Annotated in this window: 90 protein-coding genes and 1 pseudogene (2 of these 91 only partly in view); 37 read left to right on the top strand and 54 right to left on the bottom strand. The window is 47.7% G+C overall.

From position 1 onward, the window contains the following. Together ACOCLE_RS06005 and ACOCLE_RS06000 are read left to right on the top strand one after the other, a co-directional pair. Positions 1–1,389, top strand: partial view of an ABC transporter permease gene (locus tag ACOCLE_RS06005; protein WP_419535930.1) — the 3' portion only. The gene continues 33 nt to the left of window position 1, outside the view; the window shows 1,389 of its 1,422 coding nt (coding positions 34–1,422); its start codon lies beyond the left edge, outside the window; the stop codon is at positions 1,387–1,389. Continuing rightward, on the top strand, positions 1,389–2,993 hold the full coding sequence (locus tag ACOCLE_RS06000) for an ABC transporter ATP-binding protein (protein WP_419535929.1): 1,605 nt from the start codon (positions 1,389–1,391) through the stop codon (positions 2,991–2,993). Before ACOCLE_RS06005 ends, ACOCLE_RS06000 begins: the two co-directional genes overlap by 1 nt. Positions 2,994–3,047: 54 nt before the next feature. Here ACOCLE_RS06000 and ACOCLE_RS05995 read toward each other — a convergent pair whose 3' ends face one another. From ACOCLE_RS05995 to ACOCLE_RS05965, 7 genes are all read right to left on the bottom strand, one after another. Further along, entirely contained in the window at positions 3,048–5,078 is a 2,031-nt protein-coding gene (locus ACOCLE_RS05995) for a PhoX family protein (RefSeq protein WP_419535928.1), read from the bottom strand. Positions 5,079–5,287: 209 nt separating this feature from the next. Continuing rightward, complete coding sequence (locus tag ACOCLE_RS05990; protein WP_419535927.1) at positions 5,288–6,532, bottom strand: saccharopine dehydrogenase family protein; 1,245 nt, start codon at positions 6,530–6,532, stop codon at positions 5,288–5,290. Between the two features lie 134 nt (positions 6,533–6,666). Further along, the gene (locus ACOCLE_RS05985; protein WP_419535926.1) at positions 6,667–6,981 is read right to left on the bottom strand and encodes a hypothetical protein; all 315 of its coding nucleotides are present in this window, start codon (positions 6,979–6,981) and stop codon (positions 6,667–6,669) included. A gap of 9 nt (positions 6,982–6,990) precedes the next feature. Then, positions 6,991–8,496, bottom strand: a complete 1,506-nt coding sequence (tnpC, locus tag ACOCLE_RS05980) for an IS66 family transposase (RefSeq protein WP_419532963.1) — start codon at positions 8,494–8,496, stop codon at positions 6,991–6,993. A gap of 97 nt (positions 8,497–8,593) precedes the next feature. Then, entirely contained in the window at positions 8,594–10,612 is a 2,019-nt protein-coding gene (locus ACOCLE_RS05975; RefSeq protein ID WP_419535925.1) for an ATP-binding cassette domain-containing protein, read from the bottom strand. Positions 10,613–10,699: 87 nt separating this feature from the next. Beyond that, positions 10,700–16,510 carry a tandem-95 repeat protein gene (locus ACOCLE_RS05970; RefSeq protein WP_419535924.1) on the bottom strand — a complete coding sequence of 1,937 codons (5,811 nt, stop codon included), beginning with the start codon at positions 16,508–16,510 and terminating at the stop codon, positions 10,700–10,702. A 52-nt stretch (positions 16,511–16,562) separates the two neighbouring features. Beyond that, positions 16,563–17,672 carry an HlyD family efflux transporter periplasmic adaptor subunit gene (locus ACOCLE_RS05965; protein ID WP_419535923.1) on the bottom strand — a complete coding sequence of 370 codons (1,110 nt, stop codon included), beginning with the start codon at positions 17,670–17,672 and terminating at the stop codon, positions 16,563–16,565. 1,671 nt (positions 17,673–19,343) lie between these two features. On the opposite strand from ACOCLE_RS05965, the gene ACOCLE_RS05960 reads away from it, so the two are divergent. The 6 genes from ACOCLE_RS05960 (at position 19,344) to fdxA (ending at position 25,814) form a co-directional block, all read left to right on the top strand. Continuing rightward, the gene (locus ACOCLE_RS05960; RefSeq protein ID WP_419535922.1) at positions 19,344–19,508 is read left to right on the top strand and encodes a hypothetical protein; all 165 of its coding nucleotides are present in this window, start codon (positions 19,344–19,346) and stop codon (positions 19,506–19,508) included. Positions 19,509–19,593: 85 nt separating this feature from the next. Next, positions 19,594–21,099: an IS66 family transposase gene (gene tnpC, locus ACOCLE_RS05955; protein WP_419532963.1), complete on the top strand. Its 1,506-nt coding sequence runs from the start codon at positions 19,594–19,596 to the stop codon at positions 21,097–21,099. After that, on the top strand, positions 21,089–21,472 hold the full coding sequence (locus ACOCLE_RS05950; protein ID WP_419535921.1) for an isochorismatase family cysteine hydrolase: 384 nt from the start codon (positions 21,089–21,091) through the stop codon (positions 21,470–21,472). The genes tnpC (ACOCLE_RS05955) and ACOCLE_RS05950 overlap by 11 nt, the downstream gene beginning before the upstream one ends. A 401-nt stretch (positions 21,473–21,873) precedes the next feature. Beyond that, a complete protein-coding gene (locus ACOCLE_RS05945; RefSeq protein WP_419535920.1) occupies positions 21,874–22,194 on the top strand; it encodes a hypothetical protein in 321 nt (106 codons plus the stop codon). Positions 22,195–22,642: 448 nt separating this feature from the next. After that, complete coding sequence (gene mutS, locus ACOCLE_RS05940; protein WP_419535919.1) at positions 22,643–25,231, top strand: DNA mismatch repair protein MutS; 2,589 nt, start codon at positions 22,643–22,645, stop codon at positions 25,229–25,231. Between the two features lie 259 nt (positions 25,232–25,490). Then, positions 25,491–25,814 (top strand): ferredoxin FdxA, encoded by a 324-nt coding sequence (gene fdxA, locus ACOCLE_RS05935; protein ID WP_419535918.1) that lies wholly within the window; start codon positions 25,491–25,493, stop codon positions 25,812–25,814. A gap of 131 nt (positions 25,815–25,945) precedes the next feature. Here the strand turns inward: fdxA and rpoS are convergent, their stop codons facing one another. The 13 genes from rpoS to ACOCLE_RS05870 form a co-directional block, all read right to left on the bottom strand. Continuing rightward, positions 25,946–26,980 carry an RNA polymerase sigma factor RpoS gene (rpoS, locus tag ACOCLE_RS05930; RefSeq protein ID WP_419535917.1) on the bottom strand — a complete coding sequence of 345 codons (1,035 nt, stop codon included), beginning with the start codon at positions 26,978–26,980 and terminating at the stop codon, positions 25,946–25,948. 102 nt (positions 26,981–27,082) lie between these two features. Beyond that, positions 27,083–27,865: a peptidoglycan DD-metalloendopeptidase family protein gene (locus ACOCLE_RS05925; RefSeq protein WP_419535916.1), complete on the bottom strand. Its 783-nt coding sequence runs from the start codon at positions 27,863–27,865 to the stop codon at positions 27,083–27,085. A 137-nt stretch (positions 27,866–28,002) separates the two neighbouring features. Beyond that, on the bottom strand, positions 28,003–28,932 hold the full coding sequence (locus tag ACOCLE_RS05920; RefSeq protein WP_419535915.1) for a DUF368 domain-containing protein: 930 nt from the start codon (positions 28,930–28,932) through the stop codon (positions 28,003–28,005). 103 nt (positions 28,933–29,035) lie between these two features. Next, positions 29,036–29,704 carry a protein-L-isoaspartate(D-aspartate) O-methyltransferase gene (locus ACOCLE_RS05915; RefSeq protein WP_419535914.1) on the bottom strand — a complete coding sequence of 223 codons (669 nt, stop codon included), beginning with the start codon at positions 29,702–29,704 and terminating at the stop codon, positions 29,036–29,038. Next, a complete protein-coding gene (gene surE / locus ACOCLE_RS05910) occupies positions 29,701–30,450 on the bottom strand; it encodes a 5'/3'-nucleotidase SurE (RefSeq protein ID WP_419535913.1) in 750 nt (249 codons plus the stop codon). The genes ACOCLE_RS05915 and surE overlap by 4 nt, the downstream gene beginning before the upstream one ends. Before the next feature lie 33 nt (positions 30,451–30,483). Beyond that, the gene (gene truD, locus ACOCLE_RS05905; protein ID WP_419535912.1) at positions 30,484–31,587 is read right to left on the bottom strand and encodes a tRNA pseudouridine(13) synthase TruD; all 1,104 of its coding nucleotides are present in this window, start codon (positions 31,585–31,587) and stop codon (positions 30,484–30,486) included. A gap of 291 nt (positions 31,588–31,878) precedes the next feature. Next, positions 31,879–32,769, bottom strand: coding sequence for an IS982 family transposase (locus ACOCLE_RS05900; protein ID WP_419533099.1), 891 nt, complete (start codon positions 32,767–32,769; stop codon positions 31,879–31,881). 200 nt (positions 32,770–32,969) lie between these two features. After that, entirely contained in the window at positions 32,970–33,449 is a 480-nt protein-coding gene (gene ispF, locus ACOCLE_RS05895; protein ID WP_419535911.1) for a 2-C-methyl-D-erythritol 2,4-cyclodiphosphate synthase, read from the bottom strand. Beyond that, positions 33,449–34,183, bottom strand: coding sequence for a 2-C-methyl-D-erythritol 4-phosphate cytidylyltransferase (ispD, locus tag ACOCLE_RS05890; RefSeq protein WP_419535910.1), 735 nt, complete (start codon positions 34,181–34,183; stop codon positions 33,449–33,451). The genes ispF and ispD overlap by 1 nt, the downstream gene beginning before the upstream one ends. 78 nt (positions 34,184–34,261) lie before the next feature. Continuing rightward, positions 34,262–34,534 carry a septum formation initiator family protein gene (locus tag ACOCLE_RS05885; protein ID WP_419535909.1) on the bottom strand — a complete coding sequence of 91 codons (273 nt, stop codon included), beginning with the start codon at positions 34,532–34,534 and terminating at the stop codon, positions 34,262–34,264. A gap of 195 nt (positions 34,535–34,729) precedes the next feature. Next, complete coding sequence (tnpC, locus tag ACOCLE_RS05880; RefSeq protein WP_419532963.1) at positions 34,730–36,235, bottom strand: IS66 family transposase; 1,506 nt, start codon at positions 36,233–36,235, stop codon at positions 34,730–34,732. Positions 36,236–36,400: 165 nt separating this feature from the next. Next, entirely contained in the window at positions 36,401–37,693 is a 1,293-nt protein-coding gene (eno, locus tag ACOCLE_RS05875) for a phosphopyruvate hydratase (RefSeq protein ID WP_419535908.1), read from the bottom strand. A gap of 271 nt (positions 37,694–37,964) precedes the next feature. After that, positions 37,965–38,249 (bottom strand): DUF406 family protein, encoded by a 285-nt coding sequence (locus ACOCLE_RS05870; RefSeq protein ID WP_419535907.1) that lies wholly within the window; start codon positions 38,247–38,249, stop codon positions 37,965–37,967. A 212-nt stretch (positions 38,250–38,461) separates the two neighbouring features. On the opposite strand from ACOCLE_RS05870, the gene pstS reads away from it, so the two are divergent. From pstS to ACOCLE_RS05845, 5 genes and pseudogenes are all read left to right on the top strand, one after another. Beyond that, the gene (gene pstS, locus ACOCLE_RS05865; RefSeq protein ID WP_419535906.1) at positions 38,462–39,511 is read left to right on the top strand and encodes a phosphate ABC transporter substrate-binding protein PstS; all 1,050 of its coding nucleotides are present in this window, start codon (positions 38,462–38,464) and stop codon (positions 39,509–39,511) included. Positions 39,512–39,588: 77 nt separating this feature from the next. Beyond that, entirely contained in the window at positions 39,589–40,530 is a 942-nt protein-coding gene (pstC, locus tag ACOCLE_RS05860) for a phosphate ABC transporter permease subunit PstC (RefSeq protein WP_419535905.1), read from the top strand. Positions 40,531–40,540: 10 nt separating this feature from the next. Continuing rightward, positions 40,541–41,383, top strand: a complete 843-nt coding sequence (gene pstA, locus ACOCLE_RS05855) for a phosphate ABC transporter permease PstA (protein WP_419535904.1) — start codon at positions 40,541–40,543, stop codon at positions 41,381–41,383. A gap of 83 nt (positions 41,384–41,466) precedes the next feature. Further along, positions 41,467–42,226, top strand: a pseudogene (gene pstB / locus ACOCLE_RS05850) (phosphate ABC transporter ATP-binding protein PstB). Positions 42,227–42,369: 143 nt separating this feature from the next. After that, positions 42,370–42,630 carry a DUF6506 family protein gene (locus ACOCLE_RS05845; protein ID WP_419535903.1) on the top strand — a complete coding sequence of 87 codons (261 nt, stop codon included), beginning with the start codon at positions 42,370–42,372 and terminating at the stop codon, positions 42,628–42,630. Here ACOCLE_RS05845 and ACOCLE_RS05840 read toward each other — a convergent pair. The 9 genes from ACOCLE_RS05840 to dnaE all read right to left on the bottom strand — a co-directional run bounded on the left by ACOCLE_RS05840 (position 42,625) and on the right by dnaE (position 55,822). Beyond that, positions 42,625–43,905: an ISKra4 family transposase gene (locus tag ACOCLE_RS05840; protein ID WP_419532972.1), complete on the bottom strand. Its 1,281-nt coding sequence runs from the start codon at positions 43,903–43,905 to the stop codon at positions 42,625–42,627. The two genes, ACOCLE_RS05845 and ACOCLE_RS05840, sit on opposite strands and share 6 nt — an antisense overlap. 277 nt (positions 43,906–44,182) lie before the next feature. Then, positions 44,183–44,521 (bottom strand): hypothetical protein, encoded by a 339-nt coding sequence (locus ACOCLE_RS05835; protein WP_419535902.1) that lies wholly within the window; start codon positions 44,519–44,521, stop codon positions 44,183–44,185. A 22-nt stretch (positions 44,522–44,543) separates the two neighbouring features. Beyond that, entirely contained in the window at positions 44,544–44,924 is a 381-nt protein-coding gene (locus ACOCLE_RS05830) for a hypothetical protein (RefSeq protein ID WP_419535901.1), read from the bottom strand. Between the two features lie 254 nt (positions 44,925–45,178). Beyond that, on the bottom strand, positions 45,179–46,030 hold the full coding sequence (gene kdsA / locus ACOCLE_RS05825) for a 3-deoxy-8-phosphooctulonate synthase (protein WP_419535900.1): 852 nt from the start codon (positions 46,028–46,030) through the stop codon (positions 45,179–45,181). Between the two features lie 47 nt (positions 46,031–46,077). Further along, on the bottom strand, positions 46,078–47,709 hold the full coding sequence (locus ACOCLE_RS05820; RefSeq protein ID WP_066016131.1) for a CTP synthase: 1,632 nt from the start codon (positions 47,707–47,709) through the stop codon (positions 46,078–46,080). 161 nt (positions 47,710–47,870) lie between these two features. Then, complete coding sequence (gene tilS, locus ACOCLE_RS05815; RefSeq protein ID WP_419535899.1) at positions 47,871–49,145, bottom strand: tRNA lysidine(34) synthetase TilS; 1,275 nt, start codon at positions 49,143–49,145, stop codon at positions 47,871–47,873. Between the two features lie 152 nt (positions 49,146–49,297). Then, positions 49,298–50,248 (bottom strand): acetyl-CoA carboxylase carboxyl transferase subunit alpha, encoded by a 951-nt coding sequence (accA, locus tag ACOCLE_RS05810; protein WP_419535898.1) that lies wholly within the window; start codon positions 50,246–50,248, stop codon positions 49,298–49,300. 304 nt (positions 50,249–50,552) lie between these two features. Further along, entirely contained in the window at positions 50,553–52,202 is a 1,650-nt protein-coding gene (locus ACOCLE_RS05805; protein WP_419535897.1) for an acyl-CoA dehydrogenase family protein, read from the bottom strand. A gap of 110 nt (positions 52,203–52,312) precedes the next feature. After that, a complete protein-coding gene (dnaE, locus tag ACOCLE_RS05800; RefSeq protein ID WP_419535896.1) occupies positions 52,313–55,822 on the bottom strand; it encodes a DNA polymerase III subunit alpha in 3,510 nt (1,169 codons plus the stop codon). A 211-nt stretch (positions 55,823–56,033) separates the two neighbouring features. On the opposite strand from dnaE, the gene ACOCLE_RS05795 reads away from it, so the two are divergent. Then, a complete protein-coding gene (locus ACOCLE_RS05795) occupies positions 56,034–57,140 on the top strand; it encodes an SET domain-containing protein-lysine N-methyltransferase (RefSeq protein WP_419535895.1) in 1,107 nt (368 codons plus the stop codon). 654 nt (positions 57,141–57,794) lie between these two features. Here ACOCLE_RS05795 and rnhB read toward each other — a convergent pair. The 20 genes from rnhB to galU all read right to left on the bottom strand — a co-directional run bounded on the left by rnhB (position 57,795) and on the right by galU (position 77,481). Further along, on the bottom strand, positions 57,795–58,406 hold the full coding sequence (gene rnhB / locus ACOCLE_RS05790) for a ribonuclease HII (RefSeq protein ID WP_419535894.1): 612 nt from the start codon (positions 58,404–58,406) through the stop codon (positions 57,795–57,797). Between the two features lie 6 nt (positions 58,407–58,412). Continuing rightward, entirely contained in the window at positions 58,413–59,597 is a 1,185-nt protein-coding gene (gene lpxB, locus ACOCLE_RS05785; RefSeq protein WP_419535893.1) for a lipid-A-disaccharide synthase, read from the bottom strand. Then, complete coding sequence (gene lpxA / locus ACOCLE_RS05780) at positions 59,597–60,379, bottom strand: acyl-ACP--UDP-N-acetylglucosamine O-acyltransferase (RefSeq protein ID WP_419537159.1); 783 nt, start codon at positions 60,377–60,379, stop codon at positions 59,597–59,599. Before lpxA ends, lpxB begins: the two co-directional genes overlap by 1 nt. Positions 60,380–60,432: 53 nt before the next feature. After that, the gene (gene fabZ, locus ACOCLE_RS05775; RefSeq protein WP_419535892.1) at positions 60,433–60,873 is read right to left on the bottom strand and encodes a 3-hydroxyacyl-ACP dehydratase FabZ; all 441 of its coding nucleotides are present in this window, start codon (positions 60,871–60,873) and stop codon (positions 60,433–60,435) included. Between the two features lie 119 nt (positions 60,874–60,992). Next, entirely contained in the window at positions 60,993–62,006 is a 1,014-nt protein-coding gene (gene lpxD / locus ACOCLE_RS05770; RefSeq protein WP_419535891.1) for a UDP-3-O-(3-hydroxymyristoyl)glucosamine N-acyltransferase, read from the bottom strand. A gap of 6 nt (positions 62,007–62,012) precedes the next feature. After that, the gene (locus ACOCLE_RS05765; RefSeq protein WP_419535890.1) at positions 62,013–62,522 is read right to left on the bottom strand and encodes an OmpH family outer membrane protein; all 510 of its coding nucleotides are present in this window, start codon (positions 62,520–62,522) and stop codon (positions 62,013–62,015) included. A 248-nt stretch (positions 62,523–62,770) separates the two neighbouring features. After that, positions 62,771–65,086, bottom strand: coding sequence for an outer membrane protein assembly factor BamA (gene bamA / locus ACOCLE_RS05760; protein WP_419535889.1), 2,316 nt, complete (start codon positions 65,084–65,086; stop codon positions 62,771–62,773). Between the two features lie 181 nt (positions 65,087–65,267). Next, complete coding sequence (rseP, locus tag ACOCLE_RS05755) at positions 65,268–66,659, bottom strand: sigma E protease regulator RseP (protein WP_419535888.1); 1,392 nt, start codon at positions 66,657–66,659, stop codon at positions 65,268–65,270. Continuing rightward, a complete protein-coding gene (gene ispC / locus ACOCLE_RS05750; RefSeq protein ID WP_419535887.1) occupies positions 66,656–67,870 on the bottom strand; it encodes a 1-deoxy-D-xylulose-5-phosphate reductoisomerase in 1,215 nt (404 codons plus the stop codon). The genes rseP and ispC overlap by 4 nt, the downstream gene beginning before the upstream one ends. 2 nt (positions 67,871–67,872) lie before the next feature. Then, positions 67,873–68,676: a phosphatidate cytidylyltransferase gene (locus tag ACOCLE_RS05745; protein WP_419535886.1), complete on the bottom strand. Its 804-nt coding sequence runs from the start codon at positions 68,674–68,676 to the stop codon at positions 67,873–67,875. Further along, positions 68,670–69,449 carry a polyprenyl diphosphate synthase gene (uppS, locus tag ACOCLE_RS05740; protein WP_419535885.1) on the bottom strand — a complete coding sequence of 260 codons (780 nt, stop codon included), beginning with the start codon at positions 69,447–69,449 and terminating at the stop codon, positions 68,670–68,672. Before uppS ends, ACOCLE_RS05745 begins: the two co-directional genes overlap by 7 nt. Positions 69,450–69,641: 192 nt before the next feature. Beyond that, complete coding sequence (gene frr / locus ACOCLE_RS05735) at positions 69,642–70,199, bottom strand: ribosome recycling factor (protein ID WP_419535884.1); 558 nt, start codon at positions 70,197–70,199, stop codon at positions 69,642–69,644. A gap of 2 nt (positions 70,200–70,201) precedes the next feature. Continuing rightward, the gene (gene pyrH, locus ACOCLE_RS05730) at positions 70,202–70,933 is read right to left on the bottom strand and encodes a UMP kinase (protein WP_419535883.1); all 732 of its coding nucleotides are present in this window, start codon (positions 70,931–70,933) and stop codon (positions 70,202–70,204) included. A 254-nt stretch (positions 70,934–71,187) separates the two neighbouring features. Next, entirely contained in the window at positions 71,188–72,048 is an 861-nt protein-coding gene (gene tsf, locus ACOCLE_RS05725; RefSeq protein WP_066015035.1) for a translation elongation factor Ts, read from the bottom strand. A 237-nt stretch (positions 72,049–72,285) separates the two neighbouring features. Next, the gene (rpsB, locus tag ACOCLE_RS05720; protein ID WP_419535882.1) at positions 72,286–73,068 is read right to left on the bottom strand and encodes a 30S ribosomal protein S2; all 783 of its coding nucleotides are present in this window, start codon (positions 73,066–73,068) and stop codon (positions 72,286–72,288) included. Positions 73,069–73,313: 245 nt separating this feature from the next. After that, positions 73,314–74,534: a glycosyl transferase gene (locus ACOCLE_RS05715; RefSeq protein WP_419535881.1), complete on the bottom strand. Its 1,221-nt coding sequence runs from the start codon at positions 74,532–74,534 to the stop codon at positions 73,314–73,316. A gap of 28 nt (positions 74,535–74,562) precedes the next feature. Beyond that, the gene (locus ACOCLE_RS05710) at positions 74,563–74,958 is read right to left on the bottom strand and encodes an HAD-IIB family hydrolase (protein WP_419535880.1); all 396 of its coding nucleotides are present in this window, start codon (positions 74,956–74,958) and stop codon (positions 74,563–74,565) included. Positions 74,959–75,247: 289 nt separating this feature from the next. Next, entirely contained in the window at positions 75,248–76,138 is an 891-nt protein-coding gene (locus tag ACOCLE_RS05705; protein ID WP_419533099.1) for an IS982 family transposase, read from the bottom strand. 53 nt (positions 76,139–76,191) lie between these two features. Continuing rightward, positions 76,192–76,641 (bottom strand): HAD-IIB family hydrolase, encoded by a 450-nt coding sequence (locus ACOCLE_RS05700; RefSeq protein WP_419535879.1) that lies wholly within the window; start codon positions 76,639–76,641, stop codon positions 76,192–76,194. A gap of 15 nt (positions 76,642–76,656) precedes the next feature. Beyond that, on the bottom strand, positions 76,657–77,481 hold the full coding sequence (gene galU / locus ACOCLE_RS05695) for a UTP--glucose-1-phosphate uridylyltransferase GalU (RefSeq protein ID WP_419535878.1): 825 nt from the start codon (positions 77,479–77,481) through the stop codon (positions 76,657–76,659). A 159-nt stretch (positions 77,482–77,640) separates the two neighbouring features. Between galU and ACOCLE_RS05690 the strand changes: the two genes are divergently transcribed. The 6 genes from ACOCLE_RS05690 (at position 77,641) to map (ending at position 87,229) form a co-directional block, all read left to right on the top strand. Beyond that, positions 77,641–79,350 carry a sugar phosphorylase gene (locus ACOCLE_RS05690; protein ID WP_419535877.1) on the top strand — a complete coding sequence of 570 codons (1,710 nt, stop codon included), beginning with the start codon at positions 77,641–77,643 and terminating at the stop codon, positions 79,348–79,350. Positions 79,351–79,726: 376 nt separating this feature from the next. After that, positions 79,727–81,286: a hypothetical protein gene (locus tag ACOCLE_RS05685; protein ID WP_419535876.1), complete on the top strand. Its 1,560-nt coding sequence runs from the start codon at positions 79,727–79,729 to the stop codon at positions 81,284–81,286. A gap of 320 nt (positions 81,287–81,606) precedes the next feature. After that, positions 81,607–83,055: a hypothetical protein gene (locus tag ACOCLE_RS05680; protein ID WP_419535875.1), complete on the top strand. Its 1,449-nt coding sequence runs from the start codon at positions 81,607–81,609 to the stop codon at positions 83,053–83,055. 384 nt (positions 83,056–83,439) lie between these two features. Next, entirely contained in the window at positions 83,440–85,047 is a 1,608-nt protein-coding gene (locus ACOCLE_RS05675) for an AbgT family transporter (protein ID WP_419535874.1), read from the top strand. 141 nt (positions 85,048–85,188) lie between these two features. Continuing rightward, a complete protein-coding gene (locus ACOCLE_RS05670) occupies positions 85,189–86,079 on the top strand; it encodes an IS982 family transposase (protein WP_419533099.1) in 891 nt (296 codons plus the stop codon). A gap of 355 nt (positions 86,080–86,434) precedes the next feature. Continuing rightward, the gene (gene map, locus ACOCLE_RS05665; protein ID WP_419537158.1) at positions 86,435–87,229 is read left to right on the top strand and encodes a type I methionyl aminopeptidase; all 795 of its coding nucleotides are present in this window, start codon (positions 86,435–86,437) and stop codon (positions 87,227–87,229) included. Between the two features lie 55 nt (positions 87,230–87,284). On the opposite strand, the gene ACOCLE_RS05660 is transcribed toward map, so the two are convergent. Then, the gene (locus ACOCLE_RS05660; RefSeq protein WP_419535873.1) at positions 87,285–88,133 is read right to left on the bottom strand and encodes a 2-dehydro-3-deoxygalactonokinase; all 849 of its coding nucleotides are present in this window, start codon (positions 88,131–88,133) and stop codon (positions 87,285–87,287) included. 289 nt (positions 88,134–88,422) lie between these two features. On the opposite strand from ACOCLE_RS05660, the gene glnD reads away from it, so the two are divergent. Continuing rightward, positions 88,423–91,134 (top strand): [protein-PII] uridylyltransferase, encoded by a 2,712-nt coding sequence (gene glnD / locus ACOCLE_RS05655; RefSeq protein WP_419535872.1) that lies wholly within the window; start codon positions 88,423–88,425, stop codon positions 91,132–91,134. Positions 91,135–91,384: 250 nt separating this feature from the next. On the opposite strand, the gene ACOCLE_RS05650 is transcribed toward glnD, so the two are convergent. Beyond that, the gene (locus tag ACOCLE_RS05650) at positions 91,385–92,665 is read right to left on the bottom strand and encodes an ISKra4 family transposase (protein WP_419535871.1); all 1,281 of its coding nucleotides are present in this window, start codon (positions 92,663–92,665) and stop codon (positions 91,385–91,387) included. A 205-nt stretch (positions 92,666–92,870) separates the two neighbouring features. On the opposite strand from ACOCLE_RS05650, the gene corA reads away from it, so the two are divergent. The 3 genes from corA to brnQ all read left to right on the top strand — a co-directional run bounded on the left by corA (position 92,871) and on the right by brnQ (position 95,922). Then, positions 92,871–93,824 (top strand): magnesium/cobalt transporter CorA, encoded by a 954-nt coding sequence (corA, locus tag ACOCLE_RS05645; RefSeq protein WP_419535870.1) that lies wholly within the window; start codon positions 92,871–92,873, stop codon positions 93,822–93,824. 87 nt (positions 93,825–93,911) lie between these two features. Continuing rightward, positions 93,912–94,397: an aminoacyl-tRNA deacylase gene (locus ACOCLE_RS05640; RefSeq protein WP_419535869.1), complete on the top strand. Its 486-nt coding sequence runs from the start codon at positions 93,912–93,914 to the stop codon at positions 94,395–94,397. A gap of 238 nt (positions 94,398–94,635) precedes the next feature. Then, positions 94,636–95,922, top strand: a complete 1,287-nt coding sequence (brnQ, locus tag ACOCLE_RS05635; protein WP_419535868.1) for a branched-chain amino acid transport system II carrier protein — start codon at positions 94,636–94,638, stop codon at positions 95,920–95,922. A gap of 227 nt (positions 95,923–96,149) precedes the next feature. On the opposite strand, the gene tnpC (ACOCLE_RS05630) is transcribed toward brnQ, so the two are convergent. Beyond that, on the bottom strand, positions 96,150–97,655 hold the full coding sequence (gene tnpC / locus ACOCLE_RS05630; RefSeq protein WP_419532963.1) for an IS66 family transposase: 1,506 nt from the start codon (positions 97,653–97,655) through the stop codon (positions 96,150–96,152). Between the two features lie 347 nt (positions 97,656–98,002). Between tnpC (ACOCLE_RS05630) and ACOCLE_RS05625 the strand changes: the two genes are divergently transcribed. From ACOCLE_RS05625 to ACOCLE_RS05575, 11 genes are all read left to right on the top strand, one after another. Then, the gene (locus ACOCLE_RS05625) at positions 98,003–99,166 is read left to right on the top strand and encodes an ATP-dependent zinc protease (protein ID WP_419535867.1); all 1,164 of its coding nucleotides are present in this window, start codon (positions 98,003–98,005) and stop codon (positions 99,164–99,166) included. 68 nt (positions 99,167–99,234) lie between these two features. Beyond that, positions 99,235–100,767: an inactive transglutaminase family protein gene (locus tag ACOCLE_RS05620; RefSeq protein ID WP_419535866.1), complete on the top strand. Its 1,533-nt coding sequence runs from the start codon at positions 99,235–99,237 to the stop codon at positions 100,765–100,767. Between the two features lie 102 nt (positions 100,768–100,869). Then, positions 100,870–101,778: an alpha-L-glutamate ligase-like protein gene (locus ACOCLE_RS05615; protein ID WP_419537157.1), complete on the top strand. Its 909-nt coding sequence runs from the start codon at positions 100,870–100,872 to the stop codon at positions 101,776–101,778. 230 nt (positions 101,779–102,008) lie between these two features. Then, positions 102,009–104,279 carry a diguanylate cyclase gene (locus tag ACOCLE_RS05610; protein ID WP_419535865.1) on the top strand — a complete coding sequence of 757 codons (2,271 nt, stop codon included), beginning with the start codon at positions 102,009–102,011 and terminating at the stop codon, positions 104,277–104,279. A 211-nt stretch (positions 104,280–104,490) separates the two neighbouring features. After that, complete coding sequence (locus tag ACOCLE_RS05605; RefSeq protein WP_419535864.1) at positions 104,491–106,470, top strand: hypothetical protein; 1,980 nt, start codon at positions 104,491–104,493, stop codon at positions 106,468–106,470. A 308-nt stretch (positions 106,471–106,778) separates the two neighbouring features. Next, the gene (locus ACOCLE_RS05600; protein WP_419535863.1) at positions 106,779–108,377 is read left to right on the top strand and encodes a cytochrome ubiquinol oxidase subunit I; all 1,599 of its coding nucleotides are present in this window, start codon (positions 106,779–106,781) and stop codon (positions 108,375–108,377) included. A gap of 12 nt (positions 108,378–108,389) precedes the next feature. Further along, the gene (cydB, locus tag ACOCLE_RS05595) at positions 108,390–109,523 is read left to right on the top strand and encodes a cytochrome d ubiquinol oxidase subunit II (RefSeq protein WP_419535862.1); all 1,134 of its coding nucleotides are present in this window, start codon (positions 108,390–108,392) and stop codon (positions 109,521–109,523) included. 19 nt (positions 109,524–109,542) lie between these two features. Further along, positions 109,543–109,674 carry a cytochrome bd-I oxidase subunit CydX gene (gene cydX, locus ACOCLE_RS05590; protein WP_419535861.1) on the top strand — a complete coding sequence of 44 codons (132 nt, stop codon included), beginning with the start codon at positions 109,543–109,545 and terminating at the stop codon, positions 109,672–109,674. Between the two features lie 179 nt (positions 109,675–109,853). Beyond that, on the top strand, positions 109,854–110,414 hold the full coding sequence (locus tag ACOCLE_RS05585) for a Smr/MutS family protein (RefSeq protein WP_419535860.1): 561 nt from the start codon (positions 109,854–109,856) through the stop codon (positions 110,412–110,414). Between the two features lie 263 nt (positions 110,415–110,677). Beyond that, positions 110,678–111,079, top strand: a complete 402-nt coding sequence (locus tag ACOCLE_RS05580; RefSeq protein ID WP_419535859.1) for a DMT family transporter — start codon at positions 110,678–110,680, stop codon at positions 111,077–111,079. Continuing rightward, positions 111,058–111,393 carry an SMR family transporter gene (locus ACOCLE_RS05575; RefSeq protein WP_419535858.1) on the top strand — a complete coding sequence of 112 codons (336 nt, stop codon included), beginning with the start codon at positions 111,058–111,060 and terminating at the stop codon, positions 111,391–111,393. Before ACOCLE_RS05580 ends, ACOCLE_RS05575 begins: the two co-directional genes overlap by 22 nt. 39 nt (positions 111,394–111,432) lie before the next feature. Here ACOCLE_RS05575 and ACOCLE_RS05570 read toward each other — a convergent pair whose 3' ends face one another. Then, a complete protein-coding gene (locus tag ACOCLE_RS05570) occupies positions 111,433–112,740 on the bottom strand; it encodes an MATE family efflux transporter (protein WP_419535857.1) in 1,308 nt (435 codons plus the stop codon). Positions 112,741–113,161: 421 nt separating this feature from the next. Between ACOCLE_RS05570 and ACOCLE_RS05565 the strand changes: the two genes are divergently transcribed. Beyond that, on the top strand, positions 113,162–113,848 hold the full coding sequence (locus ACOCLE_RS05565) for a hypothetical protein (protein WP_419535856.1): 687 nt from the start codon (positions 113,162–113,164) through the stop codon (positions 113,846–113,848). 63 nt (positions 113,849–113,911) lie between these two features. On the opposite strand, the gene ACOCLE_RS05560 is transcribed toward ACOCLE_RS05565, so the two are convergent. Then, positions 113,912–114,349 carry an acyl-CoA thioesterase gene (locus ACOCLE_RS05560; RefSeq protein WP_419535855.1) on the bottom strand — a complete coding sequence of 146 codons (438 nt, stop codon included), beginning with the start codon at positions 114,347–114,349 and terminating at the stop codon, positions 113,912–113,914. Between the two features lie 215 nt (positions 114,350–114,564). Between ACOCLE_RS05560 and codB the strand changes: the two genes are divergently transcribed. Further along, a protein-coding gene (gene codB / locus ACOCLE_RS05555) for a cytosine permease (RefSeq protein WP_419535854.1) crosses the window boundary here: on the top strand, positions 114,565–115,343 show its 5' portion. It continues 475 nt past the right edge of the window; 779 of the gene's 1,254 nt are visible here — the first part of the coding sequence; its start codon is at positions 114,565–114,567; the stop codon falls past the right edge of the window.

The raw sequence follows: 115,343 nt of genomic DNA, 5'->3' as shown, positions 1-115,343 counted from the left end.
TTCCACGTACTCTGGACCATCCTCTGGAGCGACGTACTGATCTTCTTCCTGGTGGGTGCCATCACCCTTTTCCTGCTCTCCCTCAGAAAGAACCCTGAAAACCGTCAGCGCTGGCGACAGGTGTTCTCTACACGACTGGGTATGAGTACCTTTGTGATCATCATGGCCTATATTGCCATTGCCCTGGTGGACTCCATTCATTTCCGCAAAGCACTGCCTGCGGTTGAAGGTCAGGGCAGCGAGCAGGTCTTTTACAGCAATACGGTGAACAGCCTGCTGGACCTGGCGTTGGGCGAGATGGGAGAGCGACACGAGCGAACCTACTCAGCCCCCTTTGCCCTGAAGTCCTGGAACAAAGAGAACCTGCTGCTGCCCGGTGGGGAAAGGGTCAGAGACTATCCGGTGCTGAAATACGGTGGCCAGCATCTGAAAAATGATGAAGATAAAAAACAGGACATTGCCCTTAACTCCCTGCTGGGTCTTGGCAAGGGGCTGGCTCTTGCCCTGCTATTGATAGGCCTGCACGCCCACTGGCTGAAGAAGAGGAACAAATCATCAGAGCCCACCCTGCCCTGGCGTGCAGGCTGGATCACGTTTGCCATCATCATGGCACTACTTGGCTGGCTGATCACCCTGGGCAATCTCTACCATGTGCTTGGAACCGACCAGGCCGGTAATGATACGTTATACGAAAGCCTGAAAGGCATTCGCACCGGTGTATTAATCGGTACGCTGGCAACACTGATCACCATGCCCATCGCCATTACTCTGGGCATTGCTGCAGGCTACTTCAAAGGGTGGATTGACGATGTGGTGCAGTATATTTATACGACACTGATCTCTATCCCCGGGCTTCTGCTGACTGCTGCCTCAGTGCTGCTATTTCAGGTCTGGATCAACAATAACCCGAACTTTTTTGAAGTCGGTCTGGAGAAGGCGGATGCCAAGTTTCTGGCCCTCTGTTTTATTCTCGGTATCACCAGCTGGACCAGTCTGTGCCGGCTGCTTCGGGCGGAGACCCTGAAAATCAGCCAGCTGGATTACGTTCAGGCCGCCCATGCCTTTGGGGTCAGTCATTTTCAGATTATCCGTCGCCATATCCTGCCCAACCTGAGCCACATTATTATTATCTCGTTTGTGCTGGACTTCAGTGCCCTGGTTCTGGCCGAAGCTGTACTCTCTTACATTGGTGTGGGTGTCGACCCCGCCATGGCCAGCTGGGGTAATATGATCAACATGGCCAGCACCGAACTGTCCCGGGAGCCCTCCATCTGGTGGAATCTGAGCGGAGCCTTTGTCCTGATGTTTGTGCTGGTGCTGTCGGTCAATCTGTTTTCTGACCTGGTGAACGACGCTTTTGATCCCAAAACCCAACTGGAGGCTGCATGATGAGTAAAGAATCAGTAGCCCTGTCTGTTGACCAGCTCAGTGTCAGTTTACGGCATTCGCCTTATACCCCGATTTTGAAAGAAGTCTCCTTTGAGCTGAGAAAAGGTGAAATCTATGCGCTGGTCGGGGAATCTGGCAGCGGTAAATCGGTAGCTGCCCTGTCGATACTGAGACTGCTGCCCGATGCACTGAAAATCACTCAGGGTCGCATAACACTGTCTGACACCAGTATTTTTGGCCTGACCGAACACGATATGTGTTCTATTCGCGGCAAGAAGGTTGCCATGATTTTTCAGGATGCCATGACGGCCCTGAACCCGGTGCATACGGTAGGCCAGCAGATCGAAGAAACTCTGAAGCTACACACCTCATTGAACAGTGACGAAATTCGAGATCGCTGCATTGAGTTATTAGGTGAGGTTGGGATCCCTGAGCCCGGGAAACGTATTGACTGGTATCCCCATCAGATGTCCGGTGGTCAGCAGCAACGGGTAATGATCGCCATGGCCCTGGCCTGCGAACCGGATGTGCTACTGGCCGATGAGCCTACTACCGCATTAGACGTCACGATTCAGAAACAGATTCTGGAGCTGGTACAAACCCTGGCCCGAAGCCACCAGCTGGCTGTACTAATGATCACTCATGATATGGGAGTCGTGCGACAGACCGCTGACCAGGTGGGCGTGATGTACCAGGGGGAGATTATTGAACAGGGCAGCTGTGCCGACTTCTTTGCCAACCCCAGGGAAGACTACAGCCGTCGATTAATCAACAGTCTTCCAGCCATGGATAGCTATCGGGCAGACACAGAGGAAGTTCCATTACTGAAAGTCGAAGACCTTGCTGTTCACTTCCCCGTTCGTAAAGGCCTTTTTCAACGAATACACAGCTACACTCGTGCCGTGGATGGTGTCAGCTTCACCATCGGCAAAGGTGAAACCCTGGCGTTAGTCGGAGAGTCCGGCTGCGGAAAAACCACCACTGGCCGTGCCATCCTTAACCTGGAATCCGTCACTTCTGGCAATATCTGGTACAACAACCAGCCATTAAACACCCTGTCCCGAAAAGAGATGATGCCACTACGGCGCAAAATCCAGGTGATCTTCCAGAACCCGTTCTCGTCCATGAACCCACGCATGACCGTCGGCAATATTATTGAAGAAGGTATGGTCAGCCTTGGCATGTCTCTGTCTGCCAGTGAGCGGCAGGAACGGATTGAAGCGCTGTTAACACGGGTCAAGCTGGAACCTGAACACCGGCTGCGATACCCTCACGAATTCTCCGGTGGCCAGCGCCAGCGCATTGCCATTGCCCGGGCACTGGCCGTAGAGCCCGACCTGATCATCTGCGATGAACCCACCAGCGCACTGGATGTGTCCATTCGAGCGGAAGTACTGGATTTACTGCTGGAGTTACAGAGTGAACTGCAGGTCTCTTATCTGTTTATTACCCATGATCTGTCCATTATTCCTCATATTGCTCACCGGGTTGCGGTGATGAAGGAAGGGGTAATTGTTGAGCAGGGAAAAGCGGAGGCTGTTTTAAGGTACCCTGAGCACAACTATACCAGACAGCTGCTGGCAGCGGTTCCCAGTGCCTGTTAAAGACAAAGGGCGAACGATGCGGTTCGCCCTTTTTACAAGCAAGATTCAGATCATTTAAGTCCCAACCACACCACCATCATCCTTGGTAATCAGCACCGTACTCGACCGAGGCCGTGTTTTTCCATCACTGGCCGGAAAGCTGATGGCCGGATGCTGGATATTAACCCACATGGCTTTACCATCAGGCGTAGTGGTCACACCGGTGATTTCACATCCCCTCGGGCCCGTCAGAAAGCGTTTCACTTCTGCGGTTACCGGATCACAGCAAAGCATCTGATTGGTGCCCATATTGATGTTACGTTCATCATCGTCCCCGTAATCGGTTTGAATCCAGAGGCGCCCCTGGTAATCGAACCAGATACCATCCGGCGAAGAGAAAATATCGCCTTTGATATCTCCCACCAGGTTTTCAGGTACAGAACTACCATCAGCCAGTGTCGCTCCGGGACGATCACCGGCCAGCAGGAAGATTTCCCAGTCAAAGTGGGTAGCCGTGGGATCAGAATTTTCCTCGGTAAAGCGAACGATCTGACCGTGGCGGTTATCTTCCCGCGGGTTAGCGGCATTGATTTCCTGATCCTCTTTTTTACCGCGGTGCTTATTGTTGGTCAGGGTGACATAGACTTCCCGGGTTTGTGGATGCACGGCAACCCATTCCGGACGGTCCATCGTGGTGGCCCCCAGAATATCCGCTGCCCGACGGGCGTGCACCAGCACATCGGCCTGACTGGTAAAACCATTCCGCCGGGTCAACCCGTTCTGACCAAACACCAGTGGCCGCCACTCACCACGGCCATCATCATGGAATACAGCAACATACAGTGTGCCATGATCCAGAATATCCCGGTTTGCCGCTGGATTACCGGGCTCATACGCCTGATCCGGCACAAACTTATAGACATATTCGCCACGGGTATCATCACCGAAATAGAACGCCATACGACGATCATCACCCAGTGAAAGCGTTGAACACTCCCTTACCAGTCGCCCCATGGAGGTGCGTTTTTTCGGGGTACTGTCCGGTGAAAATGGATCAATTTCCACTACCCAGCCAAAACGGTTGGGTTCATTAACATAACCACCATGAGCGGCATTGTGGTCTGGTGTAGCATTAAAACGGGGCTCTACTGACTCCCATGCATAGTAGTTACTGTTCTTATCCTGGGCCACACCATAACGATGATGAGCAGGGCGTTGCTCATAGTCTTCAGCATCACGGTTTACAAAGTAGTTCTTCCAGTTCTCTTCACAGGTGAGATAAGTCCCCCAGGGGGTAACCCCCATGGCGCAATTATTCAAAGTACCCAGTACCTGACGGCCAGCGGGGTCTGCAACGGTTTTCAGAAAATCCGTACCCGACACTTCACCGGTCAGGTCCATCGGCGTAAACCCCGTGATCCTGCGGTTATAGTCAGAATCGTTGACTTTCTGCCAGTGACCATTTGATTGTTTGCGGACTTCAAAAACACTGACGCCGTGAGCTGCCATCTCCTTTTTTACTTCATGTTCAGGCCGCTGCTTAAAGCCATGACTATCTTCAGTGATGGTCAGCCCATTGGGGTGGAGCGTAGGATTAATATACTCATGGTTCATCACCAGCAGACCATGCTCATCGGGCTTATCCGGAAATGGGAAAAACCAGATACCATCATGATTCTGGCCAGCCTGTTTCATCTGCTCCTGCCAGCTGTTGCTGCCATCTGGCCGCCAGGGGCTGGCTCCTTTTTCCACGGGATCTCCCCATGAAAAAAAGACGCTGGCCGTATAGCCTTCAGGCACATTGACGGCGTCGAACATCGGATCCTGTTCAACGGGAATTGGCTTAAACCCGATGTCTGGCTGCTGCAGGTGTCGAGCAACAATTCCGCGAACACTATTATGGTTCTGCCCGGCCGTGCCCAGACAACCGCCAAGAAAGCCAGCCATGGCAAGACCAAGTCCACCCTTCATAAAATTTCGTCGACTCTTTTCTACCACATCATCCAGAGTACTGTTACTGGAAATATTATCTGGCTGATCACCCAGTGCTTCCAGCTGCTCATGAAAATCACGATGGTTCTGTAATTGTGAAGATCCAGCTTTCATGAATATCCCTCATCGTTAAGTAAACGGATTTTTTATTGGAAGAATGATTTGCTGAGAGATTAGGCAATGGCTGTTACAGGTTTATTGCTATTAAGTTTCAATTGAATGAAAGAAGTGCTGTCAGAAAATGGTACAAACTGCGCAGAGAAAATCAGCCGGAGGGCTGCTATCTATTCGAGAAAGATAGATAGCAGCAGGATATTACCCACTCAGGAAGGTAATACTTCAAATGTTATATCAGCATCTTTTTCCAGACGCTCAATAAGCCGGTCACCAAACAACGTGGACGTTGTCCAGAATCCACCAACTTTCCCCGTCTTTTGCTGATTCTCATGAAAATCCAGAGCCAGCCCTGCAGCCACCTGCCCCAGCATTCTGGCATTGGAGCTGTACCCCGGATCACCCTGCCCAACAACACGGGTGCGGATTTCCTGACCGTCTGCGGTTTTGCCCAGAAACCGAATATCATAAAACCCGGCTTTCTGAGCATTGGGAGACGGGCCTTCTCCCGGTTTTGGCAAAACAAATCGTTCCATAAACCAGCGGGTTGGTTTGATCACCAGGGACAGCATGAAAAGCCCCAGCCCTGCGACAAGGAGAGTAGACCGCAAGCGACCTTTGAAGCCGCTCCCCATCAGCATGGCTTCGTTGTACCTGAACTCCTTTCCATAAGGGTATTCAGCCAATGCATTGGAGCGAAAAACAACCCGGCTATTAATCGCTGCCATGATGAATGGAGCCAGCCAGACACCAAAGCCTGCATCATAAGTCGGCGTCTGAACATCTTTCTGTTTGGCCTTCAAGTTGTCATTTTCAGGGCAGATCAGGTAAGGATTCGCCAACTGCCTTCGTAATCCAGGGTCTTTTGCTGCCTCACGGGTGATATTGATCATACTGGCCAGAGTTCCACCGGAAAGACCACCCTTTGCCGCTTTCACCCCCATGCTGATATCCGTACAGAATGAACCAAAAACCTCTTTCGCCTTTTTCTGGGTAAAGTACACGCCCATATCAGAAGGAATTGAGTCAAAGCCACTGCAATGGACAATTCTTGCACCACTTTTCTGTGCTGTGTCCTCATAACGGTCCAGCATCAATCGGATCCACTGCACTTCCCCAGTCAGGTCGCAGTAATCGGTCCCAGTTTCCGCACAAACTTTAATTAATGGTTCACCATATAGTGCGTAAGGGCCCACAGTCGAAACAATAACACTGGTTTGCTGGCACAACTCTCTGAGGGCGTTTTCATCAGCGGCATCAGCCACCAGCACTGACAAGCCCGGCTGTTGCAGTTGCAGTCTTAACTCATCCAGCTTGGTCTGAGAACGCCCAGCCATCGCCCAATTCAGAGATTCCTGATCATCACCGTTAAAAGTACCCACCAGGTACTGGCAGAGCAGCTGCCCTACAAAACTGGTCGCACCGAATACAATCACATCAAACTGGTTACTCATAGACTTTACTTATCTCTGAACTCTGTCGTTTTTATTGTTTTTTCATTAACAAAACCGTAACAAAGAGTAACCTGTTACAAATGTCAGGTACAGGTGTGATCTGAGAAATGATGAGTAGCGGAAAGGCGTTTAAATTAATAGTTTGAAAGCACGTTTTCCAGCCAATCACCAATAGGTGTTTCAACCAGCAACAGAGTCAGCGTTACAAGAAAAATAATGCCCCCCATTAGCCAAGTGTAGGTTTTTAAAACAGCTCGCTTACCATCGTCAGAAAAAGCAGAATAACTCACCCAGAAGACAGGTGTTAGAATGAAATAGATAGCATTCATAGCCAGAAGGTAAAATACTTCAACCGGCAGCCGTGACTTACCACCAAAAATAAAATACAGAGTATTGATTGAGACAATAATCAACAGAAAGAGCAGGATCATCTTATGGCTTTTTTTCATTGAGGGTAACTATTCAGCACCCAGCAAAGGCGTATTGTTGTAATTTCGAACCGCTTTAAGAAGCGCCTGAAATATGTTCAACCCCTGCTTTTTAGCAGATGATAAATAGCTTCGGATTCGGGTAAACATGGTACCTCCGTCTTCGCTTCTGAAGCAGCCTGAGATCTTCTGCTTAAGTTTGGCCATCCTGGCATCACGTTCACTGCCATTGTTATCGAAGGGAATTGAAAAGTCCGACATGAAGCGCAACGTTTCAACCTTAAACTCAATAAGCCTTTTGAACAGGTTGTAGGCCTTGGTATTCCTGACCTTCTTACGTCCAAGCACCTGTCGTTGTTTTTCCATATAAGCGGTTTCCTTCGTGAGAGCCCTTTGAAGGATTTGGTCGTATATCGTCTCAATGCGAAGCTGTATTGCACCAGGCATTTGAGTCAGACCGGCTGCTTTGTATTTCTTGCAGAAGTGCCAGGAGAGCGTAAGCAATTTCATCAGCCGCAGAGCCAGCTTATTCGCATCCCTATCGACAACTCCCTGAAGCTCTCTCAGATGATGGGCATTACAAAGCACATGCACTGCCGCATAGGCAAAGTAGGACTTCCAATGATCGTGAACCAGAATGCCTGCAAAAGTCAGCAGGATGCCCATTGCATCCATTGCTTCACAACCTCGCCTTTCTGAGAGGTAGTAAAGCGTCCATTGGTCATCTCGCATAATGTGTAACCACCACAGTGAACCGTCAACCCGCATGCCAGTTTCATCCGCTCCTGCAACCGGACTTTCTTGTAAAGCATCGCGGATACTCTGCTCAGTAGAGGCCAGGTTCTCATGGGTATAGGCAACAAAATTGGCAACAGAGCCTGCGCTGACACTCATGCAATAAATAGTATTGAAATACTCAGACACCCGGTGATATGGGATGAAGTGATACTGGTTTAAATGAACAGCCATTGCCTGAGTCACTTCTCCGTATTGAGCAGCGGCTTTCACTCCTTGGGGAAACTCAGCGGTGTTCCGTTTACCACAAGGACATACTTTAACGTCTGCCCAGTACGCGGTAACTTCAAATTCTCCGGGTCTACCTGGATCAAAAACCTGTCGCTCAATGTATTTGGTGGGTTTAATATCGATAAGCGAAGACTGGCAACAGCAACATTTTTCAACCTTCAGATGCCTGACATAATCGGGTAAGGCGACACGTCTCAAACAAGAGCCTTGATGACCTTTCTGGCCACCTGGTTTATTGCCTGAAGATGGTCTAAGGCTTTTGGGGTTCGGTGTTTCCTGTGAGGAGCAGGGGGCTTCTTTGGAAGATGTATCACCTTTATCACTCCCTTTTTTACTGGGCTTTTGATAACCATCTGACGATGGTGGCTTACTACTGTTTTGACTGTTTTTATTAACCCTTTCTTCCAGTTCGCTGCAACGTTCCCGTAAAAGCGCATTCTCGGTCCGAAGCTCTTCATTCTCTTTAAGGAGAGCTTCGGTAAACGGAGTAGCTGGGAAGTCTGGTTCCATACTGGAGATTTGTTAGAAAAATTGAGTATAAGATGATGGTCGAAAAATCAGAAAATTCCAGATTTATATGAAGGGTGCTGAATAGTTACCATTGAGGTTACTTTGTTTTCAGGGGATACAACTGACCGTTATTCAATGTCAGGGCATGATTGCAGAAACTGGCAAAAGACTTGCGGTTACTCAGAATGATCAGGCCTTTTTCAGTTTCCTCACAAAATGAACGAATTGACTGGATGAAATTGAGACTGTCTTCATCACTGAGAAACTCAAAAGGCTCATCCAATACCACAAGGTCTGCGTCCGTCAGAAAGACTCTGGCCAACATAAAGCGTTTCCGTTCACCAGATGACAGGGGAACAATGTCATTATTATCCACTACAAAATGCAGACCATCTTCAATCTGATTAATCTTTTCGGTCAGGTGAACTTTCTCCAGAGCATCGGCCACCTGTTCAGCCGTGATGGAAGTACGACCAAGGGTCAGGTTGTCATAGAGCGTACCACTGAAAAAACGGTAATATGATGGTGAAAAGTGGATATGACTGCGCACATCCCGATAATCAAAATGCTCTACATTCAGGTTGTTAACCAGCAAATGACCACTGGATGCGTCTTCAAGGCCAGCGAGAATGGCAAACAGGCTGGATTTTCCAGCCCCTGGGCGGCCATAAACATAGAGCGTATCTGGCAGGTTGAAATCAATATTAATCCCTTTTAATTGAAAATAGCGGTTATCTGCATAGGTAAACTCAATATCCTTCAGTTCAAGATGTTTGATTCGAGTCAGGCAGAAAGACGCACCACGCTCTTCAATAGGTATTTGGTAGAACTGGTTCAAGTTATCAAACAACATTCGAATGCGATTAATATTGAACAGCAAGTTGGTAATGGACGCGTTTGAGATGGATTTTGATGCCAGAAGCGAACAGGCCACCAGCTGTCCCATGGTCATCATCCCTTCAGCGACACGCCAGGCGCCATAACCGGTTACTGCAATCAATGATAGAAAAAGAATCAGCATTGAAATGTGATTGATATGAGCTGAGATAGAAAAGTAATGCCGATGATCCGGCCTTCTATGCTCTATAACATCAGTAAAGTATCGCTCCATACCCGCAAGTTTGATAAAAGGCAGCGATTGCATGATCTCATACTCAAACTTTCGTTTTCGCCCTTCAAACTCATAGCGATCATTAATGTATTTTTGAATCTTTGGCTGTAATACCAGATTAATTCCAATCACCAGAATAATGGCTATCAGCGGAATAGCCACCATAGCACCACCAAAATAGGCTATCAGTGCCAGAGAAAGAATCATGAATGGTGAATCAACCAATGCCAGTAAGTGGAGTGTCCCAAGCATCTGGCTCAGGGACTTACCATAGGTCACCAGCTGAGCCATGAAGGAGGCCGAATGGGGCATCGCTGATGGTTTCAGGTTACAAAGCCGGTAGGAAAACTCCCTTGCCAGCTCCACCTCAAGACGGAAGACCCGGTCACTGAGTAAATAGGAAAGAGCCGACCGGTTTACAAACCATATCAACACCAGGAAGACTGCAATCAGAATCAGTGATGAGAGTATCCCTACAAACCCACTGGGTAAGACCTTATCAAACACATTCATGTTGTAAAGAGGGACAACATACACCAGCAGATTGGTTATTAACCCGGTTAAAACCAGGTAAATTCCATCACGATCAGTAAGCTTTTTGAAAAACCAGGCCAGACTTTTATGCTCCGCGCCTGAAGTATCAGCTCTTGTCTCCAGCTTTTCGGTGCTGATGATCAGTATTGGATGCTCCATGCTGTGCTTGGAGCGGGTCCGGTTCATATCGCTGTTGTGACGAAGAATAATAATGTCGTGTTCGTGATCAAAGCAGAACAACAGGTGCTCTTCATCCAGCTCAACCAGTTCCAGGTTTTCAATTGAAGATATTTTGACAAGAAAACCGAGTTCTTCCAGATAGGACTTGGTTTTATAGATGTTGAGGTCAGTGGTTCTTCGCAGCTTGTTATTAATATAGGCGAGTCTGCTGTCCAGCGTATAGTGCTTGTTCAGATAGTCCAGCGCATTGCTCAAACTGGCTGCATTAACCAGACAGTCTTCACTGTTCATGTTCACAGTCCATTGCCTTTCAACAATGCCGGGGGTTACTCCTTAACCAGCAAATGAATACCACACCTCTTGGCTAAACAGCTCGCCCTACGATCCTTGCATATCATCCATCAATTCACTGAATCCCAGCTCAAAATAGTCCAAGCCCAACTCTATTAACTCCAAGCCCTGCAGTCCATCTCCTCCCTGGGGGGCTACCGGATCACCTTCAGGAATGCTGGCCTGATCAAAACCAAACGTCTGGCTACTGACCACTTCCCCGGAAGCATTCATTTCATGAAATACGACCTGAACTTCGTCAAGGGTCAGCGTTTCAAGGGGCTCGTTATTGATTGTAATGGAGATGTTCTGCGGAGTTACACCGCTACTGAAGTCAAACTCTCCCTGCCCAACCCTGACATCGTTATTAAATACTTCGTAATACAGTGTGTTACCGGTATCAACCATTTCTGCTTCATTATTTACAACGGCCAGAGTGAGAATTCCTTCAGTCTGACCGAAGGTTTCACCGGAAATCAGAGCATGCTGCCCCGGATCCCGTGGCAGCGCCGCAACCGATACCTGACCGGAGATCGCCACCTCATAAGCATGTTCACCACTGACGGTGCCGGGATAATCGAGAGCACTGCTGGCACTGCTTTCATCAAACCCATCATTCCCCAGAACAAGCTGGTAGTGGCCGGATGGTAAATCATCGAAGGTCAGAATCTGAGTCGCTTGACCATTGGCTGACATCAAACCACTGAACTGGCCTATTTCGACACCGACAGAGCCATTAGCGTCACTGTGAAGCAAACGTACACCGGCAGACCAATTGTTTCCATCGGCCGTATTTATCGAAACTGAAAGCGCCCCACCTTCGTGTTCCAATAACCACTGATCCAGAGAGGTAAACCCATTATTCTCAACGATCTGGCCAGTCAAATCAGTACCCAATGCGTTACCATCAACAATTTGGAACAAGCTGCTATCAATCGTCAGACTACCTGGTCCAGGTTCAGGGCCACTTACCACTATTTGAGTATTATCAATCGCGGTACCGTAGTTACCAGACCAATACTCGGTATCCTTACCACCATGCTCAACATAAATGTAGCGAACCCCAGTGCCATAACCACTGAACTGATGTGAAACTTCCTGCCATTGGCTGGAAGCCGTCAGAATACCCGTATCATAACTGTCGATGACCTCCTGTCCGGCTCCCCGCAATTCAACCTTAAAATAATATTGATCACTGGCATTGGATATTCCGAGAAACCACTCACTCGCAGAAACCTCTGGTGCAGTATCAAGAAAGTCTGCTGAAAAACCTTTGGCTTCCAGGTCTATCAATTGATACTTTCGACCCCAGTCATAAGAGGTAATAAAACTGTTAGTGCCTTCCTGACTGGCCCCTGAAATTCCCCAGCCACTGCCACCATTTGCCGTGATAGTCCACCCAGAAAAATCACCAGTGTCGGCCGATGGGTTGCTCACCAGATTTTCGCCTAAGGGCAGTATCGGCTCATTCTGGCCGGTAACATTAACCAGTACTGTCCCTAAATCCTGGTTACCCTGCAGATCAGCCACTGAGTAGGTAAATGAGACCTGCTCAGACTCTCCATCATTAAGTGGCTCAAAATCCGAACCGGTGACAAAGGTGTACTGTCCATCACTGTCAACCGTTACAAACCCTTTATCCGGACCTGAAAACAACTGATAAGTCAGTACATCACCACCATCAGCATCATAAGACTGCAACTGACCACTGGTGTAACCACTGTCCTCAGAAATGTTTAAGGTCTCATCGACAGCCTGGGGAGCTCTTGACAGAGAAATATCCAAAGAGCTGCTGGCAGTGGAAGAACCATTAGTAACGGTGTAGTCAAAATGGTCGACCAGCCCATCAAAGTCATAACGAACGGCTTCAACTTCCACATCGCTCAATGTCCGGTTATACACTCTGACATCATCAATACTGCCCTGGAAATACCCTCCGGTATGAGTACCATCATGGAAGATGTTCGTAGAGGGTGAGCCACCATCCTGGCTCGGTCCTCCAATGGAAATATCACCGGAGTGTCCTGACAGCCCCTCACCATAAACACTGCCACCAGCAAATGCCTGGCCATCTAGAAACGCAGTCATCTGCTGGTTTGTGCCATCCAGCACCAGTGCCACATGATGCCACTGGTCCGCCGATAATGAGCTGATATCCTGTGTTGCATAATCCCCAGACCAGCCGGTACTCTGATTATAAGCGCCTGCATAGAGTGTCTGGTTTTCCAGATAGATGACAATACCGTTAGAGCCAGCGCCCTCTTCATAAAGGATCTGCCGCCCCGTCAGATTATTCTCTGCATCAAACTGGAAAGCCAGACTCAGGGTGCGCTCATCCAGTATCGAGCTATTGACATTAATATCCGTAGAATCGCCAACCAGCACCTGGTCATCAATCCCGTCAAGCCTGACAGCAGAACCATTAAACCCATTCGCCTCAAGCATTGCGCCTGCGGTCAGCGTTGCTGTTTCCTGACCGACCCCAGTTGTTGCACTATCGGCAACGGCACCATTACTTGCCTGATCAAAGCGCCAGTGAGCAACCAGCGAGTCCTGCAACTGGCTGGATGTCACTGCAAGGGCAGCCTCGGAAATACCATCAGGTGTATAGCTCCAGTCCCCGGAGGGGTGCACCTGAAGAACACCATACTGCCCCTGAATAGAAGTGGTGCCAGCACCAGACACTGATAGACCATTCACAGATGCAACACTTAATGATGATTCTGGTGTCGTGGTTCCGGTTAACGCACCCGACTCTCCCACTAGAATGTGCTCAGCATCACTATCGAGCTGCGCAATGGCCGCATCACCACTTTTGGTAATTACGGTCAGGCTGCCTGCATTATCAGACCAGCCTTCACCATCACTGACCTTGAACTCTACCGTCATCTGTCCGCTAAACTCTGCCTCAGGGCGAAGGATCATGCGGCCACTTTCGATATCAGAACGACTTACAGATGCATTAAGAGCAACGACAGTATCAAAGCTGCCATCACCATTAGAATCCAGCAATATCTGACCATGTTCAGGCAGCTGTGTTACCTGTATGGCGTCAATCGCATCCTCAGGATCTGCCGCATCAGAAAACGGGAAATCATTGATCGTAAAGTGGTAGTCCGTATTTTCAGAACCAACCGTGAGACTATTGGAAGCCAGTGGAAGGTCATTCACGGAAATTACATTTACCGAGATGGTATCCGTTGTGCTTGCCGTTTCTCCGGTTGTGGCCTCAACAGAAACGGCTGTAACCGAGAATGTCATTTCACCGTTAAAATGCGGGGGGGGAGTGATTGTCAGTGAGTCCAGCTCGGTGGCGGTCAACGACCATGTCCCGTCCTGATGTTGCTGACCCGCAGACAGTACCGCACCGGCAGGTATCCCAGAAAAGGTCACGGTAAGCGATTCACTGCCATCGGTATCCACGAGAGCCGAAGCAACATCCAGGGAAATAGCAGTATCTTCCAGCCCAATAGCATCACTCGTAGAACCGGAAATGGAAAGATTAAAGTCATCAATTCCCCAGGACTCATTGTTCTTCGCCTCATCCAATGTTGAACCAAATCCAATGGTAACCTGACCTGCATTGGGGTCGACAGGAATCTTCAGGGTGTAGTGATGAGCCTGGTCAACCCAGTTCGTGGATACAACCGCCTGAAAACTTTCATCATGGACAACCTGACCGATGATATCACCCTGACTGTTGGTCAGTGTTTCGGTACCCGCAACATCTCCAGCATTGTTATAAATCTGATACGACCGAGAATGATAAAGCTGACCATCCACAAAGACCCGAAACTCTTCCCCATCCCACGAGTCGATTTCATAAAACGTAAAGTTGAGGGTCAGTTCATCAACCCCCTGAGGTACATCGTAGGTATTGGAGGTTCGCTGATTACCACTGGAACCTTCAAAACGGCCCAGCATATTCCCCGTGGCAAAGAGCCCCGTTCCAACCCACATCTGGGTCCAGCCCTCAGACCCACTGTCAAAGTGGTGATCTGCAATGGTTAAGTCATTATGGGTCGGTGTGATACTCAGACTCGGAGTATCAGCCACTGCAGTCAGGGTGATAGAAGCCTCTGCAGCAGATGAAGTCATGCCATCCGAGACATCAAACGAGAAGTCAGCCGTGCCGCTAAAGTGAGTATTCGGAGTAAAAGACCAGGTACCATTGCCATTATCAACGATCGATCCCTGTTCAGAAGTCAGATTCTGAACACTCAGTTGACCACCATCCACATCGGAGGCATTAGCCAGTAGAGCGGCCTCGGTAATTTCAATCAGACTGTCTTCACTGCTACTACCCAGAAGCACTGTATCACCCGACACAGGTGCATCGTTTGTACCCGTTATGGTCAGTGTAACTTCAGACTCTGAGACAGCCCCTTCATTATCGTTCATCACATAACGAATGGTGACCGTTTCGATCTCTCCCAGTGCCAGATCATCAAAATCCGTTCCAGGAGTAAACTGAAGCTGGTTATTAGAAACAGTAACAGTGCCCTGACCCACAACGGGGTTACCGTTAACATCAACAACGCTGACACCGCTTAAGGTGAAGTTAGCAGGCACATCATCGTGATCAACATCGGTATCGTTAGCCAGTACATCAATCAGCAGGGTTTGATTTTCTCCCCCCTCACCAGTATCAGCAACAGCAAAAGGAGTATCATTCTCACCATTGACGGTGATTTCTACCGTAGACGTAGATTGCGCTCCCTCATCGTCACTCATCACATACTGAACGGTGACCGATTCTGTATCACCGGAAGCAAGACCATCAAAGTCGGTTCCGGCATTAAACAACAGCTGGTTGCCACTGATGCTGGCACTTCCCTGCCCTGCAACTGGATCATTATTTCCATCCACGACTTGAACCGAGTCAAGACTGAAAATGGAAGCATCATCATTAACATCCACATCCGTGTCATTAGCCAGAACGTCCAGAAATAATGAACCATTCTCTGCCACATTACCGGTGTCCACCATTGCCACCGGAGCATCGTTAGTGCCTGTTATGGTGATGCTGACCGTGGAAACCGACTGGGCACCTTCATCGTCACTCATCACATAACGGACAGTCACCACCTGCTCCTGACCAGTCGCCAGAGATTGGAAGTCATTACCAGGATCAAAGAGCAGCTGATTATCAACGACTTCAACGCTTCCCTGACCACTGACTACGTCGCCGTTGTTGTCCACAATGGTTACACTATCAAGGCTGAAGTTCTGCACGCTGTCATTCACATCCACATCATTATCATTGGCCAGCAGGTCAAATAATAATGCGCCACTCTCACTGGCCGTCACTTCATCGGGTACAGCTTCCGGCTGATAGTTGAGAGGGTAGGTTGTTGACTGGGAATTGACAGGCTGGAACGTGCGGGAACTCTCTGTTGCTGACTTATCCGTATCCGATGCTGACTCCTCTTCAGTTTCTTCAGAGTCGGCCTCTTCTTCAGCATCTTCTGCTGCTATCGTTTCTGAACCTGAGGGATTGCCCGAGGCACCGATGTTCTCTGAATCACCGCTACTCCCCTCAGAGTCATCTTCTGATGATGGAGCTGAAACTTCAGGAGAAGGAGATCCGGTATTCGTGGTATTAGCAATACTGGGGCGGGCACCTTTGACTAATGCCGTTTTGTCACCTTGATCGCCTTCTTCTTCATCCTCACTGTCCGGCGCTTGTTCCCACTGACCTTCCAACTCTGCCAGAGCTTCTTCTCTCGCTTTGGACTCAGCCTCATGACTTTCACTAATCAGACCATCAGATGCCGCAAATACCGTCGCAGCCTGAACTGCTGCACCCACACTTTCACTGCCGGATGCAGAAGATTTAACCTGATTAGTATCACTCATTTGCGCCCCTCCATTTGTTGTAGTGACCGATTCAAGTCAGGGGCAACCCGAATCAGATATGACCAATCTCATGGAAGTGCTTGATCACGGGACTCATCAGATAACTGATCAGTGAGATTCTGCCCCGCTCAATGGTGCCATACAGCGTCATACCGTATTTCAGTGGATAGCGTTCATCCTTGTACTGCAGAAACCCTCGCTCTGGTAACACTTCCACCCGGTAGTAAAGCTCACTACCGGACTCCTCCAACCGGTCCACACTGATACGGCTGATCGTTCCATCGAGATAACCAAAAATAGTGTGGTCATAGGCGTCCAGACGCAATCTGACATCGGTATTGGCTTTGATCATCCCAATATCACTGGCTGAGACATTCAAAGTGATTTTGTAAGGCTGGGGGGTCTTTTCAATGATGTCGGCAAAGGTGTCTCCCTGGCTGATGAACTTGCCTTCCTGAGAAAAATTCACCTGACGAACAACACCGGAGACCGGTGCCCGCACATAGGAACGCTCTATGTAATGTTTATACAACCGGATGCTGTTAGTGACTTCCCGTAACTGCTCATCATAACGCTCTATTTCAAAAACAATGCGCTCTTCAAACTCTTTCTTAACTTTTAACAGGTCTTTGCGTGAACGGAGAACTTTCTGAGTGGAGTCCATGGTTTGCATGGAGCCTGCTGCTTTCTTTTCTACCAGTGACGTAATGGCCTGATTCTTCTGACTGTCAATGGCAACCAGCTCCTGCAGGTTTTTCAAGCTGTCGTGATAGTTATTACTGAGTAAAACAAACCTTTCAAGCTGCTTTTCCAGCTCTTGGCCATCAGCCAATGCCTGAAGCTGCTGCTCTTCTAACAAGGCATGAAGGATTTCCAGTTTCTTTTCAAGACGATGCTGCTTCTCAGTAAAAATATCCAGATTGATCTTCTGCTCTTCATTATCCAGCTCGACGAGAATGTCCCCTTCTTCAACAAAGTCGCCTTCAGAAACATAAATATTTTGAATGATGCCATCATCAGAAAAATCAGCATGAGCGGGTGCTGAATAGGAGGATACTTCCCCATCCGCACGGGTGAATACTTCAACTTGAACAAAGCTGCTGATCAACAACAGCGTTGAAAAGAGAAAACCACTGATTATAAGTCCATTTTTGGCATCCATACGAATTCACTTCCTGGTAAATTCTTAAGAGTAATCAACGCATCCTAGCTTTTCCTTCACCGAGAATCAGACAAAAGTCTAATTTTTAAAAACTTTTAAAAATAAAAAATAAAAAATATATAGCTAAAATATGGTAAAGCTCGTAAAATGTTTAATTATCAGCTAGTTGAAAACTCTATCAAACTATCCACTAAGTATAGTTGTTCACCGCATTTCCAATATATGAGAGTGTATAGCGCAAATACTCTCAACAATGATTCGATAGCAGCACTTCATTTTCCTTAACTCCGAGTTCGAGCGGATGACCATAGGAAAGCCCCTCCAGCCAGGGAGCCAGTACTTCTATAATGCTCGAATCATGATAATGGCCGGGTTTGGTTTCAGGGTGAGGATAATAAACCCAGCCAGCCACTACCCGCTTCCCAGCCAGCAAGATACAGCGGGAAAAAGAGAACGTTTCCTGCCCCCCCTGCCAGGAAAGCTTGGAAAATGTGTACTCAGGGGAGACCAACTTAAACGTACTGGGAGCGATGCAAAGGTTCAACGTCCCATTATAACAATCAGACAGGTCGAGCCCTGCCCCAAGAAAAGCCGGCTTCTGCAGCCGGATTGATCCTCCCGGAAAAAGGCAATCAGGAGCCTTTCCAGAAGCAACCCTATAGCCCCTGACCAATGTGGCAGAAAGGCATACTAAACCTTGAAAGCGCTTCATCGTCTAATTGAGCAAATAGCAGGAAGTTATCTCTGCAGACGCCTTAATCAGAAGGCAAGCATTGCATGAGTCTCATGAAAGTATACTGCCCCTTCCCAATAACCTCACACTGCCCAGAAGCATGTCTATAAATAATTGGTAAAATACATATACTTGGGCCAATGGGAAATTTTCTGAACAGGCTGAGAGCTCATAAACCGTCTCCCACCTGCTCAATATCTCTCAGAGAAAAGATATCATGGATCTGATCATGAACGAGGAGAATCCCCCAAAATCACCAATAAAAAAATTAAAACCAAAATTAAAAATTGAAGACAATTTTCACCTCCTGTAATTAGCCATTGCGAAATTTACCGGGTAATGGACAAGAGCTAATTCTGAAGGTTCAATAGGAACGTAAAATAATAAACGTCGACTCACTTTCACTGAAAGAAAACAGGATAAAAATGGTGTATAACCCTACTCCAGCAAAGATGAATACGTGACGGTCAAAAATGTTACAATTCATACAAACGATGGGACTATTACTTACTAAATCATCCACCACTAACCAATAAAAGAGAGCGCCATTGATGGCCAGCCAGTCGTTCACTAAAAAAAGGCTGACATCGACTTTTGGTTTTACTCAGACCATCCTATCTTTACCTGATCAGAGGCTTTGTATCGTCACCCTAAAATTCATCTGGCGAATATTGTAAGCATTATTCCATATGGATCATGTCAGAAGTGGAGTTCTTCGAAAAGCATCTATGCTGCTTAAGACTCCATTTTGAATGCACAAGTTCTATGTGAGGAGCTGAGCCAATACTTCTTTGAACAGGAGGCAGTGAAGAATGAGTGAAGTCTTATCTCGTAGTGTGCCCGTGGTCCCACACCACAGTGTATTTTTGATCATTGATGTACAACATTTCAGCTGTAGCCCAGAGGGGGGAGAGTTCGCTGGCAGGGGTGCAAGAGAAATGGAAGCCTTTAACCTTTACTTCAAACAGCTTTCAACGTTGGTCTTACCAAACGTAAAGCGCCTGCAGACGGCCTGTCGAGAAGCCAGTATTGAAGTCATGTTTACCGTTATTGAAAGTCTCACTCTGGATGGCAGAGATCGGGGGCTTGATTACAAGATGTAACTATTCAGCACCCTTCATATAAATCTGGAATTTTCTGATTTTTCGACCATCATCTTATACTCAATTTTTCTAACAAATCTCCAGTATGGAACCAGACTTCCCAGCTACTCCGTTTACCGAAGCTCTCCTTAAAGAGAATGAAGAGCTTCGGACCGAGAATGCGCTTTTACGGGAACGTTGCAGCGAACTGGAAGAAAGGGTTAATAAAAACAGTCAAAACAGTAGTAAGCCACCATCGTCAGATGGTTATCAAAAGCCCAGTAAAAAAGGGAGTGATAAAGGTGATACATCTTCCAAAGAAGCCCCCTGCTCCTCACAGGAAACACCGAACCCCAAAAGCCTTAGACCATCTTCAGGCAATAAACCAGGTGGCCAGAAAGGTCATCAAGGCTCTTGTTTGAGACGTGTCGCCTTACCCGATTATGTCAGGCATCTGAAGGTTGAAAAATGTTGCTGTTGCCAGTCTTCGCTTATCGATATTAAACCCACCAAATACATTGAGCGACAGGTTTTTGATCCAGGTAGACCCGGAGAATTTGAAGTTACCGCGTACTGGGCAGACGTTAAAGTATGTCCTTGTGGTAAACGGAACACCGCTGAGTTTCCCCAAGGAGTGAAAGCCGCTGCTCAATACGGAGAAGTGACTCAGGCAATGGCTGTTCATTTAAACCAGTATCACTTCATCCCATATCACCGGGTGTCTGAGTATTTCAATACTATTTATTGCATGAGTGTCAGCGCAGGCTCTGTTGCCAATTTTGTTGCCTATACCCATGAGAACCTGGCCTCTACTGAGCAGAGTATCCGCGATGCTTTACAAGAAAGTCCGGTTGCAGGAGCGGATGAAACTGGCATGCGGGTTGACGGTTCACTGTGGTGGTTACACATTATGCGAGATGACCAATGGACGCTTTACTACCTCTCAGAAAGGCGAGGTTGTGAAGCAATGGATGCAATGGGCATCCTGCTGACTTTTGCAGGCATTCTGGTTCACGATCATTGGAAGTCCTACTTTGCCTATGCGGCAGTGCATGTGCTTTGTAATGCCCATCATCTGAGAGAGCTTCAGGGAGTTGTCGATAGGGATGCGAATAAGCTGGCTCTGCGGCTGATGAAATTGCTTACGCTCTCCTGGCACTTCTGCAAGAAATACAAAGCAGCCGGTCTGACTCAAATGCCTGGTGCAATACAGCTTCGCATTGAGACGATATACGACCAAATCCTTCAAAGGGCTCTCACGAAGGAAACCGCTTATATGGAAAAACAACGACAGGTGCTTGGACGTAAGAAGGTCAGGAATACCAAGGCCTACAACCTGTTCAAAAGGCTTATTGAGTTTAAGGTTGAAACGTTGCGCTTCATGTCGGACTTTTCAATTCCCTTCGATAACAATGGCAGTGAACGTGATGCCAGGATGGCCAAACTTAAGCAGAAGATCTCAGGCTGCTTCAGAAGCGAAGACGGAGGTACCATGTTTACCCGAATCCGAAGCTATTTATCATCTGCTAAAAAGCAGGGGTTGAACATATTTCAGGCGCTTCTTAAAGCGGTTCGAAATTACAACAATACGCCTTTGCTGGGTGCTGAATAGTTACTACAAGATTACCGGATTCAATGTCCCCAAAGGCTCAAAAGACGCCCAGGTGATCAACGCAGTAGCACCCGTTGGCGATGAAATCGTAATCCCGAAAACGTCATCCAGCGTCTTTATCTCGACCAATATCGACTACATTTTGCGCAATTTGAGCTGCAAGCATTTAATCATAGCTGGTGTGTTGACGGACCAATGTATTGAAAGTGCCGTTCGTGATGCCTGTGACCTGAACTACCTGGTAACCCTGGTAACTGATGCCTGTGCTACCTTCACCGAAGCCAGACACCGCAACTCTCTGGAGGCAATTAAAGGTTACTGTCGCCAATGCTCTACCAACGAACTGCTAGAAGAAATTAATTCAGAGAAATAAGCAGTATCAAATCAATATATCATTATGACAATGACCTATTTTTGAAAAAACTATACCTAATAGAGAGCAATCTAAATAAAAGCTTTGAGTGCATAGCATCAGATGCTGGAAGGCTATTTATCGTGATAAATTTCAACTGATATATCAAGCCATGAAAATTCGATGTTTTATTTAATGAAAACCGATTAAATCTGCCCTCCCTGAACAAGCAATTAAAAAAAACGCATATCGATTTAAACACAACATTTAACAAACCATAACAAACAAAAAAACTAATAAAATCAATAAACTAAAAATATAAAGCCTCTCAATAAGAAAACTCTCTCGATCAAAATTGAAAAAAAGGCATCAATTACCGATAACAAAACTATGAAACATCCGACCACAGGAATAGCAGGAATATGCAACCTTCAAAAACCGTACACATCTTTGATGAACACAACACATTAAAATACTACTTCAATAATATGGAACGGACATTCAACCCCCTAAGAAGTGACACAAAAATACAATCTATAAAAAAATGGTATAACCGAAAAATTAATAACGAAGAATATTTAGTATTGGAGGATTACTGCCACTCATTAATGAAAATAATGTACAATCAAATCAACCTAGGACAAGAAAACCCTCTTGATCCAAATATATCCAAAGCAGATAAAATCAGACAATTTATAAAAGAGATAGATAAAAAAATAGAAACCACTTCCAAAATTGAATAGTGCCAGTCATACAATCAGTTAAAAAATCGAATTTAGGGGAGTATGAAAATTGAATAATATTCTGAGTCTAAAAAACATAGGTTCAATATGGAGGGGGTGAATAAGCAACTTAGCCTTTACTGCCAATACATTTGTCCCTGCATGCCAACTCCCACTATCCACTAATTAGCAAGATAATTGCTGAAAAAACAGTTGTATTAGTAGCAATAAGGCACGGCTATGCATTACAGCAATAAGCTTTGACTCACTCTAAACCATATAAAAGGTCTGACCAACCACCCGATACAAACAATACACAATCCTATCTCCCTGGTTAGGAGACATTTGACCCAGTCCACTGATACTATACTTCATAGCCATTTTTACACTCTCTACTTTTATTTATCGCTCCTGTCTTCGCCCATAATGGTTAAGACACCAGGACGATGTGAACAAATTTTATTGCTCAATGACCAATACTGATCTCTCCAACCACACGCCCATGATGCAGCAGTATCTGCGCATCAAGCAGCAGCACAGGGACCATCTAGTGTTTTATCGGATGGGTGATTTTTACGAGCTTTTTTATGACGACGCTAAAAGGGCGGCGCATCTTCTGGACATTACCCTGACCAAACGGGGGCAGTCCGGCGGAGAGCCCATCCCCATGGCAGGCATTCCATACCACGCGGTGGAAGGGTATCTGGCCAGGTTGATACGCTTACGTCAGTCTGTTGCCATTGCCGAGCAGATTGGTGACCCGGCAACTAGTAAAGGTCCGGTTGAGCGTAAAGTGGTCCGGATTCTGACCCCGGGTACCGTCAGTGATGAAGCGTTGCTGGATGAGCGTCAGGATAATCTGCTGATGGCCGTAACCCAGCGGGAAAACCAATATGGACTGGCATTCCTCGATATCAGCAGTGGCCGGTTTAATGTGCTAGAGGTAACGGGTGAAGAAGCACTCCTGTCTGAAGTTGAACGCCTGAGTCCCGCCGAAGTCTTGCTGAATGATGATCGCAACTGGCCTGAGGCTTTGCTGCGTCGTCCCGGCTCCAGCAAACGCCCACCCTGGGACTTTGATCATGAGAGCGCCGTTGAGCAATTAACCCGACAGTTTCAGACGCAAAGTCTTGATGGGTTTGGCTGCAGCCACTTAACACTGGCCATTGAGGCTGCTGGCTGTCTGCTTCAGTACGCCCGGGAAACACAGCGAACCGCTTTGCCCCATATTCGCGCCCTATCCCAGGAAAACCGTGAAGAGAGTGTGGTCCTGGATGCCGCCAGCCGGAAAAACCTGGAGCTGACCACCAATATGAATGGTGGCCGGGAGCACACAGTAGCAGCTGTTCTGGATCGCACAGCCACCGCCATGGGCAGCCGCCTGCTCGGACGATGGATCAATCGTCCCCTGCGCAATATTGAGAAATTGCAGGCTCGCCAGTCAGCAATCACAGCTCTGAAAGAGGGATTCCATTTTGAATCCCTATACCCCATTCTCAAAAATATTGGCGATATTGAACGTATTCTTGCCAGGGTTGCCCTGAAATCTGCCCGACCACGGGATCTGGCACGGTTACGGGACGCCCTGCAGCAACTGCCAGAACTTCAGCAGCAGCTTGCGACGATTGATAGCCAGACTGTGCATCAACTAGCAGAAGGTATCAGTGAGCACCCTGAGCTCGAAGCATTATTGACCCGGGCCATCATCGAGAACCCACCTGTCGTAATCCGTGATGGTGGTGTGATCGGCGAAGGTTATGATGCCGAGCTGGATGAGCTTCGTTCCATCAGTGAAAATGCTGGCGACTATCTGGTTCAGATGGAATTACGGGAGCGTGAACGTACTGGCCTGTCCAGCCTGAAAGTCGGATATAACCGTGTACACGGTTACTACATCGAATTGAGCCGCCGAGAATCCGAAGATGCACCAGTAGACTATATTCGTCGCCAGACCCTGAAAAATACTGAACGCTTTATTACCCCGGAACTGAAAGAATTTGAAGACAAGGCGCTATCCAGCAAGAGCCGTGCGCTGGCCAGGGAAAAAGCACTGTACGATGAGCTTCTGGACACACTGGTAGAGCAGCTGGGACCACTTCAGGAATGCTCCATGGCGTTGTCAGAGCTGGATGTACTCAGCAATCTGGCTGAACGCGCTGAAACACTGAATTTCTGTCGTCCTGAAATCCTGCAGAGCCCGGGCATTGAAATTGTTGAAGGTCGTCATCCGGTGGTTGAGCAGGTTCTGGATGAACCGTTTGTGGCCAACAATGTCACCTTCAATGTTCAGCGCCGCATGCTGATTATCACCGGTCCAAATATGGGTGGTAAATCAACCTATATGCGACAGACAGCTCTGATTGTATTACTCGCCCATATTGGCAGTTTTGTTCCTGCATCACAGGCTCGTATTGGACTGGTCGATCGGATTTTTACCCGTATCGGCTCTTCGGATGATCTTGCTGGTGGCCGCTCAACCTTTATGGTGGAGATGACAGAAACCGCCAATATTCTTCATAATGCCACCGAGCAGAGTCTGGTACTGATGGATGAAATTGGCCGCGGAACAAGCACATTCGATGGGCTGTCCCTGGCCTGGGCCTGTGCTCAATATCTGGCGGATTCAGTACGCGCATTTACTCTGTTTGCCACGCACTACTTTGAGTTGACCCAGCTACCTGAAGAGTGCAGTACAGTGGTTAATGTGCATCTCAATGCGACTGAACATGACGATCGCATTGTCTTTCTCCATGCAGTGCAGGAAGGTCCTGCCAGCCAGAGTTATGGCCTGCAGGTCGCACAATTGGCTGGTGTACCCCGACATGTCATTAACCAGGCACGACAGAAGCTGGCCATGCTGGAGCAGGATCAGCATGAACCCACTCCACAACCTACCGAAAAGGCATCAAGAAAATCAGCTTTCACACCTCAGGCTGACCTGTTTGCCAGTCCTGAGCCACACCCGGCTGTTGAAGTTCTTGATAAAACAGACGTAGATAACCTGACCCCCCGTCAGGCTCTGGAGCTGCTCTATACGCTCAAGGGACTGAGAAAATAGTGTGATTTTTCTTATACCCTGAGCATTCTACTGACCACTCAGGGTATAAGGTTATGGTAATCCCGGCTATCCAGCGGGTTTACAACTCTGGTAAACTTGCCCGAACTTTTTGTATTGCCTCAGGTTCTGTTAACAGAGCCTGACATAATGTCTCAGGTCACATTATGAAATGCTTTCATGAGATGAGCTGTTCTCACGAATATAAAAGCAAAACCGGGCGGTACTTTTTTTTAGTCAGATCAAATGGAGTTTAACCACCATGGCTTTCGTAGTGGGTGAAAACTGCATCAAGTGCAAATACACCGATTGCGTGGAAGTCTGTCCTGTGGACTGCTTCTATGAAGGACCAAACTTCCTGGTTATCCACCCGGATGAATGTATTGACTGTGCTCTTTGTGAGCCAGAGTGTCCGGCAAACGCTATTTTCTCAGAAGACGAGGTTCCCGAAGATCAGCAGGAGTTCATCGAACTGAACGCCGTTCTTGCTGAAGTATGGGAAAACATTACCGAGAAGAAAGACCCTCTCCCCGATGCAGAAGAATGGGATGGTGTGAAAGGTAAACTGGATCAGCTGGAACGCTGAATTAGTTTAACAACACATTCAATAAAAAGGCGGTAAGTTTTAACTTACCGCCTTTTTATTGAATGGATGCCATCTAACTCAAAACTAAGAACCTGTTTCCAGAAAGCATCAGAAAAAATTTAGCCAGAAGGTCAGTTAAACAGTGACTCTCCTGATAATCCCTGTTTTTCGAGAATAGAGCGAAGCCGTTTCAAAGCCTCGACCTGAATCTGCCGTACCCTCTCACGGGTCAAACCAATTTCTTTGCCAACTTCCTCAAGGGTACTGGTTTCATAGCCTCTGAGACCAAACCGACGAGCGACAACCTCCCTCTGTTTTACAGATAGCTCACCTAACCAACGGTCAAGACTGTCATTTAGATCAAGGTCCTGTAACAGTTCTGCTGGATCAGCGCCTTTCTCATCGGAAATGGTGTCCAGTATCGATTTGTCAGAGTCTGGACCCAGTGGCGTATCAACCGACGTCACCCGCTCATTGAGACCGAGCATCCGCTTGACATCAGCAACCGGCTTGTCAAGTAACTGAGCTATTTCTTCCGGGCTAGGGTCATGATCCAACTTCTGGGTTAATTCTCTGGCCGCTCTCAGGTAAACATTCAGTTCTTTGACAACATGAATGGGAAGGCGGATAGTTCGGGTCTGATTCATAATCGCCCGTTCAATCGTCTGCCTTATCCACCAGGTAGCATAAGTTGAAAAACGGAATCCACGTTCTGGATCAAATTTCTCAACTGCACGAATCAAACCGAGATTCCCCTCTTCGATTAGATCGAGCAGTGTCAGACCACGATTGACGTAGCGCCTGGAGATTTTAACAACCAGTCGCAGATTACTTTCAATCATGCGACGTCGACCCGCTTCCACCCCTTTCCGGGCAAGGCGGGCATAATGCACCTCTTCCTCAGGGGTGAGGAGAGGCGAAAAGCCAATCTCATTCAGGTACAACTGGGTTGCATCAATGGATTTGTAAAAACCATCATCATCTTTCCGACGACCAGTATTAATCGGAGACACAGCCGTAGGCTGTGGCTTATCGATGTCGTCGTTTTCGTCAACCACTTCAATGAGGTCACCGGCATTTTCATCCGGGCTCAATTCATCATCCTGTCCTTGGATTACATCGTCAGCATAACTGCTTAGCTCTGCGTCATCCCTCTTCGATGCCATAAGAGTTAGTCCTATCCGGAAAGCCCCACTCTATGCCGAGCAACTCCAGGTTGCCACGACACCCGTGAGATCCCTCTACTACAACAGCCACTGACCTTCGTATCAGCGCCGTGGAAGGTATCCCATCGGGTCGACCGGTTTACCATCACGCCGAATTTCGAAGTGCAGCTTAGGCTCCGTCGTTCCTGTAGAACCTATTTCGGCTATCTTCTGGCCCGCTTTAACTGAGTCTCCCTCATTCACGAATAGATCCTTGTTGTGCGCATATGCGCTCAGATAGCTACTATTATGTTTCAAAATAATCAGCCTGCCATAGCCGGACAGGTCGCTTCCTGCGTACACTACCTCACCATTGGCTGCTGCCTTTACAGGCTCTCCTAATTTGCCGCCAATATCAATCCCTTTGTTAACAGGCATTTTGAGGGAATATGCAGAAATAATTTGACCGTTTGCAGGCCATTGCCAGCTTCCACTGGTAAAAGGTGTACTTTTTTTCGAGGAAGCCTGTGCTGTATATTTTTTAACCGGACTATTACTTTGGGTTGTTGATGTTTTTGATTGACGGGCAGGAACTTTAGAAGAAGTGACAGCAACCCTCCGGCGAACTGATAAGTTGATTTCCTGCCCCGGATAGATGGTATAAGGACGACGAATGTTATTATTATCTGCCAACTCTCTGAAATCTCTGCTATAGAGCCAGGCTATTGAGTAGAGCGTTTCACCTCTCTGAACAACATGCTGACCTGAGGTCACTTTTGGGGGAGATCTCAGGTCAGTAACCCTAACGCTGGCAGGGTCATGGCTACAACTTGCAATCAGCAGGCAGGCTGTTAGAAAAAGCATTTTTTTTGAGCAATCACTCATTTTAATCAGAGTGATTTTCATGAAATCCAACACTTTATCAACTCCACTACACTGCATGATTACAAAAACCACTTATTCAATAAATGAATATAAAAATAAATTATTGATTTGAAATATTATAACAATATCGGTAATTCCACCTGTGTTAATGCACAGTTTTAGTGCTTTTTACTGCCGAGCCATTCAATCATCACCACCAATGCAATGGCAAAAATCATCAGCCCAACAGATTCAACCAGATAAGCAGGCTGACCGGTAATCCCTTCATAATTCAACGGTGAAACATTAGTTTGAATCAGTGGAACCATCTCTCCGGAGCTGTTAACCCGAGTTTCCAATGTTTCCTTCCAGGGCCAGACTTTCCCAAGTGCACCAAGCATCAGCCCGGTCAGCAGGGAAATAGCCAGATCACGGTGCTTTTTTAAAAGCCATGACAACACATGGGAAAAGCTGAGCAAACCTCCAATACAACCCAGGCCAAAGACAATCAGCACACTAAAGTCCAGATTCTTTACGGCATCAATAACCGGTCCATACAGCCCCATCATCAGCAGAATAAAACTACCGGAAATACCTGGCAGAATCATGGCACAGATAGCAATGGCACCAGCAAAAAACAGTGTCACCGTTTCTGGCTCAAGACTGGTCGGGGTCAATACACCCACTGCATAAGCGATCACAATGCCCACGAGCAGGGTGATGATGGTTGAGGCCTTCCACTGATGAACCTGACGAATCATATGCAGCCCGGACACCAGAATCAGGCCAAAAAAGAAGGCCCAGAGCATTTCAGGGTAGGCTGCAAGAAACCAGGTAATGACATGGGCAAATGACAGAATACTGGTCAGAACACCACCAAAGACGCATACCAGAAATGTTCCGTCTATTTTCTGCCAAACACCCGCAATACCTTCACTACGAAGTACTTTCAGCAGCGAAGGGTTGACACTTTTCAGTGCATTTAACAACCGGTCATAAATGCCAGTAATGAATGCGATCGTGCCACCAGAAACTCCCGGCACAACATCTGCAGCCCCCATGGCCATTCCTTTGGCAATGAGAGCAAAGTAAGAGGAAAATTTCGACATGTTCTGACCTTTGGAACAAAGATTGATTAAAGCGGGAAAAATCCCCATCAGCCATCCTGGACTGACGATGTTTTGCTTAAAAACAGACCACAATGCCTTTGAGTTATCGTATGACACCCGATAGCAATGGAACAAACCGGACAGCTTCGAGCACTTTGCGTTGATACTCATCACCATTTCTGGTCACCAACACAAGATCCTGAAAGTCATTTCCTCCAACAGGAATCACCAACCTTCCACCTTCCGGAGACAACTGGCCCAACAACTCTTCCGGAATTTCCCCAGGTGCGGCCGTGACAATAATACCGTCAAACGGGCTTTCCTCTGACCACCCCATACCACCATCAGTGTGACGCAGGCGCACGTTATTCAGTGATAATCTGGACAGTCTGTGCCGGGCTTTTTCCTGCAAAGGCCTGATGCGTTCAACGGAATACACCTTCCCCACCAGCGAAGCCAGCACTGCTGTCTGGTAACCCGACCCGGTGCCAATCTCCAGTACCTTATGCAGGTCCCCCTGTGCCAAAAGGATTTCCGTCATTTTTGCCACAATATACGGTTGAGACAGTGTCTGATTATGACCAATCGGCAGTGCTGTGTCTTCATAAGCACGGTGGGCCAGCGCCTCATCAAGAAACAGATGACGGGGAATGGTGCGAATGGCATCCAGAACTTTGGTGGACTGGATGCCCTGATCCAGCAGACGCTGGATCAGCCGCTCTCTGGTTCGGCGAGATGTCATACCGATACCATCAATTTCAAGATCCCTCATACACAGGCTCCAAGCCAATCCTCCATCATTGATAACATGGCATGGCTGGTCTTATCGTATTGCAATGGAGTAATGGATACATAATCAGAAGCAACCGCATGAAAATCCGTCCCTTCTTCAGCAACCAGAGGCTTACCAACGCCGCCGATCCACCAGACCGTATTGCCACGTGGGTCAGTCATCTTTACCGGGGACTTAGACTGGTCACGGTGACCAAGCCGGGTAATTTTCATTCCACGGATGTCTTCATAATGGCAGGCCGGTACATTGACATTGAGTATCGTACCCTCTGGAAGGGACAGATCATCAAGTCGCAGCATCAAATCGTGTAACACTCTGGCACTGACTTCAAGGTTATGCTCTTCTCTACCACAGGATGAAATGGCAATGGCTGTTTTCGCCAGCATACGCCCCTCCATGGCGGCAGCTACGGTTCCCGAGTAGAGCACGTCATCGCCCAGGTTCGCACAGCTATTTATACCGGAAACGACCCTTTCCGGTAGTCTGCCAAATAATCCACTGGCAGCCAGATTGACACAGTCAGCGGGTGTTCCATCAACACTGAAGAAACCATTGTCATGCTCTTTCATGCGCAGTGGCCGACTTAACGTGAGGGAATGCCCCCTGCCAGAACAGTCATTGTCCGGAGCCACTACCCAGCACTGACCGTGTAACTTCATGGTTTCAAACGAGAGGGCCAATCCCCTGGCGGTAACGCCATCATCGTTGGACAGCAATATGGTCATAGTCCATCAATCCTGAATTATCCCAAGTTTTTCTTAATGCCCACTCTCATGATCAACATGATTATTTTCACGACAGTGGCTTTCTTCATAACAATCAAACAACTCCCTGAGTACAGAAGTCGCAAAACAGCCCTTTGACAGCCGGAAGCGCAATACCAGTGAACGTCCTTCCGGGCTGCTTTCCCACAACCAGGTAAACTGCTGGGGCACCAGACGGTTAACTCTCCGCTCCTGCAGCATACCCGCTCTCTCAAGGCCATCACACAGTTGAGAGTATCCCGCAGTACTAGAGTCTTCAAAAGCCAGAGCCTGACCAGATACCTTTGATTGCCCTCTTCCCCAAAGCGGCGAAGTCGGGCTTAACTCACAGTTGTCCAGGCGCATCATCATGGCATCATCTGGCGTTTCAAAAATCAGGCTATTGCTGTCCGGAAACCCTAGTGCGTCCCCTGGAAGATACTGATTCCAGACACCTTCCCTCACTTTTTCTGACAACACCCGATTAAACAGCCATGATCGGGCTGCAGACAGATAGACCGATCGCTTGTTACGTTGAACGCGGAACTTTCCAGCCAGCATATCAATGGCTTTTTCAATATTACGTCCATGATGACCAAATCGCTGTTCACCGAAGTAATTGGGCACTCCTACACGGGAAATTTGCTCTAACCGGGCATTGACCTGTGCAGGATCAGCATCAATATTCCGCAAGGTGATACAGAAGTCATTCGCCTTCAAGGCACCGGTTTTCAGCTTTTTCCTGTGACGGGACTGTCTAATGATCCGTATGGAATCGCTCTCCAGCCCATTCCAGTCAGGATCAGCCATACCAGGCAGAGAAACACAAAACCATTGACGTGTAATACCATGACGGTCTTTTCGCCCAGCATAACTAACCGACTGCCTTCTAACTCCTGCATGTCTCGCCAGAAGTCCTGCAACCCAGTCCGTATTCTCACCCTTTTTTTCAATCAGCAGAAAAAGGTGCTCGCCTTCACCTTCCGGCTCAAAAGGCAGCAACTCATCAACAATAAAATCTTCATGACAGGACTTTAAAAGACAACTGCCCAGAGGACCACCAAGGGCATAGTGCCAATCAATGGAGTAATCGGCAGGCATCAGTACATCTGCATCCATGATGCGCACTCAACAAATAAAATTAACGCGATGTGCGACTTTGTCTGAAACTATCTCAAATTACTAGCCCGGATATTTCATAAACTGCCCCGAATCTCGGGCAGGACTTTGTCGCCCTAAGGGATTTTGTGAGGGAGTGCCGTACCGGGGAGTACGGTCGACCGAGCAAAACTCCCTTAGGGCGGCAAAGGACAAGCGAGAACGGGAGCACGTTTATGAAATATCCGGGCTAGCATGATGGTAAGTCCAAGTTGTATCTTCAAAATCACGCAATTATTTGCTTTCCGTTTTTTAATCTTCGGAAATAAGGTTCTCAAACTGTATTGCAGGACGACCAGCAATTATATTCAGATAAGAACCAATATTATGTGCCAGTAACTTCCGAGCGATACGTGATGTCATATGCCATCTATCTCGACAATGGCACTTTTCTATTTCAAAGCGCTCTGTCAATTGACCTATCACTGTTTCTATTCTCCGTCGTACCCGTAATACCAGCTTTACAAACGACTTCGGACGTTCATCTTGCATGTTTTTTCTCAGTGGCGTCTGAAGATCAATACCTAATTCCTGACAATCAGCTTTAAACTCAGGCCTTATATAGCCCTTATCGCCAAGCAAGAGGCCAGAAATGGTCTCGAGCATGTCATAGGCTGCATCACGCTCATCTACGTTCGCTGCGGTCAGAGTAAAACCCACAGGAATCCCTCGTGCTTCAACCAGCAAATGCCCCTGAAAGCCATAGAACTTCTTGTCCTTGGAAGCGCAGTAACCATAACCAGCCTCAGCTTTAAAGATACGGCTCTGTGGTGCACGGGTTCTGACGACAACATCAATCGGAAAACCATCGATTAAATGGATATCTGCATTATCTGCATGCATCATCTGGACTATACGAATTTGCAGTCGTTGTTTCACATGCCATAAGTTGGCGGCCTGTTTGACAAATGCCGAGCGTGAAGGAATGTCAGGAAACAGGTGTCGCCAGTGTCGGGTAAAATACTTCCAAATCTCAGTGTCCTTATGATGCCCAAGCCATTCACCGACAACTTCCATGGTGATCGCTTCACTATCAGTGAGCTTTGGTGGAAACCCTCGAAGTCGCAGTGGTACAGGAAAAAGCTCTTTTACCAAATCGTCGATCAAGCAGTAGACTGTAGTGATAAACTCTTCAACGGGCATGACTGAAACCTTCTTTGCTTTCTACTGCTTTTAATAGCAGAAAGCAGGATCAGTCATGTCTCCTTATGCAAACCTAAAAGTCGCACATGGCGTTAAAATTAATAATAAACAATACCGCGTTTAATGCAGTTATTGAAAGGTCATAGCGGAAAATAACAATGAATAGTGAGCCTCCTGTCCAGAAGGCTCCACGCTCTGGATCATGGTCTCAGGTCTTTCAACAGAACGACTGCGTGCACAGCAATGCCTTCTTTTCTCCCGGTATAGCCCAGTTTTTCGGTAGTGGTGGCTTTCACGTTCACCAGAGATGGATCAATACCCATATCTTCACTGATATTCTGGCGCATCTGATCAATGTGAGGTGCCATCTTGGGAGATTGGGCAATAATGGTACTGTCCATATTAACTGGAACCAGGCCATGCTCATCAAGCAGAGCCATCACATGACGCAGTAACTTACGACTATCAATGCCAGCGTAGCGCTCATCGGTATCAGGAAAATGCTTCCCAATATCACCCAGGCCTGCAGCACCCAGCAGGGCATCACAAAGTGCATGAAGCAGTACATCACCATCAGAATGGGCGACCAGACCATGGGAGTGAGGGATTTTCACCCCTCCCAGAACAATATGATCCCCTTCACCAAAGCGGTGAACATCAAAACCGTGACCAATGCGCATCAAGAGACCTCAATAAGTTTCGACTGCTGTTCAATATATAGAGAGGCCAGAGCAAGATCAGTTCCACGGGTCACCTTGATATTATCGGCATGACCTTCCACCATCACCGGCCGCTTTCCGGAGTATTCGATAGCGCTTGCCTCGTCAGTCACTGGCATCTTATCCGCTATTGCTTTTGTCATCGCACCGTGAAGCATTCCCAGACGGAACATCTGTGGTGTCATTGCATGCCAGAGCCCCTGACGATCGACCGTTTCGGAAACCACATCATCGCCCCCGGCTCTTTTGATAGTATCCGTCACAGGGCTACCCAGCAGACCGCCAACAGGATGATCGTGCAGCTGATTAACCAGCCAGTCCATGTCTGAACGGCGAATACAAGGCCGGGCGACGTCATGAACCAGAACCCAGTCATCTGGAGAGCCGATATCCAGCAATACTTTCAAGCCATTCAGCACCGAGTGATAACGCTCATCCCCCCCTTGGGCAAGCATAATTCTTGGGTTTCTGAGTAGCTCAATTGATTGGTGGTACTCATCTTCATGATCAAGAACCACCACTATCTTTTCCAGCCTGGGAAAATCCAGCAGTCGCTCCAGAGTATGAACCATCAAAGGCTTACCTTTGATTTCCAGATACTGTTTGGGAATGTCGACATTCATTCGGCGACCAACACCTGCAGCAGGCACGACCGCCCAGTAACGAACCTTGTTCATGGCTTCTACGCTACTCACTATGACACCCTTATTTTGAACATCCAGGAGCCTGAGAAAAAAACAGACTCTAAATCAATATAGGTAAAACGGTACCGTTTAATCGTAAGTTAGAAAGAACGTTTCATCACGCCGAATCATGCCCAGCTCCTGCCGCGCTCTCTCCTCAACCGTTTCCATCCCCTGCTGCAACTCCACAACTTCTTTAGCCAGCAGGCGGTTACGCTGGTACAAACGTTCATTTTCCAGTCTGAAACGTTCAAGATTGTCTTTTTGCGTCAGCAGTTCAGCCATACTGCCTTCACCAATCCACAGTCGGGTTTGGAGGTAAACCAGCATCAGTGTTAACAGGGCTATTGCCAGTTTTTTCATAATCAGTTCCGCTTTAAACCGTAACTATCCAGCAGTATGGGTAACACCAAAATCATGATGTCTGAAGCTGAAACTGGTAGTAATTGAGCCTAATGATAAAGTTTAACAGGAGTACCAATGGTTTAACACATGATCAGTTCTTTGAACTGGTTCACATTAATACTGACTATTGCAGAAAGAATAAGTAAAACGTAACTATTCAGCACCCAGCAAAGGCGTATTGTTGTAATTTCGAACCGCTTTAAGAAGCGCCTGAAATATGTTCAACCCCTGCTTTTTAGCAGATGATAAATAGCTTCGGATTCGGGTAAACATGGTACCTCCGTCTTCGCTTCTGAAGCAGCCTGAGATCTTCTGCTTAAGTTTGGCCATCCTGGCATCACGTTCACTGCCATTGTTATCGAAGGGAATTGAAAAGTCCGACATGAAGCGCAACGTTTCAACCTTAAACTCAATAAGCCTTTTGAACAGGTTGTAGGCCTTGGTATTCCTGACCTTCTTACGTCCAAGCACCTGTCGTTGTTTTTCCATATAAGCGGTTTCCTTCGTGAGAGCCCTTTGAAGGATTTGGTCGTATATCGTCTCAATGCGAAGCTGTATTGCACCAGGCATTTGAGTCAGACCGGCTGCTTTGTATTTCTTGCAGAAGTGCCAGGAGAGCGTAAGCAATTTCATCAGCCGCAGAGCCAGCTTATTCGCATCCCTATCGACAACTCCCTGAAGCTCTCTCAGATGATGGGCATTACAAAGCACATGCACTGCCGCATAGGCAAAGTAGGACTTCCAATGATCGTGAACCAGAATGCCTGCAAAAGTCAGCAGGATGCCCATTGCATCCATTGCTTCACAACCTCGCCTTTCTGAGAGGTAGTAAAGCGTCCATTGGTCATCTCGCATAATGTGTAACCACCACAGTGAACCGTCAACCCGCATGCCAGTTTCATCCGCTCCTGCAACCGGACTTTCTTGTAAAGCATCGCGGATACTCTGCTCAGTAGAGGCCAGGTTCTCATGGGTATAGGCAACAAAATTGGCAACAGAGCCTGCGCTGACACTCATGCAATAAATAGTATTGAAATACTCAGACACCCGGTGATATGGGATGAAGTGATACTGGTTTAAATGAACAGCCATTGCCTGAGTCACTTCTCCGTATTGAGCAGCGGCTTTCACTCCTTGGGGAAACTCAGCGGTGTTCCGTTTACCACAAGGACATACTTTAACGTCTGCCCAGTACGCGGTAACTTCAAATTCTCCGGGTCTACCTGGATCAAAAACCTGTCGCTCAATGTATTTGGTGGGTTTAATATCGATAAGCGAAGACTGGCAACAGCAACATTTTTCAACCTTCAGATGCCTGACATAATCGGGTAAGGCGACACGTCTCAAACAAGAGCCTTGATGACCTTTCTGGCCACCTGGTTTATTGCCTGAAGATGGTCTAAGGCTTTTGGGGTTCGGTGTTTCCTGTGAGGAGCAGGGGGCTTCTTTGGAAGATGTATCACCTTTATCACTCCCTTTTTTACTGGGCTTTTGATAACCATCTGACGATGGTGGCTTACTACTGTTTTGACTGTTTTTATTAACCCTTTCTTCCAGTTCGCTGCAACGTTCCCGTAAAAGCGCATTCTCGGTCCGAAGCTCTTCATTCTCTTTAAGGAGAGCTTCGGTAAACGGAGTAGCTGGGAAGTCTGGTTCCATACTGGAGATTTGTTAGAAAAATTGAGTATAAGATGATGGTCGAAAAATCAGAAAATTCCAGATTTATATGAAGGGTGCTGAATAGTTACAGTAAAACGAAGCAAATTCACCCCATAAAAAAGGGAGGCTATAAGCCTCCCTTTTTCAACCAGCATTGACGGCTAATCAGGCACGCTTGAATTCAGCGATACCACGATAAGGCGCTTTGCCTTCCAGCTGCTCTTCGATACGGATCAACTGGTTGTACTTGGCAACACGGTCAGAACGGCACAGGGAACCGGTCTTGATCTGGCCAGCACAGGTACCTACCGCCAGGTCAGCGATAGTGGCGTCTTCGGTTTCACCGGAACGGTGAGAGATAACCGCAGTGTAGCCAGCATCTTTCGCCATCTTGATCGCTTCCAGAGTTTCGGTCAGGGAACCGATCTGGTTGAACTTGATCAGGATAGAGTTAGCGATGCCCTTGTCGATACCTTCTTTCAGAATCTTGGTGTTGGTTACGAACAGGTCGTCACCCACGATCTGGATCTTGTCGCCCAACAGTTCAGTCTGGTACTTGAAGCCGTCCCAGTCAGATTCGTCCAGACCATCTTCGATAGAGATGATTGGGTACTCTTCGGTCAGACCTTTCAGGTAGTCAGAGAACTCATTGGAAGTGAAGACTTTGCCTTCGCCTTTCAGGTTGTACTTGCCATCTTCGTAGAATTCAGAAGCCGCACAGTCCATAGCCAGAGTGATATCGGTACCCAGAGTGTAACCGGCAGCTGCAACAGCGTCTTTGATCACAGCCAGGGCGTCAGCATTGGAAGCCAGGTTTGGTGCAAAACCACCTTCGTCACCAACCGCAGTGTTCAGGCCTTTGTCAGATAGTACTTTCTTCAGAGCGTGGAATACTTCAGCACCCATGCGCAGCGCTTCAGCGAAGTTCTTGGCGCCAACTGGCTGAATCATGAATTCCTGGATGTCGACGTTGTTGTCAGCGTGCTCACCGCCGTTCAGGATGTTCATCATTGGAACCGGCATGGTGAACTGACCCGCAGTACCGTTCAGCTCAGCAATGTGAGCGTACAGAGGCATGCCTTTGTCAGCAGCAGCGGCTTTGGCAGTAGCCAGAGACACCGCCAGGATAGCGTTGGCACCAAGCTTGGCCTTGTTGTCAGTACCGTCAAGATCGATCATCTTCTGATCCAGACCACGCTGGTCGTTGGCATCAAAACCAAGCAGTGCTTCACGGATAGGGCCGTTAACATTGGCAACGGCTTTCAGAACGCCCTTGCCCAGGTAGCGGGACTTGTCACCATCACGCAGTTCCAGAGCTTCGCGGGAACCAGTAGAAGCGCCGCTGGGAGCACAGGCAGTACCAAAGGCACCAGACTCAAGAATGACGTCAGCTTCAACAGTGGGGTTACCACGAGAATCGAGGACTTCGCGAGCCTTGATTTCCTTGATAGCGGTCATGAGATACTCCGGGTGAAGAATTCGGAAATTTCAAGTGAGAGGTAAGCAATACCGTAAAACGGATGCGGCATTGTTACGGGAGGGGCAACTATACCACCGGAAAATCCTGTGTCAAAGCCTTACAATTTCGCTGGACACCGCGCCATTCTTGAGCTTCGTGGATTTTTGATCGTTACTGTTAATTACTGTCAATCGCCTGTTAACCATCGTTTAAACCGAGCGACAATGATCAAACAGTAATCAAACAACAAAAACAATGTAAGTAAAGTTACTACCTGAGATACAGCTCAAAAATCAGCTTCTCAGCTGTGCAGTCAAAGTCAAACATGGCATCGATGGTGACACTGCCCGACCGGTGATTTACCGTTTTCTTTATCTGGCAATGATCAGAAATGCTGTTTGCCAATGCTTCCATCTTCGCCATCTGATCGTTTGCCTGTTGCTCATTATCCCCTTCTATCGTCATTTCAAGGTGAGTGTCACCTGGTACAATCACCTCACCAATTTCAAAACAGTGATCGGCATCAACCTCCAGCTCAACGGTCGTATTCTCCATATCAGTTCTCCTGTTATGAAAACACAAATAGCAGGGCACCCTTACAATAGTAGAAACAAATCGATGTCGTACAACTTCCTGTAGATCAACTCAATCTAAAAAAAACTGTCATATAACTGAAACATTAGAGCAATATTTCTGTAACAGTCCCCCCCTATTCTTGCTCCCATCAAACACAAACACTCTCAAAGCGTTTTCGGGGGAAAAGAACCATGACGTTCTTAAAGTCAGTTGTCGTATCCTCAGTTTTAGCTGCCGCTGCTTTTTCCGGAGCAGCCAGCGCAAAGTCAATCAACGGTGCTGGAGCCAGCTTCCCGCATCCTGTCTATGCCAAGTGGGCAGAAGAGTACAACCAGGAAACCGGCGTCAAAATAAACTATCAGGCCATCGGTTCCGGTGGTGGTATTCGCCAGATCACAGCCAAAACCGTTGATTTTGGAGCCACCGATGCGCCTTTGGATCAACAGAGACTCAATGATGAAGGCATGATCCAGTTCCCAATGGTGATGGGCGCTATTGTTCCGGTCGTTAACATTCCGGGTATTGAACCAGGCGCCCTGAAACTGACCGGTGACATTGTTGCCGACATCTATATGGGCAAGATTAAAAAGTGGAATGATGAGCGCATTACCAGTATCAACCCGGATCTGAAGATTCCAGGACAATCCATTTATGTTGTTCACCGCTCAGACGGTTCAGGAACCACCTATAACTTCACAGACTACCTGAGTCAGGTCAGTGAAACCTGGAAAAACGACGTCGGCACCAACACCGATATCACCTGGCCAAAAGCAGCAACAACCATTGGCGCTAACGGTAATGCCGGTGTGGCCAACTTTGTCCGCCGCACCCGCGGTTCCATTGGTTACGTCGAGTATGCCTTTGCCAAACAGAACAACCTGAGTCACACCCAGCTGGCCAGTGCTGAAGGCAAATTCCTGCAGCCAACCATGGAAACTTTCCAGGCAGCCGCAATGAACGCTGACTGGAAAAATGCGCCTGGCTTCCGCCTGCTGCTGAATAACCAACCTGGCGCTGATTCCTGGCCAATGACCGCTGCCACTTTCATCCTGATGCATAAGGATCAGGTCGATGCCGGACGCGCCAGAGAGATCGTCAAGTTCTTCGACTGGAGTTATGAAAACGGTGGCGAGCTGGCAGAAGCGCTGGATTTCATCCCCATGCCAGACAGTGTTATTGAACTGGTTGAAAACACCTGGAAAGAGCAGCTGACCCATAAAGGCACGGCCATCATCCAGTAACCCAGTGACGTTTATTCAATAAAGTAGGAAGGATCTCAGGGTAATGAGCTAGACGGCTCATTGCCCTCCTGACAGTTATGCATTCCACTACCAGTGCTCTCACATTACGACCTGGCGCAATCAACGGCGATTCCATTTTCCATCGCCTCAGCTTTGCCAGCGCCGTATTAATTTTCCTGGTGCTGATCGGCATCATTCTCTCCCTGATCGATGGTGGCTGGCAGGCACTTGCCAAGTTTGGCCCTGGTTTTATCTTCAGCAATACCTGGGATCCGGTCGGTGGTGAATTTGGTGCCGCAGCCGCTATTTACGGCACTCTGGTTTCGTCACTGATCGCCATCGTTATCGCTATTCCCGTTGGCCTTGGCACTGCCATCTTTCTGGCCGAACTGGCGCCAGAGTGGATCAGTAAGCCCGTAGGTATGGCCATTGAACTGCTGGCTGCTGTGCCCAGTATTATCTACGGTATGTGGGGACTGTTTGTCTTTGCCCCCTGGTTCTCTGAAGGTTTCCAGTTCTGGGCATTAGAGAATCTGGTCAATATCCCCCTGATTGGTCCCTGGTTTGATGGTCCTCCCATCGGCATCGGCCTGCTGGCTGCCGGTATCATTCTGTCGTTTATGATCCTGCCCATCATCACCGCCCTGACCCGCGATGCCCTGAAAACCGTGCCGAATGTGGTTCGTGAAGCAGCCTACGGCATTGGCGCCACACCCTATGAAGTCATTACACGGGTACTGCTGCCTACCATCAAAAATGCCGCTGTCGGTGCTGGTATTCTGGGTCTTGGCCGTGCCCTGGGTGAAACCATGGCGGTCGCTTTTGTGATTGGCGGTGCCAACCGCATTGAGACATCGCTCTTTATGCCAGCCAGCTCAATCTCCTCCACAATTGCCCAACAGTTCAATGAGGCCACCAATGAACTGCACATTGCATCTTTGATCAGTCTGGGGCTGGTGCTCTTTATCCTGACCTTTGTGGTGATGGGTGCAGCGCGCATCCTGTTGAGAAAGCGTTAAGGAGTCGGTGATGTCATTACGAAAACTCAAAAATCAGGCCTTTATCGGTTTCTGCATACTCTCAGCACTGTTTGGCCTGGTTGTTTTATCCAGCGTACTGTACAGCCTGGTTGGCAAGGGTATTGCCGGCATGGGACTGCATATTTTTACTGAGCTGACACCCGGACCAGGAAGTCATGGCGGACTGAAAAACGCCATTGTAGGCAGTTTGATGCTTACCACTCTGGGCATTGTTATTGCCACACCGCTGGGTATTCTGGCCGGCACCTGGTTATCCGAGAGCAATCAGTCGTCAAAAGCGGCGGAAATGCTGCGCTTTCTGAACGGCATGCTGATGAGCGCCCCATCAATCCTGATCGGTCTGTTCGTTTATAAAATCGTGGTGGTTACCACCGGCTCGTTCTCTGGCTGGGCAGGTGCAACCGCTCTGGCCATTCTGGCACTGCCCATTATTGTCAGCACCACTGAAGAGATGCTGCGTCTCGTGCCAACCACCCTGAAAGAAGCAGGCAGCGGTCTGGGTGCCCCCCGCTGGCAGGTCATTACCAAACTCTGCTATCGCGCTGCCGGCCCCGGCATTATCACCGGCGTACTGCTGGCCATGGCCCGTATTACCGGTGAAACCGCACCACTGTTATTTACCGCACTGAACAGCAACTACATGACCACAGACATGAGCCAGCCCATGGCCAACCTGCCCGTGACCATTTACCAGTACGCCATGAGCCCTTACGAATCATGGAACGAGCTGGCCTGGGCCGGCGCTCTGCTGATCACCACCTTTATTCTGATTATCAATATTCTGGCCACCGTGTTACCTCGCTGGCTGAAAGCAAGAAAGGCTGCCAAATGACCATGAATGTAGCGATCGAGCAAAACCCGACAATCCAGCCAATAGAAAGCGCGTCTGTCACTGAGCTGAGTAGCGCCAGTCCAATGCCGCGCATGGAAGTCAATGGCCTGAATTTTTTCTACAACAAAGGCGCTGAGCCTGCGTTGAAAAACATCAATATGCCCATTTACAACAACCGGGTCACTGCACTGATCGGCCCATCCGGCTGTGGTAAATCCACACTGCTGCGAACCATGAACCGCATCTATGACCTGTACGGCACTCAACATGCGGAAGGTGAAGTATTGTTAGACGGCGAGGATATTCTCAAAAACAATGTGGACTTAAACGCCTTGCGTTCCAAGGTCGGCATGGTTTTCCAGAAGCCAACCCCGTTCCCCATGTCCATCTATGACAACATTACCTTTGGCCTGAAGATGCAGGGGGGTATGTCAGCCCCGCAAATGGCAGTTCGAGCCAAAAAGGCACTGAAACGTGCTCACCTGTGGAAAGAGGTCAAGGACAAACTGGATGCCGACGCCAGCAGCCTTTCTGGCGGACAACAACAGCGCCTCTGCATAGCACGTACTATTGCCCTGAAGCCCGAAGTCATTCTTATGGATGAGCCAACATCCGCACTGGACCCCCTTGGCCACTGCAGCCATCGAAGAACTGATTACCGAGCTGCGAGAAAAGTACACCATCGTAATTGTGACCCATAATATGCAGCAGGCCATGCGCATCTCTGATTACACGGGCTTTATGTACCTGGGAGAATTGATGGAATTCGGCCCTACCGAGAAAATCTTCCATAACGCTGACCACCAGAAGACCCGCGACTATATTGCAGGCAATTTTGGCTGACACGCTTTATCGGCCATCAGGAGAGGAGCCCAAACCTCTCCTTCTCATACTCTTTCTTGTACTTCTTTTATCCTCTGCCAAAATTTCACTCCATACTTCCCAATAAATTCAACTTGCCCGCCTGAGAGCTCAAAGGAGTACACATGAAGTTTGCTTTTATTTATGCCATGCCCGGATTACAAACCTCATCAATTCAGGAAAATATTACCGAAAAAGCTCACTTTTACTGTGCAGCAGTAGATATGGCCCATAAAGAGACTGCTGCAGATATTGCTAGAGAGCTGGTTGAGAAAAACGGTGTCCAGATGATTGAACTCTGCGGAGGACTTGCCAGTGCTGAAATTATTGCACTGGTTAAGGAAGAAACCGAAGGGTGCTCTCTCAATTTGATAACTGACTCATAGGTTAGCTTCAACCTTTCCAGTCATGAACTCAGACCAAAGTTGTTCCCAGCGCCCCTTACTCTGGATCAGTGCTCTTGTTGTCAAAAGCACTTCCGCTCCTGTTGCTTTCCACCTCATTCCAGAACCACATAATCGTTGCTTTACCAGAGTCTTACAAGCCGCTTCAGTAACTCCTGAACCTATTGGCCAATGGCGTTTAAGCGCCTGATGATAATTCATTAACTGGTGATTGTTTGTAAAATAGCTCACAGCTTTGTAGCGCTTCTCTGTCAGTGCGATTGTCTTTTTCGGGAGCTCGGCTGATTCAATTTCCTGAAGGATTTTTTTGGCTGCTCCACGCTTGTTTTTCAAACTATGTAGCCTGTCTTCAAGCCACTGGTGTCGCTTCGCCTTACTGGTTGGAAACAGTGCTTCCGCTGCTCCAGCTAAATATTCAGATGCATGATAAAAATCGAGTATCTGCCCAGAGGTATGTTGTTTCAAATAACTCCAGTTTTCTCTAGCCCCGTCAGCTACCCCGATGTATGTGGCATTTGGGTAGAGTCGTTTTAGATCTGCAATCTCCTCGTCGAGCTTGCTCATAAAGCTTTGTTTACCATACTCTGGCGAACTGGCTGTATATATCGTGTGGAGCCTGTCTCCATCTGCAGAATATAGGCTCAATGTCCCACACATGGCTTCCCTCCAGCCTTCTTCACAAAGCAGCATGCAGGTTCCATCCAGACCAATGGCTATTGTTTCAACAGGCTCTTTTAGTGGAGGAAGGTGGTAGTGAGTGTCTTGCTGGTCTTCAATTAATGCACCTACTCTGTCCGATAAATGCTTGATATAAGAATTTGAAAGCGTCCTTTGATGGTTGGTCTCAAAATCTTCTTTTACCGCAGGCGCTGGCATCTGGCTGTATTTCCAGGCGATAGACTTGGCAAATTTGGGGGTAGCTGAACCAATAATACCGGCACGAAGATCAAGTGCTGCCAGAGTACTGCCACCTCTGACACCCTGATATACGGAGCGCTCCAAAGGTATACGACCGTATAAGGTTTCATAGTGCTTAAGAACCTTTCCTTTGTAGTTCCACTTCTGCTGATTAACGACGATAGGTTCTTTATTGGGTGATTCAAATAGCCCCAATAACTCTTTTGTTCCAAGCTGCCCGGCTTCATTGAGTGCACGCTGTAAACTATCTTCAAGATTCAGCATGTTGCCTGAATCTATAGAAACTTCAATTTGCAAAACGATGCTTTTGGTAGAGCTGGAAATAACAGAAGCGGGCATGACAGTTAACTATTATGAGTGGTGTTCCCATAGTAGCTGTGAAAATAGAGCACTATTGTTTCAATCATTCAGAGAGAGCACCCAAACCGAAAACAGGGTACCTGTTGGTGCAGTCTATTATGGCCCTGAAAGCAGAAGGCCTCTGGTTGACTTGCTAGGTCTTTAGAAATACAAAAAATCTCACAGATGGTGGCTATAAAGATACGTTAGAGGACGACTACGGTATTTTTTTAATACACCGCAAGAATCCATAGAAAAGTGCTGCGTAGCTCAGCATCTAAGCAGTTTGTCTATTTCGAGGTTTTACCTCAAAATAATTATTTATTTCAGTAGCTTTGCATTTTGTTGTGATGTCACTGATATCTCCAATACCCAATATGAGAGGTTCGTCTCCTTCAGTACCAGTATGTATTGCAAAACGATATTCTTTTTGATGTTTATACTCGATACGCTTTCGAAAGATTACATCGACTTCATCAAATGTGCCATTGAATGATGCGGGATCGTAATACTCGACCAGTCTAGATTCCATACCAAAATTGTTAGCTTGAGCTGCTAGAGTTATTCGGTCAATGAACGCTTTGACATCCGTGACTATAACCGCATACTCACCCAACTTTTGACACTCTTCAGAAATCTCAAATTGCTTTTTTTAACGCTTCTAAAGAGTCAAATGATGTGTTTTCAAAACCCCCGTTATGAGCAGTATATATACAGAAGAGGTTAAGACTGTCACAGTGCATATTCTGGACTGAAACCGGTCCTGCTATATCAGTGATTTCTCGACCATTTATTTCAAACCTAATTTGATCTGGTTGATGCCATGCATATAAGCCTTCGTAAAAGTCGCTACGATTAGCATTTTCCCCTTCTTCGAGTTTCCTAAAATAGGAAAGCCGATTAGCGAACAACCTTCCTTTTATGAACTCCTCAGCATATTGTTCGTTATCAAAGACCTTAACGAAAAAAAATATTCTTATATTCATGGCGATCCTTGTTTGATTTAACTGGCCAGGCATAGACTTTATCACCATGTTTTATCTTCCCAAACTCTACTCGATAACGCTTTTCCACCAATTCATAACCAGCACTATGGATTCCCACGCAGAGCGTGGGAATGAGAAACACAGGATATAAAGCTCAGATTATCAGCGCAATAGGTAGCTGGAAAGTTCGATTGGTATTACGACCTTACTCAACAAAAAAGTTCTCAGCCATAAAAAAACCTCCCGCTCTTCAACAAAGCAAGAGGTTTAAAGTACAACAATAGTACTTAGTTTGTATCCAGCTCTTTGAAAGACTTCACCAGCTCATCCAGTGCTTTGATCTGAGCCAGGAATGGCTCAAGCATGGACAAACGCAGAGCGGAAGGACCATCACAGCGGGCATTATCAGGGTCAGGATGGGCTTCCAGGAACAGTCCTGCCAGACCAACCGCCATACCGGCACGAGCCAGTTCAGTCACCTGATGACGACGGCCACCGGAAGCAGCACCCATTGGGTCACGGCACTGCAGCGAGTGAGTCACATCGAAGATCACCGGTGCGCCACCGCTTACCTGTTTCATGGTGTGAAAACCAAGCATATCAACCACCAGGTTGTCGTAGCCAAAGTTCACACCACGCTCACAGAGAATCAGGCGATCATTGCCTGCTTCACGGAATTTATCCGTGATATTACCCATCTGGCCAGGACTGAGAAACTGCGGCTTTTTGATGTTAATGACTGCACCGGTTTTTGCCATGGCTTCTACCAGGTCCGTCTGGCGGGCCAGAAACGCAGGCAGCTGAATCACATCCACCACTTCAGCCACAGACTGGCACTGATGAGGTTCATGAACATCGGTAATGATCGGAAAACCGAAGGTTGCCTTCAGTTCCTGAAAAATCTTCAGCCCTTCATCAATGCCCGGACCACGGTACGAAGCAATTGACGAACGGTTAGCCTTATCAAAAGAAGCCTTGAAGATATAAGGAATACCGAGTTTTTCGGTAACCCTTACGTACTCTTCTGCCACTTTCATGGCCAGGTCTCTTGATTCCAGCACATTCATCCCGGCAAACAGGACGAACGGCAGATCATTAGCGACCTGAATTCCATTAACATCAACAATTTTGCTTTTCACAAACGTTCCTTCAGGCTCTCTACAAAAGCAGGCATTCTCAACTGGCTTCAGTTAGAAGCGTGCTTGAAAGCCTGCGCTGCATTAATAAAGGCAGAAAACAAACCGTGGCCATCACGAGGCGTTGAGGTAAATTCCGGATGGAACTGACAGGCTACAAACCATGGATGATCTTTAACCTCAACAATCTCTACCAGGCTGTTGTCTTCTGAACGACCGGCGATAACAAGACCAGCGTCTTCCAGTGTCTCAACGTAATGGTTATTCACTTCATAACGATGACGGTGACGCTCGGTAATAACATCCTGACCATATGCTTCACGGGAGTGAGTACCGGCAACCAGGTTACAGTTCTGAGCACCCAGGCGCATGGTTCCACCCAGATCAGAGCCCTCGTCACGCTTTTCAACCATACCGTCAGCATCGATCCACTCAGTGATCAGACCAACAACCGGATGGGCCGCCTGACGATCAAATTCAGTACTGTTAGCACCTTCCAGACCAGCGACATGTCGAGCGTATTCAATGACAGCCACCTGCATGCCAAGACAGATACCCAGGAAAGGAATCTTGTTCTCACGAGCATAGCGCACGGTTTCAATCTTGCCTTCAACACCACGGTGACCAAAGCCGCCCGGTACCAGAATGGCAGACACACCTTCAAGAGCGGAAAGGCCATCCTGCTCAATCGTTTCAGAGTCGATATAACGAATATTGACCTTGGTACGGGTTTTCAGGCCGGCATGCTTGATCGCCTCAATCAGCGATTTATAGGCATCCAGCAGTTCCATGTACTTGCCGACCATGGCGATGGTGATCTCTTCAGAGTAATTAAACTCACGATCTACCACGTCATCCCACTCGGAGAGATTCGCTTCCTGACAACCCAGATTGAAGCGATCAACAATGATCTGATCCAGCCCCTGCTCATGAAGCATGCGTGGGATTTTGTAAATACTGTCGGCATCTTCCAGGGAGATAACCGCACGCTCTTCTACGTTAGTAAACAGCGCAATCTTGCGGCGAGCAGAGGCATCAATGTAATGCTCACTGCGACACACCAGAATATCTGGCTGAAGACCGATAGAGCGAAGCTCCTTTACGGAGTGCTGGGTTGGTTTGGTTTTGGTTTCACCGGCTGTTTTGATGTAAGGCACCAGGGTCAGGTGCATCAACATGGCACGCTGAGAGCCCAGCTCCACCTTCAGCTGACGAATGGCTTCCAGGAATGGCTGGGATTCAATATCCCCAACAGTACCACCTACTTCTACCAGTGCGATGTCCGCATCACCAGCGCCTTTAACCACACGGCGCTTGATCTCGTCGGTGATGTGCGGAATAACCTGTACGGTACCACCCAGATAGTCTCCACGACGTTCTTTACGCAGAACGTCCTGGTAAATCCGGCCAGAGGTAAAGTTATTACCCTGCTTCATGGTGGTACGGATAAAACGCTCGTAATGACCCAGGTCCAGGTCAGTCTCTGCACCATCTTCGGTAACGAAAACCTCTCCATGCTGGAAAGGGCTCATGGTACCCGGATCAACGTTGATGTAAGGGTCCAACTTGAGCATCGTCACCTTGAGACCACGTGCCTCAAGAATGGCGGCGAGAGATGCCGATGCGATGCCTTTGCCTAACGAGGAAACAACACCGCCGGTGACGAAAATATAACGCGTCATGCTTACCTGCTGTGAATCTAAATTAAAGCGGGGTGAAAAGAGAGTCTCAAGATGGGATATCAGGATACCAAAACCGGCGGTAAACGTAAAACCGTTATACCGCTAATTGTTGGATATTCGGCCATTATAACCCCTCGGTTTTCCGAAGGGCATTCGCGTTGTCAGGCGCTTTTCCAACTGAGAGAAATACCATCAACATCGCCTGAACCATCATCAACACAACTCCAGAGACCGGGAGCGGCTACCATTTGCTTACCATCAAAAATAAACGGAAGATACTCTCTCAACCAGGGTGGCACTTTATAGTCCTGAAGCCATTTTTTCAGTGTTTTTCGACCTTGCCGTCCAGCGATGGCAAACTTTTCATCACCTGATATGTGGCAACGACGTTTCAACAGCAATGTTTTTTGAGGCAGTTGAATGACTCTACCTTCTTTCTCCTGAACGGAACGACAGATCAGAGAGCGATCTCCCAGCTCCAGCACAGGCTCTTTGCGCCAGTCCCATAACATGGGTTCAAATGCGTTCAGGCGAATTTCTTCATCCAGTACCACCAGCATTTGTTGATAGCGAGTCAGTGTAAAGCGATTTGAAATTCTCAGCAGAGGCTCTGCATCAACTCGAGCCTCAACCACTTCAAAAAATATCTGCTCAAGCGTTTCTCTGGAGGGGGGTTGTATTTCCTGCAGTTTCAACCACTCACGAACCACGCGTCGCTGGGAACCGATATCAAGCAACTTCATAGCTGCTATGTTAATCAGCGGTTGCTGATCAAGAAGCCATTGCGGACGATAATCAATACACGTTTCCAACTGATCGGCAGTATGCTGCTGCACGACCTGATTCACCTGCCCCACTTCCCGCACAAATTCAACCAATCGTTCAGACACACCTGGCCAGCGCTCTTCAACCATGGGTATCAGTCGCTGACGAAGAAAGTTACGGGAAAAGCGCTCATCCGTATTGCTGTCATCTTCAATAAACTGGAGGCTATTTGAACGGGCGTAATCTTCAATCGCCGATCTCGGCACATTCAATAAAGGGCGGAGCAACAGCCCATTACCCAGGGGTCTTTTTCCAGGAATACCCTGAATGCCATCAACACCGGTTCCTCTGAACAACCTGAGCAGAACCGTTTCAGCTTGATCATCACGATGATGCCCTTGCAGCAGGCAGCCACCCTCTTTTACGGCATTCACAAATACCTGGTATCGAGCATCCCTGGCTGCCTGTTCCAGACCATAGCCCTGATTTTCCAGAGACACTCTGGTAATTGTCAAAGACACCTTCCACCGATCACATATCGATTGACAGTGCTCAGCCCACTGATCAGCGTAGCAACTCAAACCATGATGAACATGAACGGCAGAAACATCAGAGATATCGCCCTTATCACGCAGGCAGATCAGCAAATGGAGTAAAACGGTAGAATCCACACCACCACTGAATGCAACCGTTAAAGGGCATTCAGATATTGGCAACTGCAGACTTGAAGATAATTGACCAAGCACCCACTCAGGACTGAGTGGGTGACAGGAGACGATCTCTGAGTTGTTTTTTGCAATCCGTTTTGAAATCGTTTTTGAAATCAAAGTGATCCAAAGTCCCTGATCTTCTGATAACGATTTTCCAGCAGGGTGTCGCTGTCCAGCGTTGTAAGTGTATTCAACTGACTCACCAGTGTTGCTTTCAAACTGGCAGCCGCCGCTTCAGGGTCACGATGTGCACCACCCAATGGCTCTTCCACCAGGGTATCCACCAGACCCAGCTCTTTCAAACGACCGGCGGTCACACCCATGGCTTCAGCAGCGGTAGAGGCATACTCGGCTTTTTTCCAGAGGATAGATGCACAGCCCTCAGGTGAAATCACAGAGTAAGTTGAATACCCCATCATCACCAGATGATCGCAAACGCCGATGGCCAATGCCCCACCGGAACCACCTTCACCAATAACTGTGGAAATTACCGGCACTTTCAGACGTGACATTACCGCCAGATTGAAGGCAATCGCTTCACTCTGCCCACGCTCCTCTGCCCCGATACCAGGATAGGCACCCGGAGTATCAATAAATGTCAGGATGGGCATATTGAAACGCTCAGCCATTTCCATCAGGCGACAGGCTTTACGGTAACCTTCCGGTTTTGGCATGCCGAAATTCCGGCGAACCTTCTCTTCGATCTCACGCCCTTTCTGATGGCCAATGACCATGACCGGTCGACCATCCAGTCGAGCCATACCACCAACAATGGAAGGGTCATCGGCAAAATGGCGATCACCATGGAGCTCATCAAACTCGGTGAAAATATGGCGAATATAGTCCAGCGTGTAAGGCCTTCTGGGATGTCTGGCCAGCTGAGCTACCTGCCATGAAGAAAGGTTGCTGAAAATGGAGTCCGTCAGACTGCGGCACTTATCCTGCAGTGTCGCAATCTCTTCTGTAATATTCAGTTCTGCATCGCTGCTGACCAGCCGAAGCTCTTCTATCTTGGCTTCCAGTTCAGCAATTGGCTGTTCAAAATCCAGGTAATTCGGGTTCATGAAATCCACTTATCTATTCAGAGACGTTCAAGGCTGTTTGCCACCAGCACAACCCGCTGCCCGGCAATCCCAACGACTCCCTCGTATCTGACAGTTTTGTCTGTCCTGTCATGGGTGACCGGATTGTCTCTCAGGCTCCGCTTAATCATGGCCGGATAGTAAATAGGGATCAAAATACGTAAACACCGCCGGAAAGTCGAGTTAAAAAGCGTAATCGCCTGTAAACAAATCAACGGTATTGTAGTCCTCGGGCACAACAAACGGGCAATACTTTAAAGAATGGCCATTTGTGCCCGCCACAAAACTACCTCGGACGGGCTCTTTCTATCAGGTCTCGACAGGCAATTCCCACCGGTAATGTGCCATAGGCCAGCCCGACTCTATCCAGTCGCCCTCTCAGAAAGCTACTGGCCACCAGTGCATTGCCGGACTGCAGCAACAGGCTTGCCTGCAGACAAATCGCCAGACCTTCAACCAATCGGCGAGCCTGAAAGTGAGCGTTAGCGGGATTTACCAGGTCGTTCTTCAAGTTGGTAACACACAGATCCAACTGAGTATCCGCTCCAGAGGTTTTTTCCAGCTCAGTAAACAGGACATTCAATGAATCAGGTTGCCGTTGCAGTGTTCTCAGAATATCCAGACACTGAACATTTCCACTGCCTTCCCATATGGAATTGACCGGTGCCTCACGATAAAGCCTTGGTAGAATGGACTCCTCCACATAACCTGCCCCACCGAGACACTCCTGAGCCTCATTGATATGTCCAGGCGCCCGTTTACAGACCCAGTATTTTCCAATCGCTGTCGCTATTCGGCAAAACAGCTGTTCGTATTCATCATCAGGACAATCAAGGCTACGGGCAACCCGCAGGCTGAATGCCAGAGCAGCCTCACTTTCCAGAGCCAGATCTGCCAGAACATTCTCCATCAGTGGCTGTTCGGTTAACAACTTACCGGCAACCTGGCGGTAACTGCAGTGGTGTATAGCCTGAGCAGCGGCCTGTCGCATCAGGGCTGCAGAGCCGGTGATGCAATCAAATCTCGTCAGCGCCACCATCTGAATAATGCTATGAACCCCACGCCCCTCTTCACCAATCAACCAGCCATGGGCCTCCTGAAACTCCACTTCAGCAGAGGCGTTGGAGCGATTCCCCAACTTGTCTTTCAACCGTTGAATGTGCAACCCATTTCGCTGGCCATCCTCACGCCACCGAGGCAATAAAAAACACGACAGTCCTTTTGATGCCTGGGCCAGCACCAGAAACCCATCACTCATTGGGGCCGAGCAGAACCATTTATGCCCGGTCAGAGCATAAAGCCCCCCCGGCCCACCTTTGCCAAGCGGCACCGCACGGGTCGTATTGGCACGTACATCGGTTCCACCCTGCTTCTCCGTCATGGCCATTCCCAGCGTAACACCCGGCTTTTCATACCAGGGTTTATCGTCTGGATCGTACTGTCGGGAGGTCATCAACGGTAACCAGCGACTGGCCAGGTCCGGCTGCTGATTCAGGGCAGGCACCGCAGCAAAGGTCATGGTGAGAGGACAGCAGGTACCGGCTTCAACCTGATTGTGCAGATACATCATGGCAGCTCGAGCCACTTGAGCACCAGGATTCGTATTGCTCCAGGGTAATGATGGCAGGCCATGTTCAATAGCTGATTTCATCAGCTGATGATAGGCCGGATGAAAATCAACCCGGTCAATTCGGTTGCCAAACCGGTCATGGGTTCGCAATAGGGGCTGGTTTTGATTGGCAAGGAAGCCCGCTGAAAAAAATTCATGACCTGCCAGATGACCATAATCCTTCAGCAGAGGCTCAGCCCAGGACAGTGGAGACAACGCTTCCTTTAACGACGTATCTGTGGAAAAGAGATTATAAGGATCCAGAGGTGGAGGCTGATTGAAAACGGTATGAGTTCCAGCGGTCACAGAGGGGCTATTCATAAGCATACTCCCCATTCAGTTTTCTTATGTTTTTCTATGAAAAGGGAGACTGCAAAACCTCTGCAGCTCCCACTTCAGATCGACTTCCGTTCAGTGCGCACAGTCATTATTTTCTGTCAGGCATACTCAACTTTCGCCGCATTCTTGCCAAGCCACTGTCTAAGTTCCAGCACCAGTTCATCACTGGGGCTAACCAGCCATTGCTCGCCCAGCATCAAGCTGGCACAGGCATCTTCCCGACGGTAATCAATTCTGACCGGGAGTCGACCTGGTTGTTCGCTCAGCATGGACGACAGCTTTCGCCCAAAATGGCCGTCAATCTGCTCATGAGAAACCTCAAGCACCAGGCGGCGGGCATAATGGCTGCGGGCATCCACCACTTTCATTACTTTCTTCGAGCGGACTTTTAGACTACCGGAGTAATCATCAAAAGTGACTTCACCTTCCACCACCAGCACAGCATCTTTATGCAGAAGGTGTTGATACTCGGCAAACACATCGGCAAAAAACGACACCTCAATCCGTGCGGTACGGTCATCCAGGGTAACAAACGCCATTTTGTCCCCCTTCTTGTTTTTCATAACCCGCATATCCACCACCAGCCCGGCAATATTCTGGCTATCACCGCGGGCGGGTTGCAAATCCTTGATACGGTTTCGGATAAAGTGCCGAATTTCACTTTCGTATTCATCAATAGGATGACCAGTAAGATAGAGCCCTAAGGTATCTTTCTCGCCGCCAAGTCGAACCTTATCCGTCCACTCACCAGTTTTCAGATAAGTGTCGTAAACATCTTCTTCTCCGGCAGGTACCAGAGCACCAAACATATCCATATGACCGGAATCCAGGTTTTTAGCCGCCTGGTCGGCTGCTTTGATTGCCTCAAGCTGACTCGCTTCAAGCACGGCACGATTGAAATTCAACTGCGCAGGCTTTTCAGGCGCGGGACCAAGCAGGTCCAAGGCGCCTGATTTGATCAATGCCTCCAGAACCCGCTTGTTGATGCTTTTGGCATCAACCCGCTCACAGAAGTCAAACAGATCCTTGAATGGCCCACCTTCATTTCGAGCCCTGACGATTGCCTCAATAGGGCCCTCACCCACCCCTTTAATAGCCCCCAGACCATAGACGATATGTCCATCGTCATTAACGCCGAACATATATTCGCCGCTGTTCACGCTGGGAGGCAGCACGGTAAGCCCCATATCCCGACACTCTTCGATAAAGGTCACCACCTTATCGGTATTCTGCATATCGGAGCTCATTACCGCAGCCATAAACTCCGATGGATAGTGAGCCTTCAGCCAGAGCGTCTGATAAGAGACCAGGGCGTACGCTGCAGAGTGAGATTTGTTAAAGCCGTAACCCGCAAACTTCTCTACCAGGTCAAAGATCTTCATGGCAAGCTCGCCATCAATTCCCTGGCTGATAGCGCCCTCTTCAAAGACCGCCCGCTGCTTGGCCATTTCTTCCGGCTTTTTCTTACCCATGGCACGACGAAGCATGTCCGCACCGCCCAGGGTATAACCAGCCAGCACCTGGGCAATCTGCATGACCTGTTCCTGGTACAGGATAATGCCGTAGGTGGGCTGCAGAATTGGCTGAAGCCACTCATGCTGATACTGGGCATCCGGGAAAGAGAGTTCCTCCCGACCATGCTTACGGTTAATAAAATTGTCCACCATTCCTGACTGCAACGGACCAGGACGGAACAGGGCCACCAGTGCGATAATATCTTCAAAACAGTCAGGCTGGAGACGCTTGATCAGGTCTTTCATTCCACGGGATTCCAGCTGGAATACCGCGGTGGTTTCCGCCCGCTTCAACATGTCGTAGGAGCTTTTATCTTCAAGGTCGATGGCTTCAATCGCCAACGGCTCTTCACCCCGCTGCTCACGTCGGGGATTAATCAATTTCAGGGCCCAGTCAATAATGGTCAAAGTACGCAGGCCAAGGAAGTCAAACTTAACCAGACCTGCGTATTCCACATCATTCTTGTCATACTGGGTCACCACCCCTTTGCCGTGCTCATCACAGTAAAGCGGTGCGAAATCCGTCAGTTTGGTGGGCGCAATAACCACACCACCGGCGTGCTTACCGACATTACGAGTGACCCCTTCCAGCTTAAGTGCCATCTCCCAGATTTCAGCGGCCTCTTCATCGGTCTCCAGAAACTCCCGAATCGCCTCTTCCTGCTCATAGGCCTTGCTGAGGGTCATCCCGATTTCAAAAGGGATCATTTTGGAAAGACGATCCGCCAGACCATAAGATTTACCCTGAACACGGGCCACATCCCGAACCACTGCCTTGGCCGCCATGGTACCGAAGGTGATGATCTGGGAAACCGCGTTACGCCCGTAGGTTCGGGCCACATAATCAATGACCCGGTCCCGTCCTTCCATACAGAAGTCAACGTCAAAGTCGGGCATCGATACCCGTTCAGGATTCAGGAATCGCTCAAACAGCAGGTCATACTTGATTGGATCAAGGTCGGTAATTTTCTGGGCATAGGCCACCAGAGACCCCGCACCGGAACCCCGGCCAGGGCCCACCGGGATACCATTATTTTTGGACCACTGGATAAAGTCCATTACGATCAGGAAGTAGCCCGGAAACCCCATCTGAAGAATGGTATTCAGCTCAAAATCCAGTCGGTCCCGGTAGGTTTTTTCGATTTCTGGAAAATCGGGTGCCGACGTATCAAACAGAAACTCCAGTCTTTCAGTCAGTCCGTCATGGGAAAACTCACGGAAAAACTGATCCATGGTTTTACCTTCAGGTACTGGATATTCCGGCAGGAAGTACTCACCCAGTTTGACATTCACTGAACAGCGCTGGGCAATGGCAACAGAGTTAGCCAGTGCCTCAGGAATATCCGAGAACAGTTCAACCATCTCTTCTTCAGATTTCAGGTACTGCTCTTCACTGTAGCGATGTTCTCGGCGGGGATCATCCAGAACCACACTCTCACCGATGCATACCCGGGACTCATGGGCTTCAAAATCATCCCGGGTCATGAACATCACATCATTGGTCGCCACCACCGGACAGTTGAATTCCGCCGCCAGATTCACCGATCCATGAACGCACTCTTCATCCCCTGCCCGGTTGGTACGATGCAGTTCCAGGTAGAAGCGATCAGGAAACGCGCCCATCCACTCCTGGAGCAAGTCACTGGCAAACTGCTTCTTACAAGCCACCAGTGCCCGACCAATCTCCCCTTCCCTGGCACCAGAGAGGGCAATCAGCCCTTCCGACTGGGCCATGATCCACTCACGTTTTACCAGGGCCTTCTCATGGTGCTGATTTTCCATAAACGCTCTGGAGATCAGCTCTGTCAGGTTGTGATAGCCCTGCTCATTCATACACAGCAGCACCAGACGGGACGGTGCATGCTCATCCACCGGGTTTTCTACCCAGAGGTCAGCGCCACAAATCGGCTTGATACCCGCTCCCATGGCTCCCGAATAGAACTTCACCAGCGAGCAGAGGTTGGACTGGTCAGTCACCGCGACCGCTGGAGCACCAGAGCCCGAAATCGAACTGATCAGCGGTTTTATACGCACCAGTCCGTCGCTGAGGGAAAACTCGGTATGCACCCGCAAGTGGATAAATCGTGCTGTCATGGATGGGGAAAGTCCTGAATGGCAATCAGGTTATGATAACAATGAAGGGACACACCTAACAAATTAATATTTAAAGAAATATTCAACACTTATTAAATAAGTACGCAATAAATGCAAAAAGGAAAATGACGCATATTTGAAAAGCATCAGTCAACACTATAAGATTCCCAATACTAAAAAACCAGACATAAACTATCCACCATTAATAACAATGAGCAATCCAGTTAATACGCCAACTAAAATACAACCTCTTTCGAAACAAGAAATATTATGCACAAATGTGCAGAGCAATATCGCAGATATTAAAAACAGAACAAATCAATTGCAACAAAAAACAATAACAAACCCAAGCATGGAAACACCATTAGCACGAAGAAAACAAGTTACCCAAGAAGTCAACCCAAAACATCTAAACGATCGAAAAGATAAAGAGGACATGATAAACCTGAAAAAGCCAACGCATCACATACCTTATATAGAGCAATTACCACACCCAGAAAGCCAGCTACATCTTATCAAACAAAAAATTGAACATACGCCACTTGTATTTCAACAGCTACTTGATAAAACAATCATAAAAGCCAAAAGCAAAAACCATCAAATCAAAAACAGACAAAAGAAAAGAAATAAAAAGAAGAAAAAAATAGTTCTCACCAAATATTGGGACAACAAAGCTCCATTATTTTCTCTTGGGAAAAATGCAGAAATCCTTAAAAAATCCTTAAGGCAAGGAAAAAGCAAGACCAAAGTAATATTACCGGAACAAGTCAAAAAATCAGTACGCGCTGATTTTGAAAATCACAACCTACTGAACCCAGACTATTGGGGCAAAACCATTGAGCACTGGCTATCCCTCAGTGCAGGTGGCCGCAAGAACTCCATTGATGCCTTGTTACAGCCCACAACCATAAATAATTCAGACCCACGCAAAAAACTGCATGGGCACTACGGTGTCCTTGCTGCCAGAGATATCCCACCTTACTCTGTAGTTGCTCCTTATGCAGGTCTCTACTGTATCGGCTCAGATATTCTCAGGGAAAAAGCTTACTATGGCTCAAATGTTGGCCGTTATGCGGTTGACTGTTCCATTGATAGTATGCAGATTGATCTGTGTGGTTACGGACATGGAAACCTCACGCTCTGCATTAACGCAAACACTACATATTCCAAAGATGACCCTGTTCTAAACGACAATGCCTGCTTCGCGTTGATTATTTACCAGGGATGGCCCTATATTTTTGTTGTAAGCATTAACAAGATAAAGAAGAAGTGTGAACTATTAATCGATTATGGGCAGTTTTACTGGAAAGGCCGATAATTTCGTACCTTTTGGAGGAGTCTGGAGATGCTGTCATTAAAACACATAGTAATTTCAATAATGGATTAGAGTAAAAATGCAGACTATGGAAATTAAAGTTGATGATAACTATGACATTTTTTCAAAAAAGACACCCAAAAAACCGTTATATCAGAGTACTCTCTGGTCCAGTAACTGCCTATTCTTCAAGCTTGCAATCGGTAAATTTAAAGCTGCTTCGCTTATAAAAATAGTTGCCACTGCATGTTCAAAATCGAATCACTCTAGCACAGCAAAAAAAACTAATTGAATAATAAAGTGTTACCCACCCACTAACATCACGTTAGAGTACTCATGAAGTCATTAAAACAGATTCAAGTTAGTAATCAGCGGACAGTAAGAAACACCGATGTTATTACCCAGTAAAAAAGCAGGTGATTTTAGAAGTGCCAGAAATGACTTAAAAGGCGTAACACTTGATTTAGCGAATACTATGAAAAACCATAAGAGCTTTGTAAGTTAGTAGGAGACACTCTACCCGAAACACAATACCCCAACCCCCCAACAGTTTACGATCTTTCTCAGGAGCTATTCGATAAACGTCAGACGCTTTAAAGCATTACTTTTTGAGTATCTTTTGCCAGCCTGTATAACAGGCTGGTTAAACAAAATAAATTACTCGCTGAAAATCAATTCACGAACTGGCTTGAAGGAGCGACGGTGAATGGGTGCAGGCCCCAACTTTCTTAACGCCTCCATATGAACCTTCGTCGGATAACCTTTATGCCCTGCGATTCCATAACCTGGCCACTCTCTATCCATAACCAGCATTTCACGATCGCGGGTCACCTTGGCAATGATAGAGGCAGCGGCAATCTCTGGAACCCGGCTATCTCCTTTTACAATGGCCTCAGCACGACAGGAAAGCTTTGGGCAGCGATTACCATCAATATAAGCCAGCTCAGGTTTAACCGATAAACCCTCAACAGCCCGCTGCATGGCCAGCATGGTTGCATGGAGAATATTCAGTTCATCGATTTCTGCAACATCTGCCCTGCCCAGAGACCAGGCCAGGGCATCTTGACAAATAACGTCAAATAGCTCCTCACGCCTTTTTTCCGACAGCTTTTTGGAATCGTTCAATCCTTCAATCGGGTGAGCTGGATTCAGGATTACCGCAGCCGCAACCACTGGCCCACACAATGGACCCCTGCCAACTTCATCAACGCCGGCAACAATGATTCCCGCATCACTGGTTTCACACCAGTCAAATTGATTTTGCATCATTGACTATCAACCCCGCTGAAGAGCCTTAACCTGCTGGATGACTGATATAACCGCTTCAAAAGCCAACCTGCTGGCATCCTGCTTCAGTTGATGGTGAATCTCCATGAAAGACTGTTTCAGTGCGCCCCGGTAATCCTGATCTTCAATCGCCCTCTTCATAACAACTCGAAGGTTTTCAGGTGTAGCATCGTCCTGTAAGACTTCAGGTACCAACTCTCTGTCTGCCAGCAGATTTGGCAGAGAGACGTATTTGACCTTTACCATACGGCTGATAATAGCAAAGCTCAGTGGTGCCATTTTATAACTGACAACCAGAGGCTTCTTATGCAATGCAGCTTCGAGAACAGCAGTTCCCGAGGCGATCAGAATCGCATCTGATGCGGCCATAACAGATTGCGACTGACCGTCATAGACCGTTACATCAAGATCCGGAAACTCACTGACTATGGGTAGAATCTGCTTTTTTCGTCGCTCATTAGCACAGGGAATTAAAAAGCGGGCATCTGGAAAATCTTTCCTGAGCAGGCGAGCTGTCTCAAGAAATAAGTGACCCAGTTTTGAAACCTCGGCTTTACGGCTACCTGGCAGGAGTCCAATCACTGGCCCACCACCATTACTGACGCCCAAAATCTGCCTGGCTGCATCTTGATCAGGGTTCATCGAAATCTGGTCAGCCAGAGGGTGACCGACAAACGTCACAGGTACATCATGCCCCCTGTAATAATCCACTTCAAACGGCAGCAGTGCCAGTATATGGTCTACAGAGTGTCGGATTTTCTTTAGCCGGCCTTCACGCCAGGCCCATACCTGTGGGCTGACATAATGTACAGTCGGAATACCGGCAGCTTTCAGCTTTCGCTCAAGGGCCAGGTTAAAATCAGGGGCATCAATACCAATAAAAACATCGGGCTGGTCCGCAATCAGTCGCTCTCGTAATTGCTTTCGAATGCCTAGCAGCTCACGAAGGCGCCCCAGAACCTCAACCAGCCCCATCACCGACAACCGCTCCATTGGGAACAGGCTGTCAAAGCCCTCTGATTGCATCAGAGGGCCTCCGATACCATAGCAGTAGGCATCTGGAAAATGCTGCTTGATTTCCCGGATTAACCCAGCCCCAAGAATATCTCCTGAGGCCTCTCCAGCAACCAATGCAACACGTAATGACGAGCCTGAGGTGGAAGCCGATTGCATCACCGGGTAATACCACGGGTTGACGATTTCAGAGAGTCAATCAGAAGCTGAACTTCAGCCAGCGACTCCATACTCTCAAGCCGGTCAATCGCTTCAGCCGTTCTCAAACCCTGACGGTAAACGATCTTATAGCACTGCCTCAGTTTGCTGATCAGTTCAGAACTGTACCCCCGACGACGCATGCCCTCAAAATTCATCCCATGAGCTTCAGCCGGGTTACCACTGGACATGATAAATGCCGGCACATCTTTAAAGAGGGCCGTATGGGCAGCACTCATACTGAAGGAACCAATCTTGCAGAACTGATGTACAGTTGTGTAACCACCAAGGATCACGCTATCACCAACAATAACATGACCAGCAAGTGCCACATTATTGGCAATAATGCAATTGTCGCCTATCACACAGTCATGAGCTACATGAACGTAGGCCATCAGCAAGTTATTACTGCCAATGGAAGTCAGCCATTGATCCTGAATTGTGCCACGATGGATCGTACAACCTTCACGGATAATATTGTTATCACCAATCACCAGACGGGTTGGTTCGCCAGCGTATTTTTTATCCTGACACTCTTCCCCAACACTGGAAAACTGAAAAATACGGTTATTATTCCCGATAACCGTTGGGCCCTTAACCACTACATGAGAGTTGATACGGGTACCCTTGCCCACTTCAACATCTGCCCCAATATAAGTCCATGGCCCAACTTCAACGTCTTCACCAATACGGGCACCCGGCTCGACAATAGCCGTGGGATGAACCTTAGCGGTTGGATGAATATCTGCTTTAACAGCCTTAGCAGCTTCAGAATCAGTAACGGAGAGTGTGTCGCTCAAGATTTTATTTCCTTTCTTGCACACGTAACTTCTGCAGAGCAGACAATATTACCATCAACCACCGCCTCACAGGCAAATTTCCAGATATCCCGTTTCAGTGCCAACAATTTGGAACGGAGAATCAACTGATCACCAGGGACCACCGGTGTGCGAAAACGCACTTTATCCACTCCGGCAAAATAGTAGATAGTGTCGCCATCCGTCTTGCGAATATGATAACCAAGGATGCCTGCTGACTGAGCCATTGCCTCAATAATCAAAACGCCCGGCATCACCGGATGCTGTGGAAAATGACCATTAAAATGTGGCTCATTACTGGATACATTTTTAAGACACTCGATGGTGCCATTTTCTATATCCACATGAAGAACCCGATCCACCAGCAGAAAAGGATACCGATGGGGCAAGATCTCCTTAATTTCCTCAATTCGTCTCATTCGCCATAAACTCTAATCTTCGATGTAACAGAAAAAGGCTGGAAAACCAGCCTTTTTTCTCTACCGTAAACATTCTCACCGGTAGTTAGCAGATGGGTTTCAGTGTACTTATATCAGTATCACTGTTTCTCCAACTGTTTAACCCGCCTGGCCAGATCATCCAACTGCCGGAAACGAACCACGTTTTTCCGCCACTCGCGACTCTCCATAAAACCAGTGCCCGAGGAATAGGAACCCGCCTTGGTAATTGAGCGCGTAATCATGGCCATGCCACTGATAAACGTACCATCCGCAATGGTCAGATGACCAGCAAAACCGGCTGCTCCGGCAATAGTACAATTTTTCCCAATCTTTGTACTTCCGGAAATACCGACACCGGATGCAATGGCAGTGTTTTCGCCAATCACCACATTGTGAGCAATCTGAATCAGGTTATCCAGACGGACACCACTGTGTATTTCCGTATTACCCAATGCACCACGGTCGATACAGGTGTTGTTTCCTATTTCAACATCGCTGCCGATCACAACACCACCAATCTGGGCTATTTTGTGCCAGCGACCATCAGAGTGTGCATTACCAAAACCATCACCACCAATCACCGCTCCGGAATGAATGATGGTTCTATCGCCAATGGTAACACCATGACAGACCGTAACATTACGATGAAGATGCACATCGGCCCCAATCACGGAGTCGTGACCAACCACGGTACCGGCATCAATGCGCACACCGGCCGCAATCCGAACACCTGCCTCAATAACAACATTCGCACCAATGGCAGCCGTAGCATCAACAATTGCCGTACCATCAACCACCGCACTGGGGTGGACCCCCTCCTTTCCGCCACGATCAGGATCGAACAGGGAAGACAACCGGGCATAACCCAGATACGGGTTATCAAGGATCAGGGCATTGCCAGAAAACCCACTGGACGCATCAGGACTGAGAATAACAGCACCGGCCTGGGTGATTTCCAGATATTTGGCATAAGCCGGGTTGGCCAGAAAGCTTAACTCATGCCCCTGCGCATCCTGAAGCGTATTCAGACCAGAAACCTGCTTGTTGGCATCTCCCTGTAGCTGGGCACCGCACTTTTCTGCCAGTTCGGACAAAGTATAAACATCAGTCATGATTCATTACTTCATCTGGTTGAGGCTTTCGATGACCTTACGGGTAATATCAATACTTGGACTGGCATAGATAGCCATCTGACGGTCAATCACCAGGTCCAGCTTCAATTCATTCACAACCTTATCGATGGCCGTCTGCAGCTTAGGACGCAGCTTTTCACGCTCAGCATTATCCGCTTCTGCTCTGTCAGTCTGATACTGGCGCCCCTTAAGTTGCCAGTCTTCGTACTTGCGCTGTAACTCCAGCTGACGCACTTTCAACTGCTCTGCACTCAGAGTCGGACCATCTTTCTGCAGTTTTTCCTGCATATTACGAACGTCACCCTCAAGCTTCTGCAGAGCAACCAACTGTGGCTTGAACTTGGCTTCAGACTTTTTGGCGTATTGCTTGCCAGCATTGGATTCACTCAACACCATCACCGTATCAAGCACACCAATTTTACTGCCAGTTGTGGCAGCATTAGCCAGAGGAGCCAGCATAATCAGGGCCAGGAATGCCAGTCTGATCGATTTCAAAATAAATCTCCTGAGAAATTATCAGTCCCCGTAGCCTTTAAACATTACCAGACAGCAATGAGGGCCTCCTTCCAGAGTGTGAAGCCCAGTCAGTCATCAACCAATCCGATGATGTGGTATTTACTGCCAATTGCCCGGGGAAACTACGGTAAGATAGCGGTTAAAGGGAACATTATAAAGAAAAGGTGCCTGATAGCACCTTTTAATTACGTAAAACGCCCTCTTATAGAGGGCTTATCAGAATACAATCAGAACGGAGTACCCAGAGAGAACTGGAAGGTCTGAGTTTCGTCCTTGCCTTTGGCATTCAGAGCCTTAGCCAAACTGAAGGTCAGCGGGCCAAGTGGGGTAATCCAGGTCAACCCTACACCAGCACTGTAACGCAACTCGCTTAAATCTGGCTTAAAGCAATCAACGACCTGATTACTGCAGGTCGTATCAAACACATTACCGTAATCAAAGAACACACTGGTTCTTAACGAACGCTGATCCTTAACAAATGGTAACGGGAATAGCACTTCAACCGTACCTTCAATCAGTACATCACCGCCCATGCTGTTGAAATCGTCGGCGTTATCCCGTTGCGCAGCTTTTGGCCCAAGCGAGTTATCCTTATACCCCCTGACAGAACCAAAACCACCGGCATAAAAGTTTTCAAAGAATGGCATTTCTGATGTACTGCCATACGCACCGCCATATCCAAGGCGAGTTGCAACACGTGCAGTTAAACTGCGGGTAATTGGCTGGAAGTACTGCCCCCGGTAAACCAGTTTATAAAACGTGGTGGTTGAACCAGGTATAGCAGCCGACAGGGATACACTTTGAGAATAACCGGCCGTTGGCAAAAGTCCGCGGTTCAGTTCTGACTGTGACCAGCCGAGCGAAGTTTTGATATTGGTAAACTTCGTACCCTCTGCGGCCAGGTAATCCATAATCACCTGGGGCGTACCAGAGCCAGTGGTAATCTCCGTACCATCAACCCCAAGACTGAAGTTAATGGACTGTGTTTCAGACAAAGGATAGCCAAAACGCACATTACCGCCAAACGTGTCAGCCGCATAACTCGAGATATCCGAGTCACTGTAATCGTAGGTTCGATAGTAGACATCAAAACCACGGGAGACTCCGTCAATGGTGTAATAGGGATCCATAAAGCTGAAATTGTAGAGCTGACTTACATCGCTCTTGTTCAGACCCACTGTCACCTTGTTTCCGGTTCCCAGGAAGTTGCTCTGGCTGACAGAACCACCGAGCAACAGACCGTCAGACTGAGAGTAACCGATACTGGCAGTTACGCTACCAGAAGGCTGCTCTTCTACAGTGTAATTAACATCAATCTGATCACTGGTACCTGGCACCGGTGGCGTTTCAACATTCACTTCCTTGAAATACCCCAGACGCTCAAGCCGCACCTTGGACTGCTCAATCTTCTGAGTGTTAGCGGAAGCCCCTTCCATCTGACGCATTTCCCGACGCAATACTTCATCATCCGTCTTAGTATTGCCTGAGAAGTTGATGCGGCGAACGTAAGCTCTTCGGCCCGGATCAACAAAGAAGGTCAATTCAACCGTTTTGTTTTCATGGTCTGGTTTTGGAATTCCCGTCACATTGGCAAACGTATACCCTTCATTACCAAGACGACGACTCAGAATCTCTTCAGTGGTCGTGATCAGCTTACGGGAGAAAACCTGATCGGGTTGAGCCAGTAGCAGCTTTCTTGCTTCATCTTCTGGAATAATCAGATCACCGGCGAGCTTAACATCACTGACTGTGTACTTATCACCTTCATCAACATTGACCGTGATATACACACTCTGCTTGTCAGGGCTGATTGAGACCTGGGTGGAGGTAATATTAAAGTTGATATAACCACGATCAAGATACCACGATCTCAGACGCTCAAGATCACCAGATAATTTTTCCCGGGAGTACTTGTCAGCAGAGCTGAAGAACTGATACCACTCCGTTTTCTGCAATTCAAATAGATCAATCAGTTCATCTTTAGGGAAAGCGGTGTTTCCGACAACATTAACATGCTGAATCGTGGCAACTTTCCCTTCCTTGACATTAATACGCAGCTTTACCCGGTTTCGGGGCTGGGCCTCAACATCGGCAGTAATTCGTGCACCATAGCGCCCCTGGGCAACGTATTGACGCTCGAGCTCAAGACGGATGGCTTCTAACGTGGCCTGCTGGAAAATTTCACCTTCAGCCAGGCCGGAACGCTCCAGACCGGTCATCAGGTCTTCCGTCTTAATGGCCTTATTGCCCTTGATTTCGATTGAGCTGATTGATGGCCGTTCAACAACCGCAACGACCAGCACATCGCCTTCACGAGCCATGCGAATGTCATTGAAGTACCCAGTTTGATAAAGGGCACGGGCAGCCCCAGCAATATCAGGTGATTCAATATCATCACCGACCTCAACAGGCAGGGCATTAAAAACTGTCCCGGCTGAAACCCGTTGAAGGCCATCAATCCGGATATCTGAGACGACGAAGGCCTGGGCAGCAGGCGCGATGGCTAAAGAGCCAATCAGCAGAGACAACAGTGATCGCTTCATGGAATCCGTTCTTATCCGTGTTCATTTCGCATTAACGTGAAAAACATTGTACTTCACCGTTTTTCATGGTTTGCAAATGCGCAGAGCGCAAAATGCTTTTCTTTCGCCTGAATGTTCAATGGTCAAACCAATGCTAGTGCAGCCATTTCAGAATGGCCCAATAACTTTATGACCCACAGGGTCATTGAAAGAGTCGACTAAGGTCGTTATACATGGCCAGCATCATTACACCAACAACAAACGTTACCCCGATTTTCAAACCCAGTGTCTGCATCTTCTCAGAGAGCGGTTTACCCCTGACCATCTCCACGAGATAGAAAAGCAGGTGACCTCCATCCAACACCGGTATAGGGAGCAGGTTCAGCACCCCAAGGCTTACGCTTAACATTGCCAGAAAATAGAGAAAGTTTTCCAGGCCAGACTCAAGTGACGCGCCAGCCACTTTAGCAATGGTTATCGGGCCGCTCAAGTTTTTAACAGAAACAAGCCCTACAACCATCTTCCAGAGAGACTCTAGTGTCATGCTTGTCAGAGACCAGGTCGCCTGAGCACCTTTTACCAGCGATTCAATGGGACCGTACTGCAAGTGACGAATCATGGTATCTGGCCAGGAAACCTGTTGGACGCCTGCACCAATAAAACCGGTTGTCATCCCATCAGTGGATCGACTACCCGGAGTTAACTGAATATCCTGACTAACGCCACCCCGCTCAACAAACAATTGAAGAGGCTTACCAGCATTGTCGCGGATCACTTCCACAAAGTGCATCCAGTCAATGACTGCTTCCCCATTAACGCGAAGGATTTTATCACCTGGCTCCAGACCATCTCTCGCTGCCGCACCATCTTCAGCCAACTGACCAATGACAGCAGGAATTTTTGGAGAGAAAGGTAAAATACCCAGAGAGCGCACGGGGTTTGGCTGCTCTTCATTGATCAGCCAGTCTACTACCTCAATATTTTTATCTCTGACAGCACCATCTGAGGCAGCTCCAGGCTCACCGGCTCGAATGGAGAAATCAAGATTTTTACTCTCGCCAATATACGTCAACAGCTCCATATTCACGGCCTGCCAACCCGGCGTTTCGACACCGTTCACCGCAACAATTTCATCACCAGGGTGAATTCCAGCAACGGCAGCGGGTGAATCGGGAATCACTTCACCAACCTGAGGCATCAGGGTACGAACACCCACCATGTACATGAGCCAAAGGGCAAAAACAGCAAGAAGAAAGTTAGCTAAGGGTCCGGCAGCTACAATCGCAATCCGGGAAAGAACGGGCTTACTATTGAAGGAAAGGTGCTGCTCATCACTGGGAACCGGCCCTTCCCTCTCATCCAGCATCTTGACGTATCCACCCAGTGGTATTGCTGCAATACTGTATTCCGTACCGTGACGGTCAGTCCAGCTCCATAGTGATTTACCAAAACCCACGGAGAAACGAAGCACCTTAACACCACAACGGCGTGCAACCCAGAAGTGACCATACTCATGAATACTCACCAGTATTCCAAGGGTCACTACAAAGGCAAATATGGTCTGCGCTGAGTCAAGAAGTGATTCAAAAATCATGCAACACCCTGCATCTGTGAAACCTGTTTCTGAGCCAGATAGCGGGCTTCCCTGTCAGCCTCCAGCACTTGATCTAAGTTTCCGGCGCTCAACACCGGTAATGTCTGTAATGTTGCATCAATGACTTCAGGGATGCGATCAAAGCTCAGCTTTCTATCAAGAAAAGCATCAACCGCAATCTCATTGGCAGCATTCAGCATAGCAGCTGCTGTGCCTCCACTGCGTGCCGCCTCCTGGGCCAGCTTCAAACAGCGGTAACGCATCATGTCCGGAGCATAGAAGTCAAGCCGGGCAATCTCGGTCAGCGACAAAGGAGCAACACCGGAGGGTATTCTTCTTGGCCATGCCAGAGCATGGGCAATGGGTGTTCTCATGTCCGGATTTCCCATCTGAGCCAGCACAGAGCCATCCTCGTAATCCACCATTGAGTGGATGATACTTTGAGGATGAATCACCACCTCCACCTGCTCGGGACGGGCATCAAACAACCAGCATGCTTCAATAAACTCAAGCCCCTTATTCATCATCGTGGCCGAGTCTACCGAAATTTTACGCCCCATGCTCCAGTTTGGGTGGGCACAGGCCTGCTCAGGCGTTACAGCGGAAAAACTTTCCACAGGAGACTGTCGGAATGGGCCTCCGGAAGCGGTCAGCAATATTCTTCTAACACCCACCCGTTCAAGACCCAAATGATGATCAGCAGGCAGGCACTGAAAAATAGCGTTGTGCTCACTATCAATAGGCAGAAGAACAGAACCTGAAGCCTTAACAGCATCCATGAATAAAGCACCGGTCATCACCAGCGCTTCTTTATTCGCCAAAAGAACTTTTTTCCCTGCACGAACAGCGGCCATAGTAGGTGAAAGCCCTGCAGCACCAACAATGGCTGCCATAACGACATCAACCTCACCATCAGCCGCAACCTGGTTCATCGCAGCCAGGCCGAATTCAACCGAAATGCTCAACCCTTCGGACAGAAGATCTGCCCGAAGATCTCGGGCTGCCTGCTCATCCGCCATAACAATGTATTGTGGCTGAAACTGACGGGCCTGCTCCAGCATAACACTCGCATTCCTGCCCGCTATTAAAGAATGAACGCTGTATAGATCTGGGTTACGAGCGATAACATCCAATGTACTTTTACCAATGGATCCTGTGGATCCCAGTACACAAACCCGCTGTCTACCGGTTTGAGAGCATAATGCAGTCATGACTATACACCCCTGATTATCATGACATAGAGAGTAAATATCGGAACAGCAGCGGTCAGGCTATCAATTCGATCAAGCACACCACCATGACCTGGCAGCAGGTTTCCACTGTCTTTAACCCCCCTGTACCGTTTCAATACGCTCTCCCAGAGATCACCCAGAACGGAAACCAGAACCGTCAGAATGGTCAGCGTCAACAATGACACTCCCTGAAAAAAACTGACGCTGCCAAACAAGGTAACAAGGCTTGAAATCAACATTGAAACCAGCACACCACCGACCAGCCCCTCAAGGGTCTTTTTAGGACTGACCCGCTCAATAAGCTTTATTTTGCCAAAACGCTTTCCAGCAAAATAGGCACCACAGTCGGCAGCCCAGACCATCACCAGGAGGGTAACGATCAACCAGGCTGAGTCTGTCATCTGCTTGAGTTCATAAAGACCCAGCCATGCCGGTACCAGGGTCAGCAATCCCATCAATAATCTAAGAGGCCTGCTCTCAAGCAGGCGGCCGCTCTCCGGGTATTGCTTGACAAGGATGAAAGCAATCAGCCACCAGACAGCAGCCAGTCCAAGGGTCAGAATGGGAGGTAAAAAAAGCGTCAGGCCACAGAAAGCACCAATAGCCAGCGCATAAGCCAGACGAACAGGTCGATTCTCAAAACCAGAAAGGTTTGCCCATTCCCAAGCCGCAAGCATGATAATCGCGGCGATAAAGAAGCCAAAACCGGTTAACGGTAATAAAAACACGCCGGCAAGCGCTACAGGCGCCAGTATAAGAGCCGTTATAATTCTTTGTTTCAACACGGTGTTTCAGCCTCCACCTGCTCGCTGGTTTTGCCAAATCGTCGCTGGCGACGGGCGTAGCTCAGCAGGGCCTGCTGAAATTCATCTCGTCCAAAATCCGGCCACAAGGTTTCGGTAAAATAAAACTCACTGTAAGCACATTGCCACAACAGGAAGTTACTGATTCGTTGCTCACCACTGGTACGAATCAACAGATCCGGGGCAGGCAAACCTGACGTACTGAGATGCTGCTCAACCGCTGACTCATCAATACTCTCCGGCCCAAGCTCCCCAAGAGCCACTTTTTCTGCCAGCTGGCGTGCTGCAGAAGCGATGTCCCACATACCACCATAGTTGGCAGCAATAACCAGAGTCACTGCGTAATCAGCTGAAGTCAGCGCTTCTACTTCTTGAATATGTTTCTGAATTTCAGGGCTGAATCGGGAAACATCACCAATTACCTTCAGTCGGATACAGTTTTTCTTTAACCGTCCGGCCTCTCGCTTTAGCACATTCAGAAACAGGCGCATTAGCCCATTCACTTCAATAACCGGCCGATTCCAGTTCTCGCTGCTGAAGGCAAACAGCGTGAGCACTTCAACACCGTGGTCAGCGCAGGCCTCAACCACTTCACGAACACGGTTCACACCAGCCCTATGTCCAGCCAGACCTGGCAGGTGCTTCCTTTTAGCCCAGCGGTTATTACCATCAAGAATGATAGCCACATGGCGCGGCAGCCTTTCTGGCGGAACTTCCTGAATGCCGCTTTTTCCCTGTAACGATGTATTTGCCATGGATTAAGACGATCTGAAAATTGGCAGGTAAAAAAAGTGTAACAGTAGAACCTTGCAGGAGCACGCTGTAAAAAGCAAGCACCTGCAACGCATCAAAAGACAGCTGACGCCTGAATTCCTGAAGTCATTACAAGTAGACTCTTCTCTGATAAAGCAGACAAGGCAGTAACTCCAGATCAGCACTGGCAGCCATTAGATCGCCATCAGATCCTCTTCCTTGGCAGAAAGATTTTTATCAACTTCAGCAATAAACTGATCAGTCAGCTTCTGAACATCATCCTGTCCGCGACGCTCATCATCTTCACTGATCTCTTTTTCCTTCTCCAGTTCCTTAATATCAGCCAGTGCATCACGGCGAATATTACGAATGGCAATACGGGCATTCTCCGCATCCTGACGCGCCTGACGAATATAGCCCTTGCGGGTTTCTTCGGTCAGCGGAGGCAAAGGAATACGAATCACTTCGCCAGCAGTAGAAGGGTTAAGCCCAAGGTCAGACTTAAGAATTGCCTTCTCTACATCAGGAACGATCTGCCTTTCCCAGACGCGAACTGCAAGCGTACGACCGTCTTCAACAGAAACGTTAGCCATCTGACTCAAAGGCGTTTCTGAGCCATAGTAAGAAACCTTAATACCATCAAGAAGGCTTGGATGAGCTCGACCTGTACGAATCTTGTTGAAGGCAACCGTCAACGATTCAATGGTTTTGCCCATACGCTCTTTGGCATCATCTTTAATCTCATTGATCATCATTAACCCCCGTTTACCAGTGTTCCTTCATCACCACCAACCACAAGATTTAACAGAGCCCCGGATTTGTTCATATTAAACACCCGAACAGGCATCTGCTGGTCTCGCACCAGACAAATAGCCGTTAAATCCATAACGCCCAGCTTGCGCTCCAGGACATCATCATAGGTCAGCTGATCAAATTTAACCGCATCAGAATGCTTTACCGGATCTTTATCATAGACACCGTCAACCTTGGTGGCCTTGAGGACTACATCAACGCCCACCTCAATCCCCCTCAGACAGGCTGCGGAGTCGGTGGTAAAAAATGGATTTCCGGTACCGGCAGAAAAAATCACAACATCGCCAGAATTGAGATACCTCATTGCACGGCGATGATCATAATGCTCAACAACACCACTCATGGGAATGGCTGACATAACCCGGGTATTAATATTGGATCGTTCAAGTGCATCACGCATGGCCAGAGCATTCATCACGGTTGCCAGCATTCCCATGTGATCACCGGTTACCCTGTCCAGGCCTGCAGCACTGAGGGCCGCACCACGAAAGAGGTTTCCACCACCAATAACGATACCAACCTGTACACCGATCCCTACTAACTGACCGATTTCCAGGGCCATTCGATCCAGAACCCTGGGATCAATACCAAACTCACCCTCACCCTGAAGAGCTTCACCACTGAGCTTCAGTAATATGCGTTTGTATTTCGGTTGACTATCACTTGCCGGCATGTTCAGTTTCCGAGTCTGGTTGGCTAAATTACACTCAACTCGCAAATGCGCTGACATCTGGAAATCAGCCATAAAAGCTGCATTCGATGAATCATCTGGCTGAAATGACCTTCTCTAACCAATCAGCCAGCGAGTTGATGTGTTCTGACAGTTGATATTCTTATCCATGAAACTTTCCCATGAAGAAAACCCGAAAATCAACCATCAGCTACGGATAGACATGAAAAGGCCAACCCTTTGGGTTGGCCTTTGTATTACAGTCCTGCCTGAGCGCGGACTTCAGCAGCAAAGTCCACTTCTTCTTTCTCGATACCTTCACCAACTTCAAAACGTACGAAGCTGGATACAGCAGCACCTGCCTTCTTGGCCAACGCACCAACAGTGGTGTCAGGGTCTTTAACGAAAGGCTGTTCAACCAGGCTGCTCTCTGCCAGGAACTTGCTGATACGACCTTCAATCATCTTCTCGATGATGTTGGCAGGCTTGCCAGACTGCTCAGCCTGAGCCTTGAAGATCTCTTTCTCTTTCTCTACCAGTTCAGCCGGCATGTCTTCCTTGTTAACCACCTGTGGGTTAACAGCAGCAACGTGCATGGCAATATCACGAGCCAGTTCAGTATCACCACCTTCCAGCTTGGTCAGAACGGCGATGCGGTTGTTACCGTGAACGTAAGAGCCGATCACACCACCTTCAACGATAGCGATACGACGAACACCGATGTTTTCACCGATCTTCTGAACCAGCGCCTGGCGGGCTTCTTCCAGTTCACCTTCCATCAGAACAGCAACATCAGCTTCCTTACGGGCAAAAGCAGCATCCACTACTTTTTGAACGTAACCCAGGAAGTTATCGTCACGGGCAACGAAGTCAGTTTCACTGTTAACTTCAACCAATACACCAAAGCTGGCGTCGTCAGCTACTTTAACAGCTACAATACCTTCCGCAGCGATACGACCGGCTTTCTTGGCAGCTTTTGCCTGACCGGACTTACGCATTTCTTCGATTGCAACTTCGATATCGCCCTGTGCTTCAACCAGTGCTTTTTTGCACTCCATCATGCCCAGGCCAGTACGTTCACGCAGTTCTTTTACCAGTGCTGCACTAATAGCTGCCATGGTTGATTCCTCTCAAATTGACAGTCTTTTTATGCCACCATCCAAGTAGAATAAAAATGGCATAAAAGAATAGTTATCTGTACATCGGAAAAAAGGGGGCAAAGCCCCCTTACTCTTTTCCAAAATCAGCAAACAGCATCTTTTATTGTTGCAGGACAATCCCAAACGAAACCAACCTGCACCCCAGTCATAAGACCAGCCTAGTTAGATGCTGCCTGGAGCTGGATCTTCAAAGCCTCAGGCTTCTTCAGAACCTTCCGCTTCTTCAGCCTTGGGAGCTTCCTCAGCCTTTGGCGCTTCTTCGATTTCTACGAACTCGTCTTCAGCACCAGTGCTCGCACGGGCACGACCTTCCAGGATCACATCAGCAGCAGCTTTCAGGTACAGCTGGATAGCACGGATAGCATCATCGTTACCTGGGATGATGTAGTCCACACCTTCAGGGCTGGAGTTAGTATCAACGATACCGATTACAGGAATACCCAGCTTGTTGGCTTCCTGAATGGCAATGCGCTCATGCTCAACGTCGATAACGAACAGAGCGTCTGGCAGACTACCCATATCCTTGATACCACCCAGACTGCGATCCAGTTTTTCCAGATCACGGCTGCGCATCAGAGCTTCTTTCTTGGTCAGCTTTTCAAAAGTACCGTCGTCACGCTGGCTTTCAAGATCACGCAGACGCTTGATGGACTGACGAATGGTCTTGTAGTTGGTCAGCATACCACCTAACCAGCGGTGATCAACGTAAGGCATGCCACAGCGAGAGGCTTCTTCACGAATGATCTTACCAGCAGCACGCTTGGTACCAACAAACATGACCTTGTTTTTGCCTTCAGCCAATTTGCCGATGAACTGCAGAGCGCCATTGAAAGCAGGCAGGGTGTGCTCAAGGTTAATGATATGAATTCGGTTGCGCGCACCAAAGATGTACTTGTTCATCTTTGGGTTCCAGTAACGGGTCTGGTGACCGAAATGCACGCCGGCCTTGAGCATGTCACGCATAGTGACTTGAGTCATGGGAATCTCCTGATTCAGGGTTATGCCTCCAAACACCCCATGTGTTCGACCAGTTCATGATCCGCATAACGAATTCAAAAGCTGGCACCCAGAACCATGTGTCGGTGAATGTGAGATCTTTTATCAAAGTTAAGTTTAATGAGATCCACTTTGCTCAGTCCTGAGAATGACCGCGATGTACCTCATCTCGAAATCGAGTGGCGCTTTATACCATATTCATACAGTTTTCGAAACTTTTTCTGAAATCAACTGAAATGCTGATTATCTTCTTCTACGGCATCATACAGCCGCTCCAATATATCCGGAACCGCAGACATCACCCGGTTCCAACTGGGAATAAAAGGACGCTCCATGGGGTTTTCAAGGAAATGCTGACCTGCTTCCATGATATTTCTGGCAAACAGCTCAACGGCCCGCTCTTCGCTGTCACGATCCACATGCAGGCCATTGATCATGGCGTCATCGTAATAGGATTCGATAAAGTCCAGAGCCACCCGGTAGTAGGTCGCCTTGATGGTCCTGAAGGTTTCGGTATTAAACTGAACCCCATTGGTCGCCAGTTTACGAAAAATAGCCTTGATGATGTCGTGGCTCATTTTCGACAACCCCCGACTGACATCACCTTCAGACAGGGGCTGATGCTTGTGATCGTAAATATCCGCAATATCCACCTGACAGAGGCGCTTGCTGGAATAATTACGCTTAACCTCCGACAACACGCCGATCTCCAGCCCCCAGTCACTGGGAATCCGTATATCGTTAAATACGCTGGTTCTCATGGAGAATTCACCAGCCAGGGGGTAACGGAAGCTGTCCAGATATTCGAGATACTCCATCGGCCCAAGGATTTTTTTCAGAGCCCTTAATAAAGGCGTAACCAGCAGGCGACTGACTCGTCCATTTAACTTATTATCAGCGATTCGCGCGTAATAGCCTTTACAGAAGTCGTAACTGAACGCTGGATTAGCGACCGGATACAACAGCTTGGCCAGAAGATCCCTCTGATAGGTCACAATATCGCAATCATGCAGTGCGACAGCTTCAGACTTGGCTGACGCCAGCACATAGCCATAACAATACCAGACATTCCGCCCCTTCCCCGGTTCTCTGGGAGCCAGCCCTTTACTGGCCAGCAACGCATCAATTTCCTGTAACTTGGGACCATCCTGCCAGAGAATGCGGTGATGCTGATCGAGCCGCCCAAAAAAATCTTTGGCATAGGCAAACTGCTCTTGATCTGCACGATCCAGTCCAATCACAATTTCAGAGAGATAACGAACCTGGCTTAGCTCTTCGACAATATGCCCCAATGCCGGCCCTTCCAGCTCTGAAAACAGTGAAGGCAATACCAGCGACATCGGGCGCTGTCGAGAGAACGCCAACAGGTCACGCTCCATGTCTTCGGTTGATCGAACTCTCAGATTATGAAAATTGGTAATAATTCCATTCTGGTAAAAGTCACCCATCACCGCATCCTTTCTCTGCTATTAGAAATTACTTTATTTTTTTACTGAACAAATCGAGGATGGCCTGATTCCAGCCCTCAGGACCGACGCCAGAGGCTTCAACAACCTCAACAATATGACTCACATCCGGTGCCAGACCGTGCTCCGAACGGATAAGCACCGGATAATCCACTGCTTCAAGCATCGGCAAGTCGTTCATCCCATCCCCAAGAGCACAGGTCATAAAGCTATCTTCCGGATATTCCTGCCGGTACTTTTTCAGCAGCGCCTGCAGTGCCAGCCCTTTATTACCTTTCACGGAAACATGATAAAAACGCCCCCCCCTTGTCAGGTGAAGCCCTTCAGACTCCAGCAATTCGACAAACTCTGGCAACGCTGAGTGACTATCGAGCCAGACCAACGGCTCACTGGCCTTTCGAGCCATGGCTTTACTAGCTTCACCTATTGACGCGATGTGCGACTTTGTCTGAAACTATCTCAAATTACTAGCCCGGATATTTCATAAACTGCCCCGAATCTCGGGCAGGACTTTGTCGCCCTAAGGGATTTTGTGAGGGAGTGCCGTACCGGGGAGTACGGTCGACCGAGCAAAACTCCCTTAGGGCGGCAAAGGACAAGCGAGAACGGGAGCACGTTTATGAAATATCCGGGCTAGCATGATGGTAAGTCCAAGTTGTATCTTCAAAATCACGCAATTATTTGCTTTCCGTTTTTTAATCTTCGGAAATAAGGTTCTCAAACTGTATTGCAGGACGACCAGCAATTATATTCAGATAAGAACCAATATTATGTGCCAGTAACTTCCGAGCGATACGTGATGTCATATGCCATCTATCTCGACAATGGCACTTTTCTATTTCAAAGCGCTCTGTCAATTGACCTATCACTGTTTCTATTCTCCGTCGTACCCGTAATACCAGCTTTACAAACGACTTCGGACGTTCATCTTGCATGTTTTTTCTCAGTGGCGTCTGAAGATCAATACCTAATTCCTGACAATCAGCTTTAAACTCAGGCCTTATATAGCCCTTATCGCCAAGCAAGAGGCCAGAAATGGTCTCGAGCATGTCATAGGCTGCATCACGCTCATCTACGTTCGCTGCGGTCAGAGTAAAACCCACAGGAATCCCTCGTGCTTCAACCAGCAAATGCCCCTGAAAGCCATAGAACTTCTTGTCCTTGGAAGCGCAGTAACCATAACCAGCCTCAGCTTTAAAGATACGGCTCTGTGGTGCACGGGTTCTGACGACAACATCAATCGGAAAACCATCGATTAAATGGATATCTGCATTATCTGCATGCATCATCTGGACTATACGAATTTGCAGTCGTTGTTTCACATGCCATAAGTTGGCGGCCTGTTTGACAAATGCCGAGCGTGAAGGAATGTCAGGAAACAGGTGTCGCCAGTGTCGGGTAAAATACTTCCAAATCTCAGTGTCCTTATGATGCCCAAGCCATTCACCGACAACTTCCATGGTGATCGCTTCACTATCAGTGAGCTTTGGTGGAAACCCTCGAAGTCGCAGTGGTACAGGAAAAAGCTCTTTTACCAAATCGTCGATCAAGCAGTAGACTGTAGTGATAAACTCTTCAACGGGCATGACTGAAACCTTCTTTGCTTTCTACTGCTTTTAATAGCAGAAAGCAGGATCAGTCATGTCTCCTTATGCAAACCTAAAAGTCGCACATGGCGTCCTATTGATAAGCCGGTAACCTCGGCCACCTGTTCCTCAGTCAAATCGCCAAAGCCTTTAAATCGAAAACCATACTGACGTCGGATATTGGATAAAACCCGGCGTATGCTCCGATAGGGCTGACCATGAAAAAAGTGGGTAGGTTCTGTTTCACAGGAATCCCGAAAACAGCCCGCTGGGATCGTTGTCACCATGCCATTTTCAGTAATAAACGGCTGCTCAATCCCCATTTTACGCTGAATAACAACCGCCTCTGCCAGTGTTTTACTGGTATTAAAAATGACCGGCACTTCACGCTCATACAGCAACTTCAGCGCAGGCTGAGCCACAGCCCAGCTATAGTTATCATGATCCAGAAGGGAACCATCAAGATCGGTAAAAACCAGAATTCTCGGCGTTTTTGCTTCCATCAAAAAACCATCCGCTTAGCCAAAACGCTTTTGATAAATGGCATTGGTTGCCTCGACAAAACCACCAATACTGCCGCAATCAAATCGCTTACCCTGAAATTTGCAGGCAATCACACAACCACTCCTGGCCTGAGTCAAAATGGCATCCGTGAGCTGCACCTCACCGTTTTTCCCAGCTTCCGTGCTGGCAATAATGTCAAAAATATCGGGGGTCAGAACGTAACGTCCAATCACAGCAAGATTGCTGGGCGCCTCGGAAGGAGCCGGCTTCTCAACCATGTCCGTCACCCGAATCAATTGTTCATCCAGAGCCTCCCCCGCAATCACACCGTATTTTTCGGTTTCCGCCTCTGGCACCTCCTGAACCGCAAGAATCGTGCATCGAAACTGCTTATAAAGATTGACCAGCTGAGCCATCACCAATGGCCCTTCATCATTCACACAGAGATCATCGGCGAGAATGACACCGAAGGGCTGATCACCAATTAATGTCTTGCCACAGGCAATGGCATGCCCCAACCCCAACATCTGATTCTGTCGTGTATAAGAGAATGTACATGCTGACATCACATCCCGAATCGAAGACAGCTTTTCCTCCTTACCACTTCCAGCGATCTCGGCCTCAAGCTCATAGTTAATATCGAAGTGATCCGGTATCGCCCGCTTATTCCGGCCATTCACAAAACCAAGATCCGTTAATCCGGCTTCCATAGCCTCCTCAACGCCATATTGAATCAGCGGCTTGTCAACAATTGGGAGCATTTCTTTAGGCATGGACTTGGTGGCTGGCAGAAATCGCGTCCCATAACCGGCAACAGGAAAGAGGCATTTTGAAATCATCCAATAACTCCGTTTATCGCTTTACGTTGAATGTGATGCAGTTATTTGACGCAGTTTCCATGCCAACGTTAAGTGACTAACCACATGGCACAACTCATGCTACCGATATAAAGAAAGTGAATCAGAACTTCGTACTGCTGCTATTTCAGGAGAGGCATTGTGCAAAGCTACCCACCGATCTTTGCGTCATTTCATCAGTCCCTGTCTACACTCCTTGAGACGCCTTATGGTGATATGTCTGATGACCTCGCCAGCATCATCGTTCGCCGGATTGAGCACTTTTTGCACAATCACGAACAAAAGGATTTTAACGCCTGGTCAGAGCAGGATATTTTTCTGATCACCTACGGCGACAGCTTGAAAGATGGTCAAAAAAAGCCACTCAACGTATTGAATGAATTTATCAAAAGTCAGTTGGGACAGCTCATTTCAACGGTTCATATACTTCCCTATTTTCCTTTCAGCTCTGATGACGGCTTTTCAGTCATTGATTACTTGCAGGTCAATCCAGCACTGGGAAGCTGGGAGGATATCAGAGCAATATCTGAAGATTACCGGGTGATGACAGACCTGGTGATTAACCATGTTTCCAGAGAAAGTCTATGGTTTGCTGATTTTGTCAGTGGCACCCGGCCAGGCCGGGATTACTTTATTGAGGAAGAGCCTGCAACCGATCTGACCATGGTAACCCGCCCCAGAAACTCGCCTCTGCTAGTACCCACCCAGACACGCCGGGGAACCCGCCACGTCTGGGCCACCTTCAGTGAGGACCAGATCGACCTTAACTTCAAAAACCCGGATGTGCTGATAAAAATGGTCGATATTGTCCTTTTCTATCTTACCCAGGGCACCAGCGTAGTGCGTCTTGATGCGATTGCTTTTTTATGGAAGAGGCTCAATACATCCTGTGTGCATCTACCAGAGACACATGCCATCGTAAAAGTAATGCGACTGATTGTTGAAAAAGCCCGGCCTGGCGCATTACTGATAACAGAAACAAATGTACCTGACCCTGAAAACTTCAGCTATTTCTCTCAAGGTAACGAGGCGCATATGGTGTACCAGTTTGCGCTCCCCCCCCTGATACTTCATGCACTAAACAGGGGCACCGAGAAATACCTGGCGCACTGGGCAAGGGCACTGCCAGAATACCCTGAGGGTTGCACTACACTGAATTTCACCGCTTCCCATGACGGCATTGGACTGCGGCCACTTGAAGGACTGGTTCCCAATAACGAAGTCTCTGAACTGGTGGACAGCATGCACCGCTTTGGCGGATTCGTCAGCATGCGAACACTTCAGGATCAGAGCGAAAAACCTTACGAAATCAATATTTCTCTATTTGATGCCATGAAAGGTACACGGCGCGGTGAGGACCACTGGCAGGCACAGCGTTTTCTCTGCTCACAGATCATCATGCTTGGAATGAAAGGTATTCCAGCTATCTATATTCACAGTCTGCTGGCCACTCCAAACGATCTTGCCGGCGTTGAACGATCTGGCCGCACCCGGTCCATCAACCGTCGTAAATGGGATATTGAAGACCTGCTCTCAGAGCTGGACAACCCAGTTTCTATGCAGAATATGATCTTCAGAACCTTGAAAAAAGTCATTGAAATCCGCAGAAAAGAAAGCTGTTTTCACCCTGATAACCCACAAAAAATCATAGATATCTGCCCAGGCATTTTCGCATTTTCAAGAACTGACCCAAAAACAGGCAGACATCTGATTGCCATTCACAACCTTACAACAACACATATACAAATAGACTTGGAACAATATAAAAATTATTTGGATTTACTCAAACAAAATCCCTGTCACTCAGAGTACTTAACTCCCTACCAATCACTTTGGCTTATTTCAAACTAATGCCCGTTTTCTCAATTATGCAGAGCACAGCCAATCAAGATGTCAGCCCCAAAGCCAGGAGCACCGGAGAATAAGATGCTAACTAAGCGAGCCTAAATTTACTGATAGCCGACCATCCAGTCAGATGGTACACCTAAACAGCTATCCAGCACACTTACCCTATCACCAGAAAATAAAATAGGTCAGCAGCAAAAAAGGATAAAATGGCAAAAGCAGCACAAACAAAATAAATTAAATCGAATCAACTATTCACTTTTGCTATTTAAATTTTTTTTCATTCAAAAAATTAACACAATACCCTCTGCAAATTGGAACTATATTCTTTTTTCACGGTCAATCTATCCGTTATGAATATCCAAAATCCAGAGTTTAAACAATGAACAAAATCACTGGCGCATTATTTACCTCTCTATTTGCCATTGCAATTTCATCCATCTGCCAAGTAGAAGCTCGTGAGCCTGAACGGGAAGAAACAGCACATTTCGACCGCTATGGTCAATCCCCTACCTATCGTGAAGACCAAGGATACTATCCTCCACCTCCTTACCCCGGCACATCAAAACACTCAGCCCCTGTTATTAATGTTGCTCCTCAGGACAGAGAAGACTTAACCATCAACTTTTCCAATAAGTCCGATGTTGAACAAAAATATATAGAGGCTTTCTACAAGCGTGGTGAAAAAGATGGTGAAGTCCTCAGATCAACTCTTGACAGACTCAGAGGAAATATTGAAGAGCTTAACCAGCTATCATCAGATCTCCATACAATGTCAGATAGCCGATCCTTTCAAGCCGTGCCTGTTAAGGAATTTCTGGATAGAGTAGAAGCGTATAGAAAAAGAAGTGACAATTTCAAAATTGATATTCAAACCCTGAAATACTTACCAAAACTGCGACCTGACATTACCGCTGACAAAGAAGGCGTCGTTAACATGCAGGAACTTGTCGATTATTACAATGGAATTGTCCAGGCAATCACCAGAAGAGCGGAGCTTTTGCACTTCACAGTCAAACTTCCGGATGAAACAACCCGCAGATTAACCATTGTTGAAGTAGATGAATTCTTAGACGAAGGTCCTATTTATTCTCCGGAAGAAATAGAAAGGATGTCCAAAGAAATCACTGCGTTGAGAATAATGCCCTCTCGTGACAGACGGGTAATTGACACCAGTATCAACCACTTTACTTTTCGAGCAATACACGCCTTTATCGACACCTTCGGAACATCACAAAGATATAGAACCAGTGTTGACCTTGCAGGCGCTAAACGCGCTAAAGAGATGTTACTGGATGCGTTCTGGGCAAGATCATACCTTCGAGCCGTTTACGGCATAAAAATTGGTAGCATTCCTGTTGAATACACCAAGCGGGTATTTAACCTGGACTACTATCTGAGTGATATGCAGGTACCAAGCGCTCAAGCAATTTATGACGTAAATGACCTGACACGTTACGCCAACATGGCTACTGAAGCCTTTGGCACAGTGGAAAGCTCTGCCAGCAGAGAGTGGCGTTCAGTCAATGCCTGGGTAACCTGGGCATCCGGAAAATCAAATGAGATGGATACGAAATTTTTCATCATCGGTCTTTTAAAACGAGATCTTGATGAGGAAATTACTCTAAGTCAGGCTGGTGGTTTGAAACGCGTCAGAGATGGCTATAAACAACACTACCTTACTGACAAGGCCGCCCGCGCATTTTTTGAAAGCAAAGCCAATCAGACATTTGGCTTTGGGGATGACGACGATGATATAGAAAGCGATGTTGGTATGGTTGATGCCGACACCCTGAAAGGATCTCTAGCTCAATCTGTGGGAATTCTTAGAAACCAGGAAAACCGTCTTGAAAGAGCCAGAAAATTACAAAAAGAAGTGGATATGATGACTCAAAACAGCCTTCTGATTAAAAAAAGAAAACAAAGAGAGTTATTCAATTAAAAAGACATAACTCACGAGTCAATAGAGAAATACAGAGCACCTGAGTCGTCTCCCCCTCAGGTGCTCAATGATTTTAATAAAAACCAGTATCACAGGTCATTACAGTGAATATTAACGTTCGTTTTATATGCTCAGCTCTATTGGCATTAATATTCCTATCACTCCACACTTACGCTTTCAAAAAGGGATCGTCAAACTCCTACTATATCGAAAATTATTGTGTCCAACGTTCACTATCACCATTTCCCATTCACAGCCATGCTTGCCCGGGTCAAACAATCCCAGCACACAAAACCCGTAACTTCCGTTCAGAGGAATTAATGTGCTCACCCGCCAACCATGTTCACACACGGAAGCCTTATCTTTTTGATGAAGAGGCCTGGCTGGATCAGAAAAACATTGATAGATACGAAGCGGCCGAAACCCTTCGCCATCAACCAACGCCAACCTGGGCTGCAAGGATTAAATACAATCAAGATCTTCACTGGTACTGGGAAAACTGTGAAATGGTTGAGGATGCTTTAACCTGCGGAACCTACGAAGTTTGCGATGAAAGGACGGTAATCACCGACACTGGTGAGCAAAAAAAAGTTGAGGAGTGTCATCACAGAGCAAAAAAGTGTTATGCAGATGTTGTTGTTCATGAGAGCCAGCATTGCAGCTATGGACATATGGACTTTGATGTAGAGTTCCGGAAGAAAGATGCCACTGACTGGAACCCAAAAAATGAAAATTATATTGACCGACTTGCTAATGGCTATGATCTTTTGCCAGGTGAAGAAGAAGCCGTCACAGTCAGTAATCTCATGAGTGGCTGGCTGAGCTCTCAAGCCACCCAGCTAACACCAACACTATCCATCGAAGATCCAAAAAATGAGTATAAGTCTGACTATGTTGTATTAAACCACCAACCTGGAAGCCTTTCTTGCCGCTTTCAAGGTTATGATAAGGTCAGCTTTTTAGTTGACACGGAGAAACGTATAGCATCCCGCTCCCCCAATGGTTTCTCGCGCCCAGTAGATTTTGACAATGAGCCCATTGAATCACTGGAGTGGTCATCCGCCCGTGGAAAAACAGGACATATGGTACTTAAGGCCTTCCCATATATAATGAAGGCTCAGGACTTCTCTTCTGCAGCGATCAGCGAAGTTTCAGGAGAAGTATCCAAGAAACTAAAAAATATAGTGGTTAGAATTCAGCTTTATGAGCCATCTGTTTTCGGACAGAGGCTCAGGTCAACCATTTACATTGATGAAGCCGAGGGGGTAAAGCAAACCTTAAATGCTCTTTCTGAAGATCAGAAAATAAGACGCTCTACACTTTGGAAATTTATTCTCAACAAGGGGGAGAATCCCAGTAAAAACATGTACCGGAATTACATACCGGCCTTAGTTTATTACCCGGGAAAAATTCTCTTTCTGCCGGATGAAACTCTAAGCTACGATGAACACCTTGATCCCGACACTGAGTACACACTCAAGTTAACGGTTTATCAGAAAAATATGCCTTTTTATCGCCAGTCCTGTGAGTCGGACCCCGATGCTTGGGACTGCAAATGGTATGCGCTGTGGGGATTGCTCAGCCCGAACCGATATGAGAACAATTATTTTTCAAAAAACAGTTTGGATGTCACATTCACGTCAAATCCTGATGTTGACTTGAGGACCTGGTTATCAACATTCTGGCATGCAATCTATTATGGTCAGTACCCAGTCTATGCTGGAGTTATCTATTTTACATTTAAAGCTATAAGCCCTTTGTTAATTTGATAATGGTTGCATTCACTCTTGAAAAAACGGCAGGAAAATATCCAAACCTCATTTTCCTGCTACCAATTGTTTCATGATCAATCTTAGAGATTGCCCCCCCCTTTTTGTCCCACAAAAAAAACTGTTTAAAGAGCAGTATCGGTTGACTATAAGCCATATTTAAAGACCCTCCTGATACATTAATTGAACTGTTTTTTCAATCTTTCATTTTTATTAATTTTATGTACTATCGTTTATTATTTTCTCAGAATCATTGAGAAAAAGCTTTATGTCGGGGCGCTTTCCCGGCCACACATCAGGTCTGCGCATGACGGCAAAGACCAAACCCACAATGTGTTTGGACGAGCACATTCATAATAATTGACACAACTGTTGGAGTGGAATATGCCGTACTCTTCCGAAGTACTCCCAACAGGTGATGCCAAAAATAATAATAAGCGCAGCACCTTTAACCGTTTTCTCAGAGCCGTTGAATGGCTGGGAAATCTACTGCCTCACCTGGTGACACTGTTCGCCCTATTTGCCGTTGGCATTGTTCTGTTAAGCGGGATTGCTTCCTGGCTAGACCTCAGCGTAATAGACCCTCGGCCAGTTGGCGCCCCCGGAAGGGCAGTCGATGGTGTCATCCAGGTGGTTAACCTTCTCAATGGTGACGGCCTTAGAATGATCGTTACCAGTCTGGTCTCCAATTTCACCGGCTTTGCCCCTTTAGGGACAGTTCTGGTTGCCATACTGGGGGTTGGAATTGCCGAGCACTCCGGCCTGCTCAGTGCGGCGGTTCGATCACTGGTCATGAAAGCCTCTAAAAATACCGTCACCCTGATTGTTGTGTTTGCCGGTGTTATCTCCAACACCGCGTCAGAACTGGGTTATGTGGTTCTCATTCCATTGGCTGCGATGATCTTCCACTCTCTCGGCAGACACCCAATCGCTGGCCTGGCTGCGGCTTTTGCGGGTGTATCCGGTGGTTACAGTGCAAACCTGCTGCTTGGTACTGTTGACCCGCTTCTGGCTGGCATTACCCAGACCGCTGCCAGAATCATTGACCCGACCTATGTAGTGGGGCCCGAAGTTAACTGGTATTTCATGGTACTTAGCACCTTTATGATTGCCGGTGTGGGTAGCTGGGTAACCATCAAATTTGTTGAGCCAAACCTGGGGCCATACAATCCAGAAGAAGCCAGTATTAACCTGGCAGAAGAAAAGCTGGAACAGATCACCAACCAGGAAAAGCGCGGTCTGAAATTGGCTGGACTGGCCGTGCTTGCCGTATCAGCATTAATGGCACTGACCATTGTTCCTGAATGGGGAGTGTTGAGAAATCCCGAAACAGGGCTTGTTGCAGGCTCCCCCTTCCTGAAGGGTATTGTCGCCATGATTCTGGTGTTCTTCGCAGTACCAGGCATTGTCTATGGCAAAGTGGTTGGCTCTATCAAAAATGACCGTGACGTCATCGACTGCATGGCCAAAAGTATGGGAACCATGGGCATGTATATTGTCCTGGTATTCTTCGCCGCGCAGTTTGTCGCCTTTTTCAAGATGACCAACTTCGGTACCATCTTTGCAGTTCTCGGGGCTGAGTTCCTTCAGGATATCGGACTGACCGGGCCACTGTTATTCGTGTTCTTCATCCTGATGTGCGGCTTTGTTAACCTGATGATTGGCAGCGCCTCTGCACAGTGGGCAGTCACTGCGCCAATATTTGTCCCTATGCTGATGCTGGTTGGCTTTGCCCCTGAAGTCATTCAGGCCGCTTACCGAATAGGTGACTCGGTCACGAACATCATTACACCGATGATGAGCTACTTCGGACTGATTGTCTCTTTTGCCACCCGTTACAAGAAAGACCTGGGAATAGGTACGCTTATCTCAACCATGCTGCCATACTCCATCTTCTTCCTTATTGGCTGGAGCGTGCTGTTCTTTGTCTGGGTATTTGTCCTGAACATGCCCGTTGGGCCAGGTGCAGCAACTTACTACACAGCTGGCTAACAACAGAAGCCCCTTCCTGAGGAAGGGGCTTTAAGCTTATATAATAATACGCCATGTGCGACTTTTAGGTTTGCATAAGGAGACATGACTGATCCTGCTTTCTGCTATTAAAAGCAGTAGAAAGCAAAGAAGGTTTCAGTCATGCCCGTTGAAGAGTTTATCACTACAGTCTACTGCTTGATCGACGATTTGGTAAAAGAGCTTTTTCCTGTACCACTGCGACTTCGAGGGTTTCCACCAAAGCTCACTGATAGTGAAGCGATCACCATGGAAGTTGTCGGTGAATGGCTTGGGCATCATAAGGACACTGAGATTTGGAAGTATTTTACCCGACACTGGCGACACCTGTTTCCTGACATTCCTTCACGCTCGGCATTTGTCAAACAGGCCGCCAACTTATGGCATGTGAAACAACGACTGCAAATTCGTATAGTCCAGATGATGCATGCAGATAATGCAGATATCCATTTAATCGATGGTTTTCCGATTGATGTTGTCGTCAGAACCCGTGCACCACAGAGCCGTATCTTTAAAGCTGAGGCTGGTTATGGTTACTGCGCTTCCAAGGACAAGAAGTTCTATGGCTTTCAGGGGCATTTGCTGGTTGAAGCACGAGGGATTCCTGTGGGTTTTACTCTGACCGCAGCGAACGTAGATGAGCGTGATGCAGCCTATGACATGCTCGAGACCATTTCTGGCCTCTTGCTTGGCGATAAGGGCTATATAAGGCCTGAGTTTAAAGCTGATTGTCAGGAATTAGGTATTGATCTTCAGACGCCACTGAGAAAAAACATGCAAGATGAACGTCCGAAGTCGTTTGTAAAGCTGGTATTACGGGTACGACGGAGAATAGAAACAGTGATAGGTCAATTGACAGAGCGCTTTGAAATAGAAAAGTGCCATTGTCGAGATAGATGGCATATGACATCACGTATCGCTCGGAAGTTACTGGCACATAATATTGGTTCTTATCTGAATATAATTGCTGGTCGTCCTGCAATACAGTTTGAGAACCTTATTTCCGAAGATTAAAAAACGGAAAGCAAATAATTGCGTGATTTTGAAGATACAACTTGGACTTACCATCATGCTAGCCCGGATATTTCATAAACGTGCTCCCGTTCTCGCTTGTCCTTTGCCGCCCTAAGGGAGTTTTGCTCGGTCGACCGTACTCCCCGGTACGGCACTCCCTCACAAAATCCCTTAGGGCGACAAAGTCCTGCCCGAGATTCGGGGCAGTTTATGAAATATCCGGGCTAGTAATTTGAGATAGTTTCAGACAAAGTCGCACATCGCGTAATAATGTTAATACTTCGCTCAGGGATTCTGGTAAGATAATAAGGATTATCATTTGACTTTCGCATCTTTTGAGCGGCTTGACCTGACAATGAATGTAACCATCAAAACCCCTGAAGAAATTGAAAAGATGCGCGTCGCGGGCCGCCTGGCCGCTGAAGTGCTGGAAATGATCGAGCCCCATGTGAAACCCGGCGTTTCAACTGGCGAGCTGGATAGTATCTGTCATGATTATATCGTCAATGTTCAGAAAGCTATCCCTGCCCCACTGAATTATGGCGCAGCCCCTGGCAGACCCGGATTTCCCAAGTCCACCTGTATTTCCATTAATCAGGTCGTTTGTCACGGCATTCCCAGTGACAAGAAGTTTTTGAAAAACGGTGACGTAGTCAATATCGATATCACTGTGATCAAAGATGGCTACCATGGTGATACCAGCAAAATGTTCCTGATTGGTGACGTTCAACCATTTAACCAGAGACTGGTTCAGGTAACGCAGGAATGCCTGTACCTCGGCATTGAGCAGGTAAAACCGGGTAATCGCTTGAGCGATATCGGTCGAGTGATTGCCAGACACGCTCATGCTAATCACTTCACCGTCGTTGAAGAATACTGCGGGCATGGCATTGGCAGCGTTTTCCATGAAGACCCGCAGGTCATCCATTATGAAGGTTATAACGACAGAAATGACTGCGTCCTGAAAGAGGGCATGACATTTACTATCGAGCCAATGATCAATGCTGGTAAGAAAGGAACCAAGCTTCTGGGTGATGGATGGACGGCGGTAACAAGAGATCGACGCCCTTCTGCACAGTGGGAACACACAATTGCAGTCACCTCTACAGGCTGTGAAGTGTTAACCAAACGAAAAGAAGAAAACTTTTAATTGTCACCTATGCCTTGAACGCCTGTTTATTTCAAGGCATAGCCAGCCTCCTGGCTTAATTATCACCCTCCAGAGACTCAAGAATTAACTGCGCCCCTGAAAGATAGGCTCTCTGTGAGTCAACCAACCTCGTTTGAATAGACAGCTCATCAAACGCAAGCTGATAGAACTCCATTAACTGCCCACTTCCTATCAGAACAATATTATCCAACCCCATCGACTTAATATCTCGAAACTCATGACCAATTAATAACCCAGACAGATAGCTACTGACATGTTCAGCCTCAATCTGACTGACTAACCGGCGAGTACTGACACTGAAAAGCACTTTGGACAGGCAGCCCGATTTCAATGCCGTTCTTACCCCTGTCATAAAGTCAATAGAGGACACTTTCTGCTCAATACCTGCATGCCTGCACAACGATGAGTACTGATCCAGTATCCTGTATAGCTCCCCGGTTATATAGGTAAAAAGCTGTGTAATTTCATTTTCTTCAACCCTGACAAGCTTGGAATGCTCCCCGGGTTTCAAAATCCAGCCATCTGAAACAGTCTGATCCTTGATCGCTCCAATAATGGATACCTCTTCCCCTCTCAATACCTCAGAATACTCATCACCGGAATGCAAAATACCGGGAACAATGGATACATTCTTCAACTGGTTGGTTGGCACTTTGACAACCCCATCCAGAATAGATTGGTTCGAACAGGGGGTGCGAACATACGCTACTTCAACCCAGCCTTCCCGGGCTCCCACCAGCCCGGAAAGAATGATCGGAAATTCGCCATGAGCTGACAACCATGGATCAATGGCCACTTTTAAAGCAGCTTCAAAGGCACTGTCTTCGACCTGTAAAACGCCCAGCTCCCCTGTCCTACTGTCAACAATGCTTCCCTTTTTCATCAGAAAGGCACTATAACTTTCTGCTCCCCAATCAACGGCAACCCAAACTTGACCAGAAGAAAATATACTCATAGTGACGTATTACTCACGCTTGAACACAACAGTGGTATAAGGTGACCAGCAGTAAAATATTTCAGCCAAAGCAGCCCAAGGGCATTATAGTACTGATTTTTTCCAGCAATCCTTTTATGATGCCCTTAGCCAGACGCAGAACATCGAACCCAACCGGTGAGACACCGTAATCAGCAAGATTCCGCCATGCACCAACAATAAAAGACAGCAGCCGAAAATGAGTAATCCGTTCCAGAAAATTCCAGCTCCTATCCAGGACAGTCTTTTCAATAAAAGCCAGTTCCGGGCGGACTTAACAATCTCAAGAACCCCAGTACCGGCCTACAAAAAGTGTTTAAAAGAAGCCACAACCAAGATGGATCAGTGGTTTCAGGATGGAATGGATATAGAGCAGCTGGTATTTGCCCGGGCATGGCTCATTGATCAGGTATTATGCCTGGCATGGGAGCATCTCAGCTGGAACAATGGCTGCCCGGTTGCACTGCTCGCTGTAGGGGGGTATGGCAGAGGCGAACTGCATCCAGGGTCAGACATCGACATCCTGATACTGCTTGAAAAAGACCATTATGATGAACACCAGGACGCCATCGAGCATTTTCTAACCTTACTCTGGGACATCGGATTAAAGGTTGGATCCAGTGTCCGCTCCCTTGATGAGTGTGCAAGTCAGGCAGCCAATGATCTGACCATCATCACCAACTTGATGGAATCTAGGGTTATATCTGGTCCGATCTTCCTGCATGAACACCTACTGGACATGATTGACACTGAGCACATGTGGCCCAGCCAGCGATATCTTCAAGCGAAATTTGAAGAACAACGTAAACGGCACCGTAAATACAATGATACCGAATACGATCTGGAACCAAATATCAAGGGTTCGCCAGGCGGCCTTCGGGATCTACATATGCTGGGGTGGGTGGCTCGACGGCACTATGGAACACATGATCCAGCGGAGCTTTTGGAGCTTGGTTTCCTGAGCAATGTTGAATATCAGCAGCTACAAAGATGCAGAGCGTTTCTCTGGAAAATTCGCTGGGCACTTCACTCCCTGACAGGAAGGGGAGAAGACCGCCTTTTGTTTGATCATCAACGTACACTGGCCTGCCAGTTCGGTTATCACGATCATACAGGTGCTCTGGCGGTGGAGCAGTTCATGCAAAGCTATTTTCGCACCGTCATGATTGTCAGCCAGTTAAAAGATTTGCTTCTACAGCATTTTGATGACGATATCCTCAGTGCCGGCGTTCCTCAGGAAGTTTATGCGATTAACGAGCGTTTCCAGGTATGCAACAACTATATTGAAACCGTCCATGATAAAGTTTTTGCTGAATACCCTCCCGCCATTCTGGAGATGTTTGTCCTCATAACCCGAGATCAGTCAGTCCAGGGACCGACCGCTGAAACCATAAGGCTACTCAGAGATTACCGCCACCTGGTGGACAGCACTTTTCGCAAAGACCCTCGATGCACAAGGCTTTTTCTCGAGTTAATGCGTGCCCCTTTTGCCTTGACGGCCACTTTGAGAAGGCTTGCCCGCTACGGAATTCTTGGCCGCTACCTTCCGGAGTTCGGACAAATTATCGGTCAGATGCAGTATGATCTTTTCCACACCCTCACGGTCGATGCACATACTCTTTTACTGGTGAAGTACCTGCGCAGCTTTTCCTATCACAAGAGTCGGCAGCAATTTCCCATCGCGTCCAGAATAATACACAGGATCCCCAAGCCGGAATTACTTTATCTGGCCGGCCTTTACCATGACATTGGTAAAGGCCGCGGCGGAGATCACTCTCAGCTAGGCGCAGTGGATGCCAAGAAATTCTGTCGCGTTCACGGCCTGAATAAAGAAGATACAGCGCTGATTGTATGGCTGGTTAAGGAGCACCTGACCATGTCAGTCACCGCGCAGAAAAAAGATCTATCGGATCCAAAAGTGATTCAGGACTTTGCCCGACGTGTCGGCACCAGGGAGCGACTGAAGTACCTATACCTCCTCACAGTGGCGGATATTAATGCCACCAACCCTGGACTCTGGAATGGTTGGAGAGCCTCACTACTGCAACAGCTTTTTTCTCAGACACATCAGCTATTAAAGCGGGGTGTCGACAACCTCCCCGAAATGAATGAGCAGATTGCTCATACCAAGCAACGGGCAATGACTCTGCTAACTGAAAAAGGCTTAAAAGAGGAGAGCATATCCTATCTCTGGGATCAATTTAATGATGAGTATTTTCTTCGCCACCAAAGTGATGAAATCAGCTGGCAGACCGAAGGTATTCTCCAGCATGACTCGGACAAACCACTGATCTTGATTCCAAAAATTGCTGATGGCTATGAGCACCAGGGCTCAAGGGTCTTTGTCTATACCCACGACCAGTCTAACCTGTTTGCAGCAACGGTAGCAGCATTCCATCAGCTGGGACTCGCCATTCAGGATGCACGCATCATCACGTCAAAAAGCAACTACAGTCTTGACACATATACTGTACTGGAAGAGGACGGTTCAGCCATTGGCCCCAACGCAGAGCGCATACTGGATATCAAGACTCATTTACAGAACACCCTTTCTGCCCCAGACAAATTCCCTGACCTGATTCGTCGAAGAACCCCCCGACAACTCCGCTACTTTAATCGGGAACCGATAGTGCTGATCAGCAACCAGATTGAACCCAGACAAACGGTTCTCGATATAACCGCAACGGACAGGCCTGGCCTGCTGGCTCTGATAGGAAAAACCTTCGCTAGCCTCAACCTGCAGGTACACGGTGCAAAGATCGCTACCTTTGGAGAAAAAGTGGAGGACAGCTTTATTATCGCGAACAGCAATGGAAAACCCATTCAGGAGGCTGAGATCTGTAGCAAGATATGCAGCGCATTAATCCAGGTATTGCGCGAAGCATCCAGCCATGATGCCATCACACCCTAAATACCCATTAATACCCCTACCCCAGGTGATGTGTCCAGAAAGCGTCTGGCACACATTACCTCAGATCATCTTCACAGTTAACATTTAAGGAGTAGCTATTTTTGACCAATACTACAAGACTTTCCGCTCTTGCTACATTCCTACTATCTAACTAGAAGTCAATTATCGTACAATTTGACAATTTTATTCCCACTCCACGCAAGCACCCCACAAATCTCAAAATGGGTGCTCTCTCAATTTGATAACTGACTCATAGGTTAGCTTCAACCTTTCCAGTCATGAACTCAGACCAAAGTTGTTCCCAGCGCCCCTTACTCTGGATCAGTGCTCTTGTTGTCAAAAGCACTTCCGCTCCTGTTGCTTTCCACCTCATTCCAGAACCACATAATCGTTGCTTTACCAGAGTCTTACAAGCCGCTTCAGTAACTCCTGAACCTATTGGCAAATGGCGTTTAAGCGCCTGATGATAATTCATTAACTGGTGATTGTTTGTAAAATAGCTCACAGCTTTGTAGCGCTTCTCTGTCAGTGCGATTGTCTTTTTCGGGAGCTCGGCTGATTCAATTTCCTGAAGGATTTTTTTGGCTGCTCCACGCTTGTTTTTCAAACTATGTAGCCTGTCTTCAAGCCACTGGTGTCGCTTCGCCTTACTGGTTGGAAACAGTGCTTCCGCTGCTCCAGCTAAATATTCAGATGCATGATAAAAATCGAGTATCTGCCCAGAGGTATGTTGTTTCAAATAACTCCAGTTTTCTCTAGCCCCGTCAGCTACCCCGATGTATGTGGCATTTGGGTAGAGTCGTTTTAGATCTGCAATCTCCTCGTCGAGCTTGCTCATAAAGCTTTGTTTACCATACTCTGGCGAACTGGCTGTATATATCGTGTGGAGCCTGTCTCCATCTGCAGAATATAGGCTCAATGTCCCACACATGGCTTCCCTCCAGCCTTCTTCACAAAGCAGCATGCAGGTTCCATCCAGACCAATGGCTATTGTTTCAACAGGCTCTTTTAGTGGAGGAAGGTGGTAGTGAGTGTCTTGCTGGTCTTCAATTAATGCACCTACTCTGTCCGATAAATGCTTGATATAAGAATTTGAAAGCGTCCTTTGATGGTTGGTCTCAAAATCTTCTTTTACCGCAGGCGCTGGCATCTGGCTGTATTTCCAGGCGATAGACTTGGCAAATTTGGGGGTAGCTGAACCAATAATACCGGCACGAAGATCAAGTGCTGCCAGAGTACTGCCACCTCTGACACCCTGATATACGGAGCGCTCCAAAGGTATACGACCGTATAAGGTTTCATAGTGCTTAAGAACCTTTCCTTTGTAGTTCCACTTCTGCTGATTAACGACGATAGGTTCTTTATTGGGTGATTCAAATAGCCCCAATAACTCTTTTGTTCCAAGCTGCCCGGCTTCATTGAGTGCACGCTGTAAACTATCTTCAAGATTCAGCATGTTGCCTGAATCTATAGAAACTTCAATTTGCAAAACGATGCTTTTGGTAGAGCTGGAAATAACAGAAGCGGGCATGACAGTTAACTATTATGAGTGGTGTTCCCATAGTAGCTGTGAAAATAGAGCACTATTGTTTCAATCATTCAGAGAGAGCACCCCTCAAAATGACAATATCATCTGTTTTTTTTGATATATTCAGGGGCTGGTCGTTCAGATAGTTTGGTGGCTGACTCTCCTGTGGGGCTGGCCAAAGTATTTTCTTTTTAATAAGGCAGCAACTATGATCTTTGCCTATAGTGCCCAAGGAAACCAATTTTCCATTGACCGGGTGACGCCAGATTTCCCTCCGGCCAAAGGCACTATTTGGCTGGAAGCAACGGAGCCCGACAGTGATGAGCACCACTGGTTAACCACCCACTTCCCAGGCTGCCTGCCCGAAGAAGAAGATCTCGGTGAAATCGAGATTTCTTCTCGCTACTTTGAAACCGAAAGTGGTATCCACATTCGGTCCCTGTTTCCCCACAGGTCTGGCCATGAGCTGAGAAATATTAACGTTGCTTTTAACTTGAGGCCGGACAAACTCATTACCCTTCAGGATGAGCCCACTGGATTGTTCAGGCTTATGCGTAAGCACCTGAAAACCCAACATGTAAAAGCAACAACGCCACTGGACGTCATCATCGCACTTTTTGATGCAAAAGTTGAATACCTTGCAGATACTCTGGAAGAAGTTTACGAAGATCTGGAAGAAGTCAGTCAGAACGCTCTCTCAGAGCAGTACAAAGATGTCGACGAACAGCTACGAACCATAACGCTTCAGGAAGACCTTAATGGCAAGGTCAGGTTAAACCTGCTGGACACTCAACGCTCGCTTCGTTACCTGATGCGTGCATGTAACCATATGCTCAACGATGAACAGCGAGACAGCATCCGGGACATGCTTAGAGATATTGAATCCCTGACGCCACATACGGGTTTCCTGTTCGAAAAAATCAACTTTTTGATGGAGTCCACAATGGGCTACATCAACCTTGAACAAAATAATATCATCAAGATTTTCTCGGTCGCAGCCGTTATGTTCCTGCCTCCAACGCTGATCGCCAGTATTTACGGGATGAATTTTAAAACCATGCCTGAGCTCTCGGTTGAGTACGGTTACCCTCTTGCCCTGGGACTGATGTTGTTGAGCGCATTAGCCACTTTTCTGTTTTTTAAACGGAAAGGCTGGTTGTAGACATCAAAGCCAATAGCCTCTGATGCAGCACATCAGGGGCTATACTCTTTTCACCTCAAACCATGATTTACTGGGGTGATTTCGATCATGAGCATTTCTGACACCGTTCATAACTACCTCTCTGAGAAGAATATTCCCTACGAGACAATCACGCATCAATCCAGCAAGAGTTCAGTTCAAAGTGCAATCGCTGCCCAGATCCCTCTTCATCAGATGGCCAAGGCGGTTATTCTGAAAGACAATCGGGATCAATACCTGATGGCCATTTTACCTGCGGCTAACCGGGTTAATATTCACCAGTTAAATCAAATAACAAACTCAAAACTTCAGTTTGCCACAGAACACGAGCTTAACCGCCGGTTTAACGACTGTGAGCCAGGTGCTATCCCTCCCTTTGGGGCCCCTTACAGAATGAATGTGCTCTGGGATAACCGGCTCAGCAATAATTCGAACACCTATCTGGAAGCAGGTGATCACGAAACTCTGATCTGCCTTATGCAGGAAAGCCTCCTGAAGATCAGTGGCGATCAACCCCACAACGATCTTTGTTCCGCACCACCGAGAAATCATTAACTGCTCTCCCCCACGCTCCACAGATAGAGCTTTACGGGGTCCAAGCTGGCCTACTACCACTTTCACAGATAGCGTCCATACTGATAGCAGGCAGTTTGTTCGCACAACCTGTAATCAAAAGGGCTATTTAACATAGGAAAGGAGCAGATCCCGGTAAAACATCCAATAATCGGGGATCCTGGAAGCTGAAAATATGAATCAGAGATTAAGTTTACAGAATATTGTCGGTATGGGGTTTATGGTATTCGCCATGTTTCTTGGCGCTGGCAACCTGATCTTCCCTCCGATGGTAGGGCAGCTGGCAGGTGAAGACATGTGGTATGCAGCTGGTGGCTTCCTGCTCACAGGTGTTGGCCTCCCACTGCTGGGCATTGTTGCCATATCAAGAGTGGGTGGTTGTTTCAACGAAATCAGCGGGGAGATGCCTAAATCTCTGATGATTGCCCTTGGATCCTGTATTTATCTCATCATCGGACCCTTATACGCGGTACCGAGAACAGCCCTGGTTTCCTACGAAGTAGGACTGCTGCCATTTCTGCCTGAGCCCAGTGAGTTCACCCAGCTGATATTCAGCCTGGTCTTCTTCAGTATCTCCTGGTACCTGTCAATTAAACCAGGCAAGCTACTGGAATCTGTAGGAAAGCTGATCACTCCTGCCCTGATTGCCCTGCTGGTAATTCTCGGCCTTTCACCCATCATTTCTCCTCTCGGTATTCCCGGACCAGCCATGGGCACTTATACCGAAGCACCGTTTATTAAGGGTTTCCTTGAAGGCTATATGACCATGGACGCCCTTGCTGCACTGATGTTCGGTATAGTTATCATCACAAATCTTAAATCCCATGGAATTAAAGAGAAATCCAGCCTATTCCACTACAGCATTACCACCGGAATCATTGCTGCAATTGGGCTCGCCCTCGTTTACATCTCGCTATTCTATTTAGGAGCAACAAGCCGTGAAATAGCACCGGACCCTGGCAATGGCGGACAAGTTCTGACCATTTATGCTGAGACATTGTTTGGCACAACTGGGACTGCATTGCTTGCCGCCGTGGTAACCCTGGCATGCCTGACAACAGCCATTGGGTGCATTACCGCCTCCAGCGAGTACTTTGATGAGATGTTTGAAAGGGTGAACTACAAAACCATTGTCACCACAATCAGCATTATTTGTATATTTTTTGCCAACATGGGTCTAAACGAGATTATTGACTTATTCATTCCAGTACTTCTGATTCTATACCCAATATCCATAGCACTGATTTTCCTCGGATTAATCCGCGACTGGCTACCTAGGCCCATTTTGACATACCGGGCTACGCTGACCATCATATTTATTCTCAGCATCATTGATGTCCTGCGCATAAAAGAGTACGCAGGACTGCAGCCTGTTTTACAGATTTTCAGTGTAATTCCGGGATACGAGGTACATATGGTATGGCTACTTCCCTCTCTTGCCGTGCTATTTGCAACGGTTCTACTTGGTTTATTCAGCAGACCAGAATCAAACTGTCAAACACCATGATTTAGCAATCATTGCATCATTTGACGCCTGTGCAGCAGCTTTGCTGTCCAGGCTGGTTTATGCTCACATGATTCACAGCACCGACAAAAAGTGGAACATACGAATTTCATTATAAATCAGACTGACAGAGAAAAATCACAGATCCAGAACATGCCTTAAAACAATAGACCTAACGTTTACATTTTATCCCACCCCCCTATTTCAGCAGTCTAGATTTTTAGCAGTAACTATTCAGCACCCAGCAAAGGCGTATTGTTGTAATTTCGAACCGCTTTAAGAAGCGCCTGAAATATGTTCAACCCCTGCTTTTTAGCAGATGATAAATAGCTTCGGATTCGGGTAAACATGGTACCTCCGTCTTCGCTTCTGAAGCAGCCTGAGATCTTCTGCTTAAGTTTGGCCATCCTGGCATCACGTTCACTGCCATTGTTATCGAAGGGAATTGAAAAGTCCGACATGAAGCGCAACGTTTCAACCTTAAACTCAATAAGCCTTTTGAACAGGTTGTAGGCCTTGGTATTCCTGACCTTCTTACGTCCAAGCACCTGTCGTTGTTTTTCCATATAAGCGGTTTCCTTCGTGAGAGCCCTTTGAAGGATTTGGTCGTATATCGTCTCAATGCGAAGCTGTATTGCACCAGGCATTTGAGTCAGACCGGCTGCTTTGTATTTCTTGCAGAAGTGCCAGGAGAGCGTAAGCAATTTCATCAGCCGCAGAGCCAGCTTATTCGCATCCCTATCGACAACTCCCTGAAGCTCTCTCAGATGATGGGCATTACAAAGCACATGCACTGCCGCATAGGCAAAGTAGGACTTCCAATGATCGTGAACCAGAATGCCTGCAAAAGTCAGCAGGATGCCCATTGCATCCATTGCTTCACAACCTCGCCTTTCTGAGAGGTAGTAAAGCGTCCATTGGTCATCTCGCATAATGTGTAACCACCACAGTGAACCGTCAACCCGCATGCCAGTTTCATCCGCTCCTGCAACCGGACTTTCTTGTAAAGCATCGCGGATACTCTGCTCAGTAGAGGCCAGGTTCTCATGGGTATAGGCAACAAAATTGGCAACAGAGCCTGCGCTGACACTCATGCAATAAATAGTATTGAAATACTCAGACACCCGGTGATATGGGATGAAGTGATACTGGTTTAAATGAACAGCCATTGCCTGAGTCACTTCTCCGTATTGAGCAGCGGCTTTCACTCCTTGGGGAAACTCAGCGGTGTTCCGTTTACCACAAGGACATACTTTAACGTCTGCCCAGTACGCGGTAACTTCAAATTCTCCGGGTCTACCTGGATCAAAAACCTGTCGCTCAATGTATTTGGTGGGTTTAATATCGATAAGCGAAGACTGGCAACAGCAACATTTTTCAACCTTCAGATGCCTGACATAATCGGGTAAGGCGACACGTCTCAAACAAGAGCCTTGATGACCTTTCTGGCCACCTGGTTTATTGCCTGAAGATGGTCTAAGGCTTTTGGGGTTCGGTGTTTCCTGTGAGGAGCAGGGGGCTTCTTTGGAAGATGTATCACCTTTATCACTCCCTTTTTTACTGGGCTTTTGATAACCATCTGACGATGGTGGCTTACTACTGTTTTGACTGTTTTTATTAACCCTTTCTTCCAGTTCGCTGCAACGTTCCCGTAAAAGCGCATTCTCGGTCCGAAGCTCTTCATTCTCTTTAAGGAGAGCTTCGGTAAACGGAGTAGCTGGGAAGTCTGGTTCCATACTGGAGATTTGTTAGAAAAATTGAGTATAAGATGATGGTCGAAAAATCAGAAAATTCCAGATTTATATGAAGGGTGCTGAATAGTTACTTTTAGCAAATAACCCAATCAGAAATAAGCATTCGGCTTAATATTACCGGACACTTATCAGAATTTAGTCATGATTAACAATTGGCAAGTGAAGTCAGATCAAGTAAGCTTCCTGACTTTTAGTTGCCGATACTTCAGCCACTATATTCAGAAGTAATTAAGTACTTCTATGATCCGTTGATTACAGGCAACAGCCATGGCTGCACGCATATGACGCGTGAACCTTAATAATCCTCAAAAAATCGTAGTGCTAGTCACATGTTACGCAACTTGGCCCTGCCCGCTTTACTTTTTTCCATCATGATATTGACCGGCTGTCAAACAGTTTTTTATAAAGAACGTCCCAAAAAGGACGATTCAAGTATTATTCAACCCATTCCAGTTCCTGAGAAGTCGGAACAACCCGTGGTGCCATCAAGACCGGAGGAAAAAACCCTGCCTCCTGCTGAGACCCATGCAATCACCATTCGTGAGCAGACAATACAAACACCCGCTCACCTGGATGGGCGCCTGGTATTGGGCATCAATGAAACCGCCTCACTGCCAAACCTGAACCTCAGCATGCTGGCAAAGCTCGATACTGGCGCAGAGAATAGCTCTGTTGACGCCAGAAACATCCAGTTCTTTGAAAGAGATGGAAAAAAATGGGTCAAGTTTGATCTTAACCGCACCTCCAAAGGGACAGTTCAACTCGAACAACCCGTTAAAGGTATTATTAAGATCAAGCGTCCAGGGTTAGACTCTGTGGAACGTCCGGTTATTCACCTGACAATAACTATTGGAGAAATTACTCAAGCAGTTCCAGTATCTCTTACTGATCGAAGCAAATATGAGTCTCCTCTCTTAATTGGCAGAAGTTTCATGCAAGACCTCGCCGTTATTGATGTCAATCAAAAGTTTATCGCAACCAAATCAGTAGTCAGCTCCAATAACCGGAAGGCTGTCGTTCCCATTACCCAGAAATCTTACACAAGAGCAACCATCAAACCCGTCAGTGTAAAGGGTTTAACCACTCTTGGATCTGTTGAGCATATGGCTTTACCTGATTCAGGCACCATCCTGAAAGCCCGGATTGACACTGGTGCACTGACATCGTCTATTGATGCACGGGATATCGAGCTATTCCAGAAAAATAATACAGACTGGGTACGGTTCCAGCTGGCAAATTCCATTGGTGACCTGATCACCATGGAGGAACCCATAACACGCTTTGTCCGCATAAAACGGCACGGCGAAGAATCCGAGCGTCGTCCCGTCATCACACTGAATGCTCAGATTGGTAACATTACTCGCCCCACACAGTTCACCCTGCGAAGTCGGGAGAACTATGAATACCCGGCATTGATTGGTGCACGCTTTCTTGAGAAACGAGCACTGGTGGATGTCTCCAGAGAATACACTTCTGATACCAAACAGCCCTGAGCGGCAGAACGTCCTGAACGACATGCAGCCTTGAGCAGTAAGATAGACAGTTAAAAGCGAGGGAAAGAATGAAAGGTCGTTTTCAGCTTGGCCTTATGGTTGCTGTACTGATTGTTGCCGGCCTGGGATTAACCCTGTACAAACACTTTGCACTGGGTTTCCCTCTGTTGGGCAAGGATGTCTCTACTGTCTGGAGTATTGAAGCCTGGGTGAGCTTCAAGGCCCAGGGGCAAGCTGCCCAGGCTAGTCTGACTCTCCCGGATCAGCAGTCTGACGTAAGAATTCTCGATGAATCCTTCGCCTCACCCGGGTATGGCATTAACCAGACTAATGATGGTGGCCAACGGCGGGCTGTCTGGAGCACACGCAAAGCAGATGGCCGGCAGGACTTATTTTATAAGGTCAAACTCCGCCTGGAGCCCGGAATAAGCCCAAGCGTTAATGATCAGCCTGAAGTATTCATTGCACCTGTTCTCCCCGAGCCGTATCAAACTGCTGCAAAAAGTCTCTTAAAGCGGGTTACCGATCGTTCAGCGGATCCTATAAGTTTTGCCGGCACTATGATCAGCCAGTTTAACGCCAAAGAACCAAGCCAGAACACCAATATGCTGCTCGGTATGGTGGAAGAAGGCGTCAAGCTTCCGGACCTAATCGTTAATCTGCTCCATATGGGGAATATCCCCGCTCGCATTGTTCGGGGCCTCCACCTCGAAGACGGCCGTCGCAGACAACCCATCGTTGACATGATAGAAGTGTATGATGGTACTGAATGGCAACTATTCGACCCCAAAACCGGTAAAGCCGGCAACCCAGATGCCTTCTTCCTCTGGCAACGTGGAGCCAAATCGCTTCTGGATGTAATGGGTGGCGTTAACTCTGACGTTAAGTTTTCTATTATTTCCCAGAATGTCCCAACCAGAGAGCTGGCACTAACCCAGGCAACTCAGGATGGTGCAGCATTAATCGACTTTTCAATCTACTCACTGCCTCTGGAAGTCCAGAATGCCTTTAAGATCATCTTACTGATACCGATCGGAGTACTGGTTGTTCTATTTATGCGGATCGTCGTCGGCCTCCGAACATCCGGCACCTTCATGCCAGTCCTTATTGCCATGGCCTTCCTGCAAACTCAATTGATTCCTGGACTGGTCATTTTCATATCGCTGGTATCCATTGGTTTATGGATTCGATCCTTCCTAAGCCAACAAAACATGCTGTTAGTTGCACGGCTTGGAGCCGTCATCATTGTGGTAATTTTGATAATGGCTGCCATGAGCATCCTGAGCTGGAAACTGGGAATTACCCAGGCACTGACGGTCACTTTCTTCCCAATGATCATCCTGGCATGGACCATTGAGAGGATGTCCATCCTCTGGGAGGAAGAAGGCCCTAAGGATGTATTGAAAGAAGGCGGTGGCAGCCTTCTGGTGGCAACCATGAGCTACCTGTTGATGTCTAATCCCATTGTTGAACAGCTGACCTTCAACTTCCCTGAGCTCATGCTGACCCTACTGGGTATTGTTCTGCTGCTTGGTCAGTATACTGGCTATCGACTGCTTGAACTCAAGCGGTTCTACCCACTGGTTCATTCTGATAAGTAGAGGTCGGCTTCCATGGGATGGTTAAGTAGTTTTGTTCAAAACACGCTGACAAAAAGCTCAATAGCAACACCTTCCCGGCTCAAGGAGTCCGGGATATTGAGCATGAACAGCCGCAACCTGAATTATATCTCTCGATATAATCCAAGGCGTCTCCTGCCACTGGTGGATGACAAACTAACCACCAAACGCATGGCCGAGAAAGCCGGTGTTGACGTACCCAAACTGATTGGTGTGATCGAATACCAGTCAGATATTCGCAAGTTAAAGAGCATTCTTGAGCCCCTTGAGAAGTTTGTCATCAAACCGGCCAAGGGCAGTGGCGGCAAAGGCATTCTGGTGATTACCGGCCGTGATGGAGACCGATACGTTAAGGCCAGTGGCGAAAGTCTGTCCTTTAACGCGATTAGCCGGGACGTGTCCAATATTTTGGGAGGTCTCTACAGTCTGGGTGGAAAAACAGACGTCGCCGTTATTGAAAGCCTGATCGTAGCTGACCCTATTTTTAATGACTACAGCTTTGAAGGTGTACCGGATATTCGGGTCATTGTTTTCCGAGGATTTCCAGTAATGGCGATGATGCGTCTTGCTACCCGGAAATCGGATGGAAAGGCCAATCTCCATCAGGGTGCCGTCGGTGTCGGCCTGGATATTGCCACCGGTAACAGCCTGAGAAGTGTCCAGCATGATTTACCGGTAAGCCTTCATCCAGATACTGGCCACAATTTCTCAGCTCTTAAAGTCCCCCACTGGCATAAAATACTAAGCCTGTCCGCTGCCTGCTATGAGATGACCAATCTGGGTTATCTGGGTGTTGATCTGGTTTTGGATAAACATCTTGGGCCACTGATTCTGGAGCTCAATGCAAGACCAGGTCTTGCTATTCAGATTGCCAACGGTCAGGGAATCAAACCAAGGCTTAAAACCATAGAAGCCTTACGCAAACATGACTTGCCAATTGAGGATCGTGTCGCTTTTTCGCAAAAGCATTTTGGAATTACCTCCATCAGCTGACCCCTGCGCCTGGACTTTATGATCCAGGCAACCTCTGTTAAAACTTTTCGGCGTTCAGATTTTGCCGGTCAGGGCAAATAGATCGCAATGGCTGCGCAGCACATAAATTAATAAAGAGAAACGCGACCTCACTGCAAACACAACTTTGCTGCTACACAGACTTCACAGACCTCCTGCTACTGTGTCAGAATTGCACCCATGCTCTGTTTCTCCAGGAAGGAGGAAGTGCTTTGCAATCCAAAAAAAATGGACACTGGGCAATTGATTTGGAACCTGTTTCCTCGTTAGGGAAGACGAAGTTGTTGTTTGCCGTACAACATTTATCCGGAAAAAACGATCAATATCAGGTCTTCAACAAACCTGCAAACTGGTTTCGTCTTGCATTTCTTGCACTACTCATAGCACTCTCCGGATCATTAGCTGCATCACCAGTTTATCTCAGCGGCGATGAAGCCATCACCAACCTGAAACTAACTCCTGTCAAACCTCCCACTGACATATTTACCAGTTCACAACCAGCTCAAGATACCCCCCAGCAATGGCACCGATTGGAAGTTAAGCTTTCACCCTATTCCCCTCACGACTGGCTGATGGTGTTCCGCCAGGTTCCCCATAAAAAACTGGATATTTTTGTGCCTGTAGATGAGGGCTATCGCCTCAAAAAAATGGGCATGGATGGTTCACGGTCTGGTATGGCGCCAAACGCCATGAAGCTTGAACTCAAACGAGGTGAAACAAAAACCTACTACCTGCGTCACCACACTGCTCCTCTTAACCAACTTAAACCCGAGCTGTGGCCATCACTCAACTACCTTGAAAAGCTGAGCGAACAACGAACGGCTATCAGCTCAATTCAGACTCTCTTACTGGTTGCGCTGATTTTTATCTTTACCCTGACCCTCAGAAACCGCACCCCGGCACTCTATTTATTGATTAGCCATATGCTTGCTGCGAATGTAATGATTCTAATGTGGGAAGGTGAAATTTTTCGATCTATTTCATGGTTAGGAGACCCTGGGCACTGGTTAATCTTAATGACAACCCTGGTGATAGTTACCGGGATCGCCAGCTATCGAACGCTGGCATTGCTACCAATCTACACCCCAAAAACAGATAGATTGATTCTTTCACTCAACACTCTCGGCATTACTCTGGCTATTTATGCGATAAGTGCAGAAAGCTCTGCCCCAAAAACAACCATGGAGCTTGCCGCCTTTTCCTTACTGATAAGCTTCACACTGGTTGTCATTGCCACAGCCTATTGCCTTTATAACGGTATCCGACCGGCTAAAATGGCATTTCCTTCCGCACTGACCATGCTATCTCTTCTCTCATGGTCCTGGTTTACAGAAGCATGGCCAAGAAGCCTGCCTACCTATCCAGAACTTATATTGCTTTCACTGCACGCGGCATTATTACCGCTGTTCTACTGGTATAACCATCAGCAAAACTTACAGCATGCCATGTCCATCAATGCCATTGCCCCTGCCAGTAGAAAACGACGAATATTTGAAACAGCCCTCAGGGAACACCTCCAGAATCCCAACTCTCCACTGGCTGATAGCGAACTCACCCAGAGGGTGCTTTCTACTTTTGAGGAAGTGTTACCCGGGATTCCCGCCTTGATACTTCAGCATCATTATAATGAATGGCATATTACCCTTGGGAACGTATCGAACTACTCACAAACGGCAGCCAGCCTGCAAAGCCAGTTACCCGCCATAGAAAATGACTTACTGAACGTCATCACTTCTGGAACTGAAACAAAGATAAATTTTAAAGATCGGTTCGGTACTATTTACTGGGTTTTTCCGCTGACTGTTGAAGCTGAAGAAAAAATTTTGCTGGTTTTATCTCCATCCAGGCATCATCGAAACGCTACTACATGGCAGACGGCCTGTGACATCAGTAGCCATGCATGCACTCTCTTTCAAGCCAACCGTCAGTCTCTTTTCTGGCAACAGCAGGCCAGCCTTGACTCATTGACAGGACTGTTGAATCGACGAGCCTTTCACCAGGAAGCAGAGAAAATCATTATGGCTACAGCAAATAATGATTCTGCTCAAGCATGCTGCGCACTGTTTATGGACATTGATAACTTCAAACAACTTAATGACCAGCAGGGTCACCATGTTGGAGACCAGATACTTAAAACAACGGCTTTGGTATGTCGAAAAACTCTCAGGCACAAAGACTTATTAGGCCGCTACGGTGGAGAAGAGTTTGTCGCATTATTGCCTAACACAGAGCCCTGGCAGGCATTCCGTGTTGCAGAAAGAGTTAGAAATGCCATCGCAAAAGAACACGCAGACAACAATAAATGGTCCAACTGCAAGCTTATAACCATAAGCATTGGAATGTCAGCCCTTTCCAAGGAAACGAATACTTTAGAAAAATTACTCGAAGATGCCGATGCTGCGATGTATCGGGCAAAACAGAAAGGTAAAAACCGGACATCTATCAGCACAAATCTTATCGATGTTCGCCTACCAGCTACATGAGGCTAGGATTTAACCATCAACACTACCCGAATAAATGAAAGCAATAGCCTGTTACCCAAAATCGTATTCATCTCTCTGAGTAAATATCGTTCAGGAAAGGCTATCAAGACCGAAAGTCTGTGATTATCGTAGATTTACATATAGGGATTCACAGTTCAGGCTGATTAAAATATCTCTCAAAAGAGTCCCCCCGCCTCAGGTTAACTCCAACATGTCGAAAGCAACCGGCCTTCATCACAATGCTCCCGATAAAAAAGAGCAACAGAAAAAGAAGCTGGAAAACGTTGATCTTAAACTGGAAGGACGCGACCTTCGCTGGCTCGAGAAAGTTGCCAGAGCACCACACCAGGAGCCCTGGAGCGTCACCATTCTTCAATTCGCATGGACTGCTGGCCCTGTTACCCTAATGGCTGCCTATTTTGGCTACTATTTTGCCTATGGCGTTATGATGCCTCTTGAACGGGCTTTTTATTTCCTCGGCTACTCCGTTATCGCAGTTGCACTCGGTGTCGGCTACCGTCTTTTTCACAACATGACCCATGGTCGCCAGCAGGCGAGGGACCGAATAAGCCTTCTGAACCTGATCGACCAGATTCCCGAGCTGATCTATCAGGTTCGAGACCTTGGTCAGGTGAATATGACAGAAGAACAACGTCGTATTCACTCTGCCGGCATTCTATTGCGCAAGCTTGATCTTGGGCCCGAGTGGGTTTCTACGGCGATTGAAGACCTGACCGGTAACCAGCAGCTGGCAAAACAGGCAGAGCGTATCGAAATATTCCGCCGAGCCGGGCTGTACAACCGGATGCAGGACATTGTTGAAGAGGCCAGGGAGGAAGCTGATAAGGCCTGGATCTCTCTCAATGAGAACCACCCCCGAACCGCCGAGGCACTTAAAAAGCGCCTTAATGGTGTTGTTGCCCGCCCCCATGATGGACAAAAACGGGAGCCCCTCTTTATTGAGCGGGTTCTTTCCGCCATTGAGGAAGGCAATGAAAACCTGATGACACTGCACGACGTGGAAGAGATACTGACGCTGTGTTTTGAGCTGATCTGCGGCCGGGAAATTGCCTATCTGAAAATTGAGTACACCGGCCACTGGGATCTTGCCAGAGCCCTGGATAAGCTGGAGGAAGAACGAAACGACCTTCGCATCAGCCGCGCAAGGGTATACTCCCGCCTGAAGGCATTAACCACTTACTTGAATAACATAGGTATTCCCTCAGAAATTGGCAGTGGTAACGGCTTAAGCACCCACAAACTGCTGGCCATCGCTACAAAGTCCCTGGACAATCTGAGTCTCCAGGTTCGTGAAGCCCGTCAACTGACCCTTTCCAGCCCCCAGAAAAAAGGGGCAAAAAAGCACCTGCTGACACTAACAACAAAGAGCCAGCAGCTGGAAAAAGCGCTCCAGATCTATAATGAAAGCCACAGGGCCTACCTGAAACAGGGACGGGACAGCCTGCTATTGAAGCGGGCTTTGAAGAACTGGCAAAAGCTATCCAGCAAGTATCAACACCAGAATAATGAAAACCTGAAGCGCAGCCTGACCATCTCCGAACAGACGATTTTCCTTGACGATGAAGATAAAGCTGAAGTCACGCAGCGTATCCGCCAATACCTGAATGAATCACCCGATTTATCTAAGGTTATGCTTGAAACTCTCCAAGCTGACGAAAACAGCCAACAAAACTCAATACCGTCAGACTCTGAGAAAAGACTGACGGAAGCGCGTGCCCGAGATATTGCCATTGAGATCGCAACCATTCTCGACCCTTACATTCACCTTCACGACCCACAGATACAAAGGGCAATTGAAAGTGCCAATGCCATCAGTCTGGCCAATATTGAACCGGGAATGAGTGCACGGACAAAAGCGGCCTGGGGTGAAGCCATGGCAAGTGCCGTGGAAAAGAACCTTGCGGCCAGTGCTGAGAAGCTGGCTCAAAACCTGATTCGTTATTACCGGGTCCCACTCAGTGATCAGACGATCAACTTTCTGGTTAAAACCTATAATGCCAGCCTGGAAAGACTTCAATTTATTGCCCGCTATGAAACACCACTGAGTGCTTCCTATTCTCTGGATAATGTCTCAGCTATGGAAGTTCCTCAACCCAAAGACAACTGGCAAATCGATCTTTACAACGCTAAAAAAACCATTACCCGCTTAAGCTTAAAAGGCATGGCATAAGCAGTGATCCACTGCATCTAGCAGTCCGTATCGCCATGCAGTAGGCAATAAGTCAAACAGTGTGCGGCATACCGAAATATACCTACTTTTTTACATGAGGTACTATAGTTCGTTGATTATTTATTGCCCAGATTCGCTATCAATAGCACGCAGACTTCACCACACGCTTTTTTTCAAGTGACGCCACTGGAGCCGGAACACCATCCGATTCCAGTTGTCCTGATGGGAGCCGCTGGCTGAAGCCCCATTTACGTTCTATGATGCAGGTAGCTGGGCGTATCTCCTGATTTCACCTGTGGAGGAGTCTTATGATTCTGGAAGAAGTCATAGATCTCTCGCGCTTTCAATTTGCCATTACTGCGCTCTATCACTTTCTATTCGTCCCGCTGACGATTGGAATGACCTTTATTCTGGCGATCATGGAGTCCGTCTATGTTATGACGGGCAAACAGATCTATAAAGACATGACCCGTTTCTGGGGTAAGCTCTTCGGTATCAACTTCGCCATTGGTGTGGCCACCGGCCTTACCATGGAGTTTCAGTTTGGTACCAACTGGTCTTATTACTCCCACTATGTCGGCGATATCTTTGGTGCCCCACTGGCCATTGAAGCCCTCATGGCATTCTTCCTGGAATCTACCTTTGTTGGCATGTTTTTCTTTGGCTGGGACCGTCTGAGCAAAGTTCAGCACCTGGCCTGTACCTGGCTGATGGCCATTGGTACCAACCTGTCTGCGCTCTGGATTCTGATTGCTAATGCCTGGATGCAGAACCCGGTAGGTGCAGAGTTCAACTTTGAAACCATGCGCATGGAGATGACCAGCTTTGCTGACCTGGTATTCAACCCGGTTGCACAGGTTAAGTTTATTCATACCGTAGCGGCAGGCTACACTACTGGCGCTATTTTCGTACTGTCCATTTCCGCCTACTACCTGCTCCAGAATAGAGATATCGGCTTTGCCCGTCGCTCTTTTGCCGTTGCTTCAGGCTTTGGTTTAGCTGCCATCCTGTCCGTTATCCTGCTCGGTGACGAGTCCGGTTATGAGCTGGGTGATGTTCAGGAAGTAAAACTGGCTGCCATTGAAGCAGAATGGGATACTCATCCTGCTCCGGCCAGCTTTACCGTCATCGGTATTCCTGACCAGGAAAATATGGAAACTGACTACGCCATCAAGATTCCATACGTGATGGGTATTATTGCTACCCGCTCCCTGGATGAACAGGTCGCCGGTATCAAAGACTTGATTGAAGGCAAAATCCCACGCATCAAGAATGGCATGATTGCCTATGAATTACTTCAGAAGCTGAAGGCTGGTGAAGATACACCTGAGAACCGAGCTGCATTTCTTGAAGTCGTCGATGACCTGGGTTATGGACTGCTGTTGTCCCGATATACGGATGATATTCCATCTGCCTCGGATGCCATGATCCGTCAGGCAGCTGAAGATGCCATTCCAACAGTATGGCCTCTCTTCTTCGCCTTCCGTATTATGGTCGGCTGTGGTTTCCTGATGCTCCTACTGCTGGTCACAGCGTTTGTGAAAACCGCCCGCCGTTCGGAATACAAGAGTCGCTTCTTCCTGAAGCTCTGCCTGTGGTCGTTACCATTGCCCTGGATTGCCAGTGAAATGGGCTGGTTTGTTGCGGAATTTGGCCGTCAGCCCTGGTCTATTTCAGGTATCCTGCCAACCTATCTGTCAGCTTCAACACGAACCGTTACTGACCTTTACCTGAGCATTGCTGGATTCACGCTGTTTTATGGCATTTTTGCCATTGTTGAAATCTGGCTTATGGTTAAGTACTGCAAAATCGGCCCCAGCAGTCTGCATACAGGCCGTTATCACTTCGAACAAAAACAGGCGATTGCTGATGGCGATCTTTCCAGCAACCTCCAGGGAAAAGCATAAGGAGTGATGACAATGGATTATGAAGTTCTCCGATTTATCTGGTGGGTTCTGATTGGCGTCCTGTTTATCGGTTTTGCCATCATGGATGGCTACGATCTGGGTACTGCCAACCTTCTGCCATTCATGAGCAAAAACGACACTGAGCGTCGTATCATGATTAATGCTGTCGCCCCTCACTGGGACGGTAACCAGGTGTGGCTGATTACTGCCGGTGGTGCGCTGTTTGCCGCCTGGCCTACTGTATATGCGACAGCCTTCTCCGGCTTCTACTGGGCAATGGTTCTGGTGCTATTCGCCCTGTTAATTCGCCCGATGGCATTTGACTACCGTTCCAAACTGCCTGACCCACGCTGGCGCAATGCCTGGGACTGGGGACTGTTTGCCAGCGGTATTGTTCCTTCCATCGTATTCGGCGTGGGTTTTGGCAATATCTTTGTTGGCTTTGAGTTCCAGCTTGATGGATTCATGCGCTCCAGCTTTACCGGCTCATTTTTTGACCTGCTCAACCCGTTTTCACTGTTGTGCGGCATTGTCAGTGCTTCCATGCTGACCATGCAGGGCGCTGTCTGGCAGAAAATGCGTTCTGGTGATCCGATCCGCCATCGAGCAGCTGCCGTTGCCCGTTATTCTGCCATCCTGACACTGGTTGCTTTTGCTATTGGCGGTTTCTGGCTTGCTCATATCAATGGCTATCAGATCACCAGCATTGTGGATACAAACGCCCCATCCAACCCTTTGAACAAGACCGTCATTCTGGCGGAAGGTGCCTGGCTGAATAACTACAGTCTGTACCCGGTCATGATGATCGCACCGGTACTTGGCTTCCTGGGGACAATTGGCGTCATTGTATTTTCTGGCACAAAACTGGATGGTCTGAATTTTACGTGTTCATCACTGGCTCAGGCTGGAATCATTATGACCGCGGGATTCAGCCTCTTCCCGTTTATACTGACATCCAATACTCACCCTCAGTTCAGTCTGACGCTCTGGGATGCTACCTCCAGCTTTATGACCTTGGCGATTATGACCGGAGTTGCTGTGGTATTTGTGCCCATCATTCTCGGCTATACCACATGGTGCTTCTACAAGCTCTGGGGCCGTATGACCGCTGAGCGCATTGAACAAGAAAGTCATTCACTTTACTGAATATAGAGGGAGCTGAACAATGTGGTATTTTGCATGGATCCTTGGTGTACTTCTGGCATGCGCTTTCGGCATCATTAATGTAATGTGGTATGAGTTCCACACTGATCACTTTGATGAAGAGACCGGAGCACCTCGGCATAAGCCTGAGTAAAACCAACACTCTGATAGCCTGATTGTTTATATGCACCCCTGTCATTTGATGGGGGTTGTTTATTTCAAGGTAATAAAAAAGCACTCTCAAGTGGTTTGATACTTGCACTATTAGTACAATACCTCTCCATATAACCGCTAATCGCCGCACGACCCACTCAGTTAAAAGTAGCTATTTTTATGTCCGAGAGAGATGACGAACAAAGCTTCCAGGAAGCAATGAGTGACGTACGACCATTAAGCGGAAAGAAAAGCAATAAGACACATACAGGTATCAGTCGTAAGCCAAACACGGACGTCCCTGAAAGTACGCTTAGGGCTCGCCGAAGAGCCGCTGAACAGGAAAAACCACCGGCTGGAGCAGCACTCTCCGAGTCATGGATTGAGCCGGTCGATCCCGAACAGTTTATTGAGTTCTCTCGACCCGGAATCCAGACAACCAGGCTCAGGCAGCTACGTCAGGGGATGATTCCCGTTCAGTTTCAAGTGGATCTGCATGGCTATAAGATTGATGAAGCCAGAGAGTTGATCAATGAGTTCATCCAGGTTTCCCGCTTCCGTGGACTGACCTGTGTGCGCATTATCCACGGCAAGTCTCACCGAAGTAAAGAACGTCAGTCGACGTTAAAGAGCCATACTAATCACTGGTTAAAGCAGATGCCGGATGTTCTGGCATTTTGTTCTGCACCACCTTCAGAAGGTGGAACGGGTTCAGTACTGGTCCTATTGAAACGAAAATAATGCATAACATTTCACAGCAAACCATAAGAACAAATGCTGCTTATCGTCCGATATCAGGCATGATATTATTACTTCAATCAGGTCTATGATCTCTGCCTAAAATGCGTTGTATATCACCCAGTCTTTACACAGCTAACTGCCACTACCCGGCTGAGCGCTATTGGCGCACAGGCCTCTAGTTCCCCCCTGCCTGCCTTTTGCTGGAAAAAGAACACAACCAGCCTAAGTTTATTTATTTTGATCTCTTGATCGGGGGAACCCCTATGTATTACTGGTTTATGTTGTTTCTGGCCATCATTACCGAGGTGGCCAGCACATCCTTTATGAAAATGGCATCAGGAAGCAGTCCTGTGATGGGCTATACACTGATGGCTATTTTAATTTCCATTTCCTACTTCTTCCTGTCCCAGGCGGTTCGCAAAATCCCCCTGGCGATTGCTTATACCATGTGGGAAGGGCTCGGCCTGTTACTGATCAGCCTGATGTCCTGGTATTACTTTGACGAAACGTTCTCAACTAACAAACTGATTGCCATGGCCTCACTGATGACCGGCATGGTTTTGATGAACCTGGGGGAGAAACTGTCGGAAAAGCAGGAACAGGAAAGTAAAGCGCAACCGACCAATGAGAAGGAGCTGCAGCCATGTCAGACCATCTGCAACTGATTGCTATTTTCTGGGTTGTTGCCGCTTCAAGCTGTGACATTATTGGTAATGTACTGACCAAGCTGTCCAACGGCTTTACCAAAAAGCGGTTCGCCATGATGGTGATGATCGTACAGATTGCGGCCTTTGTTTTCCTGTCCTTTGCCCTGGAAAGCATTGATCTCAGTGTTGCCTACGCACTTTGGGGAGCACTTGGCATTATTGCCACTTCAATTATTGGCAGAATGATGTTTGGAGAAAGTCTGCATCCAATTAAGGTGCTGGGTATAGCAACCACCCTGATTGCCATTCTATTTCTCAAGCTATCTATGTAATGGTAGTGAGGGCACATCATCATGATGTGCCCCTTAACACTAACTCAGCACCCGGTAGCAGCGGTAGCAAACTCCCATCGCCGCAATAAAATAAGCGAAAACCATTGCCAGCCAGAACCCTTTTACACCCATCGGTGCAGTGAAAACATCAGTGTTTGCCAGGAAATACCCTAATGGCAGCATAATCACCCAAAGACAAGCGAGCATGATCAGCATCACTGAAAAGGTATCCCGATACGCCCTCAGTGCCGCCGCACCTACCTGCTGAATCACTGTTAACAATAAATACAATACCACCAATCCCATCAGTGATTCGGCCAGCGTGGTAACAGCAGGATCCTGGGTATATAAACGAACAATTGACAATCTCTCCCACCAGACCACAGTCCCCAAAACGCACATAGCAATCAAGGTAAAAGACAACCCAACCAGAGAAGCCAGATTAGCCATGGAACGATGCCCTGAGCCGATATGGTAGGCTGCTCTTATGGTCACAGCCCCACCAATAGTAGAAGGAACCATCATCAGTAATGTCGAAACGTTAAAGACTATCTGGTGCGCTCCCACAACAACATGCCCGTGGGATGCCAGTAAAAGGGTGATCACCATAAATACCAGAAACTGGCAAAACAGAGTAACCGCAATGGGCAGCCCAACTGCAATCAGAGCTTTCAGCTTTTCCAGGTCAAGATCCAGTGCGTAGCACAAGGGAGATGTTGATTTCAGTGCCTTGTTAAAACAGATATAAGCCACCATAAACAGCGGTGAAAGCCACATGATAACGGCTGTGGCGATACCACATCCTACACCGCCCATTTCTGGCAGGCCAAATCGCCCATATATCAGGGCATAGTTCAGTGGGATATTGATCAGCAGCCCCAGCACGTGGGCAACCATCACGGAACGGACATAACCCTGCCCCTCCAGATAGCTTCGCAATGCCTGACTCAAAGCAACGCCCGGCATTCCCAGGGCGACAAATGTTAAATAACCTGAGGCAATTTCCCGGACAGCACTACTGGCATCCACATAGATCAATAGTTCGGAAAAAACAGACAGCAATGCCAGACCGACAATCCCTGAGCCTGCAGCCAGCATTAGACCCTGCTGTCCCATAGCCGCAATATCCCGTAGCTTTCCCGCCCCATAAAGCTGAGAGATAAAAGCCGTTTTCCCCATCAGCAGACCAACAAGAAAAACATTGACGGGAATCCAGGCCGTATAGGCTATGGCTACGCTGGCCAGATCAACGGTGCTGTACTGCCCTGCCATTAAAGTGTCGATGAAGCCCGCAAGTGACATCACCAGATATGAGCCCATCAGGGGCAGTGAGAGCTTGAGGAGCACCCTGAACTCTCGAAGAATACAATGATTGTGAAATAACATACTTCAGCCAGCTGAAAAATAATCCATAAGCAAGCCCCATGCTCTGATTAGAGTGGGTACTGTTTGGGAATTCAATGAAATAAGAGTGCTGAAGTAGCTAGTAGATGACCGGCTGAGGCCAGCCAGTGTTAACAAGCGCAGAGACAACCGCCGCATAAAGCAGAGTGACTGTCATTGTGTTCTGGGCTTGTCGAATCATTATCAGTAAAAAGCGGGTAATAGTGTTGGCGTCAACCTTAAATAATCCCAAGCTTCTTTGCAATAAGACATGATCGAAAGTCTTGGAGAGTATTTCAGACAAATTTGAAACATTGTTAACCGAATCATGACTGGCTACAGTGAATGAATAGCTCCTCTTAGCTTCTATTTAACAGGATTTTCTATGAAGGGTATTCAATACTTCTTTCTGACAGGACGTTTAGCCATTATCGCCAGTATCATCGCCCTACTTGCCAGCTGTGGTTTCAGCAAATCCTTTATCAGCAGTGCACCGGAGATTGGGGAAAGTATTGGCGGCCCTCAAAAAGTGATGCGTTATCCTGAGTTCGCTATTACATTTGACCCAAGAAATGATGTTCAGCTGGGACAGGTTGATTATGTCGTGTTAATCCCTTATCGAGCCAGCTCCGGTGAGACTCAACATAACAAAGTACAGCCGGGTAAGTTCAGAATGGGGATCTCCCTCTTTCCCTATCAGAAGGGCCTGACACTGGATCTTTCTCAGGTCACTATTGAGATTGACGGCAAACACTATACAACAACCAGTGTGTTCCCATACCCATATGCTCATTACCCCACTGAGCAGGCCAAACGCTTCTCCGATAAAATCCATGGCTGCCCGGAATCTCAGCCCCGGGTCTTTCAGGGCTCGTTACCAAAGCAGCCCATAAACCTGGAAGCCAATGGCTTATGGAGTTGCTACGAACTGGAATTCAGTGTGAACACGCCTTCACCGAGAACGCATTTTAAAGTTGATCTGAATGTTAATAATGAAAGGAATCAGTTAGTGCGAGCAATAACCATTCCCTTCTCCCCATATAATTGGGGGCATAGTGATTCTTTTCCTTAAAGTAACGTTTTGAAAGAAAGTGAGAACAACCACCGCATACTGTTCTCACTTCCAAAACAGCCGCTACTTAATCTCACCCGATTCAATTTTCTGAATAAGCGCTTTCAGCTCCTCTGGAATACTGGCTTTGGCATTGGTAGCAAAGTTAAACATGACACCCGTTGCGGTACCTGTTGTGGTCACTCTGTTCATGCTTTTGCTGTAAATCGCATACTCCATGATAAAACGATCTTCCTGCACATCACTCACCCTTGATCCCACCAGCAAAGTATCCGGATAAGTCACCGGAGCCTTATAAAAGCACTGGGTATGACTGATCACAGGACCTATACCACTGCCCTTCGCTTTTTCCATTACCTGTATTTTATCGAAATAATCGATACGGGCCGTTTCAAAATAGCGGAAATACACGACATTATTAACGTGCTGAAGGGCATCCATATCCCCCCAGGCTACGGGTATTTCAGTGATAACGGGGTAGTCTTCCAGCAGGTGCTCCACAGTAATTACTCCTTCTTGTTATCTTTCAATTAATGTGTGCATTTAACCATTCACAGGCAACGATAAATGGAATTCAGTGAATTCACAATATATTCACGCTCACGGTAATTTCCGAAATCGGTTACGGTTTATCATTGACTGACTTCGAATGACCGTTCTGTTAGCATGAATATCCGGCTACAAGGCCCTCAACCCTTTTATTTATTGGAGGACCAATGTCGGAACATTCCCAGGATTTCGCTCACTCTCCCGTTTCAGCTGAAGCCCGCAAAGGCTTTTTCCCCATTCTGGTGGTAATGGTTGGTTTTACCTTCTTCTCAGCCAGTATGTGGTCCGGTGGAACCCTGGGACAAGGTCTGGACTTTTCCAGCTTTCTGATCACTGTGATGATCGGTAACCTTCTGCTCGGTGCCTACACTTCAGGCCTCGCCTGGATGGGCAGCAAAACCGGTCTTTCCACCCACCTTCTCTCAGAATATGCCTTTGGTAAAATCGGCGGCAAACTGACGTCCCTGGTGCTGGCCGCTACTCAAGTGGGCTGGTTCGGTGTGGGGGTAGCCATGTTTGCTCTTCCGGTGAACAAGGCAACCGGCATCAACACAGAGATTCTGGTGTTAGTCTCAGGCTTCCTGATGACAGTGACCGCATTTTTTGGTTTCAAGGCACTGACCATCCTCAGTTTCATCGCCGTTCCCGCCATTGCCCTACTGGGTGGTTTCTCCGTCAAGGAAGCTGTAGACAGCGCCGGAGGCTTGTCGGCGTTGATGGCCATCGAACCAACAACCACAATTACGTTTGCCAGTGCCATCAGTATCTGTATCGGATCGTTTATCAGCGGTGGTTCCCTGACGGCCGATTTTACCCGATTTGCCCGCACACCAAAAATTGCGGTCAGCGCGACACTGATTGCCTTCTTCCTGGGCAACAGCCTGATGTTCACCTTTGGCGCCGTTGGCTCCATGGTCACTGGCCAGGCCGATATTGCCGAGGTTAT

Origin of the sequence: Endozoicomonas sp., assembly GCF_965196975.1 — a bacterium.
Taxonomy (GTDB): domain Bacteria; phylum Pseudomonadota; class Gammaproteobacteria; order Pseudomonadales; family Endozoicomonadaceae; genus Endozoicomonas.
This window is presented reverse-complemented; position numbering and strand designations above follow the sequence as displayed.

What these genes read in the sequence shown, in the direction of transcription:
- ACOCLE_RS06000 (WP_419535929.1), top strand. Translation starts at nt 1,389, where the DNA reads ATGAGTAAAGAATCAGTAGCCCTGTCTGTTGACCAGCTCAGTGTCAGT.
- ACOCLE_RS05995 (WP_419535928.1), bottom strand. Translation starts at nt 5,078, where the DNA reads ATGAAAGCTGGATCTTCACAATTACAGAACCATCGTGATTTTCATGAG.
- ACOCLE_RS05990 (WP_419535927.1), bottom strand. Translation starts at nt 6,532, where the DNA reads ATGAGTAACCAGTTTGATGTGATTGTATTCGGTGCGACCAGTTTTGTA.
- ACOCLE_RS05985 (WP_419535926.1), bottom strand. Translation starts at nt 6,981, where the DNA reads ATGAAAAAAAGCCATAAGATGATCCTGCTCTTTCTGTTGATTATTGTC.
- tnpC (WP_419532963.1), bottom strand. Translation starts at nt 8,496, where the DNA reads ATGGAACCAGACTTCCCAGCTACTCCGTTTACCGAAGCTCTCCTTAAA.
- ACOCLE_RS05975 (WP_419535925.1), bottom strand. Translation starts at nt 10,612, where the DNA reads ATGAACAGTGAAGACTGTCTGGTTAATGCAGCCAGTTTGAGCAATGCG.
- ACOCLE_RS05970 (WP_419535924.1), bottom strand. Translation starts at nt 16,510, where the DNA reads ATGAGTGATACTAATCAGGTTAAATCTTCTGCATCCGGCAGTGAAAGT.
- ACOCLE_RS05965 (WP_419535923.1), bottom strand. Translation starts at nt 17,672, where the DNA reads ATGGATGCCAAAAATGGACTTATAATCAGTGGTTTTCTCTTTTCAACG.
- ACOCLE_RS05960 (WP_419535922.1), top strand. Translation starts at nt 19,344, where the DNA reads ATGGAAGCCTTTAACCTTTACTTCAAACAGCTTTCAACGTTGGTCTTA.
- tnpC (WP_419532963.1), top strand. Translation starts at nt 19,594, where the DNA reads ATGGAACCAGACTTCCCAGCTACTCCGTTTACCGAAGCTCTCCTTAAA.
- ACOCLE_RS05945 (WP_419535920.1), top strand. Translation starts at nt 21,874, where the DNA reads ATGCAACCTTCAAAAACCGTACACATCTTTGATGAACACAACACATTA.
- mutS (WP_419535919.1), top strand. Translation starts at nt 22,643, where the DNA reads ATGACCAATACTGATCTCTCCAACCACACGCCCATGATGCAGCAGTAT.
- fdxA (WP_419535918.1), top strand. Translation starts at nt 25,491, where the DNA reads ATGGCTTTCGTAGTGGGTGAAAACTGCATCAAGTGCAAATACACCGAT.
- rpoS (WP_419535917.1), bottom strand. Translation starts at nt 26,980, where the DNA reads ATGGCATCGAAGAGGGATGACGCAGAGCTAAGCAGTTATGCTGACGAT.
- ACOCLE_RS05925 (WP_419535916.1), bottom strand. Translation starts at nt 27,865, where the DNA reads ATGAAAATCACTCTGATTAAAATGAGTGATTGCTCAAAAAAAATGCTT.
- ACOCLE_RS05920 (WP_419535915.1), bottom strand. Translation starts at nt 28,932, where the DNA reads ATGTCGAAATTTTCCTCTTACTTTGCTCTCATTGCCAAAGGAATGGCC.
- ACOCLE_RS05915 (WP_419535914.1), bottom strand. Translation starts at nt 29,704, where the DNA reads ATGAGGGATCTTGAAATTGATGGTATCGGTATGACATCTCGCCGAACC.
- surE (WP_419535913.1), bottom strand. Translation starts at nt 30,450, where the DNA reads ATGACCATATTGCTGTCCAACGATGATGGCGTTACCGCCAGGGGATTG.
- truD (WP_419535912.1), bottom strand. Translation starts at nt 31,587, where the DNA reads ATGGATGCAGATGTACTGATGCCTGCCGATTACTCCATTGATTGGCAC.
- ACOCLE_RS05900 (WP_419533099.1), bottom strand. Translation starts at nt 32,769, where the DNA reads ATGCCCGTTGAAGAGTTTATCACTACAGTCTACTGCTTGATCGACGAT.
- ispF (WP_419535911.1), bottom strand. Translation starts at nt 33,449, where the DNA reads ATGCGCATTGGTCACGGTTTTGATGTTCACCGCTTTGGTGAAGGGGAT.
- ACOCLE_RS05885 (WP_419535909.1), bottom strand. Translation starts at nt 34,534, where the DNA reads ATGAAAAAACTGGCAATAGCCCTGTTAACACTGATGCTGGTTTACCTC.
- tnpC (WP_419532963.1), bottom strand. Translation starts at nt 36,235, where the DNA reads ATGGAACCAGACTTCCCAGCTACTCCGTTTACCGAAGCTCTCCTTAAA.
- eno (WP_419535908.1), bottom strand. Translation starts at nt 37,693, where the DNA reads ATGACCGCTATCAAGGAAATCAAGGCTCGCGAAGTCCTCGATTCTCGT.
- ACOCLE_RS05870 (WP_419535907.1), bottom strand. Translation starts at nt 38,249, where the DNA reads ATGGAGAATACGACCGTTGAGCTGGAGGTTGATGCCGATCACTGTTTT.
- pstS (WP_419535906.1), top strand. Translation starts at nt 38,462, where the DNA reads ATGACGTTCTTAAAGTCAGTTGTCGTATCCTCAGTTTTAGCTGCCGCT.
- pstC (WP_419535905.1), top strand. Translation starts at nt 39,589, where the DNA reads ATGCATTCCACTACCAGTGCTCTCACATTACGACCTGGCGCAATCAAC.
- pstA (WP_419535904.1), top strand. Translation starts at nt 40,541, where the DNA reads ATGTCATTACGAAAACTCAAAAATCAGGCCTTTATCGGTTTCTGCATA.
- ACOCLE_RS05845 (WP_419535903.1), top strand. Translation starts at nt 42,370, where the DNA reads ATGAAGTTTGCTTTTATTTATGCCATGCCCGGATTACAAACCTCATCA.
- ACOCLE_RS05840 (WP_419532972.1), bottom strand. Translation starts at nt 43,905, where the DNA reads ATGCCCGCTTCTGTTATTTCCAGCTCTACCAAAAGCATCGTTTTGCAA.
- ACOCLE_RS05830 (WP_419535901.1), bottom strand. Translation starts at nt 44,924, where the DNA reads ATGCCTGGCCAGTTAAATCAAACAAGGATCGCCATGAATATAAGAATA.
- ACOCLE_RS05820 (WP_066016131.1), bottom strand. Translation starts at nt 47,709, where the DNA reads ATGACGCGTTATATTTTCGTCACCGGCGGTGTTGTTTCCTCGTTAGGC.
- accA (WP_419535898.1), bottom strand. Translation starts at nt 50,248, where the DNA reads ATGAACCCGAATTACCTGGATTTTGAACAGCCAATTGCTGAACTGGAA.
- ACOCLE_RS05805 (WP_419535897.1), bottom strand. Translation starts at nt 52,202, where the DNA reads ATGCTTATGAATAGCCCCTCTGTGACCGCTGGAACTCATACCGTTTTC.
- dnaE (WP_419535896.1), bottom strand. Translation starts at nt 55,822, where the DNA reads ATGACAGCACGATTTATCCACTTGCGGGTGCATACCGAGTTTTCCCTC.
- ACOCLE_RS05795 (WP_419535895.1), top strand. Translation starts at nt 56,034, where the DNA reads ATGAGCAATCCAGTTAATACGCCAACTAAAATACAACCTCTTTCGAAA.
- rnhB (WP_419535894.1), bottom strand. Translation starts at nt 58,406, where the DNA reads ATGATGCAAAATCAATTTGACTGGTGTGAAACCAGTGATGCGGGAATC.
- lpxB (WP_419535893.1), bottom strand. Translation starts at nt 59,597, where the DNA reads ATGCAATCGGCTTCCACCTCAGGCTCGTCATTACGTGTTGCATTGGTT.
- fabZ (WP_419535892.1), bottom strand. Translation starts at nt 60,873, where the DNA reads ATGAGACGAATTGAGGAAATTAAGGAGATCTTGCCCCATCGGTATCCT.
- lpxD (WP_419535891.1), bottom strand. Translation starts at nt 62,006, where the DNA reads ATGACTGATGTTTATACTTTGTCCGAACTGGCAGAAAAGTGCGGTGCC.
- bamA (WP_419535889.1), bottom strand. Translation starts at nt 65,086, where the DNA reads ATGAAGCGATCACTGTTGTCTCTGCTGATTGGCTCTTTAGCCATCGCG.
- rseP (WP_419535888.1), bottom strand. Translation starts at nt 66,659, where the DNA reads ATGATTTTTGAATCACTTCTTGACTCAGCGCAGACCATATTTGCCTTT.
- ispC (WP_419535887.1), bottom strand. Translation starts at nt 67,870, where the DNA reads ATGACTGCATTATGCTCTCAAACCGGTAGACAGCGGGTTTGTGTACTG.
- uppS (WP_419535885.1), bottom strand. Translation starts at nt 69,449, where the DNA reads ATGGCAAATACATCGTTACAGGGAAAAAGCGGCATTCAGGAAGTTCCG.
- frr (WP_419535884.1), bottom strand. Translation starts at nt 70,199, where the DNA reads ATGATCAATGAGATTAAAGATGATGCCAAAGAGCGTATGGGCAAAACC.
- pyrH (WP_419535883.1), bottom strand. Translation starts at nt 70,933, where the DNA reads ATGCCGGCAAGTGATAGTCAACCGAAATACAAACGCATATTACTGAAG.
- tsf (WP_066015035.1), bottom strand. Translation starts at nt 72,048, where the DNA reads ATGGCAGCTATTAGTGCAGCACTGGTAAAAGAACTGCGTGAACGTACT.
- rpsB (WP_419535882.1), bottom strand. Translation starts at nt 73,068, where the DNA reads ATGACTCAAGTCACTATGCGTGACATGCTCAAGGCCGGCGTGCATTTC.
- ACOCLE_RS05715 (WP_419535881.1), bottom strand. Translation starts at nt 74,534, where the DNA reads ATGGGTGACTTTTACCAGAATGGAATTATTACCAATTTTCATAATCTG.
- ACOCLE_RS05710 (WP_419535880.1), bottom strand. Translation starts at nt 74,958, where the DNA reads ATGGCTCGAAAGGCCAGTGAGCCGTTGGTCTGGCTCGATAGTCACTCA.
- ACOCLE_RS05705 (WP_419533099.1), bottom strand. Translation starts at nt 76,138, where the DNA reads ATGCCCGTTGAAGAGTTTATCACTACAGTCTACTGCTTGATCGACGAT.
- ACOCLE_RS05700 (WP_419535879.1), bottom strand. Translation starts at nt 76,641, where the DNA reads ATGGAAGCAAAAACGCCGAGAATTCTGGTTTTTACCGATCTTGATGGT.
- galU (WP_419535878.1), bottom strand. Translation starts at nt 77,481, where the DNA reads ATGATTTCAAAATGCCTCTTTCCTGTTGCCGGTTATGGGACGCGATTT.
- ACOCLE_RS05685 (WP_419535876.1), top strand. Translation starts at nt 79,727, where the DNA reads ATGAACAAAATCACTGGCGCATTATTTACCTCTCTATTTGCCATTGCA.
- ACOCLE_RS05680 (WP_419535875.1), top strand. Translation starts at nt 81,607, where the DNA reads ATGTGCTCACCCGCCAACCATGTTCACACACGGAAGCCTTATCTTTTT.
- ACOCLE_RS05675 (WP_419535874.1), top strand. Translation starts at nt 83,440, where the DNA reads ATGCCGTACTCTTCCGAAGTACTCCCAACAGGTGATGCCAAAAATAAT.
- ACOCLE_RS05670 (WP_419533099.1), top strand. Translation starts at nt 85,189, where the DNA reads ATGCCCGTTGAAGAGTTTATCACTACAGTCTACTGCTTGATCGACGAT.
- map (WP_419537158.1), top strand. Translation starts at nt 86,435, where the DNA reads ATGAATGTAACCATCAAAACCCCTGAAGAAATTGAAAAGATGCGCGTC.
- ACOCLE_RS05660 (WP_419535873.1), bottom strand. Translation starts at nt 88,133, where the DNA reads ATGAAAAAGGGAAGCATTGTTGACAGTAGGACAGGGGAGCTGGGCGTT.
- glnD (WP_419535872.1), top strand. Translation starts at nt 88,423, where the DNA reads ATGAGTAATCCGTTCCAGAAAATTCCAGCTCCTATCCAGGACAGTCTT.
- ACOCLE_RS05650 (WP_419535871.1), bottom strand. Translation starts at nt 92,665, where the DNA reads ATGCCCGCTTCTGTTATTTCCAGCTCTACCAAAAGCATCGTTTTGCAA.
- corA (WP_419535870.1), top strand. Translation starts at nt 92,871, where the DNA reads ATGATCTTTGCCTATAGTGCCCAAGGAAACCAATTTTCCATTGACCGG.
- ACOCLE_RS05640 (WP_419535869.1), top strand. Translation starts at nt 93,912, where the DNA reads ATGAGCATTTCTGACACCGTTCATAACTACCTCTCTGAGAAGAATATT.
- brnQ (WP_419535868.1), top strand. Translation starts at nt 94,636, where the DNA reads ATGGTATTCGCCATGTTTCTTGGCGCTGGCAACCTGATCTTCCCTCCG.
- tnpC (WP_419532963.1), bottom strand. Translation starts at nt 97,655, where the DNA reads ATGGAACCAGACTTCCCAGCTACTCCGTTTACCGAAGCTCTCCTTAAA.
- ACOCLE_RS05625 (WP_419535867.1), top strand. Translation starts at nt 98,003, where the DNA reads ATGTTACGCAACTTGGCCCTGCCCGCTTTACTTTTTTCCATCATGATA.
- ACOCLE_RS05620 (WP_419535866.1), top strand. Translation starts at nt 99,235, where the DNA reads ATGAAAGGTCGTTTTCAGCTTGGCCTTATGGTTGCTGTACTGATTGTT.
- ACOCLE_RS05615 (WP_419537157.1), top strand. Translation starts at nt 100,870, where the DNA reads ATGAACAGCCGCAACCTGAATTATATCTCTCGATATAATCCAAGGCGT.
- ACOCLE_RS05605 (WP_419535864.1), top strand. Translation starts at nt 104,491, where the DNA reads ATGTCGAAAGCAACCGGCCTTCATCACAATGCTCCCGATAAAAAAGAG.
- ACOCLE_RS05600 (WP_419535863.1), top strand. Translation starts at nt 106,779, where the DNA reads ATGATTCTGGAAGAAGTCATAGATCTCTCGCGCTTTCAATTTGCCATT.
- cydB (WP_419535862.1), top strand. Translation starts at nt 108,390, where the DNA reads ATGGATTATGAAGTTCTCCGATTTATCTGGTGGGTTCTGATTGGCGTC.
- cydX (WP_419535861.1), top strand. Translation starts at nt 109,543, where the DNA reads ATGTGGTATTTTGCATGGATCCTTGGTGTACTTCTGGCATGCGCTTTC.
- ACOCLE_RS05585 (WP_419535860.1), top strand. Translation starts at nt 109,854, where the DNA reads ATGTCCGAGAGAGATGACGAACAAAGCTTCCAGGAAGCAATGAGTGAC.
- ACOCLE_RS05580 (WP_419535859.1), top strand. Translation starts at nt 110,678, where the DNA reads ATGTATTACTGGTTTATGTTGTTTCTGGCCATCATTACCGAGGTGGCC.
- ACOCLE_RS05575 (WP_419535858.1), top strand. Translation starts at nt 111,058, where the DNA reads ATGTCAGACCATCTGCAACTGATTGCTATTTTCTGGGTTGTTGCCGCT.
- ACOCLE_RS05565 (WP_419535856.1), top strand. Translation starts at nt 113,162, where the DNA reads ATGAAGGGTATTCAATACTTCTTTCTGACAGGACGTTTAGCCATTATC.